Raw genomic sequence first — 112,407 nt, 5'->3', positions numbered from 1 at the left:
ATCGATTCGCCATCTCACGATGCGTATTTCAATATAGCTTTAGAAGAATATTTATTGTATCAGTATCCAACGGAAGATATTTTTTTGTTGTACATGAATGCGCCGTCAATTATTGTTGGGAAATTTCAGAATACTTTGGCCGAAATTAATTTGGATTATGTCACTGAAAATAACATCAAAGTTGTTCGTCGCATGTCGGGTGGTGGAGCAGTTTATCACGATTTAGGAAATCTAAATTTTTCTTTTCACACATTATTAGGACAGAATGATTTTATGGATTTTTCGACTTTTACTGAACCTGTTATCAAATTATTAAACAGTTTGAATGTTCCTGCAAAATTGGAAGGAAGAAATGATTTGTTGGTTGATGGTAAAAAGTTTAGTGGCAATGCAAAATTGGCTCGAAATGGTAAAATGATTCAACACGGAACGATACTTTTTAATTCAGACATGTCTGTTTTAGACGATGCGCTAAAAATTAATCCATTAAAATATGTGGATAAAGCTATCAAATCTAATCGTGCTCGCGTGATTAATTTGATTGAATATTTTCCAAATGAAATGACAACGGACGAATTGAAAGCTTTGTTGATAGACGAAATGTTAACAACAAACGAAGGCTCAACGATTTATCATTTAACAACCGAAGATTTGAAGGGTATTGCGAAATTGATAGAAGAAAAATACCAAACATGGGATTGGAATTTTGGTTTTTCACCGAAATATAATTTCAAGAATGCGAAGAAAATTCCAGCAGGTTTTATCGAAGTTCATTTGGATGTAGAACGAGGTGGAACAATCGAAAAAGCTAAAATATTTGGTGATTTCTTTGCTTCTGAACCGATTGAAGAACTAGAAAATAAATTAATTGGTGTAAAACACAATGAAGAGGAACTTACAAAAGTTCTGAATTCTATTGATGTAACAGACTATTTTGGAAAAGTTACTGTAGACGAAATTTTAGAATTATTTCGATAAAATGAAAAGCCAAATTAAGGAGTTTGGCTTTTCTTACAAACTCTCTCGTCCTTTTGTTTCCACAACTTTGACGATCCATTCTTCAAATGTGCGCCAAGAATTTAGTTCGTCCGAAGTTTCTGCGTATTCATCAATTGGATATTCGTGACAATAGACATCAAAATTCTTTTCGTCGGTTTTAGAAGTACAAAATCCCATCCAATCGCCCAGGGAAATATGAGAACCAATAATCATAAATTCGTCGTCAATAGGTTCTTCAATTTCTTGTTGAAAAAGTTCGTTATACTCTTGCAACTGTGCTAAATTATAAAGTTCAAAACCGCCAATATATTCAGAAAAGAAGAAGGATCCTGTACCAATTTCTTTTAGAAAATAATAATAGGAATCTGGAAGTGAATGTTTTGTGAAATTTTTAATCGCTTCTATTTCCTCGGAAGCTAAAGTTTGTACTGAAAATTTAAGATGTTCTATCTCAAGGATTTCTTGTCCCTCTTTCCATTTTTTTGTTTCAAGAATAACTTCGTTAGCTTTGATCCAATTTTGTAATGTTTTTATTGCGTTTTTGTAATTATCGTGCATCTTATTCCTTTATTTCGATTCTACTTTTTGAGAAAAATTTGCGTTTTTTCTTTAAAAATTCCTGAATGCTTTCTGGCGTTTTATAAAACTCTTTTTTCTTATCAGTTTGTATAACAATCGAATCAATATTTTGCGTTAAGTCGTCCTGAATATTTTCGTCATTCCAATAACCAATTCTAAAATAGGTGGTAAATTTTCTTTTGCCCTGTGCAGAAACTTCTAATGGATTTGAAGCTTTTTCAAAAGCAGAGATTTTTTCAGCTTCGTTTTTGAAATGAATTTTAATAGAAGTGGATTCTTTTTTAGTTTTCAAAGTAAGCGTTCGCAATGGATCGCAACTTGTCATCAAACCAAGTAAAACTAAACCGAATAGTATTTTTATTTTTAAATTCATAACTCGTTTTTTACCAATCTGTTACTAATAATTTCTTAGCAGATTTCAAAGATATTTTTTGATATTTGGAATAAGCCGAAGCCGCGCGATTTTGTATATCTACGTTGGATTCTTTCGCAAGATAACCCGATAATGCGTCATGCAAAATATAGGCTTCTGGCGCCATCAGATTACTTGTCCATACCAATGGATTGATGTTGGCGTCTTCCAAATGCGGACCAAAATAATGTTTGCTATAACAAGCCAAAATAATAGCATCCCGCTTCTTTTGATCTTCGTTTTTGAAATCATCTTTTAGCTTAAAATCCATCAAACCATCATGTCCGATATAAGCCACCAAATTGGCGTTTCCTTTGATTCCGATTGTTTTGTTATCGATGTTTAACGTATCTTTTTGTTGTCCAGAACTGCTGTACAGAAAATCTTCAGTCGTCTTTTGGATTTCTTTTCCGTCGTATGCGTCCGCAATCAGATAGAAATTTTTAGTTTTATGTTTAAATATTAAACGTTCCAAAATAGTATCATTTAGTTTGGATGCCTTTAAAAGTTTCCAATCTTTACTATTTTTGAAATAAGTTTTAACGCCAAACATTGCACCCCAATACAAGTTATTGACAGGATCTTGACCATTGCCAATTTTCTCAGGAACGGGCACAATGCCTTGGTATTTGTTGTCGCACAAAGCTACAAAAACGTGCGCAGTTTGGATGGAAGTATCGTATTTCAAATCATTTTTGACTGATGTTTTAGTTGTTTTGCTTGTATTTTGTTTGGTTTCATCTTTCGACTGACAACTGAAAAGCGCTGAAGTCACCAAAAGAATATTTAAAAATAATTTCATGATTTCTGAAGTTTTACGGTTTCAATATGTTCTTCAATTTTCTTGATTTGTTCGTGCCAATAGTCGAAACCTTGCTGATCTGTGTAACAAGCTTTGTATTGATAGTAGCTTGCTCTCGATTTTTCTAAATATGCTAATAATTCTGCTTTATTTTTTGGAACATAGCCATTTCCCCCACATCCGCAATTGTGAAATGTGATACCAACTTCGTACAAATTTTCAAGATTTTTCCACGCCTTATGATTCGTTTTTTTTGGCGCTTCAAAATCCAAACCCATATCAGCCATTAATGAAGAACATTGCGGACATTTTGCTTCAAAAATTATATTTTCCGTTGCATTTTCATCCAAATCTTGTAATCTTTTTCGTTTAAAAGTCTTTTGACACTTAAAACAGGCATAATGTGCTTTGTAAGTTTTTATGGCATATCTGCACATTCGATATTATTTTTTGAGTAAAGATTGATTGATGATTTCGATGATTTTTCCGTTTCCGATTAAATTTGGTCCTTCATAAAAATTGAAATTGAAGCCATTTTGTAGTTTGTTTTCAAAATATTCTCGAGATAAAATACTGATTTGAGCCATAACATTCTCTCCAGGAAATACACAATCCTGATTTATATAAATTTGTTGACCGCTGGTGTGCCTTTCATCAAAATCAAATTTAAGATGCGGTCGATAGCCACTTGTTGCAAATGATTTTCGGCCTCCGTTTTCAGTTGATAGAAAATATAATTCAGCTATAAAATCCATTTTATTCATGTTTTTAATTTCCCATTTACCGCCTCATTCCAGATTATTTCAAAATCAGCTTTTGTGATTTCAAATCCGTCAAAAGCATCATCTTCATTAATTTCATCAATACTTGGAATAGTTTGGTCGGAAAGCATCGTTTCTCCCCAAGTTTGATTTTCATCCGCAAAGCCGATTAGTTCACCATTTTTAAGAAATTCCATTTTGCGCGACTCGTAACCATCCGAAGCAATTTCGGAATAAAAAGCAATAGTCGAAACCTTCTTGATTTTTAACAACAACTTTTTTGTAATTAGAATTGATAGGGGATAATTTTCCCCAATTTCGCTGCTCATCTTTGATGCGTTCTTGTTTGGTTTCGGGTTCGATTCGATTTCTCCAAAATTCTAATTCAGTAAAATAATGCTTTCTAATATTTTCAAAATGTTTTAAAAGCGCCTCGTGATCACGCGGAACGTAGCCCGGACCTGTACAACCACACGAGAAAAAATTAATGCCCACTTCGTACAAGTTCTTGAGGTGCAACCAAGCTTTATCGTCATTCATTTTTGGTGACTCAAAATCTTTTCCCATGTTCGCCATTTCACCTGCGCATTGCGGACATTTTGCTAGCGAATCTTCTTTTGTTCCCAGCTTTATATCATGCCACAAACGCCTTTTGAAAGTCTTTTGACAATAAAAACAAGCAAAGTGATCTTTGTAAGGAATCATCGCGTATTTACACATAGTTTATAAATTTTCGAGGATTAATCGGGTTCTGTCATAAGGCGATTCCCAAAATCGTCTAATCGTTGTTGCCAGACTTTTTCGCTTTGTCAATGCATCGTCGTAAGAATCTTCTGGAAAGAGATTGGCGTCGGTTGATGTTACCGAAATCGAAATATTTTCAATTTGATTATCAAAATAATGTTTGTTTTTTAAATCTCGCAAAACCTCTAAACAAACTAAATCTAATGCTTTTTTAGTCATTAAATTAGAATCAAGCTTTAGAAAGTTAAGGTCAATTTTTTCTTGATATTTTAAAGATTCCGAATTGAATAAAGCTTCATAATCAATTGTATCCGAATCGATTTTTGTTTTAAAATCTTCGAAACTTCCGCCAGAAATCTGGTAAATATGATCGTTTCCGTGCGAAATAATGAGCGAATATAATTGATCCTTGTCGTTTGTGACAACGTTTATTACTTGATCCAGCGCGGTTTTAACAGCTTCCGAAATTTCTTGTTTTTGTTTTAAAACTGATTGATAAATCGCATCAACTTTGTTATTGGTTTCGTAATCAGTTGATTGTAAAGTTTCGACAATTTCGCTTAACATTTCATCAAACGTCATTTTTAGATCAATGAGATGATCGTCTTCTAGTAGGAATAATTGCTGAGTTTTGTTGTGCGCCAAAATGAAATTTTCTCCATATTCATCACCAATTAGGATATAATCGTCGTAATCGCCTTCGCCGTGGATAAATTCGTTTTGCTCAATAAATTCGTCTTCTTCATTAAAAATTGTCCAAAACAGATTTTCATTAAACCCGAAATTTTTTAAATATTTTACAAAAAACCACGGAATTTTAAAATCAACATTATCTTTTAATTCCTCAATTTCAGATGCATCAAGTCCTAAATTTTCATCAAAATAGCCTTGTTCTTTTAGTTTTTTAATTAATTCTTTCATCTGTTATAGTGTTGATTTTGCTTTGTTTAGTAGTTGTTCTGCTTTTACTTGGATGCTTTTTGGCAACTTTTTGTAGTTCTCATCTTTTTCAACTTTGTATTTGTCTTCAGGTTGAAAAGGAATCCAAGCTGTGATTTTTGATTTCGTAAAAGTTTTCCCATTTTTTGAATAAACGATAATTTTCAAAGGTTTCGCATCCAATCCATCCGAAGCTTCAAAATAAGTTAAATAAAACTCGGGACTTTTGTTCTTATCTGCATCGTCAGCAACACAAAAATCCAGCAAATAAGAGGGCTCGGAAAGTGGTCCTGCAAAATCTTTAAACTTAATCAGTTCCAAAATTCCGCCGTGATCTTCAATGTAAAGTCCTCCATGTAAATCTTTCGGATTGTCCGTCAAATAAGATTCACCCTTTGCTTTAGCTTCATTAAAATAAAACAAATAGCTACCTTCTTTTTCCGCAAAATAATTGACCACCAACACGGGATCTCCAGCCAATGGATTTCCCAAATCGTCCAAAAGATCAATATATATCAGCTGTTTGGGTAATATTCTTTGAATTTTGTCTTGTGCAAATGACAAACTCGATAATAAAGTTAAAAGTATGATGAGGTAATTTTTCATTAAGTTTGATTTTATTTTTTAAAGTTACAAAAGCATTTTTTGCAAATTACTCGCTATAATCAGTGAGTTTTGCTTCGGCTCCGCTCAGCAACCAATTGACTCTGACCGACCATAGTGAAATATAATGGTCACTTCGACTCCGCTCAGCGACCGATTGAATTCGCTCAGCAACCGATTGAATTCGCTCAGTGACCGTTGAGTGGCGCATTTCTATTCGTAACCTCAACGGAGTAGAAAATTACTTGATATCATCCAAAAATATCGGTGCCTGAACGGAGTTAATGGTTACTTGGTATTGTACAGAAAATATCGGTGCCTGAGCGGAGTCGAAGGCAGATATTTTACATTTTTTTATTCTTACAATGCGTGTCGTTCATACATTCTGCAAGTTTTTTGAGTTCTTCTGGCATTCCATTAATTAGCATTTCTTTCTTTTTTCTCGTCCAACCTTGAATTTGTTTTTCTCTATAAAAAGCTTGATCTATCCTATCAAATTCTTCAAAATACACTAATTTAATTGGTAGATATTTGCGTGTATGATTTGCTCCTTGTCCAGAAAAATGTTGAGCTAAACGCAACTCTAAATCTTTCGTACTTCCGGTATAGTAACTTCCATCACTGCATAATAATATGTACATGTAAGCTTTCATACTGAATTTGATTTGATATTATTTACAGAAATTTACGAAAAAAAATGATTACGTCACTTCGACTTCGCTCAGTGACCGATTGACTCCGCTCAGCAACCGTTGGGTGATGCATTTCTATTGATGCCTGAGCGAAGTCTATAGTTATATCTCATCCCCAAAATATTGGTGCCTGAGCGGAGTCGAAGGCACATTTAATCGCAATAAAATTTGATTTCTGCTTGATTTTCAGAAGTTTGCTTCAATATTTTTTGAAACGAAATGACTTCAGTTTTTGTAATTTTGCTTGCAAGGATGAGATCGATTAACAATTTTTGATGACCAACCGAAAGTTGCAAATCCTTGTAATAATCAAACTGCAAACCTGTTTTTTGATAAAATTGTTCGAAGACAGGTTTTAGTAATTGAAACGTGTTTTCGTTGAGCGAAAACAAGTATTGATTATTGTCTTTTCTGTGTATATCAAACGCCATAATTTAATTCCATTTTGCTTTTTCTTGCTTTGCTTTTTGTAAATATTCTTTACTTTTTTTATCGTTTCCGAATAAATCATACACTTTTGCGATGTCTTCTAATTGATAATGATTCAAGTCTTTTTGCTTTGCGAGAAGCGGTTTCAACCAATTCCAAAGTTGGATTGCGTCTTTATTCTTTTTGTCATTTTTCAGCAAAATAAAGGCTAAACATTGGTTTCTGACTTTGGTTAACAGCCAAATTCCAAGTTTTTTAACTTTATATTTCATTGATAGATAAGTGGTTGTGCAAGTCAAAAGTCCGTCCGCATCTTTCTGTTGAAGGTAAAGATCGGCTAAAGAAATGTTGTAAACCAGCTTTTCGGTTTTGGATTCACTCAATTGAATTAGTTTTTTATACGCTTTTATTTGTCGTTCAAAATCGTTTAAATATTCGTAATATTTTGCAAGTTTTTTCCAATATTGATCGTCTTTTAGCGCTTGTTTTTTCTTCCAATTCGAAAGCAGTTTTTGCGCCGCCTTTTTCTCTTCAATATCTAACAAAAGATGAAATTCGTCTTCAAAATTTTCGTTTTTAAAAAACCTTGCATAATAATCGGATAATTTAGTTTTCCAATTTTGAATGTCGTTATCAGTGTAAATACAAGTCGCGGAAGTTTTTCCAAATTTTTGATAGAAGAACTCTTGTGACTTTTTATTCAGTTTTTCGATGTGTTTGTACGAGTTTTCAATGCCGTTCCACAATAAAAAATTTTCGTTAAACTCGTAGAAAGTATCGTTGTTTGAAGCATTCGCTTTAATGAATAAATCCAAATGTTCAACACGATTAAAACTTGCCAATAGAAAAGCATTTCGGCTCATCGAAGCGCTCAAACCTTGATCAACATTGGATTGATGTTCCTTGATTTCAGCTTTGAATAATTGTACAATAATAGATTCGTCTTCTACCTTTTTGTCCGACAATAACGCCAAAATTATACGATGACGTTTGGTGGTATTTTCGTCAAAAGGAATTCCATTTTTGTCTATCTTTTTGGAATACAAATAATGCTTGAGCTGTTTTTCGTCTAATCTAACTCTGGAAAGATCCGCATTATATTTAGTAATAATTTGAGCAAGTATTTTCATCAATCAATCAGTTTTCATCAAGGTTTTATCAATATTAACTCGCAATTCGAATCAAAAATTTTGGGTTCTCTTGTTTTTAGAATTATGCGTTCATTACTGTCAAATTCAATCGTAATTTGACTGTTATTTTCATTGGGTTCGCACCAGATTTTCTGTATTTTTTTATGTTTGATACCAAATTCTAAAGCTTTGTCGATTAATTGATATTCTTCATCAACTTCATCCCAAGGATTGATGTTTTCATAATTTTGCCAAAATCCAATGCCCACATCCAAAAAATATTGTTGCCAATCTTGTCCTTGAATTTTAATGTAAACCAAGACCACATTTTCTTCGCTTCTGTTTTCTAAAGTGAGCAATTCTTCAATAACCAAGCCATCTGCGCCGGTATAAACAAATGTATCGTCTTGAAATATATTTCCTCGGAATTTATCAGTCATAAGTAAATTACTATTTTAATAATCAAAATTAGACCAGAACGGAATTTCATCGACTTCGTTCAAATAGTCATAAAACTGTTGAGGAAGTTCTAAATTAAATTCTCGCGCTAAATAATGTGTAAAATTGTTGCCATAAGGTATAATATCTATTCCATAAACTGAAAATACGGGCAGATTTTTTTGATTTGGAATCGCTGGGATATAGCGATGCAAATAAACTGGAATTAATGTGGGCGCCGAATTGATTAGCGATGAAATTTGTTGAGCTTTATCTTGATATTCAGTAGGTTGATCTTCCCAATGTTTGTTCCAATAATCACTATTTTTTACACTATGCAAGATACTTTGCAAAGGCCAACGAAGTATGTTCGCAATGATTTTATTTTCATTTTCTGAATGAATAGCCGCGCGCCAATGTGGAAAACCCGCAGAAGTAGGTAAAGCTGTTTGAAGAAAATTCTTTAAATCTGCTGGAAATTTAATCTGAAATAGAACCTCAATTTGCTGAATTTCGTCATCAGTTAACCCTTTATCAAAACTGATATTTTTCGCCTTCATTTGGGTTACGAGATTATTGTACTGGTTATTTTTCATCTATTCAACCAAATATTTTTCGTCAAACCAAACATCTTCATAACCATTGCTGTCAATAATAAAAGCCCAGCCTTCACTTAGTCCCAAATAGTTGATAGCGTTGGGGAAATAATCGACCAAATGCACAGCACAAGTGGGTTGGTAAAAATCATCCGCTTCGGAATATTCTCCCGACCAAATCATCCATCCACTCACATATCGAATGCCGTAAACAGGTGTGTGCTCAAGTTTTGAGGCCAAACCTATCACTTTATCAGGCGGAGTCGCCAACCAATCTGCTCCGTATTTTGCGCAGATTTCTTTTTGTAATTCTTCGTAATCTCTCCAAGTCATAAATTCTAAATTACCGTTCCACGACAGCCTACCGATTTGTCGCGAATTTCGTATTCATCACAGCAGTACAGCTCTTGTTGTTGCGAATCGTGCATTTCCAATTGCATATATTCGTCTTTATTTTGAGTGCTTACATAGGCTTCTTTTTGATTTTTGAAACACAAAATACTTCCCATAAAACCTTGCCCATACACCGAATAATCGCCGTACAAACAGCCATAACAATTTTTGAAACGATATCTTCCTTTAAATTGATATTGCAAATCATCGAGTACCATTTCCAATAAACTACTTTTTGCTTCAAAATGTTCGCCATTTGTCTGAAAAGAAATAATGGCTTCCTCGAATCTTTCTCTTAATTCGAGTTGAAAATCCATCATAATTTCGAATTCTTTTTTTGTCGAAACTTCAATTATTATTTGCGGAATTTGCAATTTTAATTGGTAATTGTATAATTCCAAAGCATAACTTCGACTTTGCTCAGTTGACGGATCGCTGTAGTGTATTGAGATTTTTCTAAGGTCGAAATGGTCTAAAGCTTTTTCTTCGCTTGATTCGTCAACCAATGCAAGACCATCCAAGTCATAACCGCTGAATTGAAATCCGTCAATCATAACACTGAAATCCTCAAAATCATTAAGTATTTCGATGTTTCGTGTTCCGTTTTTATCCGTGAATGTTCCTTTATAAGTAGGCATTTTATTACTATTTGATTATCTTAAATTTAGTTCAATAAGAAAAACTAATTCCTGCAAATTCTCTTTTAAATCTAATTGAGGATATGTTTTAATTTTATTTTTGATGTAATTAATGATCTCAACACTTGGATGATTCGACAAAAGAATATTAGTGGTGTCATAAATGCAATGGTCATCTGTTATGTTGTTGTCTAAAAAATTTTCGATATAAATATCAATGATGTTTTTCAGAAAAATGATTTCATGACTGCTGATGAAACTATTTTCGTTTTCACTAAATCTCTTAAATATATTTTTTGATAACATCAATTTTCGTTTTGTACGTGAATATTCCTTGATAAATATTTCTAATTTCTCATCAAAATTGTCTTTCGTCATATCAAGTTTTGCAAAGGTATTGGTGTCTTCAAGATGCGTTTTCGGAAATATCGAAACAGCACGGATTTCGCAGATGCCTTGACCTTTTTTTCTTTGACCTTCAAAATGTGGATCGACAATAAAGCAGAGATAAAAGTGCAAATTTGGATTGTTTTTCTGGCAAATTTTCCAATGCTCGTCGTCCCACCATTTCGTATTTGAATCGATTTCGATTATTTCCCAATTGTTATTTAGTAGGGCTTTTTCTATTTGCTTTTTGTACGACATTTTCAAGTTTTGTTAAACAGCTTTTTTCATCATTTCAGGAATTTCCCAAGCGATTTTTTCATTATTAAATTTCACTTTCTCATCCGATTTTGGATCGTACGCCAAAACTTCTGGAAACTTATTATTTTCTATATTTTGAGCTATTTCAGCTAATTTTTCGGGTGTATTTGTATAAATTGCAGCTTCCGTATGTAGGCGCCAAAAAACCAAAACAGCAATTCCCTTGTCGCAAAGCGGCGATGCTAAAATCCAATCGGCATATTCGGGTTCGTCCATAAAATAGGCAATGTTGAACAGTTCTATCGTAGAATCTGCATTTTCAATTTTGCGTTGCCAATCTGCCTCAAACCAATCTTCGACATCATCTTCCTCGAAATACACATAACTTTCTTCACCAGAAGTTGCTTCTTTCATAAAATCAGGAATAGTGAAATTTCCTTCTGTAAAAGGAGTGGGGTCAAAATGAATAGCTGTTTTTTGGTAAAATCCTTGTTGATACTTTTCTAAAATAGTTTTGATTAAAGTAAAGATTTCATTTTGGTAAATATCCTTCAGCGATTTATCAAGTTTCGTTTGCTGAAAATCTTGTGGTTGGGCTAACCAAAACAATTCTAAAGCGGTAGCTTCACTACAAATAGGACTTTCAACAATCCATTGCAAGCATTTAACACCGTTGTCCCAATTGTGCTGTTGTGCTAAATAATGCAACTCTTCTGGCGTTTTCAATTGTTCGAAAACCGCTCGATTCAGTTCATTTTCACTTATGTTTTCATGAAAATGTTCGTTAATAAAATCTATTTGTGAATTAGTTAGCTTCATCACTCGTATAATCAAATTCTTTATTCAAAAACTCAAAATCTATTTCCGTTTTTAAAATCTTTTCTACTTCTTCGAAGGTTGCTAAACCTCGGGATTCCGCTTCGTGACCGTTGGGCAATTTGTACGTATAATCGAAAATATCCCGCGCATAGATTTCTTCCAAAATTTCTCGTTGACGTGCTTTTAAATAAGGTTTGTGTGTACGAAGTTGATTGTGGAGATGTTCCTTTATTCTTTCTTCTGTATCATCATCAAACATTGAATATTCATCGATTTCTGTAACAGACTCCAGCAATTGTCTGAAAATAAAATCTTGAAGATTCTTCGCCAAAACTTGCAACATACAATCATCATGTGGGAAAAAAGAGATTGGAATTTCATCTCCATTTTGTAAATCATATTGAAAAACATACATATCGCCAGCGCCATTTTGGGCAAAAGGTGCAAGTTTGTATTTTTCGTTAAGGTCATAGATTTCGTGGTTTAGCATTTCTTCAATACCGCCTTTGAAATCAACGGGATCCCAGATTTCGATGTCATTTCCGAAAAGCAATAATGGCGGATTTGCCTTCAAAGTTGGAAAAACATTGCTGTACCATCCAGCGCCTTCAACGCCCCAATCGAGCATGTTGTTGGCATATAATTCCTTATAAATTTCGGGATATTGGATGTTTAATTCTGTTTCTAAATCTTTTAAGTCATTCATCACTAAATATAATTTTTAAAAGGTTCTGTTAATTTTGGATTGAAGTTATCTATGAGCAAAACTAAGCTTGTGGTTTTCAGTTAGTAGGTCGTTTTTAAGATTTTGAATACTTTCCATATAAATGAAAGTGATATATTTGATTATCCATATCATGAATATGTTCAATAACATGGTCATTACCGTGAATTAAAGAGCTTACACAAAAGTTCTGTAATTGTTGTATATTTTCTTGTCCGGCAATGTTTTTTACTTCTCCAAAACAGTTTACTGTTTGTAAATTATTCGTTGTATTAAATTCTTGTTCATCTCTAACTCCAATAATTATTTTGAAATCTTTAATCGAAGGAGGAATTTCATAAGAAGGATCCTTTTTTATAATAGCAAAATCTTTCTCAGGATTCATTTGGAATATAGATATTCCATCTATGATAATAGGAGGAAAATAATAAGGCATCGAATCAAAATCTTGATTAATAATTAGTTCGTCTGATTTAGTTTTAAATAATATTACAAAAAAACCTAAAACAGTTCGGTTGATGATTCTTCCATACCGATAGCCATTATCTGTCAGAAATGTAAAAATATCGCCAGAGTTGATATTCTTTATCAATGTCTTTTTAAATGGATACTCAATTTTTTTCATCACTAAATATAATTTTTAAAAGGTTCTACTAAGCTTGGATTAATAAGGTGCAATTGTGTTTCTAATAATTCTTTCAATTGAATGGTAACCAAATATTTTTGTTGAATTTGATCTAACTTTTTGAATAGAAAAGCCAGTTGTAGCCATTCATTAAACGAAATTTTGAGCGTTTTAGGAGTTAATTCTTCGTCAATCATTTCATAAAAAACAATTTCTCCTTTATCATTAAAAGTCCAATATTCTTGACCAATACTGGTTGCAAAAATCCATTCGGTGTCGGTTTTGTTAATTTCTAAAGCATCTTGATAGCTCAAAAGTTTGCATTCTATCGATATAAGTTGCGTTTCGATTTGAGGTAAAAGCTTCGCATATTCTGCAGGAAGAAAATTCGGTACATCAAGCTTTTCAAATTCTTTTTTTTGTAATTGTTGTAGAATTTCCGTTGTATTTAAAACTGCTAAATCATAGGATAAAGGCTTCGTATTTCTTGCTTTTCTATCGTGGTAACAAACGTGGCAAAGAATCTTAAAATCGACTAAAGATTCCCATTTTTCTTGCTCTTCCTCAGTTTGATTATGATGTTGCCATTGCTCATGACAAGCGTCGCACCAAGCATCAGGATTGTCTTGATCTTCGACTTCAAATTCGTGAAAGCCGATGTTTTCTGCATTTCCTACCAAATGATGACAAACAAAAGCCAATGTTTGCTCACCATGATTACTGCATTGTACTATATTGTCGCTCATCGTTAATAGCAATTATTACTCGTTTTGCAATTTCTCATGTCAATTCCAGATTCTGCATTTCACTTAGAAAATCCACGTTTTTATTATCTGTTAGTTTTCCACCGCTTTCTATGGTTAATTCTTTTAAGTGTTTTAGTTTTTTCAAAGGTGCTAAGGTTTCAAAATCGCCCATATAACTTAGATAAATAGTTTCTAAAGTCTGTACTTTAGCGATGTTTTCTATACAGTTTTCGATGTTTTTACAAGAAGTAAATTCTACGTCTTTCAGTTTCGATAATTTTGAAATCCAAGAAATGTCTTGTAAGGATGGAATTTTAACCAAATATAATGAAGTCAAATTGCTGAAATTTGCCAAACTTTTCCAATCACAGTCTTTACTTTTTTCGATAGATAAGGTTTCTAATATTGTATTTTCTGGAAAGATGTAGTCCAACGCATTGAAATTATCGAGCATAATCATTTTCAGCTTTGGATGATGAAATAGATTGACAAATCGTTTGGAATAGGGCGCAATAATTTCAGTTAAATTTACAAAATTGAGCCAATCGATTGGTTCCTTGGTTTTGTAGGTACAATCAACAATTTCTAATCTTTTCAGGTTTTGGAAAGCATATAATTGTTCACTTGCATGGATTTCGATGTCTTTTAAATACAAAATCTCAATTTGTTGAAAAATAGCTTTAAAATCGGCATCGTTTAGAAAATTTTCATCCTTTATTTCTTTCGAAATTATCAAATTATTGACATTTCTTTCAAGCATTAATTCCTGCACAGCCTTTGCTTGATCGCCTTTTTCTAAAATGATAAAATGATCTGGACGTCCTTGTGTTGTGGTTCCTACGTACATGGGATTTATAATTTTATTTAATTACGTGGAGCGTTCTTTATTATTTTTATTATTTCAGGTTGGTTTTCTTTGAAACTAACTGATTCTAACAATTCTAATGCGCTTTCAGTTGTACCATCAGAGTAAATGAAAACTTTATTTACATCCAAGCCGATTGAAACTAAATATTTAGTAACCTTAAAATTTTCAGTAATTAATGCATAATAAAGTAAATTTTTACGATCTTGGTATTCATCACTAATTATTATCTTTTTTAAACTTTCTTTTGGAATGGATTTAATGAAATCTAAATCATTCTTTTGAATAGCTTTAGTCAATAAGATTTGGCGTTCATCTTTTTCTAATTCATCAAAATTTTTCGAATAAAAAGTCCTAAATAATTTTTTAGCGGATTCGTAATTGTCTTCATAAACCATTAAACTGATTAAATTATTTTTTACGGAATTCCCTTCATAATTTTCTTTGGAGAAATTGGAAATACATAAGTACAATAACCCTAGTGGTATTTTTGATTCTTTTAAAAAATCAGAAATTTCATTTTCATTTTCTAGAACTTTATAAAACTCCCTTACATAATTTTCATCGAATGCATATGTTTTAATACCTAATTTTGTTTTTAATTCATTTGGTAAATAAAATTGGATATTATTATTTTCTGTTTCGTAAACAATATCTAGATAAGGTTTGGAATTCTTAGCTAATACTAAACTTCTGATATCACTTTTCAATACTAAACTATCAGGTATCGTTATTCCTAAATATTTATTTTTTTTATCATTTTTCATTAAAAGATAAGATTCATCTTTAGTTGAACAAAAACTATTATTTGAATAATAAGAATTGTATGCTCCTCCTGGACGATATATATTACGATCATTTCCCTTTTTAATTTGCTTATTTATTGCATTGTAGACCAAAGTACTTCCATCTTTGTTAAAAAGTGTAATAGCCGAATCAGCTTCGATAGATGCATCTGAATATTTAGGTTCAACTTCGATTTCTAAAGTATTTTTATTGACAACACCTGCCAATCCCAAATAAGAAAAGTATTCATAATTTCGCTGTGAAAATGCCGAGATTGACGTTAAACAACAAGTCAAAAGAAAAAAACTAGGTTTAAACATTTTTATCATTTTATAATTGGATTTAAAATTAGACGAAATCTGAACGGAAAAAATCCCTAATTACAGCTAAAATTTTGATATTTTGATTTTAGAGAAAATCTTTTCGGAAGACTTATTCATTTACATTTTGTTGCAATTTTTCGGCAAATTCCATCAAATATTTTTGTCCGCTTTGTTTTGCTAAATAAATGTAATGACCCAAAAGTTTTGAATTAATCGTGTGCAAAGATTGTAGAACCGCTATTTTTTGATATTCTTCCATTTCGCCGTATTGATCTTTGTTCCAAAATTTTTCTGCGTAGAATTCTACTTTTCAGAATTCAATTTAGCCAATTCCATCAAAGCGCGCCGGTTCACATATTCTTCGTCATCGTTAACCATTTTTTCTAAAAGTGCTTTGCTTTTTGCTTGTCAGCCAATTTGTAAAGTTGCACCGCCAACTGCCATTTGTCGTCTTTTTTTCCGTTTGTAATTGATTGTTCGGTAAGAATTAACAAAAAATCATCATTCAAAATATTTGCTAAATATTCGGTTTCATTATCTCTTGCGATGATGTACAGAAGGCTATTTTTCTGTGCACTTGTCAAGGTTTTCGGATTTGTTGTCGCAATAAAACTTTCAAAAGATTGATAAATATCGCTCCAATTTTCATAGTTGCATTCCCATTCTCCGCCAATTTCATCTTGCGATTCGCCAAATTGAGATTGCGCCCAATGATTAAACTTTTCGATTTCAATAAAGAGGTTATCAGTCATAAATCTAAAATTTAAGTGTTTCGTTCAATGCAACTGAATTTATTTTCATTTTTTGAGTAATAAATTTCGATGAAAGGTTCATTTTGAAGACCTACCTGATACAAAAATTCTATATTTTCACCCCATTGTTTAGGTTCGTCATCATCAGGCCAAATCATTGCCCAACCGCCTTTGTAAGCATAAATATCTTCATTATTATACATCGGATGTTGATCTATCCAAAAATCGATATAGCCTTCGTCATGAATGGACTGTAAATCGAATAAATCGTCTTTGTTGCAATCATTTTCTGTTACAAAACCTTGAATATCAGCATCACCAAAGTGTAACAGGTTTTCAAAATTTGGGTAAGCTTGTTGAGTTTTGGCAGTCAACGCAATATAATCTCCTAAATTGGCAGTTTGGATATCAATCGGTTCAAAAAAATATTCAAAATCATTGTTTTCGGATAAAGCCATCCATTGATTTTCGTGTTTTACAATGAACCGAGTTGCTAAATCTTCATTTGCATAAGCAATAATTTCGTCCGTTTCTTGAGCTTCCACAAAAACTTGAGTTTCTCGAATAAGAGGTTTTGCTTTTTCTATGAAATTTGGGAGGTTCATGGTAAAGATAAATATTCGGAGTAAATAGTATAATACTGAATGAAATTCTCCAATTTGTCTTGTTCAGTAAGTTCTTGCAAAATAGCAATCGCCAAGTGTATAGGATCTTTTTCGGAACAGAATAAATTCGAATCGCATTCAATTCCAGCATAGTTGAAATCTTTTTTCATACCAATGCACCAGTTTTCATAAAACAGATCTAAAGGAATTTCAACAATATTATGGTTTTTCCATTCTTGTTGTATGTAGTCTTTTTTGGACCAAAAATGCAGTGACAAAGCATCTTTGCTTTCTTTATCTTCAAACTCATGTGAGTAAAAAAAAGCAAATCCACGAGGTTCTTTTAAAGCATAAATGATTTCGGTTTCGCAAATTGTTTTGACAAATCGTTCGTATTTTGCGTTTAATGTTGCGGTGTCTTTTAATATCATTATTTTTTCCAAGTTTTCATCCAGTTGAGATATTCATCTCGGTAAGGATTTTCGTTAAGTAGTGAAATTGTTTGCGATAAAGACGCTCTATGTTGTTCGTAATCTGTAACCGAAAAGATCAAGAAAATATCATAGCCTACAATATCTTTAAAGTAGTTCTCGTTCTTCAACTTTAGCAAAATATCAATACATGTTTGATACAATTTTTGTTGAAATTTTCCGAAGAGTTCTTCATCATCCTCGTATTTTTCATCTTCGACTTCATCGTACAATAGGTTGCATATTTCTGAAAAATCATCATCTGCGCCATCGCCTTCATAGTTCCATTCTGCAGGTTCATATTTGTAGTAGGTTAGGTCGTTCTCGGGTTGAGTTTCTAAAAAATTCAAGGTGTTTGTTGCGGGACATACTGTCATTGCGCCTTCGTCGCTGTATAATGCGAAAGCATAAATACGCTCAGATTGATGTTGTGCCACCATTTCTTGAAAAGCTTTTTTAGTAGCTTCTTCAATTTTGTTTTCTAATTTTTTGAAATCAAATTTCATGTTATTTCTTTTTAAATTTTAGGATTGATGCCATTTTCAAAAAGTTCTTTTGGGTACAATAACCATGAGGTTCCGTCTTCGCTTTGTTTTACATGCCAAATCGTTATTCCTTTTGTAAAATCCCATTGCACATCTTCGCGCAACATGAAAGGAGGGATCCACATAAGTTCGATGTCGCCATCACCATCCCAATTATCATCAAGAAATCTTTGTTTTACAATGGAAATGTATTCATCTGGATGATCAAGACAATCAGCAGGATTCAAGGTGAAATTCAGATTGTCTATCCATTCATATGATGTAACTTCAAAATCTTTTAATTTTTCAGGTGGATAGTCGATAATTTCTTGTTTATTAATAGTATAAGACATAATGTTTTCTTTGTAATTTTCATGAATTTGTTTATTAAAATTCGATTTGATAAATACTAAGTTCGTGTTTGTCAAAAGAGGAAAATGTTAGATTTTCGATGTTGAAATCTTCGATATTATATTGACTATTTTTTAAAATAGTTTTCCCATCCAAATCAAAAATCAATAAGCCTGGATTCGCTTTTGGATAGGAAACAATTGCTTGTAATGCAGAACTGTATTCGAATTCATGACTGGTATCTGTCAAGTCCGGAATTTTTGTTCGTTTGATCTTTTCAAATTTTTCACCAGATAATTTATACTGTACTATCTCAATTGGATTGTCAGGATCAGCATCATCAAAATCTTCTAATATTGCATTGCAACAAACGATGATTTCATCATTCGAAATCCAACAAGCTGCGCGACTTTCGTGCTCCCAAAAATCAACTTTAATAGTTTTGATACGTTTATTTTTAATAAAATCTTCAATATTGAAAGCATAGAAAGCATCCGAAGATCCCCAAGCCCAACCTTTGCTGAGGAAATGTTTTTGATCGGGCGAAATCTTCAAATCTGCGTAAAAATAATCGAATCTTGAAGGCCAAATATGATAGCCGTATTTTTCTGGATTAGCATATTTTACATGCTTTTCTTCGGCGTCTTCTTCGATTAAGGATTTGTCAGCTGTTAGGTTGTGACAGTCTTCAAGATTCAATATTTCGACGCGATTCCAAGCTGTTGCATAAATCAAATGGGGCACATCATTTTCGTTTTTGTATAATGCAATCGGGAATTTAGAAATGTCTGCGTAATAATCTTCGCGCTGTAGACGAATCGTATATTTTTCAGGATAATGGACAAAACTATGCGTTTTCTCGTCATTACTGATCACAATAATATTGTCTAAAAGATGAATGGAACACGCGGATTCTATGTCAAATCCGCCATCTGTATATTCTATTTTTGTTTCAAGGGAAAATAATGTTTTCGTTGTGTGATAGATGAGGTCATGTTTCCTCACAGTTTGGTCTTGAAACAAAAGAATAATTTCATTTTCATTCTTTTGATTGACAGCCACAATGGACTCTTCAAAGGCATTATAGTAGGTTTGTTCGATTTTCATAAGTTGTTAAATTTTGTATGGATAGTTCCCACTCAAATCGGGATGAATCAAATTCAGTTCATGTTGAAAATCATTCTTAATTGATTTTGTCACAGCTTCTCGATCGATAAAATCATCCATTTGTTTTGCAAGATCCGCCATTTGCAACCATTGTTCGAATGTAATATTCATCGCATCAAAACCTTCGTCATAATCGTGATCGTAATAAAAAACCATTCCAGATTCATCAAATAACCAACGATTTCCTTGTCCATCACAGCCAAAACACCAAAAGGTTTTATCAACAAACTCCTTAGTTTCGTTAACAGCTTCTACCGAACTGAACAAGATATAATCTGCCGAAATCTCTGTAGTTTTGATTTGTGTAATAATATGTTTATAGTTTTCTGGAAAAGGAAAATCTATGCTTTTAGGAAAATTCTGAATAGGAATTTTATCTGCTAATAACTCATTTTCTATTTCTTGATAATTGTTTAGTTTAAAATTTTGCATTAATTCCTTGCTTTAAATTCTATTTGTCGGTGAGAGATAATCTCAAGTATTGTGTCAAAAAGGCTTTTCCCATTGTGATGTAATAGTTTATCTAACTCTTTTTCAAAATATGATAAACTTTCTGCATCGGTTTCAATAGCCGAAATTTTTTCTTCATAGAACTTTTTGGTTGCTTCAAATCCTAAATCAGCTTTACTTTTTGTACTATTTTCCCAAATAAGTTGAATTGGTTCACCCGTTTCAAACACGCCGTATCCACCAAGTAGAATATCTTCAAAAGCATCTAAATTGCGACCAATTTTCCAGTCCAAATCTTTGGTTAAAACGCGTTCTATTTCGTTGTAAAACCCCGTTAAATCCGAGAAATTGTTGCCATTGATGACGATTACTTTTTTATTCATCATTTAATTTTCGTTTTATACAAAATTTTCCATTCATTTTTCACGTATTCGTCATTTGTTTTGATGGTAAATAATAGATTTTCATCATGTTGCAACAGAAAATCTACAATAAAATTACAATCAAACTCAGGCGGATTTGCTAAACACTGTATCTGAAATTCGATTGTAGAAAATTCTTTGTAAGCAATTTTCTTATTCGTTTTTAGAATGGATAATTGTTTATTTTTAAATTTTTCTTTAATTAAATCCGTAATTGCTTCCCATTTGTCTTCCAAGTAATCAAACGAGTTATGAATGTCGAATAATGCGTACGGAAACTCAACAACTAAATTTAGTTTTTGCGGATAATCAATTTTAATTTTATTTTCCATTCAAGTCAAAATTGTCAATGTCAAGATTTGCAACGCTTTTGTGATCCAATCCATATTCTTTCAACACACTTTCCAAATTACTTGTGATGTAAACTAAATCTTCGGTTGAGTCAGTATAATGTCGGAATCCATCTTTATCGGGTTTTACCTTTTTATACGGATATTTATTAACCAATTCTTGCAACTTCTTCAGGATAGCTTTGGTTTTCAGACCTTCTATTGCTTGTAGTACTTCGATTAATTCATTGGGATTTTCTGCATCCAAACCTATTAAAAACTCTTTTTCGTAATTTGATTTGTCTTTTAAAAAGGAAAAAGTATAAAAGGTCTGTTTTCTGATATCCGCATTTTCGTGCGTTGCAAAAGCTTTTAAATCTTCAAAATTTAGATCAGGATCTTCTTGTAAAATATAAGTAGCAAATCGGAATGTTTCCTCGTCTTTGACTTCTCGTAAATAAATCTGAACCGTATCAATCCACTCTTTTTTATGCTCCTTTCCGTACCAATGCAAGAGTTTTACAGCTTCATTTAGATTGTGAATAAAAAGCGAATTGAGGTACATTTTTGCGGTTTCGTAGTCATGTTTCATCAGCAAACGATAAACTACGGACTGGATTTCGGGCGTTTGATCGTACAGATAATTTTGGATTTCATGCGTTGTATGTTCCGTTAAATGCTTTTTGAAAAGCAATCCATTTAGCGCATCCAATTTTGTGTCATTATCTGTTGAATTTTCATACAATTCCAATAAATTTTCTTCACTTCCGCCCATTTGATAACCAAACGAACCTGAATCATCATCGGACAAATTACCGTCAATCACATCGTCCAACCAGTGCTCATACCAGTCCAAGAAATTAGCTTCGTAGGAAAACTTGGGCTTTTGATGATCCATATCGATATTGATTACGCGACCTGCAAATTCTCCATTAATGACCAAGCCATGAAAATAAGTGCAACCTTGTGTGCCAATTATGAAAATTCCACCGAAGAGTTCCGCTTCGCGTTTTTCATATTCGTCTTCTGTAACCTCTTCTCCATCGAGATTTTCGACTTTTTTAGTCCAAAATTCATCAGACATTTTAGGATAAAGTAGATGAGAGCTTGTTAATTGATGCTGATCCCAATCGTTAAAAAGAATCTGAAACTCTTCTCCAAAAGGAAAAATACCATAATACGGACCAGCGCCAGAGTTGTCATGAGATATTCCACCATTGCCAATTTCGGTCACAAATAATTTGTATTCTATTGGCAACGAAACTTGATGTTTTTGTTCAAAATCTTCAACCGTTTTCATAGCAATAGGTGGATTCAGTTGATATTTGTGCGAGTTCGAACCAAAAACTTTGAAATCTTTGTCGGCTGTTTTGGCTGCTGCTAATTTTTCTTTTATACGCTGTATTTGCGTTTGGAAATCTTTCATTTGGTATTTTTTATAAAGATAAAGAAGATTGCTGCGATCTAATATCCCTTGAAATAGCGATTTTAAAGTTAAAAACGAAGGATGTCAAATTTCCTATACATCTTAAGGAAAAAATTGTTTTTAAATCAAAATAAAATTTAATTTCGTGAATTATAAAAACACTTTATGAAAATTCTTAAAAAAATACTTTGGGTAATCGTCGCACTCGTTGCGATACTTACAATTACGATGTTTGTTATTGGAAAAAAATATCATTTTGAAACCTCGATGGTGATGAATGCACCGATTGAAAAAGTGTATGAACAAGCCAGTTCTTCGAAAAAATTTAACGAATGGAATCCTTGGATGGATTTGGATCCGAATTTGAAATTGAGCTATTCGGGTACGCAAGGTCAGCCTGGCGATGAATATTGCTGGGAAGGAACGGAGGATGTTGGGCAAGGTTGTCACACGATAACGGCTTTGGTTCCAAATCAGAAAATCGCGACTAAAATGATGTTCAAAAAACCGTTTGAAAGTGATGCAACATCAGATATTGTGTTGACGAAAGAAGGAAACGGAACGAAAGTGACATGGAGTATGGATTGTGAGTTGGATTATCCGATGAATTTGATGAAGCTGATGATGGATTCGCAAATGGAAGATTCCTACGGGAAAGGTCTTAAAAAGCTGAAAGAAATCGTTGAAAAACAATAATAGGAAAGGGAAAGTAATCAAGCTTTCCCTTTTTATTTTGTATTATATTTACAATTTTAATATTCTTTTTGCGGCTTCAGAAGCGCAAATTAATCCGGCAACCATCATGATTACATCTTTTATGACTAATCTTCCTGCGCCAGATAAATAGGGGAAACCAAATTGTGGAGTAGGGAAGTCGCCACCCAAATTGGGTACATATACTTCGGGTGTTGTAATTAAAAAAGACAAGGTTATAATAGACATTCCGAAAGTTAGTAATCCACCCCAAAAACCTATTTTAGGAAACCAGATTCCTAATAAAACTAATAAGCCAATAACAATAATTACTGTTCCTAAACCATATGAAAACACATACGTTCTGTTTTCAGTGTGCCAATCAATATTTTTTTGAACTGTTTTTCCTTCAGGATTTTTATATAAAGTATAAGCAGCAACTATTTTTCCGTTCTCATCTATGGAAGCTTCGTTTTCATTGTGATAAAAGAAACTCATAAATGGACTATTAATGACGAATGGTACAATGCCATCAGCTTCGTACTGAAAAGCTTTCAGACCACCAATCCAAATCATAACAATAGCGATTGCAATGCGAAGAAAGTGAACTAATTTTTGAGATGAGTTTGCGAAAAATAAGAGTACCTGATTCATAATTTGTTTTTATTGTACAAATCTAGAATCTAAAACTTTTTTAAGGAATGGACAAAAGAGGTTATTCAATGGATTTTTTAGCCGCAATGGAAATACCAACTTGTTCGCGAAATATTTTTGGAGAAACGCCCACTTCTTTTTTAAAATATCGACTGAAATAGAATTCATCTTCAAAACCTAAATAACTCGCAACTTCTTTGATGCTTTTATGCGTTAAATGAATTTGTTTTTTAGCTTCTAAAATTAATCGTTCTTGAATTAATTTCGATGGAGTTTTACCATAATTCTTTTTAATTTTCTTGCTAAAAACATCAACTGTTAGATGATAATAATCTGCATAAAAAGCAACAGATTTTTCATTGGTAAAACTATTTTCTAATAGATTATAAAAGTTTAATGAATCGGTTATTTTGGTAGAATTTGTTTCGTTTTGTAATTGTTTTTCACGACTACTTAAAGCCAAAATTAATTGTAAATAGGTTTTGGTAACTGTACTTTCGTATGAAAAAGTAGCATTTTGTAAAGGTTTCAATTTATCAACAATCCATTGAATTTCACCATAAATTGTATCAGAAACATGAACAAAAGGTGTTTCGTAAATAGAATTAAATAAAATTCCGTTGCAAGCGACTTCCTCTTTGTGGTATTCTATACAATAAAAGTCACCATGAAATTTCAAGATTTTTAGATCTGAAAATGTAACTTTTTTCCATTGGAATAATTGGTACGGAGAAAGAAAAACAAGCGTTTTTCCGTTTGTAGAGTATTGATTAAAATCTATCAAAAAATCAGTTGTTCCATCTATTATAATAATGAAATAATAAGGAGAGGAAATCTCATTTTTGGTAAAATTTTCAGAATTAAATATTTGCAGATCGATGTTCAAAGTAATGGTAATTACGTTTTCTTATTTAGTTTTTATTGAATAAAAAAAGCGAATTATAAGTTTACAAAAGATATAATTCGCTAAAATATTTATTTAATGAAATTAATTTGCTGGTACAGCGTAGATGTAATTTTCATAGTTACGCGTTTCAAAGATATAATTTCCAGTAGTTCCATTCTTTAAACTGTAGATATTCTCTATTAGTAAATAAATTGGTTGTTCTTGTGTTACTTCTATAATTGTTGAACCTGTGATAAAATTATAATATTGTACATCTTGACTTTTTATCATGTTACCACCAAAATTATTATCCACATCAGGACTTAGATATGTGAAGTAGGTGTGTGTAAGAGCTGTTTGAGAGCTCGAAAGAAATAATTTCAACCAATAAGGTTTTGTATTTGCAGCTACATCATCATTTCTTAGTCGAATTGTTAACCCAGCACTAATTAACCATTTACCCGGTTTTAGGGTAATAGATCCCTGAGAATATTTATAACCACCAGATTGATCAGAATTAACTGTTTGATTAGCTACAAATGTACCATTTTTCATGTATTTGAAAACTGGTAAATCTCTCCATGTACCAACACCATCTTTGTCACTAACTAGTACTTTGTCATTTCCTTGTGTTCCATCTATAATTTGTATAGCGCCAGCTGTGGTAGAATTTATATCTAATTTAGCTGTTGGATCTAGAGTGCCAATTCCAACATTTCCTGAAGTGTTTATGTAGACATCATCCTTAAAGTTTGTTGGTGAACTTCCACCTGTGTTGGTATCTTTATTAGCATCTATATGCAATATGTCTTTAGGAGTACTTATTCCTATACCTACTTGTCCATATGAAGAAATACTTGTAAAAAGTATACTATATAATAAAAAAATCTTTTTCATTTGTTTAAGATTAAGTTGATGATTAAAGATCTAACGGAATTGCATAAAAATAATTCTCCCAATTATCAGCTTTGAAATTCCAATAACTATTAGGTTTATTTTCAACAACTACCCAGATTTCAACTGTTTTTGAACCATCTGTAGGTGGTAAAACTTCAATAATAGATGATCCGCTTATTAGATTGGCATTCCCAGCACCACTTGTTTTATTAGGAATCATTAGACCAGCATAACCAGTATTATCACCTCCATGTCCAAGAAAATTAAATTTTGTTTTAGTTCTGCCTGTCGTCGTATCAGATAAATAAATGTGTAGCCAATAAGGAATGCCGATATTCATTTTGAAAGTCGCACCAAAATTAACCATCCAAACTCCTGGTGTTAATGCTATTTTTAAATTTAAACTCTTTACACCTCCATTGTTATCAGATGCTATTATGGGATCAGATTTAGTCCATGTTCCTAATTCTATAGGTTTAATACTACCTTGTATAAACCATTGTCCTACTCCATTGGCATCACTCTTTAGAAAGGCATTTTCTCTTTGAGTTCCATCTACAATTTTTATTGCAGTAGGATTAATTGTATTATCAGTGGTTGTAACTATCTCTAATTTTTTACTTGGAGCTATAGTTCCAATTCCCATCTGTCCGTTTGATGTTATAACGACATCATCAGCTATATTTGTTGTAGTAGATCCGGGAGGTGTATTTTGAGCAGCGTCAATGTGTAAAACTTGTTGTGGTGCATTAGTACCTATACCAACTTTACCAGTTTGAGCTGTAACAAAAGATGATATTAAGATAGATGATATAAAAAATAATTTATTTTTCATTTGTTAATAGTTTAGTTGATAGGAATTGCATAAAAATAATTCTCATACGATTTTGTTTCAAAATCCCATTGCGCAACATTTTCTAAAAATAGAGAAATGTCAATCGCTGTGGATGAAGTTACTTCGATAATAGAAGTACCTGATAAGAATCCTCTTCCGTCCGTACTACCATCTCCAAATACAACACCAGCATAACCTGTTGCATTTCCTGCAGGACCTAAGTTTGTAAATCCATTAGATGTAACACCGGTAGTAGAACTAGACAATTTAGCATGAATCCAAAAAGCATCTGTTAATGTAGCTTGAGTTTTTAATCGAATTCCCATACTTACAATCCATTTACCTTTTGTTAAACCATTTAGAGTAAGGTTGCTATAACTCACTCCGATAGGTTTGTAAAAGCCATCTGATCCTAATGGTATATTATTAGAAATGATAATATTTGTTCCATTATATTTCCATGCAATAGCAGATTTAAAAGAGTTTGGTGTTTTCCACGTAGCCATACCATTAGCATCACTCATCAGATATTTCCCTTCTCCTTGGTTACCATCTTTAATCAAAATAGCTTGTTTAGAGACATCATCATTAATGACGAATTTAGTTTGAGGTTGATTTGTTCCAATCCCTACATTGCCAGTAGTGGATTGTATAATAAAATCATTAGCTTGTTGAGGTACAGAAACAGTTGATGTTGCATCTTTTGGATTGTCTTTGTTTCCATCAATATGAAACACTCCTTTTGGATAAGAAGTTTCGATTCCAACTTGAGAAAAGCTTATTGTACAACAAAAGAATGTAAGACTAAAAGCAAACATTTTTTTCATAGGAAAGTTATTTTAAAAACAAATACAAAATTAAGTAAAATTTTACAATTTATATCTTTTTTAAATAAAGACTATAATTGATCTTAAGTTAATTATTTTAATGTAATGTAGATATTTTTCTAATTTTATTTACAATAAAGCAATTATGTAAGAGAAAATATTGGAAAATTATCTTTAAAAAATTATCTATTATCTTGTTTGAAATTTAATGTATCAACATTTGTTATGATATTAGTTATAATTTATAGCCTAATCAAGGAAGAGCAACTTAAACGTTTGATATAATATCGTTTTAGTGTATATTGGTGTTTATTTTACAAGTCTATGAAAATGAATTTTTTAACAACTTTTTTATTGTGTTTTTTTGCGTTATTCTCTGTAAAAGCACAAAGTAATTCCGATTTAGATAAAGCGATAGTAAAAACGATAAACGCACTGAATAAACAAGATTTTTCTACAATTAATGACATGATTTTGAAAGATTTTGGTGTTGCTATTTTATTCAAACGCGGTGCACACGATAATTTGGCTTTTGTAGATAAATTGAATAAAAAAACACCTGTTCCTGAATATTTATCGTACGATTATTTGGGAGTAGTGAGTACGAATTTTAAAATAAAACACGAAACTTTGCCCGAATTTGATTGTGATACGGAGAAGTTTATCAAAGAAAAAGGGTATTTATTGCGATTATGCTTCAAAATACAGCGATATATCAAAAACGGCACTTTCTGAAAACGAATTTGTGGACGCTGGATGGAAACCTAAGCAAATAGCAAAGATGAAAGAAATCGAAAAAAATAGTCGAAAAATAATAGCTTATAGTGATGAAGGTGCTTTGGTTTTTTACCTTACTTTTTACAAAAACAAGTGGTATTTCACCATGTTAGATCGTTTTGAGGTGTGTAGCGCCTAAAGATTTATCGATTTAGAGACTATAATCTAGTTAGGATTTGATCAACTAATGCAAAACCCATAACGTTTAGTGTAGGAAATTTTGAATAATCTTCTTCGTTTGCATTTCGAATCAATTCTTCATTGTAATATAATTGACAAGCATAAATAAACTTTTGCATTGCTTTTTCCTTCTCACTCAAAAGAGATGTTCCTAAAACTGTCCAGTTTCCGTTTTTTACAAACTGATTTCCTGTGAAAAAACAATTCGTATTTCTTGGATTAGAATTGATAGATATATATTCTTGAAGATTAAGAATTTCTAAATTTAAGACATGCTGGACATCAATGACAGTACAACCTATAACTTGCTTTAATTGACCTGTAGGTGCAAAAATAATTTTACAAACGGCTGTTTTTCCGTTGGTTAATGGAATTGATATAATATCGCCTTCTTGGTACTTTATTCTTTTAGTCATTTGTTAATAATCTATATGCCGGATAATCTTTCAATTTTAGATATTGATTTCGGTAGTAACAATCCCAATAACTTGCAATGCGGCTTTGGATTGTTTGCGCAAAACGAGGGTTTTCTTTCAAAAATTCTTGCAGCCAATTTCTTTGGTCGGAGGTTATTTCTTTTATAATTCTCAAATGAATTTCAACTACAAATTCACCCAAAAGTTGAACAATAAACGGAATACTTTCTTTGGGAAACTTTTGCATAAGTGTACTAATCGCAATTTCGCGAATGTGTCCATTATGATGACGCGTGTACAAACTTAACTTTTCCAAATTAGTAGCGGTTTGAGCTTCCGATTTCGAAACTTCATCATAATCTCGATTAGGAAAAGCGATTTTATTTCCTTGCCAAAAAACTTCAATGTGCGTCATCATTTTAATTCATCTAATATTTCAAGTAAATTTTCGAGCAGTGTGAGTTCCGATGGCGTAATTGTCTGTTTCTTTATCTCCACTAATTGATTGTAATACTTTTTTAATTTGGAATGACAAGCTTCCATCAAAGACACTTTTTTATCGTTGATTACGATTAATTCCGTTTCGGGAGCAAAGCCTAATGCAATTTCTGTTAATAAATCCAGAATTTCTGTTTTATATTTTGCATCTTTCAATGCATTCATCAACGGATCAATAATGTAATAAGAAGCTTCATACAAATCGCCTTGGATAATAGCGTAATTGTCGATTTTCCAATACGCATTGTAGCGCGTTTCTTGGTTAGGTGAAAGCAACAGATTGAGTTTTTCGGGTATATGCGTTGCGAAACCTACACCCGTCTTAATTTCTGACCAATTTTTAGACATGACTTAATTGTTTTATTCCTGTGATTTTTTATAATCCTTTACCACTTGTATTTCTTCTTGCAATTCGGCGGTGTATTTTCTTTGGTTTTCACGATTTTCTAATTGCTTTATTTCTTCCAAACAAGTAGGATAGATGGCCAAAATTTCATCGATATCACCGCTGAAATGATGCGGTAAAGAATGCGTTGACCAATAAATTTTATCCAAGTAAGCATTGATAATAACCAAACGCGCCAAATCGTCGTTAGGATTAATAGATAAAGCTTTTCGCGCCATTTCTGTATCGTTGTTTTTTTGTGCTAACCAACGAAATGGTGTTGAGTCATTATTTTCGGACTTGATCCAATCATTCATAAAATCTTGCATCATTAAGCTAAGCGGCGTAGCAAAGTATGAGCTGGTAGTGTTGGGAATTTCGTCTTCGAAATCAACAATTGACAGCACAAAATCCTTTTGATCTTGGTACTCCCAATTTCGGAATTCGACGATAAATTCTTCTAAATCTCTAAGCGCTTCTTTTCGGATTCCTTTATTTTTTTTAACCAAATAACGGTGAAATAATTCCCACTTTAGATTGTGCGAGTAACGCTCGATTGCTATTCTGTCAATATCATCAAATCTATCCATAATTGGTTGTTAATCGGTTGTAGAAGCAATAATGCCAATGTAAATATTTTTTACAGGATTGTAAACCGTCCAAAAAAATGAACCCCACCATTCTTTACCCATTTCGAAATAATCCGACGAATCTACGCTCCAACTGTAAATCTCCAATTGATGAATGTCCAAGAAAAATGATTCAATAAAATCCATAAAATATTGCCCTCTTTCTTTAATGGTTTTACCAATTCCGAGCGAATGTGGAGGATCTAAAAATGCATCGCAGAAGCCACAAGAAATGTATTCGCTCGATTGATAGCCCCGTGTTTTTCGTAGTTCTTGATCGTTGATGTGGTATCCCATTCCTTCGGGATCATCATATACAAAGACAGAATTTAGAAAGTGCTGTACACCGCGTAGAAGAACTTTATTTTTCTGAAAATCATAATAAGGACCAAAAAATTCGGTAACCGAAATTTGCTTGCCAGATGGTTTTAAGATTGCTAAATCAAAATATGAGGGATAAATTTTTTCTAAAGATTTTTCGTCTTCAGCATCCAAATTAATAAAATCTTTTTCCCAATCGGTACAATTCTGAATCAACACATTTTTTGCCACTTCGAGATGTTTGGTATACGCATCTGCGACTTCAAAATTTTCGAAAACAACAAATTCTACACAACCGCCTTTTTTATAAAAGTCGTTGTATTGCTCTTTGTAAATGCTATCTTTAGTTTGTTTCAGAATCATAAAGTTTCTTTATTTCGGTGTTGAAATGTACATTTTTGGCTGCTACAAAGACATTATTTTCATAATCTTCGCACTCAAATTCGAATAAGTGATAGTCTTCTTCAATTTCAAATTTTTGATCATCATCACTAAGTTTTAATGTTATTTTGGAAGTGTCCGTTCGCCAGCCATTCATAAATCCTGAAAACCAAAATACATCTTCAAAGCAGATTTCTATCAAATGATAATACATCAAATCGGTACTTCCTGCAATGCTTAATTGATAACCATCATAGGATTTTACTTCAAAATCCATCCAACTGTGCTGGGAAATAAAGGCGTTGATTTCGTTAATTTGATCGATCAGATTCATGATAAATTCCGTTTTTATCAATTCTACAATTCCATTTGGCAGCGCTTCCCCAAGCTTCAGTTATCGTATTTTTTTCGACAATACCTTCCGCGATTAGGTTATCGGCATTTCCAGCTTCATCCTCATCGTCCATGTAGATTCTTACATTTAATCCTTCGTAAAAATTAACAAGATTTCCCGCTGAATCGAGTTTGGAATCTTCTTTTGAAAGTAAAACCAAATCTTCTTCCAACATTTCATTAAAATCGACATAAATGCGAGCTTCTTTCATTTTTTAAACGATAAAATTGGACTCTTTTGTTTTGAAATAAAGGTATTTTGCAATGTCATCTGGTTTTTCTTCTTCAGAATCTTCATCAAAAACATAATCAATTTTGAAATCATATTGAATGACTTTTTCATTTTTCAAATGAATTATTAACGAATGTTTATCCATATTAAAATCAGAGATTGAAGCGCCAATAAGCTCATTTTCATCATCAAAATGAACGTATCGATCGGCTGCCCAAACCGTATAAACCAAATATTCTTCATCATCCAACAAAATACCAAAATAACCCGGACCGCCCATTCCATAGGTGCCAACATGTTTTTTGATAGCCGTGATTTTTCGACCAATCAATCTTGTCGGATCAACTTCGGAAATAGATTCGGGTTTATTAAACATCAAAGTATGCGTTTCTTTATCAAACTCACCATAAAGCATATAAGCTTCTTCGTCGCCAGCAGGCAAACCAATTTCTTGATAGGTTTTCCAGCCCTCTTTTTTCCAGATTTCTAAATCCTTTATTGGAACGATTAAGCTGTATTGTTCAAGTTCTGGAATTGGTAAGTTTAGAAATTCATGTTCTTTCATGCATTTATTTTTAATCAAATTTAGTTTTAAATTACATTTTAAAAATCACTGATTTTAGCCATTTGTGTTTAAAATGAATGCGTTATTTTTGATAAAATTCAATTTTTATGGGACATCACATTACGGCGATAGTATTGAAAGGGAAATATAATGATAATGTTGCCAAAGAATTTGATTTATTTGCCGTAAGGTTGATAGACGAGTTGACATTGTTTCATATTGATTTGTATTATACGGAGTTTTGGCAAGAAAAGTTGAACGTGCAAGGTTATTTAGAAATAAATAAAATAGATGATCTACTACAACCAAACGAAAAGGTTATTTTAACTCTTTTGCAAAATATAACTTCTTGTGACGCTCCCGAGTTTGCTTTAATTGCCACAGATTATCATGGCGGACAAGGGTTTCAATCGGCAAGCGTTTTTAAAGGTGATGTAAATATGGATTCAACCATTAAAACAATTAATCTGGCACTTAAGTATTTGGGTGTGAAAAGAACCTCAGAACATGACGAGTTTGAATGTGTGGGTTTGCAAAATATACGTTATCAACCTGAGTATTTAGAAAAATATTTTGGTTGAATGCAGTAGGAGATATGTTTACATTAGCGTTTTTTAAAGAAAATAGTAGTTCAATTCCCATTGACGATAAACCTTTTTGGACATTGTTAGGTGATGAAAATGATTTGGAAAAAATTCCGACGCATCATCGCGAACAACTTTTGTTTTTGAGCCAAAAAGCAAAGGAGTTTATTTATCAATATGTAGATGATCTTAATATTTTAGATTCAAAATTGTGGCGAGCATTTAAGAATCATAATTTTAAAAACGAAGAGAACTATTCGTTAGATTCTGACTTTCAAGTATATAGAAAATGCTTGTGCCAATGCGGAATTGTTTTTTCGAATTGGGTTTTGGTTTTGCCCAATTACAATTCACATCCCATGTTGATGACTTGGAAAATGCTATTAAAATATACTTCGGATATTTTCGCAACTTCGGATGATATCTTAGTTTTTGATTTTTCGCAGTCTTGGTATTTGTTTCATCATCATGATGGTGAAACTCAATTTATAAAAAAATAACTATGGAAAATACGTTAATTTATGTTTTTAATGGACACAATTCTTCATTTCCTTCAGCCGTTTTTTCAAGCTATGAAAATGCAGAGCAATGGATTAAGCAACATCGACTTTCAGGTACGTTGACGGCTTATCCTTTGGATACGCCCGTTTACGATTGGGCGGTTGACAACCACTACTTCAAACCAAAATCTGAAGCTGATCAATCGGCCAATTTTATCTCCAGATTTAGTTCAGCTTATCAGCAACATTGGCATTTTTGAAGATGGTGATTGATATTAAGTATATTCCAAACAAATTACTGCTTTTTGAATAGTTTCATCATAGAACAAAAACACTTGATCTGCGGCATGCAATTGATAGTCATAACCTTCCATAGAAGCGATGTAAGGCAATAGTTTAGCTTGATGATAGGGTTTTTCAATTAAATTTTCACCACCAAATTTACAATCTTCCAAAGGAAGCGATTCGGTATTCAATTCCTCAAAAATACCATGAATCTTTTGCGCCAATCGTTCTGCGAAATAATCGGATAATTCATCTTTTTCCAAATCCTCGACAGTTAATTTTCGTAAACGTTCTAATCGACGAATATCCGAAACCTCAAGACCAGGTCTATAGGCATCTTTGTCGTATAGTTTGCCATGCTTTTGGAAATAAGCCTTTTTCAATTGATACATCGCATCGTTCATATTGTATTCAATTTCCAATTCAGAATAGGTATTTCCGTAATCCTCTGGCGTAATTTGAGTTTGAGTGGAAAAGAAGTTCCAATCGGCATCAAACTTATATTTTCCGTCAATCACATCAAATCCAAACATATCGGCTTTGGTAAATTCGGTATAATATTCGGGTTTGTCTTCGCCTACACATCCATCAAAAATCTCCTTTACAGAAACAATATGCAGCCATTTGTCTTTGCTTGGATCAATCAGTTGGAGATTGAAAGAGCAAATTGGTAAAAAGTATTTTTTGTGATTTTCGATATCATCGTAAAATACATCTTCGTATGCTGGAAATAGTTTTATTAAGTTGTTCATAAATTTAATCTTCGTTTTCTTCGATAAAAAGTTCCCATTCTGCGAATACATATTCTTGAAACGAGTTGTACAGTTGTTTTTCTATTGTTTGATTATCGCAATCGTACGCAAACACGCTGTTTTCCGTAGAATTTTCACAAGCTAAAATCCAAGATTTCTCTGGAAAATCGGCATCAATTACAAGGAAGTTTTCGGGTAAGCCAAATTCTTTTCGTGCATATATTGTCGCTCCAAATAATGTGTAAATATTGTCCGAAAGGGGATTTTCGGGGATAATTCCGTTGGTGTTTAAGATATCTGGAATGCCACCACCACCAAATTCTTGTAAATAAGTGGTGATTTGGTCATCAAATTTTAGGTTTAATGCCTGCGCTACTTTTTCGATATCTTGAAGAGCAACTTTTCCATAAAATTCAGGTTCTTCATCCAGTTTTTCTACTTTTTTAATGAGTTTTTTGAAGTGTTTGATGTCCATTTTCTAAAGATTTATTTTTTATTGATCCATTCAATTAAACATTTTTCATAAAATGCGATGGGAATATCTCGAAGTATTTCATTTGTAAAAACATTTTCAATGCTTACTGTACCTTTTCTGAATGTTAAATCGAAAGCATTTCCAACTCCAATTTCTTGATAATCGCGTCCGCTTTGTTGAAACTCGTGAAGTAATTTTAATTCATATGCTCCACCAGCAGATTGTACATCCATCTGGAAATATTCAGAAAGTAATTTGTAGGTTTTTGGAACAATTAGTTCTTTGTAACTGTCGTTATTAATGATTACTTCCATTTTAAAACTATTATTCATTCAAAAATTTGTCCCAATCATCCTTTTTGATAATGGTGAAATCGCTGATGAATTCCTCAAATGTATTTGCGATTTTTCCAACGGAACTATCATCTTGCCAAAATTCCCAAATCGACATATCTTTAAGATTGAAAAATAAGGCAGAATCATCACCCATTTGTCCGAAATAAAGATTTTCCGTTAGCGTATTACCGTCTATTTCATTTTCTGTATCGCGACAATAGAGTTGTGTGGTGTTTTTTCTCGCAAAATAATCTTCCATTAAAATGGTCAACATTTGATAACTTTTGTGAAGTTTATCATAAGGTTGAAGTAGATTTTGAACAGAGTGAAAATCCACTTCCTCCTCATTTGCTAATTCTATCAGTAAAATATTTTCAAATGATTCTAAAATATTTTTATAGGAGCTTGGTAACGTATTACCTATTTTTTCCTCAAGCTGTTGTATTTGTAGTTTCATCATTTATTTATTTCAAAAGTTTATATTCACACATCGGAAAATCGTGCATGATCCATTTTTCTTTGTATAATTCGGGACCAAATTCTTCGTAAATATCAATCAAGTTTTTTCTGACTTGGTTGATGTATTTGGGTAATGTAGTTGTTCCTGTTAGGACTATTTTATAGTCGTCTTCAGCAACCAAGTTTTTACTCGCCCAATGTTCGTACCATCTTACTTCATAATCAATGGTATTTTCATCCGCTTTTTTTAATACCAACCAATGTTCGCCAGGTTCATCCATAAAAACGACAGTTTTCTCATTTTTAGTTTTCAGTTGCAATGCAGATTCGGCAAGATTTTTAAGCGAATCGTGCAAATAAGAAGGCGATAAAACGACTTCTTTGTATCCGTTGCTGATTTTGACAATTGCCCAACCCGCATTTTCCAATTTATAATCTATTTCCATCTACTAACTATTTACTTCATCGATGGTTTCGTCAATTAATTGATCCAATTTTTGTTTCTTAAAACCAATTCTGCTTCCAACTTCGTACATCCAATCCACATGGTAATCAAAATCTCGATTGATGCTTGTATTCAGGCATAATTGAACTGTTTTGATTTCCAAATTATTGTTGATGTCATATCCTTTTTTTGAACTTCCTCGTAATTTGGAAACGTAAGTTGCATGCACGTCCATTTGTTCTTCGGAAATCTCAAAATCTCCATTATTCGTCCAATAAGTCGTTGCATCATCTACAATTTCCTGAATGTTTTCAGGTAATTTATGATAAACCTTCTTCGTCATTTTTAATGCGACCAAAGCATAAATAAGAGTTGCTTTTTCTTGTGATTCTTCATCATAAATATCTTCTAGTTTTGTCATTGCTTAGGATTAATAGTTGTACTTTGAATTTATCTTGATAATACGTTTATTTATCGTTCCAAATAATGTCTTGGTTCTTGTATTGACCTGGTAAGTAGTTTATTGAATCGTTAATCGTGTCGTACGGAGCATCTTGAATAGTTTCCCATTCAGCATCGCAACTAAAACGATTGATTGATTTGCTTTTTTCGTATTGACATATCGCAAGTCCAAATATCTGTTCTGCTTCTGTATGCGCTATATTTTCAACAAATCCAAAAGGAAATTGTCCTGACCAAGCCCATTTGATAACCTTTGCACCATCGATATATTCTGGTGGTCTATTTGTTGAATATTCTGCGTTTTTCATTCTAGGGAAGCAAACTGATTAATATTAAAGCGCTGATTAAAAGTACCAAAAATCCACTTACAAAAAATGAAATAAGGTAATACGAGCCGCTTTTGGGTTTCTTTTGTACACTGTTGACAATAAACACAATGAGGGTATATAAAATTCCTGCTCCAAAAAATAGCATCAATGCGATATAAATTAAAGCGCCTTCTAAGTTTAAGTTTGCGGATGATAGCATAATGGTCGTGTTTTAAAGATTGATCCACATGGATTGTACTTTCGAAAAATCCATTCTATTAGAAATTTTGGTGACACTTAATTCTGTTGAAATCACGATTGTAAAAAATGTCGTCACCAAGACAAATATCATTGATAATATAATTGTTCCAACTTTGGTTATACGTGGTTTTAGCCAAAAAAAAATAGCCAAAAAGACAGCATAAAATATAGCAAAGTCTAAACTAAATTTCCAAAAATCGACTTGTATGCTTAGACTTGTTGCACCGTCTTGCATAATTGGAAAAAAATGACCGTATAATTTTGGCGCCCAATCCACTTGATCTGCAGCCTCTGTTTTAAGTAAAGTCAAAATAAAAACAATACTCGTCACAAAAAATGGAATAATATATTTTTTGAAAAATACGTTCATAATTTCCAATTGAATTTTGTGAGTTGATTGGTGATTTCTTGCGAAACAATTTCCAATGAAATTTCATCATCAACTTTGGTTAAAATAAGCATAGATCCGTACTCCAAAACGCCTCCCGTATTGAATTCTAATTCTTTGATTTTGACAGATTTCGTGATGCCGTTGACATCCAATTCTTGATGAAAAGCTTCGCCTGTGTGACCATAAAAATGATACTGAAAAATCAATTCATCTAACACGTTTCGGATCTCAGTCATACCGTATCCACGTTGACTTCCATCATCTTTGTCGTGTGTAATTAAAACATCAAATTGTTCGTTTGACTTAATCAGTTTCTTAATTTCCTTTTTTTCATAATCTTGGATAAAACGCTGTTCAGAACGGTTTTTGCGATCGCCAATACGCCCAATCCCTACAAAAGAAAGCGTTTCGTTATCTTTTTGGAGCAGCTGTTTTTTTCCTGATTTGCAAACAAAAACTCGGTTGTAAACATCAATAGGAAAGCGATTCTCCAAAGAATTATTTTGTTCGATCGCATTCAAAAACTCATGATCTTCGTGATTACCGCGAACACAAATCATATCCAAATTCAGCTCCTCTAAAAAAGTCTTGATTTCTGGATTTGGCTTTGTGAAATCATCATAAAAACCCAATTCGTCACGATCAGCTTTTGCGTGTTTTAAGGTTGCTTTATCCAAGTTTTCGAGTTTTGGATAAGCGCCCATATCGCCGCATTGCAAGATGAAATCTATCTTGTGACCAGTCTGTTTTTGGTAAAGATCTACCAGCGTAAAAGGCAATAATATTTTACCATGAATGTCAGCGAAAAGTGCAATTTTCATTGTTTTGTGTTTTAATCAAGGTTTAGACTTTCGGTGGCGATTCGTTTTGTTTTTTCAGTTGCGGACAAAGTTCCTCTGGAAGACAAACGATCTTCGATTAAATCAATTTTTAAAGATTTGATGTTTTTCGGAATCTCGATTTCTCTTTGTTGCTCGTAGTTGTAGCCTTCTATTCCCGAACCTTCTTTACCAGAAATATAAACCACTTCTACAATTACTTTTAAGTTCAGCTGATTATTGACAACCTCTTGTTCAGTACGGATTTTTTTGACTTTATTGATGGACAATCCGTTTGAGACAATATTGCCTTGAATTTTGAAATCGACTTTATTCGCTGATTTGTTTAGGATTGTAATTTTCGGTTCTACCGCTTCCAAAGAAGCTTTTGGGAAATATTGCAAAGCGCTGGAATCGACAACCTCCGAAATTGTGATTTCTTCCTGTGGTCGTTGTTGCACACAACCCATCAATAGTATATTTAGTAATAATGTAATTGTTTTCATGTTCAGAGTATTGGGAAAAAATCAAACAGTTCGCTTGTCATTAATTTTAATTGAGGTTTGGTATTTGGTGCTTGTGGAGGTCTTTCTTCATATAATTCTACATTAATCAGTTGCGCGCCTTCGGGCACTTTGCAAACAACCTTTGTCGTATAGTTGTAGCCTTGCACATTGGCATTTTCCTTGCCTGTAACACGTTCTATTTCGACAATATATTTTAGCGTGATATCGTTTCCATATAGGTCGCCTTGTTCCAATCGGACGCCTTTAACTTTTCTACGAGAAAGTCCACCAGAACCTATCTTTCCTTGCAACTTCAAAGTAAGTTCGTTATCGATTCTACTAATCATAATGATCTGCGGTTTTAACGAGGGGGTGATAGGAACGTAAGTCGATCGGTAACCAATCCTTCCAGTTTCTGCATTTTTTACGCTTACGTGCGCCGGTGCCGCAAGGATAGGTTTTGTCTGTATGTTTTTCCGCCCAACACAACTCAAAAGACTTAGCAAAAAGGCCATATAAAGTAATTTCATATTTTTTTTATAAAATTACTTCTTCTAATTGCTCTAAATAATCGCTATTTTCAGCTAATTTTCAGTGATAATTTCGGTTAGTTGGCTAAATTTTAGCTTCACCGTTTTAATAGAATCAACAGCAATGAGCATTTGATGATTGTTATTTTCATCAAGATAAATATTATTGATTCTTGCGCCTAAATTGTCTTCACCGTCTTCGTGGTAGGATTCCGTAAGTTCGGAAATCCATTTTTCGCAAGTAATGCTATTAGATATATTTTCTAAAACCAACTTTACTTTTGGTCGATTAGGATAGAGAATATTGTACAATGAAATTGTTAACTCCAACTTATTTTGTTGAAATTGAATAGTTTCTAAAATGGCATCGTGGTAGTTAAAGCTAAGATTATCCATCATTAAATCATTATAATTTCCACAGTTGCACCAAGTTTTTCTAATTGTTGAACACTATTTTCCATCCATCTATAAGTGCCTTTATGGTACAAAATACGGTCTTGTTTGCTCAATTGCAAGGCTTCTGTTCCTGATAAATTAAATTTTTCTTTAAGTATGGAAACGATTTTCATTTTATTTGGACCAATATCTGTAATGTACAATTCGGCTTCACGCCAGTCGCTTTGCTCATATTTTTGAGCTAAGTTGTTTTCATCAATTTCAGTAAGATTATGACAACTTTCTAGCACTTCATTCCAAAATTCGTTCGTTGAGTTTCCGTCAATTTCAAGAAGTTTTAGTAACTCTTCTTTATTGAAGCGATGCTGATAAATCGCTTTTATTTTTTGATGAAAAGCGTCAATAGAATCAGCAATTTTTCTCGGAGTCCATTTTCCAGCTCCATGATATGCAAAATATACTGGGAAATTTTGAGAAGCTTCATTGAAGTCAATAAAAAAAGGATCAGCGAAATAATTGGTCGCAATAACAAGCCAACTTTCTTTAAAATCACCCTCTTTTTGACCATACAAAAACGTGTTGTTTACCGAATTGTAGGCATAACCATCTTGAAAATCAAAAACATTTTCTAGAGTTGGATAATTTTCTGGTAAACACAAGTCTTCAATTACCAAGTTGCTTTTTAGAAATTCGATTAAAGTAGGAAATTGGTAGATTTTCGACTGTATTTTTTTGTTTTCCTCATGAAAAAAATGGAGTTGCTCATCTGATTGTTGAATCTCATCATTATCCACATTGTTAAACGGAAATTTTCTATCCATCCAGTGCGATAAATTGCGATCTAGTATTTTTAAATCAGCCTCGATCAAGGTTCCATAAGAAGTTAAATAGACTTTGGTGTCATTTTTATTTGTAGAAATCACAGCAACTTGTCCACCAGAATCATCTGCGATTGGGATATAATTGGGTAAATATTCTTCAAATTCGTAAGTCGTGTAACGCTCTTCAATCGCTTCTTGATCTTGAAAAACACGCACAACATCATAGACAATTTCGGTGTCAAATGTATCTTGAAATGCTTCAATAAATGTGTGCCAATGTTGAGGAAGTTTCATGTTTGTTGGTTTTCATTAGAACATAATTCATAAGCCGCCGTTGATAATTGATCAGCTGAAAGATATATTTCGCTGCGGTAATCTTCGGGATAATAGTTGGCATCATTAAATAAAACAGAAACCATATCTACTAGTATCATAGCTATTTCTTTTGGAATAGAATCCTCTTTTTTTAAAATAACAGTAAGTTGAGCAAAATCGGCGAGGATTTCATTTAATAATTGCTGATCCACACCTTCAACATCGTGTACTTTTTGAATAAAATTCAGAAGATCAGTTTCGATTTTTTTAGTTAATTTTTTTCTATTCATTTTATTCCAATTCAAGGTCTATATAACAGTTTTCTGCTAATTGGTGGTCTTTGATATATTGCTTTTCCCAATCTCGAAATCCTTCGGGTTCAATTTCGCTAATGCCACGGTGCCAATACAATTCTCCGTGCGCGAGAAGCATTGCCCAATGATATTCCAATTCATGTTGGTAAAAGAAAAGACCTTCATAATCCTTATTTTCTATGTCTTTCACTAAGCATTTATACAGATGCGACTTCTCTAAAATCTCCTTCGCTTCCTCGGTTGTCTTGTGGGCATAATTTACAATAATGGCCTCGATAATTGTACACCAAGTCCGAAAATTAAAGATGGTTTGCTCTTTTGGATTTTCAGGATTTATGAATAAAATATTGTCTTCGCGTTCCATTTTATCTATTCATTTTCTTCAAAATATTCATATTCCCAAGTGATTTTCTTTCCTTGATTATTTTCGAGATAGATGATGTCGTTGTTTTCATTGAACTTCTGAATCATAAAATCACCTTTGTTATTCTTTACTAAAGTTTGATTTCCAGCCGCATCGTATTCAAACCAAGTTTCTTCGTTATAGTTGTTTTTAATATGAATGATTTGATTTTTACTATCGTAAGTTTTCCATTCTTCCCATTCATTGCTTTCCGATTTGTAGTAGATTTCATTGTCGTTTTCATCGTACTGATATTCATCTAACGAACCGTAGGAAGTCCAATATTTGAGCAAATTACCGCGCTCATCGTATTCGTAATGTTGCGAATCTCCACCCGTATTTTTGGTTTCAATTAGCTTCGCATTTTCATTATAGGTAAACCATTTTTCTTCGATATCTTCTTCAGTTTTGTCAAAATTTTTGAAATAAATGACATCTCCATTTTCATTATATTCGAGCGAAATAGTTTGATAAGGCGAATCTTCATAAATCACTTTATTTTGTTGATTGTAGGCAAATTTTGAAATAGATTCAATCTCTTCTTGGATAGATTTTCGTTCAATAATATTGCGTTGATTATCGTAAGTTGCCCATTCTTCATAAGCATTGTTTCGTTTGAAATGAATGCGGTTTCCGTTTTCATCAAAATCATGAAGAGCTTCAAAACCATTCGTCATTTTTTCGTGAATAAGGTTTCCTTTTTCATCATATTCATTAAAAGTTTCGACGCCATTTTCATCTTTTCTGTAAATGATTTGATTAGCAACTTCGTCCTCTTTTTTGAATAATTGATATTTGTTTTCAGAAAGAATTTTTCCCGTTTTTTGATCAATTTCTTTACTATATTTTATCAGTTTCATGATTGTTGTCTTTTATAAACGTTTTGTTGCGGTATTTTAGCTTGAATAAGCCACTTTTTGCGTCAGTATTCCAACCCAAATTTATGGCTTCTTCAATGCATTTTCGGATAAAAGCGGGCGTAATCACTTGGGGTTCATAATCAGCTGGTTCGTTTTCTTTATCATTCATATACAGCCAAGAATCATAATAACCAATATCAATGTCTAATTTATTTTGACGCTGATGATCAGGTCTTATTTTGATGATATTATGAAACATCCAATGAAAACCGATCTCGTTTACGATTATTTTTCTAAAACTATTTCTCATCACTAATCTTTATATTCTTTGCCTGTGTAAATATCGATATAGAAGTACAAGCCTTCATTGTTTGGTTGTTTTATGTACACTGTGCCATTGTTGTAGATAGAATTATAGGATTTGTCACCGATTTGTTGTTTCGTTTTATTGTCGAACAAAATATAATCCCCATCTTTTTCCTTTTGCAATGAAAACACGTTGTTTTTGGCGTCTAAGGAGTAGATGTAGTTATAGTTTGGTTCTATCTCCCAACGATTGGTTTGGATATTCCAAATTCCTGTTTTGTTACAATTTTGTTTGTCGCATAAACTGATAATGTACAGATTTTCAGTGTCGTAAACATAAGATATTTTGTCAATTTTATTGTATTTTGCCATTTCATCTTTAGGCATAATCATGTGCTTGTCTGGCCAAACTAAATTACCAACGCGATCCAGAATAAAGAAATCTTTGACATTGATTTTATCCAATAAATTGCCGTTTTGATCTACGTAAAGCCAATCATACGCCCAAACTTCATGATCGTAATTGAATTTTCCCAATATAAAATAAGGCGAATTGTTGACCGAATAAACCAACGAAACGTCTTTTAAGAAAGTAAGTTGTGCGGCTGAAGCATTTTTTATTTCCTTTGGAAAAGCTTTGTCGTATTCGGGATAAACATAAATTTCCTTTGTTTTCGGATTTTGTAAAAGCTTTGGAACATCGGGCGCATAACGATCTTGATTAATGGAATCTAAGACAAATGCTTGTTGATTTAAGATCAATTCAATTTTATCCGTTCCAGTTAAATCAGCTAAAATTGCTTTTTTGCTTTTGATGTCGTAAATACTAAATTTATCCGAACTACTCGGAATGTATCGCCCTTTGTCTAAAGCCAAATAAATATCGGATTTTACTTTTTTGAATTTCTTATTTTTGAATTCATACAAATTGTCATTCATCAAAATGTGATTTTCGTCCAAGTCATTATAACGGATGTCGAAATATCCCTCATTATAGGGAACATCTTTTGAAAGCAACAATTGATTGGTTTCTAAAACCCGGATTTCCGTTTTTCGGTAAGTTTGTGTCGTCTTGATCCCGCTAGCCATAATGTTCCATTCCCATTTCCAAAAAGGCACTTTTTTATCATATTCGAGTTCCTTTTTGATCAATGTCAAATCCTTAACTGTATTCAGACTAATGGATTCATTGGTGTAATCAACCACAATTTTACCATGAGAATCAATGACGGCATTTTGTCGATCACTATTTTCTACAATTGCATAGCCAGTTTGCGTAAATTTGTCCGCTTTTACAAATGCAGCGTCTAATTGCTGTTTCATGTTTTTGTCCACATACACATAATCATTAATCGCAGTGTGATACGGAATCCAATTCACAGCAGCGGGATTTATCTTTGCTTCTCGATTTTGTTGTGCACAAGCTGTCATTGCAAACAAGTTTAGTAATGATATTAAGATGTAATTCTTCATGAAGTTGTTTTCTAAAGTTTTGGCAAGCCTAAAAGTTCTCGATCAATTTCGATTTCATTTTCTTCGGCATGATTTAGCCATTCCATGAATTTTTCTTGGTTATGAAATTCTGAATCCTTTCGATAATGAAACAACAATTGTTTTACAGCATGAGGATAATGGTTAATGAGCATTGCTTTTTCATAATAAGCGATTGCTTTTTTGATGTTTATTTTCAGTCCGCCTAAACCTTCTTCATACATAATGGCATAGTAAATAGGCGAATATGCTTCGTCATAATCTTTTTTTATCAAACTTAAAACCTTCTTGTATTCGTCTTTGTTGAAATAGATATACGTTATTTTATCATGGTTGAACGAATAATTTTTCTCTGCTTTCAAATAATACATTAATGCCGTATCATAATCTTGCTCTACCAATTCTCCAAAATAATACAGATCACCTAAATTGGTCCAGCCCAAACCGTTTTTCAATTCACCTGCTTTGGTGTAAGCTTCTATTGCTTTTTCTGTATTTTGGTCAAATCCATAACCATTTTGCAAATGATATCCTATATTATTCCACGCATTTCTATCTCCTAATTTTGCGGCTTTTTGATAGAGTTCATTCGCTTTATTAATGTTGTAATAGGTTTCATTTTCCTCATTTGCATAGATAATTCCCAACTCGGTCATCATTTGCGGATGCAAACGCTCAGCGCCTAATTCCAATACTTTGATTGCTTCAGCAGTATTATCTTGCCGAATCAGCTCCATCGAAAGTTCATACAAACTCTGATCATCAAAATACTGATAATATGCCGCACCCTGATTTTCTTTCCAAGTTGAATAAAATTTTGTGAAAGCCTGCAAATCATTTCCTCTTAAATTGTGGCGATGGTTGTATTGATAACCCATTTCTTCAGCCGTTATTTTTAGGATTTCATTATGTTGATCAAGTGTCCACAATTCATCGTTTTGATACAGCAATAATTGTTGGTTTTCGCGATCGATAGGTTCCGAAATGTATGTGTAATTTTCACTTAATTGATTGGTTTCTCCATTCCAAAACAACATGCTATTTTTCAACTGAACACGCAAAAAATATTGATCAAGATGTTCTATTTTGCTATAAATTGGGTTTGGTTCAATAAACCATTTTTCATGCGCAGCATCAAAAAGTCCAGTTCCGTTTGCTGTCACAAGTACATAAAGATTCTTGAAATAATTTGGCAAATAATCAATAGATACTTTTGAAATCGAAATATCTTCTATTAATTTTTTATGTTGTGCAGTGTCATAAATAAACCACTCGCCGTTTTTAAGAAAAGCAAAAGATTGATAATTTGACAATGTGATAATTTGATCGATCTCTGATTCGATTAGTTCAGCCTTAGCGTTGAGAACAACAATTTTCTTTTGCCATTTATTGGGTTTTGCGTAATAATATCCATTGGGTAAGGCTTCCAACACATCTTCAACAAATTCTCCTATGAAAACGCCCTTCATGTTGTAATATTTTCTTTTAGAAGAAGCTTTTATTTTGGTGAAAAATAAATTAGAATAGTCAAATTCAAACGGATATTCGCTTTTTAAATCTCCAATGTTTTCATGATCCAGATTAACCAAATAATACAAATCCTCTTTTTTGGCATTGAAATGTTTTCTACCAATCCATTCCAATTCATCGTATTCCAGAGGAATTAATATTTTATTTTCTTTCACATGAAGCAAACCTTGTTTTCCATCTTTGCTTACAAATGCGGCTTGTGTTACTGTATAATCGTCTTCATGCGTGTGATTAAAAATGTCAAAGATTTCGTTTGCGTCGTCGTAAATAGGAGGGACAATTTCAATTCCTTTGGTATTGATGTACCCAAATTGATCCTCTTTCTTCATAACAGCAACGTCCGCTACAAAATCAAAAATCTCTTGGTAAATAGCTGGAGCTAGGATTTTACCTTTAGCATCTTGCAATCCTTCTAATTCATTTTCAATAAAAACTTCGGCATAACCATGTTTGTAAGCATCATCGTTCCAATAACCAAGACCATAATGTATCCAATCGGTTTGTAAAATGTCTAAAAACGAGGTATAACCCGACATTTTTACCAATTCATTCAACGGATCTAAGGATAATTCTTTTATAGCTTTCTCATATAGAAGCGCTTGCTCTTTGATTTGAATCACCCAATCTTTGGCTTGCTGCGTATGTCGTTCCTCGTTCATGTTAAAAACATCCGTGCCATTAATTTGAAAGGTATCGTAAGGTAAATCTTCTAAAAAATCAAACATCTGATTTACAGGCTCTGTGAACGCTTTTTTGTAGGTTAATTGATAGTTGGTACCCAACAAATCATAGAAACGTCTCAAGTTGGATATGCCTTGCATTTTATCTGCATACAATTGCGTGCCTTTGCTACGAATGTTTGCCCCAAAAAGAGGTAAAAGCAGAGCCGGCAATTCGTAATTCCATTCGCCTAAATAATGCGGATAGCTTTCACCTGTTTCGTTTTGAATATTGTAGATATAAATACGATGTGCCATTTGTTTTTTTTAAAATATCAGAATACTAAAATAGCGATTACTTGTGTCTGAAATAATCGCTATTTTCGGGGATATCGTGTTTTGCAGTGTAATTCTACCAAATTCTTCGTCTTTCGTTTCAAAATTGATGACGTGAAATTTTCTCCATAAATCACAATTGGACTCAAAACATAATTTGCAATGACAGGAATCAAGATGGGTGTCAGTTGTTGTTTCATTGTTTAATAATATTATTTGTGATAAACTCTCAAAGATTTGATTTCGTAGGTGTCTTTATCAAGAGTACTTACTTTAAGAGAAACGTTTTTTTGGTTGAGCTCAGTATAATAGTAACTAGAGTCTGCATTGTATTTGAATATTTTATTTAATTGAGATTTTGAGATTATAGGTGAAAAGTTGTTTTTAAAATTGACTTTATTCAATTTTGAAATTTCATATTTAATGAAAGAACTTGAATCGAAGTATGTATTCTTCTCTATGTATAAATTTAATCCTAACTCTTTATTAGAAAATTTGTAGGTAATATTATATAGATTGTAATCATTTCCACAATACTCTAAAGTGTCATTTATAGGATAATCGTTTTGGATAGAATCTTTCACAAATGTTAGGTCATGTATTTGACTAAATTTTTCAAAATCATTGATTGAAGATTGGTTTAATTTCAAACCTTCTATTTCCCAATTTTTGTCAATGGAAATAAGATCCTGGTTTTTTTTGTATGGATTACAGCTTAAAAGAAGCATTGGAAGTATGGTTAGTACAATTATTTTCATTATCACTGTTTTAAAAATAGAATCGCTCTTATTATAAATAAAGTTGAGCGATTCTTAAAATAGGTAGGTTAGTAAAGATTCATTTTTCTTAATGATTAGTTTTATGAATCAATTATAGTTCAAATGTCCTGAATATTTTTGATGTGTAAAATCCCTAGAATTAGCTAATTTGTGTAGAAAAAAAAATCGCTTAAGTAGAGAACTAAGCGATTTTTTTAAAAGTAATGTAGTTAAGGTAATAAGAATTGGTTAGTAATCTTATTGAGATATTAGTTGGTTGTTTTACTTTTTCAAAGTTGAGGTTATTTTAGCGATTATAAAATACCTATAAATAGTGATATTTTACGGTTTTGTAATTAACCCATATTCAATAGCAGATGTAATAGCAGAACTAAGGTTTGATGTTTTAAATTTCTCAATCAAATTTTTACGGTGGCTATCAACGGTGTGTGTGCTTATAAATAGTTTGTCTGCAATTTGTTGTGTTGTTAATCCTTGTGCAGCTTCTATCAAAACTTCTTTTTCGCGTCGAGTAAGTTTAGGAATAATATTCAAACCATCTTTTTCCTTTTTATTCATTACACTTTTGGTTTGAGAGCAAAGAAATTTTTTGCCATCAAAAATTGAATTAATTCCTTCTAAAATCTCATCAACAGAAGCGTTTTTCTGAATATAACCAGAAGCACCTTCTTCTAAACAGCTATTAATAACAGCATACTCGTTGTGTACACTTAGCATAATGATATGCATATCAGGATATTTTTTCTTGAAAGGTTTAATCAATTCAATACTATTGGTATCCGATAAATTGATGTCTAACAAAAGAATGTCAATTTCTGTTGTTTTTAAAGCTTCTTGTAATTGATTTGCAGAAGAATAACAGTCAACAACTTGAATATTTGGTTGATTGCTCAAAATATTACGTAAACCTTCTAATAATAAAGGATGATCGTCTGTAATAGCTATTTTTATCATATAAATTATATTTTTGGGAATTGGAATTCGATACTTGTTCCTAAATCGATTTCTGAATGTATATTTAAGTTTCCTTTTAAGAATTGAACTCGTGATTGTATATTGTGTAAACCTGCTGATTGCGTAAGTTTTGTATTATTCATATCAAAACCTTTCCCATCATCTTCTACGGTTACTGTATAATTGTTTTCATCTTCTACAAACTGAATGATAATTTGTTCTGCTTGAGCATGTTTGATAGCATTATTCACTAATTCTTGAATGATACGATAAACTAATAATTGATTTTCCTTGTCAAGCGATTTTGTGTAGCTTAAAAATTGAACATCAATATCTAAATGATCATTTGACATTCTTATTGCATATTCTTTCAAAGCTTCTTCTAATCCATATTTTATAAGTAAATCTGGCATTAAATTATGTGCCACACGGCGTAATTCATCAACCGCTCCGTCCAATTGATGTATAGATTTTGCCATATCTTTTTTAGAATGATCATCAATCTTATCGTTAAGATGAGTTAACTGAATTTTAGTTCCAGAAAGTAATCCTCCTAAACCATCATGTAAATCGCGTGCAAGACGAGCACGTTCTTGCTCTTGTCCATCAAGAAGTGCAGTTAAAGTAGAAATTTTAGAATTTTGACGTTCTTGTTCTATTTCTAATTTATATAGTTCTTCACGTTGTTTTAGATGTTTGTTACGTTGTTTCAGAGCATAAAGTAATAAACCAAGTAATGCGATAAAAAAGATAATTGAAAAGATGTAGTATTTGTTTAGTTTATTTTTAAAATTAAGTTCAGAAATATAATTGACTAATTCATCTTTCCTATTTTTATTTTCAAGTTTTGATAATTTTAAATTCTGCTCAGAAATTGTTAACTCTTGAGTTCGTTTATCAGATTCTAATCTCGTTAATCTTAATTGTTTACGTTGAAACTCTTCACTCAGTTTAGTATTTTCTAATTCTTGCTTTTGTTGTATTCCCAAAGAATGCATTAATTGTATTTGTTGTTCTTTTTTTTCAGTCTCTAATTGCATACGAATTAATTGCTGTTGTTGACGTTCTTTATTAAACTGAGCTTCTAATCGTTTACTAATTTGGGCCTGTTCATTATCATATATTTCTTTATACATTGATGTGTACAATTTATGATAACGTAATGCTTCTTTAAAATTTCCCTCTTTGACTTCAATTTCAGATAAACTAAGATAAAGCGATTGTAGTATGTTTTTATCAGGAATAGCATTCTCATTAACTTTTATAAGCGAGTTAAGTAAATAATTTTTGGCTGTATGAATATCATTTTTCTGTATTGCTAATTCTGCTAAAATACCATTTGCCGCTGCAACGTGATCTGATTGATTTGTTTGTAAGGCAATTTCTTTTGCTAATTCTGCGTATTTTGTGACTTTTTCTTGATAGTTTTTTGGGTAAAAGTTGAGATATAAATTAGCTAAATTTATTGCTACAAAAGACAAGTCTGTAGGAGTTATCATCTCCTTTTTATTTTTATAATACGTGTCAATTGCGTTGCTATAATATTTTTCAGCTAGATCTCGTACAGATGTATTAGTATTATTTTGCATAAACTTTTGCTCATATAAATAACCAATTGACATGTACGATGCAAAAATTAAATTCGGATTATCTTGTTTTAAGGCAACATCCAAAGCTAGTTTACTATATTTCTCTTGTAATTCATATTCATCCCATCTCGAATAAATTCCTGTTAATTGGTTGTATACAGAAGTCATCCTTGTAAGAACAACAGGAGTAGGAGATGCTTTATCATAAAATTTTAGAGCTTCAATAAAATTTTTGACAGCTTTAGCATCTTCATTATTTCTTAGGTTTAACCAACCTTCTGAATATTTTACATAACCTTTAGTCGAATTATCTGTTGTTCTTTCGCTATAATAAATTGCTTTTTGTAAATCTAGTTTCGATGCAGTAATATTATCTTCAATTCTCTTATTCATTGCAGAAATAGAATACAAGTATGCTGCATGTTTTCCGTCTTTTAGATTTTCGGCTGTTGCAATATTTTGTTTTAGAATAGAGAAAGCTTTGTCTTTTTGGTTGTTAAAAAACAGAGCTTGTGCGTATTTACCTGCAAGTTCGTAACGTTCGGTAGAATTTGCTTTTGTGTTGTTATATTGCTTCTCGAAATTTGTTAAAACTTCTTGCGCATTTGTAATTCCACTTATCATACATACGATAATGACAATAAGTTTAAAAAAGAGAATTTTTAAAGCGTAATTATTTTTTAACATATTCTGAAGTTGGTTTTTTTATTTTAGCGAATATAATGTCTTTTGTAGAATGAAAGAAACTAAAACAATCCGAAGATTGCTTTAGTTTGCTAGATAAATTTAAGTTAGAGGTTTTGATATAAGTTATTTCGTAAAATTAATATGAATGTTAAAATATTCTCCTTTCTGAAGAACACCATCTAAATTTCTATCAATTATCAGTAGTATATTTATTTCTGTATTATCGTAGATATTCCAATCCATTTCAACATCGTATTGATAAACGCCTTTTAAAGTCCATTTATAAACATCCCAAGACGCTGATGTTCCTGATTTTTCTACTCTTTTATCTTTATTGGATGAGTAGTATAAATATTGATGTCCGTCTGATGATAGAAATGGATAATAAACTATTCCATTTTTTTTTGCAGCAAAACCACTACCAGCTTCAAATCCTGGAATACTCTCTATTATAGTTCCATCCTGCAAATCATAATCTAATTTATTATCTGTTACGATAGCTTGAGCAGCATAGAAAAGATTTTTCTTTTCTTGATAAGGTTTATTCAAATATTCAATACTAAATTCAGCTGCATTCAACTTAATAGTTTGCGTTTCATCATATATATTAAAGGTTTGATGTCCTTGTTTAATTACAATATTATCTGTAGAGTATTCTTGCGCTTGTACAAAACTAACAAGTAAATTAAATAAACTTATAAGGATTATTGTTTTCATATTTTTTTCCAATATTTATTATAGCTAAATTAGTAGAAATCTATTATTAAAAAATCACTATAAATATTGAATTTAGTCTTGTAAAGATTTTGAAAAATGAAAAAACCAAGTACTTTTACGTATATATTAACCTTAAACCATTATTATGTCTTTTATTAATAGAAGGTCATTATTTTTATTCACTATTCTCCTAAATAATCTTGTTTTTACATATGCACAAACTAAAATAGATCCAATCAAAAAAGAGAAATTTGATTCTGCTTTGAATGTTTATATTTTAGATATGAGTAAAACCAATATCATAGGTAAGAAAATGTTAGTATATGCTCAAACAGACTACGAAAAATCATTGTCCTATAATATTCTTGCAGAAGATCAAATAAGTAACTCTAATTATGCTAAAAGCGTAGATTTTTTAGAAAAATCAATTTATCATATTAAGAAAACAGATTCTACTCAATTGTATTTAAGAATTTTAGGAACTATTATAGTTGCTTATCGTCAAGCAGGTTTGGTAAACGAGTCTGATTCTAATTGGAACTTATTTGTAAAAGAAAGTAAAAAGATTTCTGAAAAAGATCGTGAGGCAAATTTATTATTTGTAAGGTCAAGAATGTATGACATTGATAAAAATTATTGTAAATCTGCTGAAACTAGAGGTAAATTCTATAACATTTTTAAGGATAGATTGAGTAAAGGAGAGGTAGGAGATGCTTTTAATTTTGCAATTATTATTCAGATTGTATATGATAATTATAAATGTGGAAATATTGATGCGTCTAAAAAAGCAATGATTGAAGCAGATTCTATTTTGTCTAGAATGAAACAACGCGACAACATTTTTATGTATGAGTTTTATTTGTTAGATAAAGCGTTGTTTTATGTGCATTCTAAAGAACTTGATCATGCGAAAAAAGCTTTTGATGATGCGTATAGTTTAAGTGTAAAAGTGAAGTCCAATAGTATTCAGAAAGTAATTTTGGAAGAACGACTGAATGCAAATATAGATACTGCTGAAGAAAAACTGAAATTGTATGAAGCTTTAGATCTTTTAACAGAGAAAGAGATTAAGGCTACAAAAAGAATTACTGAAAAAGAGACAATAAAAAGTAAACAAGAATTAGAAATAATACAAAATAATAAAAAGACTTACTTGATTGTTTCAATTGTTATTGTTGTAGTCCTAGTGTTGTGCATTATTTATTATTATCGACGCAATAGGAAACTAAAAGCTAGTTTTTTAAAAATTATTGATGAACTAGAAAATCCAATCGTAGAAAAAGTAATTAAAGAGGAATTAAATTCTTCAGAAAAATTGATCAAGAATGATAAAACTGAGCAAGATATTTTGAAGAATTTACGTGTTTTTGAACAAAAGAAATTATTTAATACAAAAGGAATTTCAGCAGCTCAAATGGCCGTTATGTTAAAAACGAATACGAAGTATCTGACTTATATTTTGAAAGAGCATAGAGATTCTGATTTTTATAATTATATTAATGCAAAAAGGATAAACTATATCGTAAAAGAGTTACACGATAACCCTGCTTTATTACAATATAAAATAGCAGTTTTATCTGACATGTGTGGGTTCAATTCACATAGTCAATTTGCAAGTATTTTTAAGTCTATTAAAAATATATCTCCTTCTCAATACATTCAATTCTTGTTAGAAAATCAAAAGAAAAATTAGTTGTTTTTTTAATAAAATTGATAACTTACACATTCAATTTTGTAAAAAATAAACCTTTATATGCTAAATTTTGAGCAACCACATTTAAGAACAAATATCCTTACAGGAGAACAGATATTAGTGTCTCCGCATCGTAGTAAACGTCCGTGGCAAGGTCAGGTAGAAGATACACAAGAAGAGAAAAGACCGCAATACGATGATACATGCTATTTGTGTCCAGGAAATAAGCGAGCAGAAGGGCAAATAAATCCTAATTATTCGGATAGTTTTGTTTTTACTAATGATTTTTCGGCTTTGTTAGATTCGACAGAAGAAGAAACTTATAACGAGAATAATTTGCTGAAAGCTGAAGCTGAGAAAGGAATTTGTAAAGTGATTGCATTTTCTCCTCGCCATGATTTAACGCTTCCAGAATTGGAGGTTGACGAAATCAAAAAAGTGGTTGATGTTTGGCAAAATGAATTTGCTGGATTAGCTAAAAATGAATGGATAAAATATATTCAGATTTTCGAAAATAAAGGTGCGATTATGGGATGTAGTAATCCGCATCCGCATGGTCAAATTTGGTCGCAACAATCATTGCCTTCTGAAATCGTAAAAGAAACAAAATATCAAAAAGAGTATTTCGAAAAGAATGGCAAATCTCTTTTAACGGCATATTGGCAACAAGAAGAAAAAGACAAAACACGTGTTGTAATTAATAATGAACATTTTATTGTTGTAGTTCCATTTTGGGCAGCTTGGCCGTATGAAACGCTTGTGATTAGTAAAAGACATGTGCAAGATATTTCTCAATTTACTGAAGAAGAAAAAAATGATTTAGCCAAAACATTGAAAGAATTGACAACTCGTTACGATAATATTTTCAAAATATCTTTTCCATATTCGGCAGGTATGCATCAAGCGCCTGTAAATACGGATGAGGTCGATTTTTGGCATTGGCATATGCATTTTTATCCTCCTTTATTGCGTTCTGCAACTGTCAAAAAATTTATGGTTGGATATGAAATGTTAGGAAATCCGCAACGTGATATTAAGCCAGAATTTGCAGCAGAAGTTATTAGAAATCAATCCACAAAACATTATAAAACCATTTAAAAAATGATTGCAAAAGAAACTATTATTCAAGCTTTTAAAGAACAATTTAATCAAGAACCAACTATTGTTGTAAAATCTCCAGGTCGTATTAATATTATTGGAGAACATACCGATTATAACCAAGGTTTTGTGATGCCTGCTGCGATTGATCAATATATTTATGTAGCAGTTAGTGCGCGAAATGATGATGAATTACATTTATATTCGGCTGATTATAAAGAAAAATATCAAGCTGCTTTAAATCAAGATTTGAGTAACGCACCAGATTGGTCAAAATATATCATTGGTGTAAGTGAGATTATTCAAGCTAAAACATCTAAAATAAATGGTTTTAATGCTTATGTCGTTGGCGATGTTCCTTTGGGAGCTGGACTTTCTTCGTCTGCGGCTTTTTCTAGCGCGGTTGGTTTTGCTTTAAACGAATTATTTCAGATTGGTCTTTCTCGTGTTGATTTGGCAAAAGTTGGTCAACAAACTGAGCACGATTATGTTGGTGTAAAGTGTGGAATTATGGATCAATTTGCCTCTATCATGGGTAAAAATAATCATGCAATTCAGTTAGATTGTCGCGATTTATCTTTTGATTATGTTCCATTAGATTGGGAAGATTATGAAATTCTTTTGCTTAATACCAATGTCAAGCATAATCTAGCATCTTCTGCATATAACGATAGGAGAGCGGCTTGTGAGCAGGCTGTGGAATGGGTAAAAGAACATTATCCATTGGTTGAGTCTTTGCGTGATGTAACGGTTGAGCAGTTAGATGAAATTGTTTTCCCAAAATCTCAAGATGTTTATACAAAATCTCGTTTTGTGGTTGAGGAAAATGATCGTGTAACAAAGGCAAATATCGCACTTAAAAATCATGAATTTGATGCATTAGGAAAACTACTTTTCGAGGCGCATTGGGCGTTGAGTAAACAGTATGAAGTAAGTTGTGATGAGTTAGATTTTTTGATTGAAAATGTTCAAGAAATTCCAGAAGTTATCGGTGCACGTATGATGGGCGGCGGTTTTGGAGGTTGTACAATTAATATTATCAAGAAAGGAAATCGCGATCAAGTGATTGAAAAAATTACGCCTCTTTATAAAGCTAAATTTGGTTTTGAGCCAACGGCTCTGAAAGTTAGTATTGGAAATGGAACTTCTTTTGTTGATTAAATTTGAAATTTTATGACAAATTCACAAGAAAATTTAGTTGATGCAGAAACGTTTCGTTTGTCGCACGAAAATCAATTTATAGAACTTTATACGTTAAGAAATTCGAATGGAATGACTGTTCAATTCACGAATTTAGGTGCACGTATTGTTAGTTTGATTGTTCCTGATTCTAAAAATAATCCAACTGATGTTGTAGTCGGAATGAAAACCGCAGAAGAATATCTTTCGAAAGATGAACCTTATTATGGAACTATTATTGGACCTTTTACTGGACGTATTTCGAATGCTGAGTTCACGATTAAAGATAAAATCTATCAATTAATCAAGAATAATGGTGAGAATACGCTGCATGGAGGTAATAAAGGACTTCATTTCGCCATTTGGTCAACTATTTTAGAAAATAATAAAATCATTTTTACTTATCAATATCCTCATTTGGAAGAAGGTTTTCCTGGACCTATTCATTTCGAAGTTCATTATACCTTAACAGAAAATAATGAGTTAATTCTTGAGTATTTTGGCTATTCAGAAAATGATACGATTATTAATTTGACCAATCATTCGTATTTCAATCTAAATGGAGCAGGGAATGGAACTATTTTAGAACATGATTTACAGATTAATTCAAATCAAATTACAACACTTAATGTTGATTATTCACCAAGTGGTGATTTTTTAGACGTAGAAGATTCTCCTTTTGATTTTAGAAAACCGAAGAAAGTTGGAGAATCAATTGATGAAAAACATCAACAATTGATTTACGGAAATGGTTATGATCATTTTTATATTTTAAAGCAAACATTTGATGAAACGTTGAATCATGTAACAACTTTAAAGGGAAATCTTTCTGGAATTCAATTAGATGTTTATACAACAGCGCAAGGAGTTTTGTTGTATACAGGGAATTTTATGTCCGATAAAATTACATTGAAAAACGGAACTACAGATGGTTTTCGAACTGCTTTATGTTTAGAAACGCAAAATTTTTCTGATGCGATAAATCAACCAAATTTTCCTCAAAAAATTTATAATTCAGAAGGAAAATATTATTCAAAAACAATTTTTGAATTTAAATAATTTAACATAAAAAGATTAAAAATGTAGTTTTACGATCTATTTTTAGATAAACTAAAACCAAAATAATTATGAAAAAGTATTGCTTATTATTTCTTGTAAACTTTATTATGTTTGCCCCGATGAGTTTTGCCAATGTACAAAATAGTATAGCGTTAAGACAAGTTCAGGCAAAATATGATACATCTTGGTTGATAGGAAAATGGTATCCAACACATTATTTTGTTGATACAGGAGATGGGAATGAAGAAAAATTTGATTTTGATGAATGTACAAAGAAATCTTCAATAGAATTCCTAGAAAAGGGTAAATTTATTTCTATTTACGCTACAGGAGCTGATTGTTCGTCATTTTTAGAGCCAGTTAAAGGCAAATTCTCAATAAATGAAAGCAACAATGAGTTCAACTTAACTTATGGAACAAGAACTACAACGAGTTATAAATATCAAAAAGTTGATGATAATACTTTGGTATTGATAGAATATCGTGATAAGAATAATGATGGAAAAGAAGATAAAATCTTGAATTATTATCAACGTAAATAAAGTAAAAAGACAACTAATTTAGTTGTCTTTTTACTTTATTTATTCTTGCTTTATTACGTCCATCCAATAATGAAGCAACTGCCCAAATTGCTGCGGGTAACCAGCCAATTAAGGTTATTTGTAAGATTAAACAGATAATTCCTTGAATGATCTTTCCTCTTAAAATGAATGATAACCAAGGTAAGAGTACTGCTAGTATAATCATTTTCTTGTATTTATTGAATTAATTATTTCGTTGTAATGTAAAATTGAAACTTTATTTGAAGCTGAATGCAAATCATTTTCAATAAGTGATTGTGCAACTTTTTCGGCTTCAATTGATTTATATTTAGACAGATTTCCGCTTAAAAAGAAATTAATCAAAGGGAAAACTTTTGCACTTATATTCTCAGCCAAACGATATTCCGCTCGATTGCCAATCAACAAAGATGGATGATACAAAAACAAATGTTTGATAGTATTATTTTGTAAAGTTTCTTCTGCTTCGCTTTTCATTTTAAGATAAAAATTAGACGAACTTGTATTTGCACCAACTGCCGAAATATAATGAAACTTTGTTAATCCTTTTTGATTCCCAAGCTTTGCAAAGTGATTCGGAATATCGACTTCAATTTTACGATATGCACCTAAATCAGGTGTCTTTTTTCGAGTTGTTCCCAAGCACGAAAAAATAGAATCAATCTGCTCAATTTCATCTAAATTAATTTCTGAATTAAAATCAGTTACGATTTCTATCAACTTTGGATGATTGATTTGTTGAGGTTTTCGAACAATTGTGACAATAGTAGAATAATCAGGATGTTTGAACAACTTTTCTAAGAGAAGAGAACCAATTAAACCTGAGCTTCCTAAAACCAATACAGTTTTGTTCATCATCTAAATTTTCATCAACAACCAATACCAAGCACCATTTACATCACCTTGTTCCAAAAGTTTTGCTGCAACTTGATGACGAACCTCTGCAGATTTAAATTTCTGAATATCTAATCGCTGTGTTAATTGCTCTTTGAAGTCATGAATCATTTCATCTGTAGGTAATTTTTCTACATTTCCTAATTGACCTAAATTATTACCTGTTAAATAATTAGAGTGTTTTACTTCATCTGGTAGTTGATCTATACCCAAACCAATTGTACGTGTAGGTTTTTCAACTTCGAAGATAGATTCTGGAATAACTCGGCAATAATAATCGCCTCCCATACGAGCAACTAAATCCAAATCATAAGGCGAAACTTTATCATTTTCATCCAATAAATCCTCTTGCACATGCATGCGCACAATTTCTGCAATCACTAAATTAGCTGCACCTGGTTGATCTGTAACAGAAATAACTTCGCGAATTTTACATTCCAATTGAACAGGAGATTCTGCTACACGAGGCGGTTTAACCAACTCTGAAGGTAATTCTGTAAAACCAGCTTTCACAAATTCGTTTACACCTTTTGGATATTCTACACTTGCCAACGATTGTTGCTGAACCATGTTATAATTGACAATATTAATCACACATTCTGGGTGTTCCCAAATGTTTTCTAATGTATGTTTTGTTGATCCATCTCTCATTTTGCGAAGCGGAGAAAACACGCAAATAGGTGGATTTTGTCCCATCATATTGAAAAATGAAAACGGGCTCAAATTTACATTTCCATCTTTATCTACCGTACTTGCAAAGCAAATAGGGCGTGGAGAAATGGCGTGTTTGAAAATGTCATCAAATTGACTTGTATTTGGCTCAAAAGATTTTGTATGTTGCATAAATTGAGTTTATTGGTTATAAAGATGAACAGAATTTACTAATTTTCCTAATCCTGTAACAGACATTTCGATGGTATCATTTGGTTGTAACCATTGTTCTTGATACGTTGGATTCTGACGTTTTCCAGTACCATTTAATTCAAGAAAACAACCTGTACCAACAGTTCCAGAGCCAATAATATCTCCAGGAAAAAGTTTTACACCATAAGAAATACGCTCTATAATTTCAGCGAAAGTCCAATGCATATCTTTGAAATTTCCACGAGAAACTTCAATATTATTAACAGAACAAGACATTTCTAAATCATAGCAATTTCCTATATGTCCTTCTTTAGGCTCAACTTTGTATTTTTCGATTTCGGTTGGAGTAACTAAATATGGACCAAACATTGAGGCGAAATCTTTTCCTTTTGCTGGACCAAGATTCAGTTTCATTTCTTCCATTTGTAACGTACGTGCGCTCAAATCATTCAAAACCATAAAACCACCAATATACTCATCAGCATCTTCAGCTTTTATATTGATACCTTCTTTTTTGATGACAATAGCGACTTCAAGTTCAAAATCCATTCGATCGAAATGTTTTTCCATTGCATAAACTTTTCCCGGACCTTGAATAGCTTGATGATTAGAGAAATAAAATACAGGAAATTGATCAAATTCTGGAATCATTTCCAAACCTCTGTTCAAGCGAGAAGTTTCGACATGTTGGCGAAATGCATACGCATCTCTAAAACTTGCTGGATGAGGAATTGGAGCCAAAATTTGTGGTTCTTTTATAACTGCATTTTTATACTCACCACGTGAAATTTCGTTTGTAATCTGTTGACAGATTAATACTGAAAATTCGTCATCTGCTAAGATTTCGATTAGAGTAGAAGGTAAGTTGTGATTAATTTTTGTCAAATCATAGATAGCATCTTGCCAAACAAGACCTACTTTTTCTTGCTGATTTTCTAAGAAAGTAACGAATTTCATTATTTGTTGTTTGAAAGGTGAAGATACAAGATGTTTTTTTTGTGACAAAGCTGATTGATAATTCTTGTAATATTTTCTTGATTAAATTATAGTAGGATTGAAAACTAAAATTCCCAACAATACTGAAACTGTTGGGAATATTTGTTTAAGCCATTCCTCCATTTGCTCCAATATTCTGGGCATTTATCCATTTAGCTTCATCACTTGCCAAAAAGACTATAACATTTGCTATTTCTTCAGGTTCTGCTATTCGTCCAAATGGATTAAGAGAAGCTAATTTATCAATGGTTTCTTGTGATTTGCCTTTTGCAAAAAGAGCAGTATTTGTAGGACCAGGTGAAACTGAATTTACATTGATTCCACGACCAATTTCTTTCGAAAAAACACGAGTTAACTGCTCAACAGCTGATTTTGTGGCAACATAAACCCCATAAGTCGGAAGAATTAATCGATTTACAGATGTAGATAGATTAATAATACTTCCATTACTTTCTAGTTTTGTTGCAGCTTCTCTCAACGTATTGAAAACGCCTTTAACATTAATTTCAATTTGTTGAGTAAACTCTTCGTCAGTTGTATCTTTTATCAATTTAGAATGCATAATACCTGCATTATTCACTAAAACATCAATTTTTCCGTAATGAGCAATCGCTTCATCGAATAATTTAGATACATCAACAGATTTACTCACATCAGCTTGTAAAGCTATAGCATCACCTCCATTTGTTTTAATTTCAGAAACTACCTGTTCAGCCTCAGCTTTACTGCCTGCAAAATTTACAATAACTTTTGCATTTGCTTCAGCAATTTTTTTTGCCATTACTGCACCAATTCCTTTAGATGAGCCTGTTATTAGTACTACTTTGTTTGATAAATCGTTCATAAAATTTGTTTTGGATGATTTAATCAAATTTAGAAAATATTATAATTGATAAATACACCAATTCTATTTTTAAGTTCAATTTCACCATTATTCAAATCTGTATGCAGTGGTTGATAATATTCAATTCCAAAATTCATTTTTTCTACAGCAGCTTCCAAACCAAATTTCAATGTTTGTAGATTTCCTTTAGTTTTCGGGATTTTTTCTCCAAATTGTTTATTTTGTTCAAATAACTCATTCTGAAAAGCTACTTTTCCAGCTAATTTATACTTTTTGTCAACTAATAATTGTTGAATTTGTATTAATTGATTCCACTGATTTCCGAATTTGTAATTGTACTTATTTTCACCTTTCAAATTGTAATCCGTAACCAACTGAATAGCTGTTTTTTTATAGGAAATTTGATAGTTTAAGCCTAATTGTGTATCCCAACTTCCTGTACCTAATTGAAAACTTGGGTTTGTAGTTTCTGCATTTTGTTGGTTAAATTTAGCAATAGGTGCTTTTATTCCAATTGCCGTTGTTAATGAATGTTTAAATTTATTTTCAGAAGCTTTTGCTTCGATAATTTTTACGATTCCCATTACATTAATATCTCCAAAACCATTGATTTTAGTGGTATTCAATCCTTCTTTTTGATGAATATGATAAGGAAGGGAAACGCTTACATCTATTTTATTATGTATAGGAATTCGAGCATATAATTGTATGGTATTGAAGGTTTGCTTTTGATTCAGTTCATTTGAAAAAGCATTTTCTTTGGCTTTGTAAAATTGATTCAAATAACGGATGCCTATAAAACTTGCATTCATTAAATTTTCTATTCCATTTGCTGTAGAAGTCGCTGCGCAACCACAAGCATCGCAGTCTAATTCGAGTTCACGATAATTTGTAAGTATTGAATCATTTTCAGACTTTGCAAATCCAATCATTGAGTTAAGAATTGCAACAAGATTAATTAATATTTTTAAATTTTTCATTTTGAGTTAAATTCTGCAAAAGCAGGGTTTGTAATAAATTTTTGATCAGTTAAAGTTTTGAGAAACAAGATGATTAATTTCTTTTCTTCATCGCTCATAGGAATACCAATTCTTCCATTTTTTTTTAGTTCGGGATCAAGGTTTTTGTTATCAAGAACTCCATCTGAATAGAAATCTAGTACAGCTTCTAGTGTATAGAATCTACCATCGTGCATATAAGGTTTGGTCAATTCTATGTTGCGTAAACTTGGTACCCTAAACTTCATAAAATCAACCGAATCCAAAGTTACTCTATAGCGTCCACCATCTTTGAACTCTTTGTTGTAGTACATTCCTGTATTCCGAAAACTTTCATCTGTTTGTAATGCACCTGTATGACAAGTAGAGCATTTAGATTGAAATAATTGCATTCCTTTTTGTTCACTTTCTGTTAAACCACCTTCTTTTCTTAAGTAATAATCGTAGCGAGAATCTTTCGAGATCATTGTTGTCATAAACTGTCCTAAAGCACTCAATATTTTGTGACTATTAATGGTTTCATCTCCAAATGCATTCTTAAATAATCGTTTGTAAGTTGTATCTTTACTTAGTTTCTGAATAATTTCAGGAAAAGACGTGTCCATTTCTTCTTCTGCAGTAATAGGCGAAATTGGTTGTTGTGCCAAATCATGAATCACGCCATCCCACATAAATCGTTTCATAAAAGCTAAATTCTGTATTGCAGGAGCATTGCGAATTCCTATTCTATCCTCAATTCCATGACTTACATTATGTCCGTGATGTGTAAATGCATTCTCTTGTATGTGACAAAAAGCACAAGAAATCGTATTATTTCGGGATAATTTTCCTTCATAAAATAGTTTTCGTCCTAATTCAATTCCACTCTTTGTAAGTGGATATTTTACTGTATCAAAAGTTAACGTAGGGAAATAAGTTGGGTAATTGAATTGATAATTTTCATCAATCGGTTTACCTAAATCGATGGAATCATCCTGGCAACTGATTAAAAATAAAATAGTTGCCAAGATGAATAAAATATGTTTCATTAATTATTGATTCGATTCGTTATTATGAACATGATCTACACGAAACATTTTTGATACATTATCAGTCACGTTTACCAAATGTTGAGAAGAACCCATTGCATTTGCATTACTTGGATCCAATGTTAATTTTGTTTCTCCACTCAAAAATTGATTAAGATCTGCCATCACATGTACAGAAGGCTTTATTTTAGTGGTAACACGAGCTGTAGTAGGTAAATTAAGTGTAATTTCTCTATACAGATTAGGTGTATTGTTTTGCGAAACATTTCCCATATTTCCTGAGTGATTTACATATGGTAGATTGGCAGAAGATGAGCCATATTTACCTTCAAGTTTTAAGAAAACATAACCAGCCGCCCAGGACCATGTCATTCCGCTTTGTTTTGCTTTTTCCCAAAAAGTTGCTTGCCCATCGTGTCCAAGTAAGTAAGCGTTTTGATTAATACCTAGACCAAAACGAATTTTAGTGTACTTATTTTGTGGAATATCAGTTAATTCTATATACGTAATATTTGCTTTGGCAGTAGCCTGATCTACGATAAAAGCACCTTTATCTGGATTATTTGGATGATAACTATATTCCTTTCCAGCTTCGTCGATTAATGTAATATTGGAAATGATATATTTTAGAGTTGAGAAATTAAATTTTTGTCCATTTGAAGAAGTTTGAACGGTTTGATCTAAGACAATACTTCCTAGATTTTCAAAACCATTTTCAAATTTTACTTGTAAATTTCCGGTTTGTCCATTTTCTATTGACGAATATTCATCGTCATTTTGACATGAGGAGATCAGTGCAAAGAATAAGATCAATGCATATTTTAAATTATTTTTTATCGTTTTCATTCGATTTATTTTGTTCAATTAATTGTATAAAGTTACTTTTCGATTGGATTAAATCGAAATAAGTAAAATGCTAAAAATTAAATTAAACAATAGGAGGTCGAAGAGAAAGAAAAAGGTTTTCTGTCTTTATTTTGAAGTGATAAAAATCGAATGAATTAAGTTTAAGCTGCCATTTTTTTTCTGTTGGAATATTTAAAACAGAAGATTTTACAAAAACATCCAATGATTTAAAAGCTCTAGGTAATTTACTTTTTGTTTGTGAATCCGAACTCTTTGCAACTTGGTCTTTTAGATAACAAACTCCGTTACAATTTAGTTCTGGACGATTTTTGTTGATACATAACTCTTTGACAATTTTTTCATAATTCACTGTAAAATCGATCACAGCAAACAAAGGTCTGCATGAAATTAAAACAACAGTTAATATGAAAAAAAAGCTTTTGAACATGTTGAACAAAAGTAATTAATAATTGACTTTTATAAACTAATAAGTATCATATTGATCGGATAAAGCATAAAAAAGCAGCTAAAACACTAGCTGCAGATTACTTATAAATATCTTTCGTTGATAATATTCATGTGATGAATAGAATGTCCTGCCAAAACGTAACCAATTTTTTCTACCGAAAATTCTTTATCGCCAATCGTTCCAACTCTGCTTAAAACGTCATCATTAAAACCTAAATACTGAAAATAAGTTGCTTTCATTAGATTAGTCCATTCTTTGATTAACTCTTCTGGATTTCTATCATTTGCAAAAGCTTGCTTAGCATATTCGTTTTCATCAAAAAAGTTAAGTGGTTGAATATCTTTTCTTGCAATATGTTGTGCACGAAAAGAAAAAATGCGTTCGCAATCTATACAATGTTGTACCAATTCTTTCACAGTCCATTTTCCTTCCTCGTATCTATAATTCCATTTATCTAATTCGCTAACAATTGTCAACGTCTTTTTAATATCGGCAATTCTAATTTGTAATGCATCAATAACTTCTATTCCATCATAAATAGAAACATAATTGTCGTGGTTTATCTGGGTCATAACTTACTTTTTTAGCAATTTAATAAATATTTAAAAAGAGTAATTTTAAGTATTCGTTAAAATTTGAACGTTTAATTTCGAAATTAATGTTTTATGACTAAAAAAAATATGATTCTTATAGATTATTGAAATCTTACTTTTCAGAAGTTTATTTTCCTAAAAAAGCTTGCTAAGTTTGAGAGTAAAGTAATTTAAAAAATAACAGATCAATGATTTCTAATTTATCATATACAAGCGGAGCGTCTCAATACCCACTTTTAGGAGAAACAATAGGAGAAAATCTACGAAATACAGTAGCCAAATATCCACAGCAGGAAGCTTTGGTATGTGTGGATCAAAATTATAGAGCTACTTATACAGAGTTTTATTCTCAGACCGAACAAATTGCAAAAGCATTGGTTGCAATTGGTCTTGAAAAAGGTGATCGCGTAGGTATTTGGGCTCCAAATAGAGCAGAATGGACCTTGTTGCAATATGCGACAGCACGAGTAGGAATGATTTTGGTTAATTTAAATCCAGCTTATAAAGAAAACGAACTTGAATTTGTTTTGAATCAAGCAGAAATTTCTGCTGTATTTGCTTCACTTCAATTTAAGTCGAGTGAATATAAAACGATGTTGAATAATGTCAAACACAATACTCCAACAGTAGAGCATATTGTTATTTTTGAAGAAGATTGGATTAATTTTTTAGAAAAAAGTGAAGAAATATCTACTTCTGAGATTCATCAAATAGAGCAATCTGTACAATTTGATGATGCTGTAAACATTCAGTACACATCTGGTACAACAGGTTTTCCGAAAGGAGTAACCTTAACACATCATAATTTATTAAACAATGGTTTTTTTATCGGAGTTAGATTAAATTACACTCATCTTGATCGAGTTTGTATTCCTGTTCCGTTTTACCATTGTTTCGGAATGGTTATCGGCAATATAGCTTGTACATCACATGGCGCTTGCATGGTAATTCCTTCAGAAAGTTTTGAACCTGAAAAAGCTTTAAATGCAGTAGAAATGGAGAAATGTACATCGCTTTATGGTGTTCCGACTATGTTTATTGCTGAGTTAGAATTGCCAAATTTTGATCGATTTGATTTATCTTCTTTGCGAACAGGTGTAATGGCTGGTTCTCCTTGTCCGATTGAAATTATGAAGAAAGTACAAGCCAAAATGAATATGAAAGAAGTTTCGATTTGTTATGGAATGACGGAAACTTCACCAGTATCAACACAGACAATTATTGGGACACCATTAGAAAAGCAAGTTTCGACAGTTGGAACAGTCCAAGATCATTTAGAAATTAAAATTATAGATCCCCAAACTGGCGAAATTTTACCTCGCGGAATTGCAGGCGAATTTTGTACAAGAGGTTATTCTGTTATGTTAAAATATTGGAACAATCCTGAAGCAACTGCTCAAGTAATTGACGAAAATAATTGGTTGCATTCAGGTGATTTAGCTACAATGGATGTTGATGGATATATTAATATTACGGGACGTATTAAAGATATTATCATCAGAGGAGGAGAAAATATTTCGCCAAAAGAAATTGAAGATTTTTTATATGAACATGATTCAATATCTGATGTTCAAATTATTGGTGTGCCAAGTATCAAATATGGAGAGGAAGTAATGGCTTGGGTTAAAGTAAAAGAGGGAATGACAATTACTGAAGATGAATTGAAAGAATATTGCTTATCAATTGCTCATTTTAAAAGACCTAGATATTGGAAGTTCGTTACTGAATTTCCCATGACAGTTTCTGGTAAAATAAGAAAAATTGAAATGCGAGAAATCTCAATAAAAGAATTAGATCTTGAGAATGCTCAAAAAGTGAAAACATCTTAAAAAAACATTTAAATCAACATAAAATAGGCTCAAAAGAATAATTTAATTTATCTTTGAGTCTATTTTAATATATAAAAATAAACGATCTGAGCGATGTCAAATATCTTGTTAATAGAAGATGAACAGGCAATTCGTAACGTTTTGAAAAGCATTTTGATGGATGAAAATCCGAAATGGAATGTAGATGAAGCAGAAAACGGTGCAGTTGGTCTTGAAAAAATAAAAGAAAAAGAGTACGACTTAATTATAAGCGATATAAAAATGCCTTTGAAAGACGGAATGGAAGTTTTGTCTGAGGCAATGGAATATAATCCTGAGTTGACAATGGTGATGATTACTGGTCATGGCGATGTCGATTTAGCTGTTGATGCAATAAAGAAAGGAGCATATGATTTTATTTCGAAACCACCAGATTTGAACAAATTGCTAACGACGGTTCGTAATGCTTTAGATCGTAAAACGTTACTTTCTTCAAACAAAGAATTGAAGAAAGAGAATAAAGCTTTAAAGAAAAAAGTTGCAAAGAAATATGAAATGATTGGTGATACACCTGCAATTATGGAGGTTAAACAAATCATTGATAAAGTTGCTGATACAGATGCAAGAGTTTTAATTTTGGGACCAAATGGTACTGGGAAAGAATTGGTTGCTCATCATTTACACGAAAAAAGCGAACGTAATAATAGACCTCTAGTTGAAGTGAATTGTGCTGCAATACCAGCCGAATTGATCGAGAGTGAATTATTTGGACACGTAAAAGGTTCTTTTACAGGAGCGGTTAAGGATAAACAAGGGAAATTTGAGTTAGCAAATAATGGAACAATTTTCTTAGATGAAATTGGAGATATGAGCCTTTCTGCACAAGCCAAAGTTTTGCGTGCATTACAAGAAGGTAAAGTTTCGCCAGTTGGCTCTGAGAAAGAAATAGATGTTAATGTACGTGTTATTGCTGCAACAAATAAAGACTTAAGAAAAGAGATAGAGGAAGGTCGTTTCCGCGAAGATTTATATCATCGTTTAGCTGTAATTATTATTAATGTACCAGGTCTTAATGATCGCAAAGATGATATACCTGCTTTAGTTGAGCATTTTGTAGGAGAAACGTCAAATCAAAAAACTTTCGATAATTCTGCTTATGATGCTTTGAAGGAGTTGGATTGGACAGGTAATATTCGTGAATTAAGAAATGTTGTAGAACGTCTTTTGATTTTGGGTGAAAATCCTGTTTCGAGAAAAGATGTAGAACAATTTGTAAAAAAATAATTCATTCTGATGAAAAAGATAAGCCTTTTGATTGCTGTAAGTTGTCTTTTTGTATTCTCTTGTAAAAAAGAGAAAGCAAAAGTAGATCAGCCTACAGATGGTTTATCAAGGGAGGATGTATTGTCTTTGGAAAAAAATTCAGTTTTCACAAATGAAGCTTTTATTTATAAAGGTGTTTTCGAAGGAAAATATTTTGGAGAAAAAATCGTTTTAAAATTATCAGATAGTCAATTCATTATCGAATATAAAGGGAAAACCTACGAAGGAGATTGGTTTAAGAAAGACGACGGCTCTTTAATGGAGATTGAAGCAAAGAATAACAAACTTCCGTTTCAGTTTTTACGTTGGACAGATAATTCGGAAATCATGATTTTGAATGAAAATGGAATGGGAGAAGATAATGGCGAAAACTATTTAACAAGAGTTCAGTAACATGAAAATAAAATTAGTTCATCTTTTTGGTGTATTATCATTTGCTTTTTTAGCAAGTTGTCAAACTGGTTCATCTTCAAAAAATGATGAATTAGGCGAACGTTTTTTTGAGATTTATTCTGCTCAAAAAGATTATAAAAAGCTAATATCGTTTTATAATGATAGTTTAGTTTATGAAAATGTTGCGCAATATTCTGGAGCATCTACAGTAGATCCTCGCTATTTATTTAGTGAGATTATAAGATGGAATGATAAAACAATGCAATATGAAAATAATAAATTACTTAACGTAAAAGAATTATTTACAAACGATTCTATGATTATTGCAAATGGAGAATTTTCGGCTTATACTTATAATGGATTAAAATATCCTCCGATGAAGTTTACGACCTATTTGTATTTGGATAAAAATTCTAAAATTAAGAAACAAGTTGATTGGTTTAATTATCCAATTGAAGATATTATAGAGTTGTATCAATTACAGCAAAGTCAACAAAAAATAAAATTGGATAAATAATTATAAATCCGGTGAAGTAATTTCACCGGATTTTTTTTATATTTAATTGTTTATGATAAGATTAGCAGTTTTAAAAGATGTGACAAAATTAAAAGAATTACTCATTCAATTATTAGTTCATCACCAAGAATTTAGTACTATTTATGGAGTAGATTTAGATTATCAGAATGACATTGAACAATTTTTTGTAGATATTTTAGCTCAAAAAAACATTCATGTTTTTGTTGCTGAAATAGAGAATGTTTTGGTTGGTTTTATTATTTGTTCTAAACATAAACGACCAAATTATTTTGCTATAAAATCCAAAGGAAGAATTGACTCATTATATGTAGAATCTAGTTTTCGAGGTAAAAACTTAGCATCTCAATTGGTAGAAAAAGCATTAGAAAATTTGCATGATGAAAACTATATTGAGTTAGAATTTACAGCAAAAAATCAATTGGCAAATGATTTTTGGTTAAATAAAGGATTTGAGATATTAAATCATCAGTGTATTTTGACAAAATAAAAAAGCTCCAATATTTTGGAGCTTACTATTATTGTTCTGCATTGAAATAAACTTTGTAGAAAAACATTTTCTTTTCTTCGTCAAAACCTCTTTCTAAATACTCTTCAGCTGCATCAGGATTTGTTAAATCTAATTTGATGTTAATTTTCGTATCTAATTTAATCTCACTTTTAATTTTTTTCGATTCTTTCATCAACGTAGGAACCGAAACTTCAAATGCTTCAACAAATTCTACACGATTATTTTCACTATAATCCTTTTTATACTCTTTAAATTCGTCAATAATCTCAAAAGGCTTCAAAACCTGATCTTCAAAAATTTCATTTGTAACAACTTCATTAGAATTTAAGACGTTTATAGAATTAGAGATAAATTCCGCTTGTTGTTTTTTATCTGTTTTGTCCAATAAAAAATCATTAGAGAAATCAGTAATCAACTCCATATATTTTTTGGTATGGTAATTATTATCTTTGATTAAATCGATTTCTAAGAAATTTTTCTTCCAATATTCAGATTCAACATTTTTATCATCAATAGAATATACACGGAAACCTTCGTCTCGATGAACATCTAAAATTAAAGTTGCTTTATCTATTCCTTCAAGCTTGTAACCTTTCCAGATATTATAATCTAAACCGCGAGATTCATCAAAGCGTAAAAATTTCTTTTTATTCTCTAATTTATACACACCGATACCACGACAAGGAATTCCGTCAAACATCATATTTTCAAAAAGTGCAATAAAAACTTCTCCACTTTTGATCTGCGGATGCAATGACTTTTCGTACAGATGGCTTAAAACTTCATGAGAAAAATCGATAAAATCTGTTTGTTCATCAAACATTTGTGCACATTGATTGTACAATACATTGAATTCTAATTTCTCTGTATAATGTGTAAAATGATTAATTTCTAATGATTTTTTGAACGGACTTAACAGAAATGGAACCAATTGTTCCTCTTTTGCTTCGTCATATTCTAATGTTTTATCAGCAAAGATATTTGCCTCTTCACGAACTTTATGTCCAACTTTTTGCAAGCTTATAAATGCGATATATGCATTTTTAACGTCAACCATTGTTTTGATTTTCTATCTAGACAAAAATATGAATTTCATTTCATCTCAAGAAATAAAAATATTTAACAAAATTGTCAAACAAAATTGTAAAAATAATTGTTTGATTATCAATGATATAAATGATTAATTAAAATTTTTAACATGTAGAATGATTTCAAATAATATTTATGGCATGGAAATAGTAATATGACAAATGTCTTAAATTATTTAAAAATTGTAGAGATATGAAAAAGATAAGATTTACACTTTTAGGAGTAGCATTTACTGCATTGTTAGCTGTAGGTGTTAATGCGCAAGAGAGAGGAAATAGAGGAGGAGACCGTGGGGGACGCGAAACTAGAGTACAATCAAACAATGGGCGTGGAAATGGACATTCTGATATTGCACGAAATGAAAATCGTGTAAGTAACAGAGTAGAATCAAATAGAACTGAACGATCATCAAGAGAGTCAAATAATGATTGGAGTAATAAGAAAGAATCTAATAGATCTAACACGGATCGAATTTCTAGAGATAATACGACAGTTGTAAGTAGTAGAGAAAGTCGTCCTCAATCTAATAGAGACTGGAATAACAACTCTAAAAACGATCGATACGATAACAATAGAAGTAGCAGAGATTATAATTCTAATCCTATTAGAATGAATAGTAGCTCTTACAACAGAAATTATCGTCCAGTATCTAATTTAGATATGAATCGTTATAATAGATATTCATACAACAATTATAATTTCTACGGTAACAACGGAATTTATTACAGACCATACAACAATGGTTATGTAAGATATATGCCAAGTGTAGGATTTAGAATTAACATTTTACCTGCAGGTTTCGTAACAATTAATATAGGAAATAGAAATCCTTATTATTTCTACGAAGGTGTTTATTACAGACCTTATAGAAGTTATTATGAAGTTGTACAAGCGCCAATTGGAGCTATTGTTTATGCATTACCAGCTGGTTACGAGAGAATTGATTATGATGGAGAACGTTTATATGAATTTGGAGGAACGTTGTACCAAAAAATATATGATAGAGGCGTACGAGCTTATCAAGTCGTAGGTTATTTAGATTAAATTAGGTAGTTAGGTTAGTAAAAAATCCCATACAGAATTTCTGTATGGGATTTTGTTTTTGTAGCGAAGAGCAGAATCGAACTGCCGACCTCAGGGTTATGAATCCTGCGCTCTAACCATCTGAGCTACCTCGCCTAAAATTATAATTTTTGCAAATATAATTTTTTTTAATAATCATAACAAAAGTTATTTTGATTTTCTTTGGTAGATACAATTCATTTTATATCTTGCGACTTCAATTAAATAGAACTATGCCAAAAAAGAAATATCAAGTAGAATTTTCAATTAAATCTTCTCCTTCTTTGCTATATAACTATATTTCAAATCCTTCAGGATTGTCAGAATGGTTTGCGGACAATGTAAATTCTCGTGGTGAGAAATATACATTTATTTGGGATGGACATGAAGAATCTGCTTTTTTGATGAAATCGAAGCAAGATAGTTATGTTCGTTTTCAATGGGAATATGATGAAGACACGAAATATTTCTTCGAATTAACAATTGTTGAAGATGATTTAACAAACGATGTATCTTTAGTTATTACAGATTTTGCTGACGAAGATGAAGTGGAAGAGTCAAAACAATTATGGGAAAGTCAAATAGAAGATCTTAAAAAAATCTTAGGATCTGTTTAAAACAACTTATTTTGAAAATTAACTTAAGTGGCGTTATTACCGAGCAAGCTGATGCTGTAGTAAGTATCAATAATAGAGCTTTTCGTAATGGTGACGCTGTAAAAGAAGTTTTACGATTTGTAAACGGAGAAATCATTGATTGGGAAGATCATTATTTTAATCTAATGGCTTCAATGCGAATTTATCGCATGAATATTCCGTTAGATTTTACGCCAGAATTTTTCCAAGAGCAAATTAATTCTTTAGCAGAAGCAAATCAAACAAAATCAGGAAAAGTAGAGTTTTTTGCTTTTCGTAATGATGAAGACGATTATTTAAAAGCTTCAATTAATTTTGTAGTTTCTATCCAGAATAGCGCGAATAATTGGGAGTTTTTATCTGGAGAAAATGAAATTGATGTTTACAAAGATTATGCTGTCAACACAGCATTTTATTCGTTAGTGAATACATTTCGTCCAGAAGAAAATATTGCAGAAATATATCGATTAGAGAATGAATATGAAGATATTATACTTTTAAACTCAAATAAACGAATGGCGAGATCGTTGAAAGGAAATATTTTTGTGATAAATGATCAAACTATAAGAACACCAAAGAAAGAAGAAGGTGTAATTACAAGTGTATTGAGAACCAATTTCATTAAAAAAGTAAATGATTCTGAAGATTTTAAGATAGAAGAAGCAGATATTTTTCCGTTCGAAATTCAGAAAGCTGAAGAAGTTTTCATTCTAATTGACGGCGTTGGAATTTTACCAATTACTCAAAATCGTAAAAAAGTCTATACGACAGAAAAAACAAAATCAGTATTTAATTATTTGTAATTAGATAATTGATTAATTCATAGAAGGATCAGCAGGGGTGTTAAGCCAAATCAAATTTTCACCTCCTAGCTGTTTCATCAAATCTTTCCACAAAGAAGCATCCCACTGATCAAAAATATTAAAATCAAGATCTGTTACTGACCAAGAATTTTCTTTTAATTCGTTTAATATTTGTTTTGGTGACCATCCACAATATCCAATAAAAAATTTGATTTCATCATCTTTTATAGATCCATTATTTACGGCTTCTCTAACATCCTCATAAACACCAGACCAATAAATATCTTCTGTAATCCATTCGCTATTTCTCACCAAATCAGGACGTTTGTGAATGTAATAAATGTTATCTTTATCAACAGGACCACCCTCATAAACAATAGAACCATTTTCTATTTCTGACACAAAAATACTTATTGGTAAACTAGAAGTACGATTAAGAATAAAGCCAACACTTCCAGATTCAACATGTTCTGTTATCAAAATAACACTTCGTTGAAAAATATCATTAGTTAATGTGGGTTTTGCAACTAAAATAGTTCCTTTTTTTATACTTTTGATAGACATTTTTGTTTCGGTTTTATTGAGTAAAATCTTAACGAAAAGTAAGATTAGCTGTTTAAAAATATAAAATAATCATTAATGAAACAAGATTTAAGTTATAAAAGAAAGATCTATGAAAAACAATCGATGAATTTTGATTCGTTAAGAGAAAACCCGATTGAACAATTTCGTGATTGGTTTATACAAGCTGAAGAATCGGATGGTGTAGATGAAGCAAATGCAATGTCTGTTGCAACAATTGGCGAAGATGGTTTTCCAAGAACGCGTGTTGTTTTATTAAAACGATACACAGACGAAGGTTTTATTTTTTATACAAATTACAACAGTCAGAAAGGAAAAGCTTTGTTAGCAAATCCAAAAGTATGTATATCTTTTTTTTGGCCTTTTTTGGAGAGACAGATTATTATAAAAGGTGTTGCAGAAAAAACTTCAGATAATAATTCGGATGGATATTTTGAAACTCGCCCAAGAAGTAGCCAATTAGGCGCATGGATTTCAGCACAAAGTTCTGTAATTGATGAGCACCAAGATTTAGCTGCAGAAGAATTAGCATTAGAGAAACAATACGAAGGAAAAGAGATTCCTCGACCAATACATTGGGGAGGTTTTTTAATTCGACCTACAGAAATAGAATTTTGGCAAGGACGTCCAAGCCGTTTACATGACAGAGTTCGTTATGTTTTACAAGACGATTTTGATTGGAAAAAAGAACGTTTAGCTCCTTAAAAAAATTATAAAAACCACTCAAATCTGAGTGGTTTTTATAATTATAGTAATTTATATTATTTAGAAAACTCTTCAGCCGTTTTACGGATAATCGCTAAACATTCATGTAATTGTTCTTCGTTCATTACTAATGGTGGAGCAAAACGGATAATGTTTCCGTGTGTTGGTTTTGCTAATAAACCGTTTTCCATCATTTTAACACAAAAATTCCATGCAGTATCAGATTCTGGCGTATCGTTGATTAAAATTGCATTTAATAAACCTTTTCCGCGAACTGATTTGAATAATGGAAATTCTTCTGTCATTTTCGTGATTTCAGTTCTGAAAATTTGTCCTAATTTCTCCGAATTATCTGCTAATTTTTCGTCTAAAACAACTTGTAAAGCTTCCATTGCAACAGCTGCTGCTAATGGGTTTCCACCGTATGTAGAACCATGTTGTCCAGGTTTGATCACATTCATTACCTCGTCATTCGCTAAAACTGCTGATACTGGATAAACTCCTCCAGAGACAGCTTTACCTAAAATCAAGACATCTGCATTGATATTTTCGTGATCGATTGCTAACATTTTTCCTGTACGTGCAATTCCGGTTTGAATTTCGTCTGCGATAAATAATACATTGTGTTGATTACATAACTCTTCACAAGCTTTTAAATATCCTTCTGATGGTACATTAACACCAGCTTCACCTTGAATTGGCTCTACCAAGAATCCACAAATTTTGTCCGCTTTCTCTTCAAAAAGTTGTTTCAAAGCGTTTACATCATTGTATTCTACAGCTTCGAAACCACTTGTGTATGGATTGAAGTTTTTACGTGCATCTTCATCATTCGAGAAAGAGATAATAGTTGTAGTACGTCCATGAAAGTTGTCTTTACAAACTACTAAAATAGCTTCACCAGCTGGAATACCTTTCTTTTCGTAACCCCATTTACGAGCTATTTTAAGAGCTGTTTCTACAGCTTCAGCACCAGTATTCATTGGTAAGATTTTGTCAAATCCGAAAAGCTCTGACATAAATTTTTCGTAAACTCCTAATTCAGCATTATAAAAAGCACGAGAAGTTAATGTTAATTTTTCTGCTTGCTCTTTTAATTTATTGATGATTCTTGGATGACAATGACCTTGGTTAACTGCTGAATAGGCTGATAAAAAGTCAAAGTATTTTTTTCCATCAACATCCCAAACATATACACCTTCTCCTTTTTCCAAAACTAATGGTAGCGGATGGTAATTATGCGCTCCATATTTTTCTTCTAATGCAATTAATTCTGCTGATTTTTCCATTTTACTACTTGTTTTTGTTTGTATAAATTATTCATAAAAAAACCGACAATTAAAAAGTCGGTTTATGTTAAGAATTTAATCTTCGTTCTACTAATATGATATCTTTTCCAAAGAATTTTTTGGCAACTTTCAGAAAGTTATCTGTATAATCTGATAAATAAAATTCGTATTGAGGAACATTTGTATCATCGGCTAATTTACCATCTTTCTGTAATTGATAAATAATTTGGTTAACTACAATTAGAGGAGAATTAATGATGTCTACTTTTCCTTCAAATACTTGATTGATTTCTTTTTCAACCAACGGATAATGTGTACAACCCAAAATGATTGAATCTATTCCCTCTAGTTTTTTGTTGGTTAAATATGTTTCTAAAACAGCTTTAGAGATTGATGTGTTTACATAACCTTCTTCAATAACAGGAACAAGTAGAGGAGTAGCCATTTCAACAACCTTTACATGTTTATTTTGCTTACGAATTGCTTTTCTGTAAGCACCAGAGTTTATTGTTGCTTTAGTTGCAATAACACCAATTTTTTCACGTAATTCATAAGCTACTTTTTCGGCAACTGGTGATATAACATCAATAACAGGTACATCTTCACCTGCTGCTTGTTTAATCGCTTCAATCGAGTTTGAAGTTGCAGAATTACATGCAACTAAAATAGCTTTACAATCATTCTCTTTCAGAAAGTTAGTAATGTCTACTGAGAATCGAGTAATTGCCTCTTTTGATTTTTCGCCATAAGGCAAATGTTGCGTATCGCCAAAGTAGATCATACTTTCGTTTGGTAAAAGACGCTTTATTTCTTTTGCAAACGTCAATCCACCAACACCAGAGTCGAAAACACCAATTGGTCTGTTATCATTCATAGCGCAAATTTAACAAATTAATCAATGTAAAATAATCTAGAAGCAATTCCATCAGCGAAAAATTTTGCTTCAGGTTTCAAAATGATTTTATTATCTTTTTTTTCTATCAGATTTTCTTTCAATAATTGATTGATTTCTTGGTAGAAAGAATCGATTAATTGTTGAGAAAACTCAGTATTCAGTCGAGTTAAATCTATACCGTAAATTGTTCTTAATCCAATCATTATCATTTCATTGAATTGATCTACTTCATTTAATACTTCAATTTCATGAGGTAAATTATTATCTCGAATTGATTGTATATATTTAGCATTATTAGCAATATTCCAAGCACGTGATTTTCCGTTATAAGAATGTGCTGAAGGTCCAATTCCTAAATAATGAATTCCCTTCCAATAATTAGAATTATGTAAAGAAAAATAGTTCTCTTTTCCGAAATTAGAGATTTCATATTGCACATAATCGTTATTGGTTAATGTATCAACTAAGATATGAAATTGTTTGTTTTGGCGATCTTCATCAACTGGCTTTGTGATTCCTTTTTTTATTTGATGATCCAAAACAGTTTTTTCTTCAACAGTTAAGGCGTAAGAAGAGATGTGTGGGACATTTAGCTCGATTGCTTTTTGTAAATTTTGCATCCACATTTCGTTGGTTGTCGTCGTAGAACCATAAATCAAATCAATCGTTATATTATCAAAACCAAAATCTTGAGCTAACTTTATTGAAGTTTCAGCTTCTTGTACATTATGAGCACGATTCATTAATTTTAAATCTTCTTCGAAAAAAGATTGTACACCAATCGAAAAACGATTAATCGGAGTTGATTTTAAAAAATGAAGTTTTTCTTTTGATAAATCATCTGGATTAGCTTCTAATGTGACTTCTTTTATGGATGAAGTTGAATAATTTTTAGAAATTGTATTAAAAATGCTTTCTAATTCATTTTCTGTCAAAATAGAAGGAGTGCCTCCTCCAAAATAAATTGTTTCGAGTGGTTGATTGATTTCATCTTTGCGTAACACTAGTTCTTTATTGATTGCTTCAACCAAAGAAGATTTAGATTGAAGGTTTGTTGAAAAGTGAAAGTCGCAATAACTACATTTTTGTTTACAAAATGGGATATGAATATAGATTCCTGCCAAAATTCCGTCTATTTAAGGCAAAATTAACTTGAATTACTTACCTAAAAAAATCGTTGCAAAATATTTTTAGAAATATCACCTCATTTTTTTGTTGGTTTTGTAAATAATTCTTTTATCTTTATATCGAAAATATAATACTATGAATAAAGGAACTGTAAAATTCTTTAATGAAGAAAAAGGATACGGATTTATTAAAGAAGATGAAACTGGAAAAGAGTACTTCGTACACGTTTCTGGTTTAACAGACAAAGTAGCTCAAAACGATAAAGTATCTTTTGACTTAGAACAAGGAAAAAAAGGCATCAATGCCATTAATGTGAAAGTAATCTAATAAATATTTTATCTCAACATATTTCTTGTAAGCGACCAATCATGGTCGCTTTTTTTGTTTCTCAAATTAACTAATCTTGTATTTGATTTTCATAAAACTCTGCACAACGTAATAATTCGTTCACAAAATGATACAATCTACCTAATTGAAATTTTGCTAAATGATGCCCATATAAACTTGCCAAATATATACCTAATGCGAACAGAATAGAAAAAGGAATACTCCAAATCCAATAACTACTGCCTTGTACAATGTATTCAGAAATAGAATAAGTACCTAAAGTTATTATAATTGCGCCACATAAACCATACAAAAATGCGAACAATGTCCATACAGCTGGTTTTGGGCTAATTATTCCTCGAACAACTAAATAATCTGGATGATCTTCATCCTCTTCAATTCTGATTTGTAATTGCGGATGCCAATACTTGTCCTTATCTTTTCGTACTCTTATCATTGCGACTTCACGGTTAACATATCCACCAAATTCAGTTGAATTTTTATCGAGTTCAGTCTTGAGTAAACACACAAATTCTTCTTTACTTAGTTTAGTAAAAACTTTGAATCTTGGTCGGCTAAGGAGAGATTTTATGTGGACTTTTTGACTCATAATATGTTAACTTTCCTTAAATTTACAATAAATGTTTATATATGACGAATGTCATTTCTGATACTTACGAAAAAATATTTGAAATTGTACGCCAAATACCAGAAGGTAAGGTTTCAACATACGGTTTGATCGCTCAAAAAATTGGAGAAAAATTCTCTGCAAGAGTTGTAGGTTATGCACTAAATAATGCACATTTAGCAGAAGATATTCCGGCACATCGTGTTGTTAATCGTAATGGTTTGTTAACTGGTAAACATCATTTCAATCCTTCAAGTTTAATGCAAACTTTATTAGAAAACGAAGGAATTGAACTAAAGGATGATAAAATCCTCAATTTCAAAGAAAAGTTATGGAATCCGAATGAATCTCATTAAATTCTGTAACAAATTCTATTTTCTTCTTACTAATTTTACAAATTAATCTATAAAAGAATGGACTTTTTATTGCAAGCCGAAGGCTTAACAAGACGATATAAAGATAAAGTTGCACTTAACAATTTTAGTATCAATATTCCACATGGTTCTATTTATGGACTTTTAGGTCCAAACGGAGCTGGAAAAACGACTTTCATCCGAATTGTAAATCAAATTACAGCACCAGATAGTGGTACAATTTTGTTGAATGGAGAACCACTAACAAACAAATCTATTGGTCAAGTAGGCTATATGCCTGAAGAGCGAGGATTGTACAAAAACATGAAAGTTGGTGAACAAGCGTTATATTTTGCAAAATTAAAAGGCCTTACAACTGCAGAAGCTAAAAAAAGAACTGAATATTGGTTTGAAAAACTTGATATGATGTCTTGGTGGAACAAAAAATTGAGCGAACTATCGAAAGGGATGGGGCAAAAAGTTCAGTTTGTAATTACGGTTATTCATAATCCTTCATTGCTAATTTTTGATGAACCTTTTAGTGGATTTGATCCTGTAAATGCGCAAATTATTGCGAATGAAATTTTAGAGTTGCGTGATAAAGGAACAACAATTATTTTTTCTACACATAGAATGGAATCAGTAGAGGAAATGTGTGATCATGTTGCATTGATTAATCAATCAAATAAGGTTTTGGATGGAACGATAGAGGAAGTACGAAATCAATTTAAAACTGGGAAATTCCAGATTCAGTTGAATGAAATTCCAACAGATGATTTACAAAATTTAGCGAATCAATTTGATATTTCTGAAATTAAAACAATTAATCAACGCACAGAATTTAATTTGTTGTATAATAAAGAAATTCCGACCAATCAAATTTTGCAACAGTTAATGCAAATTGGTCAAGTTCATCAGTTTAAAGAAATCATTCCTTCAATGAATGATGTATTTTTAGAAGCTGTTAAGCAAAGTTCTCAAAAACAATAATTTACTAGAAAACACATGAAAAATATATTTTTAATTGCTCAACGAGAATTCTTTTCTCAAGTAAAAAACAAAGCATTTATTGTGATGACTTTTCTTTCTCCATTGTTAATTGTTGGAGCGGGAGCTGTTATCTTTTTATTAAGTTCAGCTAATAATTCTGAAGTAAAAAATATTGCAATCGTAGATGAGAGTACAGAGTTTGTAACATCTTTTAAGTCTTCTAAACAGATGATGTTTAGTATTTACACTCCTCAAGAATTACAATCTATTAAAGATACGTTGAAGGATAGTGAGTATTTGAATGCTATTCTTCATATACCTAAAAATACTGATGGTAATTACGAAAATATTGAGAAAAATACGGAATTAATTACCAACGGAAATTTAGGGATTACTGATCGTGAGAAGCTTACACGTGTTATTGGTGATAAAATAGAAAAAGATAAGCAAGCTAAATCTGGAATTAATAAGGAAGCTTTGGAAGCATCAAAAGCAAAAGTTAAATTAAATGTTTTTAATGTTTCTGATGGTAAAGCTGATAAAGGAATGGAACTGAAAATTGGTTTAGCAATGTTCTTAACTTATATTATTTTCATGTTTGTGATGATTTATGGCGTAAAAGTGATGCGCTCTATTGTAGAAGAAAAAAATAATCGTGTTGTCGAAATTATCATTTCTTCAGTGAAACCTTTCGAATTGATGATGGGTAAAATCGTTGGAACAACAATGGTTGCGCTTACACAATTCACAATTTGGATTGGTATGACTTTAGCGTTATTAATGATTTTCCCTGCTATTGCAGCATCTCGTATGGATATGACGCAACAAATGATGAATCAATCTCAAATGACAGAAGCAAATCCAGATATGATGCAGAAAATGACAGAGGTAAGTGAAGTGCTTTTAACGTTTAATTATCCGTTGATTATTTTCGCGTTTATTGCCTATTTTATTTTAGGTTATTTGTTTTATAGTTCCGTTTTCGCGGCAATTGGTTCTGCGGTTGATAATGATACAGATACACAGCAATTTACGTATTTTCCTTTAGTTCCAATGATGGTTGGTTTGTATGGAAGTATGACGACTTTTGAGAATCCTGACGGACCAGTAGCTTTTTGGTTATCTATGATTCCGTTGACTTCTCCAATTTCCATGATTACCCGAATTCCTTTTGACGTTCCTATTTGGCAATTAGCTTTATCACTTTCAATATTGCTTGTTAGTACAATATTTATGGTATACATTGCTTCAAAAATTTATAGAATCGGAATTTTGATTTATGGTAAAAAGCCTACAATTAAAGAAATGATTAAGTGGATTAATTATAAAAACTAATTATTTAACCGAATGAAATTTCATTCGGTTTTTTTATGTTTTAAACTTACATTTGATAAAAAATAATAACATGATTAACGCAAACGATAGATTATTAGTGATAAGTACAAGTACGATTCACGGATATAGTTTTTTGGAATATATAAAAGACGAAATAAAAGAGTTTATAAAAGCTGACGAGATAGTTTTTATACCATATGCTCGCCCTTCAGGGATTTCGTATGATGATTATACACAGAATGTAAAGGAGGCTTTAGAAACAGTTGGTATCTCAGTTAGAGGATTACATACTTTTGAGAATAGAAAAGAAGCTGTTTTGAATGCTAAAGCTATTTTTATTGGCGGTGGAAATACGTTTTTATTGTTAAAGACATTGTATGAGCAAGGTTTAGTAGAAGAGTTAAGAAACGCTGTACATTCGGGTACTCCGTATATTGGTACTAGTGCAGGAAGTAATATGACTGGTTTAACAATTGGGACAACTAATGATATGCCAATTGTTTATCCACCAAGTTTTGACGCTTTGCAATTCTTACCTTTTAACATTAACCCACATTATTTAGATCCTGATCCTAACTCTACACATAAAGGTGAAACAAGAGAAACACGTATTAATGAATTTCATAAATTTAACCATCAAGTTGTTGTAGGACTAAGAGAAGGAAGTTGGTTACGTGTAGAAAATGGAGTAGTGGAGCTAAAAGGGAAGTTATCGGCTCGTATTTTTAGACAGAATGAAGAACCGATTGAAATAGAATCTGGAGTTTTGACCAAAGAAACTTATTTACCATAAAAAAAAACCGCTCTATGAGCGGTTTTTTTAATTTATTATGAATTGATTATTTCAATTTCTTTGCGATGTACATTTTTTCAGCTAACTGTACGGCTTTATACGCATCTACAACTCCTCCAGTTACAGATAAATCGGCTAAAGCTGCATCTTTGTTAACAGAATCCATCAAAATCTGTTTGATATCCAGTGCAGATAATTTAGGATAATGTGCCCAAACCAAAGCCGCTACACCAGCAACAGCAGGCGAGGCCATAGAAGTTCCGTCCAAGTTTTTGTATTCTCCATCTTTATTTGGAACTGTTGAATAGATTTCTGCACCTGGAGCAAAAACATCTACCGATTTTTTACCATAATTAGAAAAACTTGCTTTCAAATTATTTTTATCCATTGTATTTGCACCAACAGTAATCACATTATTCACAATTTTCTCTCCTTTAGTATCAAAAATTGTAGGAAAATTATCATTTGTATCAACATCCAAATTATCATTACCGGCTGCTTTTATCAACAACAAACCTTTCTTTTCAGCATATTTGAAAGCATCCCAAACAATTTCAATATCTGGAGAATAAGGTTTTCCGAATGACATGTTTAAGATTTTAGCTCCATTATCTGCAGCATATCGAATTGCATTCGCTACATCTTTATCTCGCTCATCACCATTAGGAACAGTACGAACAGACATAATTTTTACATAACCATTTCCCGCAATTCCGTCCATTCCAATTCCATTTCCTGTTTTTGCAGCAATAATTCCAGAAACGTGCGTTCCGTGTAAAGCATCAGGTCCATCTACATCATTGTTTCCGTAGATGTGTTCTTTTTTATCTGCATAATTGTCACCAACAATTGAACGAGGGTCTAATTGAGTATTCAAATTAAATTCAACTTGTTCTTTGTAATATTTAGCACCTTCGGAAATGTCATCACCAGTCTTCTTTAAAAAATCTTTCATTGATTTTCCTTCCCAAGCTTCTTTTGGTACCATTGCAAAAATCATCATCCCTTGTTGTGCTTCTTTTGAAATAGGTTTAAAAGACATCATATTCTTTTGATTTAACTCTTTATCACCCCATTCTTTTAATAATGCAGGAAAACCAATTTTGAATACACTATCCATTTCGCCATACTGTGCATCACCTTGTTTTGCTTCGGCTAATTTATTTTCAAATTCAAGTTTTATTTTTTGAAATTGCTCATATTCTTTTGCATATTTGGTTTTATTTGTAGTTGCATCTTTACTTTTTTCAAATAAATCTGTATATTTTACAAAAAGGCGAGTTAACTCTAATGTATCTTCTGACACATTTTTACCATCTTTACCACCAATAAAATTCCATCCATTTATATCATCAATAAAACCATTTTTGTCATCATCTTTTCCATTTCCAGCAATTTCTTTTTTATTGATCCAGATATTATCTTTTAAATCGGGATGCGTAACTTCGACACCACTATCCAAAACACCTACAATCATTTCTGAAGGTTTACGTTTTTTAGATTCAAGAAATTGAATTGCTTTTTGAGTATTAACACCATAAACACCACTATCTTCATAAGAATCGTGTTGCCAAGATTTTTGTTCGGTAATTGGTTTTGCTGCAGTTTCTTGGGCAAAAGAAGTTACGCCAATAAACATTGCAAGTGATATACTTAATAAGAATTTTTTCATTTTATATTATTTTTGATCTTTTATGAATTGTAATATAACAGTTCAAATTTAATAAACCATAATATACAAAAAAGGCTCCAAATAATGAAGCCTTTTTATAATGTTGTGTTAAATTTAAAATTATTTCAATTTACGCTGCTTGTAAATTTCTTCAGCCTTTTGAACAGCTTTGTAAGAATCTACAACACCTCCAGCAACAGAAATATCTTTTAATTGGTCGTTTTTATTCACTGTTTCCATCAAAATAGTACGAATATCTTCTGCAGTTAATTTTGGGTAATGAGACCAAACTAACGCAGCAACACCAGCAACAGCAGGCGAAGCCATAGAAGTTCCGTTTAAGAAACGATATTGATCAACACCTGGATAAGTCGCATAGATCTCTTGTCCTGGTCCAAAAACATCTACCGATTTTTTACCATAATTAGAGAAACGAGCTTTCAACGCTTTTGGATCTTTTGTAGAAGCACCAACTGTAAGAACAGATTTAGAAACCGTATTTCCATTTCTGAAATTAGTTGGATAATGAACGTGAACATCAATATCTTCGTTGCTATTTCCTGCCGCTTTAACGATTAAAACACCTTTATCAGAAGCATATTTGAAAGCATCCCAAACTAAATCTGCATCAGGAGAATAAGGTTTTCCGAAAGACATGTTCAAGATTTTTGCTCCATTGTCAACTGCATAATAAATTGCATTTGCAACATCTTTATCGCGCTCATCTCCATTTGGAACTGTACGAACAGAAAGAATTTTTACATTATTTCCTCCAGTTGTTCCTTCAGAACCTATGTTGTTTCCTCTTACAGCACCGATAATTCCAGCAACGTGAGTTCCGTGAGAAGACTCAGGTCCGTTAGAATCTCCGTTTCCGTAAAAACGTTCTTTCTTATCATTTGGATTGTCAACATCTTTACGATCTACTAAATCTAAATTTAAGTGAGAAGATAAAGCATCACCTTTTGCAGCACGACGAGTCGCACCTAAATAGGTATTCGAAACTTCTTTCATCGTTTTTCCAACCCATTGCTCTTCTTTCAACTCACCAAAAATCCATAAAGCTTCTAAAACTTGAGAATCTGTCGGTTGATAATTCTTTAAAATATCTTTTGTTAATTTAGTATCACCAAATTCAAGAACCATTTTATTTACACCACCTTCAATTGCATTCAATTTAGATTGTGCAACTTGTTGGTTGTATTTTGCTTTTCCTACAGCGCTTAAATAATCTTTTTCAATTTTTTGAAATTCAGCATATTCCGTAGGATTTTTTACAATTGCATCATGATTTTTTTTCTGATCATAAGAAGCGTATTTAGTAGATAGAGCTTTGTAAAGACGCGTAATTTCAGTTGTATCATCATTGTAATTGATTCCTTTTGCAGTTCCTAAAAAAGACCAACCGTGAACATCATCAATGTAACCATTTTTGTCATCATCGATTCCATTTCCTGGAATTTCTTTTGGATTTGACCACATATTTGCTTTCAAATCTTCATGGAAATTCTCAACACCACTATCTAAAACTCCTACAATAATTGTATTTGCCTTTCTTTTGTTGTCTTTTAAAAACTGTAAAGCTTGATCAGTATTTACACCATAAACACCCGTTTGTTCTACACCTGCGTGATACCATTTTTCTTTCTGAACTTCAGTAGTTTGTGCATAAGTAAAACCTAATGTAAAGGCAAATCCTAAAGCAATAAATAATTTTCTCATTGTGTTATTTTATTAAATTTTTTAAATAAACTACGGCGCTTGGCCCTTCGCTAAATAATAGGTCTAAAATACTCAAATCCGGAATAAATTCAAATTTATCATCAAAAACTTGAGCATATTCTGTTAATTCATATTGAGCTGGTTTTTTAGCTGAAAATTGATTTCTAAAATCAAACTCTTGATCAATAGATTGATAAGATTCTGTTTGTTGAATATCTAAATCTAACTTTAATTTATTGTTGATGAAATCAATTGTTTTTAGATTAAAATCTAAAAGAAATTTCTCTTTTTGTTCTAAAATCGGAATGATATCATCTTCATAATATTCGAAATATGGAGAACTTTGATAAGCTGATTTTAACGATTTGATATGTTCTTTTTGCCAATCATACTCATAAGAAGGCTGTAAATCTTTGAACAAACGTGTGCCATTGTGAAAAATAGGAATATTTAACATCAATTTTCCGTTTGCTCCCAAAATATTCATTCGATTACGATACGTTTGTTTCTGGAAATTTTCACAAACTTCAATATTCAAACTTTGGCTTTTTACCATTTCTGCATAATAATCAATCGGTCCAAAATAAAAAGCCGCAAAAGTATTTTTCATTCTATTATTTTATATGGAAATGTGCATTACAATTAGCTTATAATGCACATTTATAGTGTTGTTAATTTTATTATTTAGAAGAATTTAATCGCTCTTCAATTAATATTTGTTTTTCTTTTTGTCTTTACGCGCTTTTACAACATCGTATCCAATCCAACCAATTAAGGCAATTAATACATAAATTCCGTAAGAAGTTTTGTCAGGATTATCATTGTTAATAGAAGTAAAGAAACGATCCCAAATGAATTTTTTAGGAGCAGCTTTTTCAAATACACCATTCATATTTGCCCAAATCATAATTGGACGACCAATGATATGATCTTCTCCTACGTAACCAAAGAAACGAGCATCTAATGATTGGTTTCTGTTGTCACCCATCATAAAATAGTAGTTTTGTTTAATTTCGTATTTAGCTGCTTTTTGATCGTTAATATAAATATCATATTTACCATTTGCAGAATCTACACGTAAATTATTGTGCTCGTATTTACGAATAATGTTAATGTACTGTGGCAGAGTTTCTTTGTTTACATCAACTAAATCTCCTTTTTTCGGAATATATAAAGGTCCGTATTGATCTGTATTCCATGCTTTATTTACAGGGAAAATAGTGTTTGTACTATCAATTTTACCATTTACAATATGTTCTGTTTTTTCTCCAACAGGAGATAGAATAGGAGTTACTGAAACCGTGTTAGAATTTGACTTCATCGTTGCAACGTGTGCATCTGTTAAAGCTGCAAATTTGTAGATAAATGTTCCGTCAGCTTGTTTATCAGCTACATAATCTGTGCTAATAATTCCGAAATTATCATATAATAATTTTTCACTGAACGGTGTTTTTACAATTACAGTATAAGCATGTTGAACTTGCGCATCTTTTTTAGGGATGAATTTTTTTCCGTCAACATATAAAATTCCGTTACGAACCTGAATTGTTTCCCCAGGTAAACCTACCAAACGTTTTACATAAGCGTCTTTACGATCAATTGCAGAGTAAACAGAATCTGTAGGATAGTTGAAAACAACTATATCATTTGATTTCAACTCTCTCCAACCTGGGATTCTCATATATGGTAAACGAGCTTTATCAATAAAACCATCACGGTAAATAAACTCAGAGAAAGGAATACCTATTGGAGTCATCGGAACACGAGCACCGTGGCTTACTTTTTCTACAAATAAAGCGTCACCAATTTTAATTGTATTCTCCATCGAACCAGTTGGTACGATCATGGGTTGAATAAACCAGTTGTGAACCAAAGTCGCTAATACTAATGCAAAAATCAATGAAGAAATAAATGTAGGTTTACGTTGTTCTGGACCTAAATATTTAGGATTATCAGAATAATTTACAGCGAAAATGTATAAACCTAAAGTCAAAACCATAATGATTTTGTCTTTTGTTTCTATTTTGCCATAAGCATCACCTAAATCTACAAAGAAAACTAACCAAAAAATTGGCCCTACGATTGGCAAATAAAATAAGATAATCCACCATTTTGGACGATGAATAATTTCTAAACCTTTCCAGATATTAAGGAAAGGAACATAAGCTTGCCAAGCTTGTTTTCCTGCATTTTTAAACAACTTCCAAGTTGCAGCTCCAAAGATTAAATTGGAGATTATAAAACCGATTAACCAATAAATTAATATTTGCATAAGTTTTTGATATTAAGTATTTTGTATTAGTTTAGTTCAAGTACATCTTTCATTGTAAAAACACCTTCTTTGTTCCAAATCCATTCCGCAGCTATTACAGCTCCAAGAGCAAAACCTTTGCGCGAATGTGCAGTATGCGAAATTTCGATAGTATCTACATCAGAAGTATATTGTACGATATGTGTTCCTGGTACGTTTTCGATTCGTTTTGCTTCTACAGGAATAATCTCTTCAGATTTTTTTTCCATTGACCACGAATTATAAGTTGTGTTTTCTATAATTCCTTCAGCAATTGTAATTGCTGTACCAGAAGGTGCGTCAAGCTTTTGTGTGTGATGAATTTCTTCTAAATTAATCTGATATTCGTTTCTATATTTATTCATCATTCTTGCTAAAACTTGATTTAGTTCGAAAAATAAATTGACTCCTAAACTGAAGTTAGAAGCATATAAAAAAGCAGTATTATTAGAAATTGCTAAATGATTAACTTCGTCTTGTTTGTCTAACCATCCTGTTGTACCACAAATTGTTGCAATTTTGTTTTCAAGTAATACTTTAAGGTTATCGAATGCATATTCTGGTTTTGAAAACTCTATAGCAACTTCAACATTTTTTAATTCTTCGGGAAGTGGAGTGCGCGAAATTTTGAGTACAACTTCGTGTCCTCTTTCGATTAAGATTTCTTCAATGGCTTTACCCATTCTTCCGTATCCAATTAAAGCTATTTTCATTTTTTGTATTAAAATTTTAAATTAAAAGCTAGTCCCAAAACTGGTTCTAACGTCATTTCGTCTTGTATAACCGTAGGTTTAAAAGACATTTCTGCATCATTACGAACAGTAAATAAATGCGCATCTACTGTTGCATCAACTACATTTAATAAATAAGCTAACGCAGTTAAAGCAACACTATAATCACGTTTTCTTTTGTAATCATCTTGAATTACAGCTAATTGATCTGGCGATAAAATTCCTGAAAATTCATTTGGAGAACCTTCACGAACAGCGATAAAAGCTCGACGATATTTTTTATATAAATTATTGTAATAAATTGTAAAACCTGTTCCTGTTGCTACTAAACCTAAAGCAATTGGAGCTTTAATCCATTTTCTGTTATACAATTGACCAGCTCCTGGCAAAATTGCAGAATATAATGATGCTTTGATAGGACTTTTTTCCATCAAAGGTTTTGTATTAGTAAGAGAATCTTGAACAATCAACTTATCTACAACAATTAGCGAATCTGTTTTAACTTGGGCAAATGTACACGTTGATGCTAACATTAATCCAAGTAAGAGCGATTTAATTTTCATTTAAAAACTTTCTTAAACGTTCAAATTCATCATCAGAAGTAAAATTCAATATAATTTTACCTTTTCCATTCTGCGCACGCTTAATTTCGACTTTTGTTTTCAGTGAATTTGTAATCGAACTTAATGCTTCTTTGTATTGAGTAGGTAATTCATTCACAACTTTCTTAGCTGTTTTATCATCACCTTCTTTAATTGACTTAATTAATTTTTCAGTATCACGAACAGATAGGTTATTACGAACAATTTTTTCATAAATGTCAAATTGTAAATCCGTATCATCAATTGCCATTAAAGCACGTCCGTGTCCCATCGAGATCATTCCGTCACGAATTCCTGTTTGGATGATTGGGTCTAATTTCAATAAACGCAAATAATTGGTAATAGACGTTCTGTCTTTCCCAACACGTTTACTTAATTCCTCTTGCGTTAGCTTGATTTCATCAATTAATTGTTGGTAAGAAAGTGCAATTTCGATCGCATCTAAATCTTGACGCTGAATATTTTCGACCAATGCCATTTCTAGCATTTCTTGGTCATTCGCTAAACGAACATAAGCCGGAATTGTTTTTTTACCAGCTAATTGCGAAGCGCGAAAACGTCTTTCACCAGAAATCAATTCATATTCTCCAGTTGGTTTTTTACGAATCGTAATCGGTTGAATAACGCCTAATGTTTGAATAGATGAAACCAATTCCTCTAAAGCTTTTTTATCGAAATTAGTTCGTGGTTGCCAAGGATTCGCGGTGATTTTTTCTAAATCTATTTCCAAAATGTTTCCAACCAATTTTTTTGCACCTTCATCTTGTGCTGTTTTTACAGTTGGTTCATCCTTTAATAGAGCAGATAATCCACGTCCCAAGCGATTATTTTTATTTGGCTTTGCCATTTTATTTAAACTGTATCGTTGTTGTTAATTAAAAATTCACGCGCTAAATTTAAGTAATTTTCTGCACCTTTACTCGCAGCATCGTACTGAATAATTGTTTCGCCAAAACTTGGTGCTTCTGACAAACGTACATTTCGAGTAATAATTGTTTTGAAAACCATTTGCGGAAAATGATTGTTCACTTCGTCTAAAACCTGATTAGAAAGACGTAAGCGCGAATCGTACATCGTTAACAATAAACCTTCGATATCCAATTCCTTGTTGTGATGTTGTTGAATTCCTTTTATCGTATTTAATAATTTTCCTAAACCTTCTAACGCGAAATATTCGCACTGAATAGGAATAACCACAGAATCAGCAGCTGTAAGCGCATTAAGTGTAATCAAACCAAGAGAAGGCGCGCAATCTATAATAATATAATCATATTGATCTTTGATTTCCGACAACGCGTTTTTTAACATGTATTCGCGGTTCTCATAATCCACAATCTCAATCTCGGCAGCAACTAAATCTAAATGAGCAGGCATCAAGTCTAGGTTTGGCGATTCTGATTGTAAAATAGCTTTGCTCGCAAGTACTTCATTTTCCAATACTTCATAGGTTCCTGCTTCGATTTCATCCAAATCAAAACCCAAACCAGATGTTGCATTTGCTTGCGGATCTGCGTCAATTAATAAAACTTTTTTCTCTAAAACACCTAATGAAGCGGCAAGGTTTAACGAAGTTGTCGTTTTACCAACACCACCTTTTTGGTTAGCAATAGCAATAATTTTACCCATAATTTACGTTCAAAACGATTTCAAAAATACAATATTTAACCTTGCTAAACCTTAAAGAAAAAATAAATTTTTGAACAATTGTCGATTAATTTAATTATTGATTGAAATCATGTGTTTGATTCCATAAATTTTAATATTATTTTATCTTTTTAACAGAATTAAAAAACTTATATTTGCGACAAGTATTTTTATAATTTTTTTAAGAAAAAAGTTGATGAGTTTTAACCTTTTATTCGAAAGCGTAGAGAATAGAAAGAGCTTTAACGCAGTAGTTTTAATGAATAGAAACGAATTTAAGAATTATTCTTTCCCTTTATTGCTTCGCAATGTATATTATGCGATACGTCTGTAATACCCTAAATTTTTTTTCGCAAAATTTTTAGAATTATTCAACACACGTAACATTTAAAAAGCATAATGAAAACTAAATACATAGATTTAATCACGCAATCATTTGACTTTCCACAAGATGAATTTGAATTAGATGGAGAGTACTTAAAATTTAATGGAATTGACCTAAAAGCTTTGGTCGAAGAACATGGTACACCATTAAAATTTACTTATTTACCTAAGATTTCACAAAACATTCAGAAAGCGAAAGGTTGGTTTGAAAAAGCGCGCGAAGAGCTAAACTATGAAGGAACTTACAATTATTGTTATTGTACAAAAAGTTCACATTTCCGCCACATTTTAGGCGAAGCACTTAAAAATGATATTCATATCGAGACATCTTCTGCATTTGACATTAATATTGTTGAGAATTTAATGCAAGAAGGATTGATAAATGAAGATCAATATGTAGTTTGTAACGGTTTTAAACGTGAAGAATACGTAGAAAACATTGCACGTTTAGTAAATAATGGTCACCGCAAAACAATTACTGTAATTGATAATTACGAAGAAGTTGATTTGTTTTCGGAAGCGATAGAAGGCGATTTTGAAATCGGAATTCGTATTGCATCAGAAGAAGAACCGAAATTTGAGTTTTATACCTCTCGTTTAGGAATTGGCTACAAGGATATTGTACCGTTTTATCAAACAATGGTAAAACCAAATGAACGCATTAAATTGAAAATGCTTCATTTCTTTATTAATACAGGAATTAAAGACAATTCATATTATTGGAATGAGTTGACAAAATGTTTGAGAGTTTATGTAAACCTTAAAAAAGTTTGTCCAGAATTAGATAGTTTGAATATTGGTGGTGGATTCCCAATCAAAAATTCGTTGAATTTCGAATATGATTACGAATACATGGCGAAAGAAATCTTGTTACAAATTAAAATGATTTGTGATGAAGAAGGAATTCCTGTTCCAAATATTTTTACAGAATTTGGTTCGTTTACAGTAGGAGAAAGTGGAGGAGTAGTCTACAAAATTCTTTATCAAAAGAAACAAAATGATAAAGAGTATTGGGATATGATTGATTCATCTTTTATGACAACTTTACCAGATGCTTGGGCAATTTCGAAACGATTTGTCATGTTACCAATTAACCGTTGGTACGATAAATATGAACGCGTATTATTAGGAGGTTTAACATGTGATTCTGACGATTATTATAACTCAGAGCAACATGTAAATGCCATTTATCTTCCGAAATATGATCAAGCAAAACCATTGTATATTGGTTTCTTTAATACAGGAGCATATCAAGATAATATTAGTGGTTTTGGTGGAATTAACCACTGTTTGATTCCTCAACCCAAATATCTTTTGATTGATGAAAACTATAATACAAAAGTATATTCTGAAGAGCAAACGCATCAAGATGTGTTGAATACTTTGGGTTATAAATAATTGAATTTTAAATAAATAAAAAACAAATAAAATGAGCAAAGGACCAATTAGTCAGTTTATTGAACATAATTACAGACACTTTAATTCTGCTGCATTAGTAGATGCTGCAAAAGGTTACGAGCAACACTTGTTAGAAGGTGGTAAAATGTTAATTTCTTTGGGTGGTGCAATGTCTACTGCTGAATTAGGAATTTCATTAGCAGAAATGATTCGTCAAGATAAAGTACACATCATTTCTTGTACAGGAGCAAATTTAGAAGAAGACGTAATGAATTTAGTTGCGCATTCTCACTATAAAAGAATTCCAAATTACCGTGATTTAACACCAGAGCAAGAGCGCGAATTATTAGATACACATTTCAACCGTGTTACAGATACTTGTATTCCTGAAGAGGAAGCTTTCCGTCGTTTACAACAACATTTAGAAGATGTTTGGCATGCGGCAGAAGAAAAAGGTGAGCGTTATTTACCACACGAATTCTTATACCAAGTTGTAAATTCTGGCGTTTTAGAGCAATACTACGAAATTGACCCTAAAGACTCTTGGATTGTTGCTGCAGCTGAGAAAAATTTACCTATCGTTTGTCCAGGTTGGGAAGATTCTACAACAGGAAATATTTTTGCGTCTAACGTAATCAAAGGAAATTTAAAAGCCTCTACAGTAAAATCTGGAATTGAGTACATGATTTACTTAACAGAATGGTATCGCGCAAATTCTGAAGGTAAAGGTGTAGGTTTCTTCCAAATTGCAGGTGGTATCTCTGGAGATTTCCCTATTTGTGTTGTTCCAATGATGTACCAAGATTTAGAGTGGACAGATGTTCCTTTCTGGGCTTATTTCTGTCAAATTTCTGACTCTACAACATCTTACGGATCTTATTCAGGAGCTGTTCCAAACGAAAAAATTACATGGGGTAAATTAGATATCGATACACCAAAATACATGATCGAATCTGATGCAACTATCGTAGCACCATTAATTTTTGCTTACATTTTAGGTCACTAAGATTTAAAATCTATAGATATAAAAAAACCACTTCATTTAGAAGTGGTTTTTTTATGCTTATAGGATAGTATTAAAAATATTTACTTTTGTAATTTAGAAAATTATCATTTTATTAATTATGAAACTACAAAAAGATATAAAAACAATTTATTTTGATACTACATTTAACTTAATTTTTGATTTAATTGAAAAAAAGAATGTTTATATTAATATTCCAATGTTTAATATAGAAAATTTAAATGGACTATTAAATAAAAATAAACTAGGCGGATTTGATCTAAATATTGAATTTAATGAAAAGCTTTTTGAGTGTCTAAGGAATGATATATCTTTTGATATTGTATTATTTGTAGGGAAATATACATGTAATATTTCAAATTTTTATCTTACAAAAACAAATAATGTTGACAATGTGGATTATTTCTATGGAGAAATACATGAATTAAAAAAAGACTTTAATTTAGAAAATAAAGTTTTTTGCCGTTTCGTAATTCCTGTTAACAATAAAAATGCTCAACTTTTCTATTTTATAGAAGCAAAGACATATTGTGATGAAAATATGTTTTATGCTAGGAGTTTTTTATCATTTAAAATGGCTCACTTAAGTTTTAATCTTTATGAAACAAAACGAGAAGATAAACGTTATTTTATTATAGATTCAGACGAACAGATTGATGTTGATGAGTTTGCAGACTTATGTCATTCAATTATGATTTCATACGGTTTTCTTTCTGGAGATTTTATTCAGGATGAAGCATATTATATTACTTCCAAAGACAATGATTTCAATGTTATTGATGGTTTTTCGTACCTACAATTACGTCCATCAATTTATTCGAAAGGAATATATAATCCTATTTTTTCAAATCCATATGGTTACTCCAATGATGATGGTATTATTAAAGTTGTTGGAGATAAGTTAAAAGTGTTTGATTCTTTTTTGTTTTCTAAGCTTTGTAATTTGGTTCATTTTGATGAAAATTATGCAATTGTAATTTTGTTAATTATTGAAGCAAATGTGTCAAGTTTAATTCTAAAACCGGCTTGTTATTCAGTTGCTTTAGAAAGATTAACTAATATTCTAATTAAAGAAAATAAGGGTTTAAAGCCAATTATAGATAAAAAGATCTCTAAAAATTTTATTGCTAAGCTAAAAGAAGTTCTAGATGTTTTTTCTCAAGATATAATAGAGCTTGGAGGTGATAATTCAATTGAAATCTTAAGGAAAAATATTGAAAATATTAACAAACCTACAAATAGAAATAAACTTTTAGAGCCTTTTAATTTATGTGATATAGAGTTAAATTCAGATGAAATAAATGCAATTAATCATAGAAATAATTTTCTTCATGGAAGAAATATTAATGAAGGGACAGAGGATTATAAAGAAATAAATCAAATATCTTTTCGATTGAATAAATTAATTAATAAACTTATGTTAAAACATATTGGGTTTTCTGGATATGTTGTAAATCATTTAAAACATAATGAAAAGAATTTAGGCATTGTAGTAAATGAAGAATTGTTTGAAAAAGTATAAAAAAAACCACTTCGCAAGAAGTGGTTTTTTTGTTTTATATCGTTTTCGATAATTAATCTTTCATTGCTTCACCAGCTTTTCTATGCGTAAATTTACCATAGATGTGTCTTCTTGCAAAACGGCTTGGCGAATCAGAATTTACCATTTTGATGTACGTGTTTTTAGGAACACCAAAGTACTCGTAATGATTTCCATCTAAATGTTCTACTTTCAAAATTTGCTCATCCATGTAAAAGTCATGAATGTTAGATTTTGCAGTTGTAGCCGTATATTCTTCTTTGTTTTTTTCGTGTGTTTCTGGGTTTATACTTACTAAAAAGTGGTAAGCCTCAATCACAACTTTACTCTTTTCTTCTGCAGCAATTCTTCCCGCTTCATCATTTACAAATTTATCAGGATGCGCGTCTTTCATCGTATTTCTGTAAATTGCTTTCAATTCTTTTAGCGTAGCAGTTTTATCTACTCCAAGTAATTTTCTGTGCTCAACAACGTTTTTCATAATTATAATCCTATTTTCGGAGTGCAAAAGTAATCATTATTAATGACGAATACGGATTAAATATACATTCATATCAATTATTTAATATCCATAGTCTTCTTTTAGATGATGATAAACGATTTTTTTCTTGTTCAGAATTTGATATTCAATTCCAATACTATCCTGGTTTATTGAAATTAATTTGGCGTGTTGTATAGGAGAATCTTTTAATTCATACAAATTTTCATGATCTTCATTCATATTCAAAACTTCACCTAAAACGCTTAAATAATCGGGACGACAAAGATTTTCAGTTTTTTCTAAAACCAAAAATTTCGAAGTCGTTTTATAAATATAGACACGTTCCATTCCGAGAACTTGCTTTTGTAATTCAATTTTATACTCGTTATTAATCGGAACTTTTTGAATTACATTACTATTTGTCAAAAAACTAACAATCGCCAAAAATGGAATTGCCATTGGTAAAATGCTCAAAAAAATCAAAAATGCGAGAACAATCGCATAAATCTTTACATAAATTAATTTCCAATTTGTAATGATAATATAAAAAGTAAAGAAAATCCAAAACCAGGCAAGTAGTATGTAAGTATAATCACCTTTGATGTTTAAATCTATATAATTGAGTAATGATAAAATTACAATCAAGCTGATAGAAAATATACTATAAATTTTGAGTGTTTTAGTCATGTTAGTTGTAAATTGTTCTCGAATATACATTATTTTGTTGAGTTTAATTTTTAGAATTATTTTGTATTTTAGAGCATAAAATAATAGTAAACAAATATCACATGAATTTGAAGGATGTGCCAGAGTTGAAATCTGCAATTTTAGATTTACCTATTAAGGAAAAAGATAAGCTGTTGTTGCGATTAATAAACAAGGACGATACGTTGGTAGAGCATCTTCATTTTCAGTTATTAGAAGATGAAAATGATTTAATTGATCGAACAAAAAAAGTGTTTGAAAAAATTGATATTCAATTTGTTAAATCTCGTCATTTAATTAATCAAGTTAATATAACAAGAAGCCATCGTCAATTACTATTGTGTCTTAAATCAATGAGTGGAATTGTTAATTATCATGTACAGATTACAAAAGATAAAACATCAGAATTTGAATTAAGAAAATATATTTTACACGAATCTTTTAATCGTTTTCCTTTCTTATTTACAGAATATACAACAGGAGATAATGCAGAAAAACTGTATAAGTATCAAGCTGGGAGATTAAAAATGCTTCGCACTTTGTTTAGTAAGTTTCATGAAGATTTACAATCCGATTATTATGAGGATGTAAAATCTATTGACGATTTTTTATTACTAACGCCATTAAAATCTGAACTTATATTGAATAGCTCATCTTTTTAAGATGAGTTTTTTGTTTTAGTATTATCGTTATCAATTTATTATGAGGTTTGTTTGGTTTAATTTTTGATGATTTTAATTCAATTAAGAAATATTTAACGATTGAGGGTTATAAGTTTAATTTATTGTTAAGTCTGTAAAATAATATAGTTAGTTCTGTAAAAACCGAACTAACTGTGCTATATTTGCAACGTTTTAAATAGCTTAACACAATTATGAATATAGAAAATGAAGCGTCAAACAATGACCTTTTTTGCAGTTTTAGCGCATTCTTGGAAAAAACGTATAAGTTTCCGCCATTAACTGCAAAGTTGCAAGCTTACATGGTTTTAGAATCAAGTGAAGAAGGATTTACGTTTGAAGAGCTTCTTGAGGTTTTCAATGTAAGTAAAAGTTCTTTATCAAATTCGATTAACTATTTACTGTCCATGAAACATATTGAGTATATCAATAAGATAAACTCTCGAAAAAGATATTTTAGGTTGAATTTTAATTATTTAACCGAAAAGTTAGATTTTTTATTTGAAATGATTTCTCAAGACATTGTCTTTACGAATAGAATAAAAGATCATAAAGCTAAAAATAATACACTTTCTAAGAATGTGGAAAATAGAGTGATTGATATTTATTTGGATCATTTGAGTCAAACAAAGCAATTATTAGAAGAAACAATTCAAAAAATTAACAAAATTCAACTAGATAATAAGTAAAAGTAATATGAAAAACGTTAACGTTATAATGGTTGGTGCTTTAGCTGTGGCGCTAAGTTCTTGTGGTAAAAAGGACAATGCAGCACAACAAGCACAAGGTCCAGCTCCGTATCCGGTAGTTGATGTACCTACAAAAGTGGTAACAAGTTATGATGAGTATCCTACAAATATTGAAGGAGTTGTAAATAACGATGTTCGTGCTAAGATACAAGGTTACATTACAGAAGTTTATGTTGATGAAGGTCAGTATGTACAAGCTGGTCAACCTTTATTCAAATTAGAAACAAATGTATTAACACAAAATGCAGATGCATTAAAATCTGGAGTTGGGGCAGCACAAGCTAATGTAAAGGCAGCTCAGGCAAATGTAAGTGCAGCGCAAGCAGCAGTACAAGCAGCTCAGGTAGAAGTGAATAAATTAACTCCGTTAGTACAAAAAAATATTATTAGTAATGTACAATTAGAAACAGCAAAAGCAAATTTAGCTAGAGCTCAAGCTAGTTATAATCAAGCTGTTGCTGCTAAATCTCAGGCGCAAGCTGGTGTTTCTCAAGCGCAAGCAAGTTATAAAGGAGCACAAGCTAATGTAGATTATTCTGTAGTTCGTGCCCCTATTAGTGGAGTTGTTGGTGCAATTAATTCTCGTCAAGGAACATTAGTTGGTCCTACAGATCAAATTGCAATTACAACAGTTTCTAATACAAGTAGAGTATATGCTTATTTCTCAATGAATGAGAAAGAGTATTTAAATTTCATTTCGAAATCTGAGGGTACGACATTAAAGGAAAAATTAAATAAAATTCCACCAGTAGAATTGGTTTTAGCAAATGGAGATATTTATCCTGAAAAAGGAAAAATTCAGACTGTTACAGGGCAAATTAATCCAACAACAGGAACAATTGATTTCCGTGTAACGTTCAATAATCCTGCTAAAATTTTAGCAAACGGAAACTCTGGTCGTATTCGTGTTCCTAAAACATTTGTTGATGTATTGGTTGTACCAGAAGCTGCTACTTTTGAGCAACAAGGTTTAACTTATGTGTACAAAGTAACAAAAGATACTGCTTACGCAACACCAATTACTGTTGTAGAAAGATCTGGTAATATGGCTGTTGTAAAAGAAGGAGTGAAGAAAGGAGATAAAGTAGTAGCACAAGGTGTAGGTAAATTAAGAGATAAAACAGCTGTTAAACCAACACCAGCAAACTTTGATTCTATTGTAAATTCTACTAAACCAATTTTTTAATTGTAAAGAGATATGTTAAAAACATTTATTGAAAGACCCGTATTATCTACGGTAATTTCTATACTTATACTTATATTGGGTATACTGGGGCTTACTGCGCTTCCGGTTACTCAATATCCAGACATTGCTCCCTCAACTGTTAAGATTTCTGCTTCATATCCTGGAGCAAATGCCAAAACAGTAATGGAGTCTGTTATTATTCCGATAGAAGAACAAGTGAATGGAGTTGAAGGGATGGATTATATTCAGTCTACAGCTTCTAACAATGGTTCTGCATCTATCGACGTTATTTTTAAACCCGGAGTTGATGGGGATATTGCGCAAGTAAACGTACAAAATCGTGTTGCTCGTGCTACACCTTTATTGCCTGCAGAGGTAACACGTTCTGGGGTTGTAACACAAAAACAACAAACATCTGCCTTGATGTTTACGTCGTTTTATTCTACTAATCCTAAGTATGATGAGATATTCTTACAAAATTATCTGAATATCAATATTATACCAGCGTTAAAACGTGTAAATGGTGTAGGGGATGCAACTGTTTTTGGTGCGATGACTTATTCTATGCGTATTTGGCTAGATCCATCTCGTATGGCGAGTTATGGTTTGATACCTTCAGATGTTTCAGCTGCATTATCTCAAGAATCTCTTGAAGCTGCAGCCGGATCGTTAGGAGACAACTCAGGACAATCATTCCAATATACAATAACTTATTCTGGACGTTATAAAACAGAAGATCAATACCGTAATATCGTAATTAAATCTTTGCCAAATGGACAAGTTTTAAGATTAAAAGATGTTGCGAATGTAGAGTTTGGAGCACAATCTTACGCTGGTCGTTCTTCTATGAATGGAGATCCTTCAGCTGTATTTGCTGTTTATCAAACACCAGGTTCTAATGCGCAAGAGATTATTGTAAATTTAAGAGAAGAATTAAAGAAAGCTGAATCTCAGTTACCAGATGGTGTTTCTTATACTATCTTAATGGATACAAATACATTCTTAGATGCATCTATCGAGAAAGTTGTTCATACAATGATCGAGGCATTTATTTTGGTATTTATTGTAGTATATATTTTCTTACAAGATTTCCGTTCTACATTAGTTCCATTAATTGCCGTTCCTGTATCTATTATTGGTACATTCTTCTTCCTTAATTTGGCAGGATTCTCGTTAAACTTATTAACGTTATTTGCCTTAGTGCTCGCCATTGGTATTGTGGTGGATGATGCCATTGTTGTAGTGGAAGCGGTGCATGCCCGAATGGAATCGCATCATGAAACTCCTATGGACGCTACTAAAAATGCGATGGATGAAATTTCTGGAGCTATCGTTTCGATTACCTTAGTAATGTGTGCGGTATTCGTTCCAGTGACATTTATTGCAGGTCCAACCGGAGTTTTCTATAAACAGTTTGGTATTACGTTGATCGTAGCCATTTTAATTTCTGCTTTAAATGCCTTAACATTATCACCAGCCTTATGTGCTTTATTCTTAAAACCACATCAAGAAGGTGAACAAAAACGTAATTTTATTCAACGTTTCTTTGATGCATTTAATGCTGCATTTGATAGAATGACTCATAAATATGGTAACTCTTTCAAATTCTTAGTTAAACATAAATGGATTTCTTTCTTACTTATTATTTTAAGTGGAGTAGGAATTTGGGGAATAGGTAAAGTAATGCCAACTGGATTTGTACCTGCAGAGGATAATGGATTTATCATCGGTAATATTGAATTACCAGCTGGTGCTTCTATGGACCGTGTGTATGAAGTAGAAAGAGAATTTCAGAAAAAAATTGCTAAGATTCCTGGAATTGATAAAGCAACGATTATTTCTGGTAACTCTATTATTTCTGGTGCTGGATCTAACTATGGTATGATGTTCGTTAAATTGAAACCTTTCGAAGAGCGTACAACTCCAGATTTATCAGTACAAGCAATTACAGGACAATTATTTGGTGCAGCAGCAACAATTCCTGATGCACAAATGATTTTCTTCCAACCACCAGCAATTCCTGGTTTTGGTATGTCATCTGGTTTTGAGTTAAAATTATTAGATAAATCAGGAGGAGAAATTACGGATTTTGATAAAGTAGCAAAAGAATACATTGGTGCATTAATGCAACGTCCAGAAATTCAGTATGCGCAAACATCGTTAAATACGAATTTCCCTCAATATGAGATTAATGTAAACATCGAAAGAGCAAAACAAGCAGGAGTTTCAGTTAGTTCTATCTTCTCTACTTTACAAGGTTATATTGGAGGATTATACGCAGCAGATTTTACGCGTTTTGGTAAACAATATCGTGTGTACATTCAGTCTTCACCAGACGATCGTATTAACGAAATGAGTTTAAACAAAATGTTTGTAAAAACAGCTACAGGAGCTATGACACCAGTTTCTCAGTTTGTTACTTTAGAGCGTGTTTATGGTCCTAACTCTGTTAACCGTTTCAACTTGTTTACATCTGCTAATATTACAGGAGCTGTAAAACCAGGTTATTCTACGGGTGATGCGATTGCTGCAATTAACCAAGTTTCTGAGCAAACATTATCTAGCTCATACGGAACAGACTTTACAGGTTTAACACGTGAAGAGATTAACTCTGGTTCGCAAACAGCAATGATTTTTGCTTTATGTATTGTGTTTGTTTACTTTATTTTATCTGCACAATATGAATCTTATGTTTTACCATTAGCTGTATTGTTATCAGTACCTTGTGGTATGATGGGAGCATATTTCTCTCAATGGATTGCAGGATTAGAAAACAATATTTATTTCCAGATTGCCTTAGTCATGTTGGTTGGTTTATTGGCCAAGAATGCCATTCTGATTGTAGAGTTCGCTTTACAAAGACGTGCACATGGAATGACAATTGTTCAAGCTGCTGTTGATGGAGCTAAAGCTCGTTTACGTCCAATTTTGATGACATCTTTTGCTTTTATTTTAGGTTTGATGCCATTGGTATTTGCAACGGGAGTTTCTTCTGCAGGTAACCGTTCTGTAGCAACAGGAGCTGCATTTGGATTGTTAATTGGTACAGTTTTAGGATTATTTGTTATTCCAGTATTGTTTGTTGTTTTCCAAACAATTCAAGAAAAAATTAAACCAATGAAATTTGATCGTCCACAAGAAGAAGTTGAACATAATAAATCAATCTAATTATGAAAAAGTACAGAATATTTAATATTACTTTAATTGCGGCTGGTTTATTTGCTGTTCAGTCTTGTTTTGTAGCAAAAGATTACAATCGCCCAGAAGCTGTTGTAAATGAAGCTAATTTCAGAACAGATGTTATAGCGAAAGATAGTGCTACTGTAGCAACTGTATCTTACAAGCAAATTTTTACAGATGGTCAATTACAAGCTTTGATTAATCAAGGTTTACAAAATAATTTAGACATTCGCTCGGCACTGCAAAATATTGCAGTCGCTGAGGCGTATGCAAAGCAAGGTAAAGCAGGCTATTTACCAACTTTATCTGTTGGACCAAAATATACATTTTCAGAAAGTTCTCGTAATACACCATTTGGTGCAATGATGACTGATAGAAGTCAAAGTCAATACGAAGTTTCTGGTAACTTAAGCTGGGAAGCAGATATTTGGGGCAAAATTAGAAGTAATCAAAGAGCTTCGGCTGCTACATATTTGCAAACAATAGAGGCGCACAAAGCAGTAAAAACGCAAATTGTTGCATCTATTGCAAATGCTTACTATAATTTATTAGCCTTGGATGAGCAAAAAATTATCTTAGACAAAACCTTAATCAACCGCGAACAAAGTTTAGAAACAACTAAAGCGCTTAAAGAAGCAGGAAATGTCACGGAAGTTGCTGTTAATCAAACAGAAGCTCAGTTATACAATGTTAAATCATTATTGGTTGATGTTGAGAATGGAATTAAATTGAATGAGAACGTTTTAAGTGTTTTATTAGGAAGTAATCCTCAATCAATTAGTCGTTCTACTTTAAGTGCTCAAAATATCAATTCTAAATTATCAGTTGGTGTTCCAGCTCAATTATTAGAAAATCGTCCTGATATCAAAGCTGCTGAGTTTGGTTTGATGAATGCTTTTGAGAATGTAAACGTTGCTAATGCAAGTTTCTATCCGTCTTTAACAATTTCTGCAACAGGAGGTGTACAAGGTATTGATATTGATAAATTGTTTAGTGCTCAATCTATTTTTGCAACTGTAATCGGTGGTCTTACACAGCCCTTGTTACAACAGCGTAAAATACGTACACAAAAAGAAGTTGCTTTAGCTAATCAAGAAAAGGCTTTGATTACATATAAAAGCAAAATTTTGAATGCGAGTAAAGAAGTTTCAGATGCGCTTTATACGTATGATGCAGCTGTAAAGAAAGCAGATTATAAACAAAAAGAATATTTGTTATACAATCAAGCAATTTCAAATTCTGAAGAATTGTTAAACTATGGTATGGCAAATTATTTAGAAGTAATTACAGCGAGAGATAATGGTCTTAATGCTGAATTGAATGTAGTAAATGCTAAATTATCATCGTTAACATCTATGGTCGAGTTGTATCGTGCTGTAGGTGGAGGATGGCAATAAGCGATTTGACATAAACAAAAAAACCTCCAAAATTTTGGAGGTTTTTTTATGAGTATAATTATTTGCTTTTTATAATTTGATCAAAAAATTCTTCTGAATCATTATCAAAAGTAGGTTTTTGTAATAATAATTGAGAAATTTTTACAATTTTATCAAAATCTTCTTGCGTAAAATACTCGCCAAAATGTTCGTTGCAAAAATCACCAATATTACCTAAAACAATGTTTACTTCCTCTTCTGTTAATTCTCCTTTCAGTTTCCATCGTTGACGAAATAAACTTGCAGCTAAATAAGATGATATATCAATCAAATCATTAATCGAAATATTTTCTCCATTATGTAATTTAGCCATTACAAGCGTATGCATATCGCGATATATGACTTCTCTTATCGTCAATTGTTTTTCTTCCATTGTATATATTCTGCTGTAAAATTAGAGATTAAAATTTGCTTCGACCTGAAATTTCATCAATTCTTTTGTCGTAGGATGTATAAAATCCAAATATTCGGCATGTAAATGCAATCTATTTGCTTTAGTTCCGTATAAATCATCACCAATAATTGGAGTATTCAGACCCAATATATGTGAAGCATGCATTCTCAATTGATGTGTTCGTCCAGTAATCGGGTAAAAATGAATCAATGTTTTGTTATCTTTTCGTTTAATTACTTCATAACGAGTGCGAGAAGATTTTCCGTGCTCATAACAAACCATTTGCCTTGGACGATCATCTAAATCAACACGTAAAGGAAGATCAATCATTCCTTCATTTTGCTCAACATTACCGTCTAACAAAGCAATGTAACGCTTGTTTACTTTTCTTTTTATAAATTGTTGTTGAAGATGTTTATGACTTTCTTTGTTTAATGCTAAAACTAAAATTCCAGAAGTTGCCATGTCTAACCGATGAACGATAATAGGGCCAGTAGCTTTGGGGAATAGCTGTTTTATGCGTAAATAAACAGAGTCTTTAATCTCAATCCCTGGAACAGAAAGAAATTCTTCGGGTTTATTTATTACAACAATATCTTCATCTTGATAAATGATTTCTAACGATTCAACTTGTGCATTTTGCTGTAACAAAGGATTCTTATCCAACTCAATTCCATGTAACATATGTCCCAAAATAGGTTCACATTTACCTGTACAAGCAGGGTAGAAGTTTTGGTGTTTTCTGACTTCAGATTTAGGAGAATCTCCCCACCAAAACTCCGCCATACAAATGGGGTCTAAATCATTCTGAAAAGCATATTGAAATAATTTTGGAGCCGCACATTCTCCAGCTGCTGCAGGAGGTTGTTGAAAAGCAGTTTGTTCAAAAATTTCTCTTAAGCTTTTTTTTTGCTTAAACTTATTATAGAATTGATATTGGTCAAATAATTGATTTTGAAGTGAATTTGATTTATTTTTCCTTTCTTCTTTTAATGAATTGATTGTACTTTCATATTCATTTATTTGTGAAACAATTTGATTTTTTTCTAGTTCAAGATGTTCGTTTAGCATTCTAAATTCATATTTATCACGTAAACTTTGCTTCACTAAATCTTCTTCAAAAAACTGGATTTCTTCTTGAGATAAAGTAGGAGAAATTGTCTCTCTTTGAAATTTTCGTTCTTTTTTATTTGCCTTTAAAAGTTGTTTTCCTTCTTCAATTTTTGATTTAGAATCGATTTCAAATTGAATAAAATCTTCTTTTAAACGTAGATAGTTTTTATCCTTTTCCAGTGATTCTAACTCACGATTGATTTCATTAAGACGTTCTTCTTGATCTAAAAAAAAACCATCTTTGTTCAACATATCAAAAATAGGTGGGACAAAAATTTTGTGTTGATTTGTATTGGCTAACTTACCTGAAACTGCTGCTAAATATCCAATTTCATTCTTTTGATTTCGTACAACTAAAACACCAAACATTTTACCAATCGGTGTAGAAGATAGGTCATTTTCTAAACCAAAATTATGTTCAAAATCAGTTTGATTTTCCAAGTATTCTTGCAACTCTTCACACGCTTGTTTCGCAATTTCAGTTGGCTCATAGTAAAATGGATAATCAAGATTTTTTGGAATCTCGTATGATGAAATGGGTTGTTTAAAATATTGAAAATATTGAGACATTGCGTTGTGTAAATTCATTGCAAAGTTACATTATAACGGGTAAATTCTGAAATATAAATTTTTTGATTATAGTTGAAATGATTGTAACAATTATTCTAAATTATATCTTATAGGCAACTTATATAGTATTTTTACTTTTTCTCTTTTATATTCTGCTGGTTCCCATTTAGGCATCAATGATATAACTCTTATCACTTCTTTATCAAGTGAAGGTGATAAACTTGTTATTATTTTTATTTTATCCTTAATAATATTTCCTTCCTGATCTATAATAAACTCTACTAATTCAACTCCTGATTTTTCAATATCATCGGGATAAATAATATTATCAGATATAAATTTGAATAAAGCAATATGTCCTCCAGGATATTCAGCTTTCTTATCTACTTGTATATTAAGAATTGTAGGTTCTTTTAAACTATCTTGCGCATTAATTTGACAACAAAAAAAGACAATGAGTATTAATAAATAGTTTTTCATTAGGTTTGGTTTGTATAAATATAAAAAAATCCCACAATACAAAATTGAGGGATTTGAATTATCTTGTTTGATTATATTTTACAACCAATCTTCATCTTCTTCAGAATCTTCTAATTCAGCATCGATAAATTGAATGTAAAATGCAACGATTTCACCTTTTTCATTGTAACCGAAGTAAGCAGGATAAATTCCTTCTCCAAAACCAGCTTGAAAAATTGGTGCTTTAAATTCTGTAGCAGGAACAGTCCAATTAATCCAATCTCCTTCTTCTGATTGATATTTCGGATTATTTTTTGCGTTTTCTACAAATAATGCATTGAAATAGTCATCATAAAGATTAACATCATTTCCTTTACTTTCAAATTCATCGATAAATTTCACGAAAGACTCTTTAGCTTCAGCATCAACAATTGTAGCTAAGCCACTTTCGATAGAAAAACCAAAGTATTCACCTTCTTGTAATTCGTCAATCAATTCAATTCCTTTCATTGCTTCTTCGTAACGAACAGGCTTTTCGTTTGTAAAAGCAACTTTTACACAACCGATTAAATTCTCAACATCACCGTCGTCTTCGTATTTTACGATACTTGCGGTTACAGGAAAATTACCTTTTGGTGTCTCTAAGAAATAAGGATCTTTGTCCATTGCAAGATATTCGCCAAGCGGATCGTTCACGAAAATTTTACCAGAAGGAAGAGAAACTTCTCCCATTTCTATTTGGTCGATTTCTACACCACCAATTTCTTTATCTGTAAAATATTTTTCTAAATCGTTAGGAGCCAACGTAAATTCGCGTTTAGATTCCCAAGTTTTTAACCATTCTGCTGTTGGTTGCATATTATTTTGTTTTAATTGTTACAAAAGTACGTTAATTATTGGTAGTAGTGTAGATTTTGAATGTTAGTGATAGGTTAAAAATTATTTCAATTTTTTGTTTAATTCACGTTTATCAATATCATGTTCCAATTTCAGAATTTCTACTAAATCTTCTTCAGACAACAATTGATGTTTGAAATAGTTGATCAAAATAGCTTCCATTTTAGCAAACTCATTTTCTTTGTTTTGCTTAAAATTAGCTTCTACAAACTGATTACTTTTCGTTTTGATTGTAATTAAATTACTAACTCCATGCGAACCATTTGGTAATTCAAATTCACCAAATTCTTTTACTTTTTTACCAACATAATCGTTGTTTTCGATTATAACAGAATATAAATCTTTGATTGGATAGAATTGATCATTAATCTGAATTCCATCATTTGTAAAAGTTAGTTTTCCGTCTATTTTTCCATCCAAAGTTATTTCAGGCTTCTTAAAAAAACCATTCAAATAAGCTACAATTGTTGCTAAAACTCCAATAAAAATGTAATAATAGGTCTGATTCTTAAAAATATTTAATTCTAAAAACACATAACTTATGATTGAAACTGCGATAAAAGACAGAATCATTTTTACAATACTTTTGGGATCTTTTTTCGGTTTTTCTTTTACAAAAAGATCAAAACTATATTTATCCATGTGCTATTTCTTTACGAACTCTACTTAAACTTTCTGGTGTTATACCAAGGTACGAGGCAATCATCCATTGTGGTATGCGAGAAAGTTGGTTAGGGTAGAGACGCATAAATTCTAAATAACGTGTTTTTGCTGTTGCGCCAAGAAGTAAATTAATACGATCTTGAAGGCTGCGCACATGATTTTGAACTAATTTTAATTGAGCAGGTAGAAATTCGGGATTGATTTCTGATATAAAATTATTCAGTTTCTCATTCAATAAAATAATGGTAGAATCTTCAATTGCTTGAATATAAAACTTAGATTCTTGTTTGCAAAAAGCACTGTTTCGGTCGCTTACAATCCAGTTTTCTGTACCAAATTGTAGGACATGTTCTTTCCCATTTTCATCAATTGTATATGATCTAATTACACCAGACTCTACAAAAAAATAGTCCTCAGCATATTCACCTGGCTCTAAGATAAACTCGTTCTTTTTTACCTTTTTCTCTACTAAAACGTTTTCTATTTTAGCCCATTGATCATCTGTAAGGTCGATAATATTTTGTAAATGTTTTTTATAGTTTTCCATACATTGTTTTGTATTCAACAAATTTAGTTGTTTTTATGATATATAAAAATGTAACAAAATTTGTTACAATATAAATTTTAATTCTATCTTTGCAAAAGCAATTTAATGAAATGAATAATTTAAGATTCGCAACAGCAATTCATATTTTAGTTTTAACCGAAAAAAATCAAGGTGATGTAATTACTTCAGACTTTATAGCAGGAAGTATCAATGTCAATCCAGTTGTGGTTCGCCGTGAAATTAAATTATTGCGAGAAGCAGAATTTATTGATTCGAAGAAAGGAAAAGAAGGAGGATGTTATTTGATTAAAAATCCGAATGATATTTTTTTGGGCGATGTTTACAAATTAGTCAATCAAGAAAATGTTTTTGGGAAGATGAACCAAACCAATCCAATTTGTCCTATTGGAAAAGAAATGAATCAAAATTTAGAATTATTGTTTGATAGTGCCGAAAATGAATTAATTAAAACATTAAATCAAAAAACATTAAAAGAATTTTCTGATCAATTTTAAGGTTTTTTGTAACTTTAATTGTAACAAAAGTAATTACATTATAAATAGATAAAAATGAGAGTAGCAGTAATAGGAGCAACAGGATTTGTAGGCTCAGAAATCGTAAAAGAATTAATCAATAGAAATCATTCTATCAAAGCTTTTTCAAGAAACAAAGATAAAGTGATCGTAAGTAAAAATGTTGCAGCTGTAGAAGTTGATGTTAACAATATAGAAGCGTTGGTGACAGATTTACAAGGAGCCGACGTTGTAATAAGTGCTTATAATGCTGGCTGGACAAATCCTGATTTGTACAACGATTATATCAAAGGGTCTAACGCAATTGAGCAAGCAACAAAACAAGCTGGTGTAAAACGATTGATTGTAGTTGGTGGAGCAGGTAGTTTGTATGTAAATGATCAGAAAGAATTACAAATAGTAGACGCACCTGGTTTTCCAGATGAAATAAAACCTGGAGCAAGTGCTGCAAGAGATTATTTTAATACTTTACAAAATAATGAAGAATTGGATTGGACATATTTTTCTCCAGCTCCAGAAATGCATCAAGGAACTTCTGGTGTAAGAATAGGTACATACAGATTAGGAACAGATGTTCCTGTATTTGATGAGTCAGGGCACAGTATTTTATCAGTAGAAGATGTTGCAGTAATTATTGCTGATGAAGTAGAAAATGCAAAGCATATTAAACAAAGATTTACAGCAGCGTATTAGTGTAAAAGTTAAAAAATAAAATATTTTTTATTTTATTAGGCTATAATTTTCTTTTGGTATGATTTATGACTTTTACTAGTAAAATAAGTAGAATGAAATTATATACCGGAATTAGTTTAGTCATACTAAGTTTAGGTTTAGTTTTACTTTGTAAGTTTTTAAATTTTGAATTTTTATTAGATAAATTATTAGGATTTTTAATCTTAATTAGCAGTTTATTAGCCTCTTATTTTGGAGTAAAAAACATTTCTGATTTTTTTGATTACAACAGAATAATAAATAAAGGAGTAAAAGTAAAAGCGCACATTGTAGAAATAAAAAGAACCTTACTTAACGTAAATCACTTACCAGAATATATTGTAGAAGTGTTTTATAAACATCCGAAAGATAACCAAATGATTTATACAGAGTTTGAATATTTTGGAGATGTAAACAAAAATATAGAAATAAAAAAAGGAAAAGAAATTGATATTTTAATCGATCCACAAAATCCTGAAAATATTTTCTTCAAAAATGTAATTTAAAAGAGAGCTAAACTTTATTTAGTTCTCTTTTTTTGTTAATACCTTTTAAAAATCATTTCAGTTTTTATTCAAATAATTGTATTTTTGGTAACGTGAAACTTTGGGCAACTAAAATACTTATATTTTTATATTTAACAACTTCTACACAATTCTCGCAATTGTACAAGTTGCCTATTTTTATTGAACATTTTATTGAACATCTACAAAGTGATGATTTAGTTGATGAAATGATTGTTTTTATTCAACATCATTACGGTGGACACGAAATAGACGAGGATTGGAAAACTGATCAAAAATTACCTTTCATAAAAATTGAGGTAGCACATATCGATCACAGTTATTTACCAATCATTGTTTTCGAAGTTCCTAAAATTGACAAAGAAATTCATCAAGAACCTATTACTTTTTCTGATGAAAACTATATTTATTCTTATTATTTAGATTCTATTTGGCAACCGCCTAAACATTCATAATTATAATTGATTACATATTGATTTTGAATTTTTCAAAATCAAAACTTACCGCTTATAATTTATTGTTATAAGCTAAATATTAATCTATTTAATTATACGATGTTAAATAAAATTATTGATTTTTCAATCAAGAATAAATTCATCGTGGGTTTGTTTACGCTTGCACTTATTTTATTTGGTGCATACGAAGTGACGCGTTTACCCATTGATGCACAGCCTGATATTACATCTAATCAGGTTCAAGTTCTTACAGTTGCACCATCATTTAGTGCAGAAGATATAGAGCGTTTGGTTACTTATCCAGTAGAACAAGCAAATTCAAATATTGCTGGAATTACAGAAATTCGAAGTTTTTCACGTTTCGGTTTGTCTTTAGTAACCATCGTTTTTAATGACGATACAGATATTTATTGGGCAAGACAACAAGTTGGCGAACGCCTTTCACAAGTTAAAGACGAAATTCCTGAAGGTATTGGTCAACCACAATTAGGACCAATTTCAACAGGTTTAGGAGAAATTTATCAATATGTTGTTCGTCCTGCAGAAGGTTACGAAGATCAGTATGATGAAACTGAATTACGTACAATTCAGGATTGGATTGTTCGTCGACAGCTATTAGGAGTAGAAGGAGTTGCTGATGTAAGTAGTTTTGGAGGAAAATTAAAACAGTACGAAATTGCTGTAGATCCACAACGTTTACAAGCGCTCAATCTTACAATTAATGATTTATTTGAGGCTCTTTCTTCAAATAATCAAAATACAGGAGGTGCCTATATTGAGAAAGGACCTACTTCGCTATTCATTCGTTCCGAAGGATTAATCGGGCAAATTGCTGATATAGAAAATATTGTTGTTCGTCGTTCAACGAGTGGAACACCAATTTTAATGAAAGATGTTGCAGAAATAAAAAATGGCTTCGCAACGCGTTATGGTGCGATGACTTATAATGGTAAGCAAGAAGTTTCTGGAGCTGTTGTTATGATGTTGAAAGGAGCAAATAGCCATGAAGTTGTACAGAATGTACAGAACAGAATTGAAGAAATAAAGAAAACATTGCCAGAAGGTATTGTGATTGAACCTTTCTTAGATCGCAAGAAAATGGTTGATAATACAATTAAAACAGTTGAAGTAAATCTATTAGAAGGTGCTCTGATTGTTGTTTTTATCTTAGTTCTATTTTTAGGTAATTTTCGTGCTGGTTTTATTGTAGCATCAGTTATTCCATTAGCAATGTTATTTGCTATTATAATGATGAATCTTTTTGGAGTTGGAGGTAACTTGATGAGTTTGGGTGCTTTAGATTTTGGATTGATTGTAGATGGGGCCGTTATTATTGTAGAGGCTGCGATGCATCAATTGGCACATAGCAAAAAGTTTGGTTTAAATAATAAATTATCACAGAATGATATGAACCAAACAGTAGGATCAGCAGCAAAAAAAATGGTGAATTCTGCAGTTTTTGGACAAATCATTATTCTAATTGTTTACTTACCCATTTTTACTTTACAAGGAATTGAAGGAAAAATGTTCAAACCAATGGCTCAAACAGTAGCTTTTGCATTAATTGGCGCATTTATTCTTTCGTTAACTTATGTTCCGATGATGAGCAGCTTATTTCTTAGTAAAAAGAAAAAAATAAAACCAAATTTTTCGGATAAAGCGATTGCAAAAGCAGAACAAATTCATCAAAAGTATTTAGTGAAGGCTTTACGCGCTCGCAAACTAATTTTAGGTGTTGTAGTCTTACTTTTTGCATTATCAATTTTTGTAATGTCTCGTTTAGGTGGAGAATTTATACCTGCTTTAGAAGAAGGAGATTTTGCGGTAGAAGCTCGTATTTTACCAGGAAGTAATCTTTCTACAACGATAGAGTATACAAACAAAGCTTCTCAAATCTTGAAAGAACGTTTTCCTGAAGTTGAAATGGTTGTAGCTAAAATTGGATCAGGTGAAATTCCGACAGATCCAATGCCAATGGAAGCTGGTGATTTGATTGTTGTATTAAAACCTAAAAAAGAATGGACTTCGGCTTCTACATTTCCTGAATTAGCTGAAAAAATGACCAAAGAATTAGAAGAAGTTCCTGGTTTGTCTGTTGGTTTTCAGTTTCCTGTTCAAATGCGATTTAATGAATTGATGACAGGAGCTAGACAAGATGTTGTCGTGAAAATTTTTGGAGAAAACTTGGACAGTTTAGTATCAAACGCAAATAAAATCGGAAAGATTGTTAACACTGTTGAAGGCGCTCAAGATTTATACATCGAGCCAATTGAAGGAACTCCACAAATTGTGATTGATTTTGATAGAGCTTTATTAGCTCAATATGGATTGAATATTGGTGAAGCAAACAGAATAATCAATATGGCGTTCGCTGGTCAATCTACTGGGAAAGTTTTTGAAGGTGAAAAACGTTTTGACCTTGTTGTTAGATTAGCTGATAACAAACGTTCTAACATTGATGATATAAAAAATCTATTGATTCCGACACCATCAGGAAATCAAATTCCATTACAGCAAATCGCGAATGTAGCGTACAAGAATACACCAAATCAAATTCAGCGAGAAGATGCAAAGCGACGGATTGTAGTTGGCTTTAATGTAAAAAATCGTGATGTAGAAAGTGTTGTCAACGAATTACAACAAAAAGTAAATGCTCAAGTAAAATTACCAACTGGCTATTATACCACTTATGGTGGAGCTTTTGAGAATCTTAATCAAGCAAAAGAACGTTTAGGAGTTGCAGTTCCTATTGCTTTGGTTCTGATTTTTGTGTTACTATTTTTTGCGTTTA

General features: G+C 31.7%; 142 protein-coding genes and 1 tRNA gene (2 of these 143 only partly in view). 39 read left to right on the top strand and 104 right to left on the bottom strand.

Features of this window, described 5'->3' with window-relative positions; all coding sequences use genetic code 11:
- Positions 1–978 carry the 3' portion of a lipoate--protein ligase gene (locus QHG34_RS01895; protein ID WP_282628424.1) on the top strand. 9 nt of this gene lie to the left of the window's left edge, so only the last 978 of its 987 coding nucleotides appear in the window; its start codon lies beyond the left edge, outside the window; the stop codon is at positions 976–978.
- A gap of 33 nt (positions 979–1,011) precedes the next feature.
- On the opposite strand, the gene QHG34_RS01890 is transcribed toward QHG34_RS01895, so the two are convergent.
- The 34 genes from QHG34_RS01890 to QHG34_RS01725 form a co-directional block, all read right to left on the bottom strand.
- The gene (locus QHG34_RS01890; protein ID WP_282628423.1) at positions 1,012–1,557 is read right to left on the bottom strand and encodes an SMI1/KNR4 family protein; all 546 of its coding nucleotides are present in this window, start codon (positions 1,555–1,557) and stop codon (positions 1,012–1,014) included.
- Position 1,558: 1 nt separating this feature from the next.
- Complete coding sequence (locus QHG34_RS01885) at positions 1,559–1,951, bottom strand: hypothetical protein (RefSeq protein ID WP_282628422.1); 393 nt, start codon at positions 1,949–1,951, stop codon at positions 1,559–1,561.
- Positions 1,952–1,961: 10 nt separating this feature from the next.
- Positions 1,962–2,792, bottom strand: coding sequence for a hypothetical protein (locus QHG34_RS01880; RefSeq protein WP_282628421.1), 831 nt, complete (start codon positions 2,790–2,792; stop codon positions 1,962–1,964).
- On the bottom strand, positions 2,789–3,229 hold the full coding sequence (locus QHG34_RS01875; RefSeq protein ID WP_282628420.1) for a hypothetical protein: 441 nt from the start codon (positions 3,227–3,229) through the stop codon (positions 2,789–2,791). Before QHG34_RS01875 ends, QHG34_RS01880 begins: the two co-directional genes overlap by 4 nt.
- Positions 3,230–3,235: 6 nt before the next feature.
- On the bottom strand, positions 3,236–3,547 hold the full coding sequence (locus QHG34_RS01870) for an EF-Tu C-terminal domain-related protein (RefSeq protein WP_282628419.1): 312 nt from the start codon (positions 3,545–3,547) through the stop codon (positions 3,236–3,238).
- Positions 3,548–3,552: 5 nt separating this feature from the next.
- Positions 3,553–3,750 carry a DUF6881 domain-containing protein gene (locus QHG34_RS01865; protein ID WP_282628418.1) on the bottom strand — a complete coding sequence of 66 codons (198 nt, stop codon included), beginning with the start codon at positions 3,748–3,750 and terminating at the stop codon, positions 3,553–3,555.
- Positions 3,737–4,273: a hypothetical protein gene (locus QHG34_RS01860; protein WP_282628416.1), complete on the bottom strand. Its 537-nt coding sequence runs from the start codon at positions 4,271–4,273 to the stop codon at positions 3,737–3,739. The genes QHG34_RS01865 and QHG34_RS01860 overlap by 14 nt, the downstream gene beginning before the upstream one ends.
- A gap of 3 nt (positions 4,274–4,276) precedes the next feature.
- Positions 4,277–5,218 carry a hypothetical protein gene (locus tag QHG34_RS01855; protein ID WP_282628415.1) on the bottom strand — a complete coding sequence of 314 codons (942 nt, stop codon included), beginning with the start codon at positions 5,216–5,218 and terminating at the stop codon, positions 4,277–4,279.
- A 3-nt stretch (positions 5,219–5,221) separates the two neighbouring features.
- The gene (locus tag QHG34_RS01850) at positions 5,222–5,842 is read right to left on the bottom strand and encodes a hypothetical protein (RefSeq protein WP_282628414.1); all 621 of its coding nucleotides are present in this window, start codon (positions 5,840–5,842) and stop codon (positions 5,222–5,224) included.
- A 341-nt stretch (positions 5,843–6,183) separates the two neighbouring features.
- Positions 6,184–6,492, bottom strand: a complete 309-nt coding sequence (locus QHG34_RS01845; protein ID WP_282628413.1) for a GIY-YIG nuclease family protein — start codon at positions 6,490–6,492, stop codon at positions 6,184–6,186.
- A gap of 191 nt (positions 6,493–6,683) precedes the next feature.
- A complete protein-coding gene (locus tag QHG34_RS01840) occupies positions 6,684–6,962 on the bottom strand; it encodes a hypothetical protein (protein ID WP_282628411.1) in 279 nt (92 codons plus the stop codon).
- Between the two features lie 3 nt (positions 6,963–6,965).
- Positions 6,966–8,090: a hypothetical protein gene (locus tag QHG34_RS01835; protein ID WP_282628410.1), complete on the bottom strand. Its 1,125-nt coding sequence runs from the start codon at positions 8,088–8,090 to the stop codon at positions 6,966–6,968.
- Between the two features lie 17 nt (positions 8,091–8,107).
- On the bottom strand, positions 8,108–8,530 hold the full coding sequence (locus QHG34_RS01830; protein ID WP_282628409.1) for a hypothetical protein: 423 nt from the start codon (positions 8,528–8,530) through the stop codon (positions 8,108–8,110).
- A 15-nt stretch (positions 8,531–8,545) separates the two neighbouring features.
- On the bottom strand, positions 8,546–9,088 hold the full coding sequence (locus tag QHG34_RS01825) for an SMI1/KNR4 family protein (RefSeq protein WP_282628408.1): 543 nt from the start codon (positions 9,086–9,088) through the stop codon (positions 8,546–8,548).
- 36 nt (positions 9,089–9,124) lie between these two features.
- On the bottom strand, positions 9,125–9,457 hold the full coding sequence (locus tag QHG34_RS01820) for an immunity protein Imm33 domain-containing protein (RefSeq protein ID WP_282628407.1): 333 nt from the start codon (positions 9,455–9,457) through the stop codon (positions 9,125–9,127).
- A 5-nt stretch (positions 9,458–9,462) separates the two neighbouring features.
- Complete coding sequence (locus tag QHG34_RS01815; RefSeq protein WP_282628406.1) at positions 9,463–10,155, bottom strand: DUF6304 family protein; 693 nt, start codon at positions 10,153–10,155, stop codon at positions 9,463–9,465.
- 15 nt (positions 10,156–10,170) lie between these two features.
- On the bottom strand, positions 10,171–10,800 hold the full coding sequence (locus tag QHG34_RS01810) for a hypothetical protein (RefSeq protein WP_282628405.1): 630 nt from the start codon (positions 10,798–10,800) through the stop codon (positions 10,171–10,173).
- 12 nt (positions 10,801–10,812) lie between these two features.
- A complete protein-coding gene (locus QHG34_RS01805) occupies positions 10,813–11,619 on the bottom strand; it encodes a DUF4274 domain-containing protein (RefSeq protein WP_282628404.1) in 807 nt (268 codons plus the stop codon).
- Positions 11,606–12,325: an SMI1/KNR4 family protein gene (locus QHG34_RS01800; protein WP_282628403.1), complete on the bottom strand. Its 720-nt coding sequence runs from the start codon at positions 12,323–12,325 to the stop codon at positions 11,606–11,608. Before QHG34_RS01800 ends, QHG34_RS01805 begins: the two co-directional genes overlap by 14 nt.
- Positions 12,326–12,419: 94 nt before the next feature.
- On the bottom strand, positions 12,420–12,968 hold the full coding sequence (locus QHG34_RS01795; RefSeq protein WP_282628402.1) for a hypothetical protein: 549 nt from the start codon (positions 12,966–12,968) through the stop codon (positions 12,420–12,422).
- Positions 12,969–12,970: 2 nt separating this feature from the next.
- A complete protein-coding gene (locus QHG34_RS01790) occupies positions 12,971–13,714 on the bottom strand; it encodes a hypothetical protein (protein ID WP_282628400.1) in 744 nt (247 codons plus the stop codon).
- A gap of 34 nt (positions 13,715–13,748) precedes the next feature.
- The gene (locus QHG34_RS01785) at positions 13,749–14,561 is read right to left on the bottom strand and encodes a hypothetical protein (protein WP_282628399.1); all 813 of its coding nucleotides are present in this window, start codon (positions 14,559–14,561) and stop codon (positions 13,749–13,751) included.
- Between the two features lie 17 nt (positions 14,562–14,578).
- Complete coding sequence (locus tag QHG34_RS01780; protein WP_282628397.1) at positions 14,579–15,685, bottom strand: ankyrin repeat domain-containing protein; 1,107 nt, start codon at positions 15,683–15,685, stop codon at positions 14,579–14,581.
- Positions 15,686–15,797: 112 nt separating this feature from the next.
- Positions 15,798–15,947 (bottom strand): hypothetical protein, encoded by a 150-nt coding sequence (locus QHG34_RS01775; protein ID WP_282628396.1) that lies wholly within the window; start codon positions 15,945–15,947, stop codon positions 15,798–15,800.
- A gap of 124 nt (positions 15,948–16,071) precedes the next feature.
- A complete protein-coding gene (locus tag QHG34_RS01770) occupies positions 16,072–16,440 on the bottom strand; it encodes a hypothetical protein (protein WP_282628395.1) in 369 nt (122 codons plus the stop codon).
- An 11-nt stretch (positions 16,441–16,451) separates the two neighbouring features.
- Positions 16,452–17,045, bottom strand: a complete 594-nt coding sequence (locus QHG34_RS01765) for a hypothetical protein (RefSeq protein ID WP_282628394.1) — start codon at positions 17,043–17,045, stop codon at positions 16,452–16,454.
- The gene (locus QHG34_RS01760; protein ID WP_282628393.1) at positions 17,042–17,476 is read right to left on the bottom strand and encodes a DUF2750 domain-containing protein; all 435 of its coding nucleotides are present in this window, start codon (positions 17,474–17,476) and stop codon (positions 17,042–17,044) included. The genes QHG34_RS01765 and QHG34_RS01760 overlap by 4 nt, the downstream gene beginning before the upstream one ends.
- A complete protein-coding gene (locus QHG34_RS01755) occupies positions 17,476–18,021 on the bottom strand; it encodes a DUF4303 domain-containing protein (RefSeq protein ID WP_282628392.1) in 546 nt (181 codons plus the stop codon). Before QHG34_RS01755 ends, QHG34_RS01760 begins: the two co-directional genes overlap by 1 nt.
- Positions 18,022–18,032: 11 nt before the next feature.
- A complete protein-coding gene (locus QHG34_RS01750; protein WP_282628391.1) occupies positions 18,033–18,392 on the bottom strand; it encodes a hypothetical protein in 360 nt (119 codons plus the stop codon).
- A 34-nt stretch (positions 18,393–18,426) separates the two neighbouring features.
- Positions 18,427–19,497, bottom strand: coding sequence for a hypothetical protein (locus QHG34_RS01745; protein ID WP_282628390.1), 1,071 nt, complete (start codon positions 19,495–19,497; stop codon positions 18,427–18,429).
- 6 nt (positions 19,498–19,503) lie between these two features.
- Positions 19,504–19,989, bottom strand: coding sequence for a hypothetical protein (locus tag QHG34_RS01740; RefSeq protein WP_282628389.1), 486 nt, complete (start codon positions 19,987–19,989; stop codon positions 19,504–19,506).
- A complete protein-coding gene (locus QHG34_RS01735) occupies positions 19,989–20,393 on the bottom strand; it encodes a barstar family protein (RefSeq protein WP_282628388.1) in 405 nt (134 codons plus the stop codon). Before QHG34_RS01735 ends, QHG34_RS01740 begins: the two co-directional genes overlap by 1 nt.
- Positions 20,390–20,761: a hypothetical protein gene (locus tag QHG34_RS01730; protein ID WP_282628387.1), complete on the bottom strand. Its 372-nt coding sequence runs from the start codon at positions 20,759–20,761 to the stop codon at positions 20,390–20,392. Before QHG34_RS01730 ends, QHG34_RS01735 begins: the two co-directional genes overlap by 4 nt.
- On the bottom strand, positions 20,751–22,184 hold the full coding sequence (locus QHG34_RS01725; protein ID WP_282628386.1) for an SMI1/KNR4 family protein: 1,434 nt from the start codon (positions 22,182–22,184) through the stop codon (positions 20,751–20,753). The genes QHG34_RS01730 and QHG34_RS01725 overlap by 11 nt, the downstream gene beginning before the upstream one ends.
- A gap of 165 nt (positions 22,185–22,349) precedes the next feature.
- Here QHG34_RS01725 and QHG34_RS01720 point away from each other — a divergent pair, with 165 nt between their 5' ends.
- On the top strand, positions 22,350–22,880 hold the full coding sequence (locus QHG34_RS01720) for an SRPBCC family protein (RefSeq protein ID WP_282628385.1): 531 nt from the start codon (positions 22,350–22,352) through the stop codon (positions 22,878–22,880).
- A gap of 48 nt (positions 22,881–22,928) precedes the next feature.
- Here QHG34_RS01720 and QHG34_RS01715 read toward each other — a convergent pair whose 3' ends face one another.
- The 5 genes from QHG34_RS01715 to QHG34_RS01695 form a co-directional block, all read right to left on the bottom strand.
- On the bottom strand, positions 22,929–23,531 hold the full coding sequence (locus QHG34_RS01715; protein ID WP_282628384.1) for a DUF417 family protein: 603 nt from the start codon (positions 23,529–23,531) through the stop codon (positions 22,929–22,931).
- Positions 23,532–23,592: 61 nt separating this feature from the next.
- The gene (locus QHG34_RS01710) at positions 23,593–24,417 is read right to left on the bottom strand and encodes an AraC family transcriptional regulator (protein WP_407080895.1); all 825 of its coding nucleotides are present in this window, start codon (positions 24,415–24,417) and stop codon (positions 23,593–23,595) included.
- Between the two features lie 102 nt (positions 24,418–24,519).
- Positions 24,520–25,314 carry a hypothetical protein gene (locus QHG34_RS01705; protein WP_282628383.1) on the bottom strand — a complete coding sequence of 265 codons (795 nt, stop codon included), beginning with the start codon at positions 25,312–25,314 and terminating at the stop codon, positions 24,520–24,522.
- 22 nt (positions 25,315–25,336) lie between these two features.
- A complete protein-coding gene (locus tag QHG34_RS01700; protein ID WP_282628382.1) occupies positions 25,337–26,149 on the bottom strand; it encodes a hypothetical protein in 813 nt (270 codons plus the stop codon).
- Between the two features lie 11 nt (positions 26,150–26,160).
- Entirely contained in the window at positions 26,161–26,976 is an 816-nt protein-coding gene (locus QHG34_RS01695; protein ID WP_282628381.1) for a hypothetical protein, read from the bottom strand.
- 330 nt (positions 26,977–27,306) lie between these two features.
- Here QHG34_RS01695 and QHG34_RS01690 point away from each other — a divergent pair, with 330 nt between their 5' ends.
- The gene (locus QHG34_RS01690; protein ID WP_282628380.1) at positions 27,307–27,711 is read left to right on the top strand and encodes a hypothetical protein; all 405 of its coding nucleotides are present in this window, start codon (positions 27,307–27,309) and stop codon (positions 27,709–27,711) included.
- A 46-nt stretch (positions 27,712–27,757) separates the two neighbouring features.
- On the top strand, positions 27,758–27,892 hold the full coding sequence (locus QHG34_RS01685) for a hypothetical protein (protein WP_282628379.1): 135 nt from the start codon (positions 27,758–27,760) through the stop codon (positions 27,890–27,892).
- Between the two features lie 19 nt (positions 27,893–27,911).
- On the opposite strand, the gene QHG34_RS01680 is transcribed toward QHG34_RS01685, so the two are convergent.
- From QHG34_RS01680 to QHG34_RS01645, 8 genes are read right to left on the bottom strand one after another with little or no spacing between them, the layout of a single operon-like run.
- The gene (locus QHG34_RS01680; protein WP_282628378.1) at positions 27,912–28,349 is read right to left on the bottom strand and encodes an Imm26 family immunity protein; all 438 of its coding nucleotides are present in this window, start codon (positions 28,347–28,349) and stop codon (positions 27,912–27,914) included.
- Positions 28,342–28,767 (bottom strand): hypothetical protein, encoded by a 426-nt coding sequence (locus tag QHG34_RS01675; RefSeq protein ID WP_282628377.1) that lies wholly within the window; start codon positions 28,765–28,767, stop codon positions 28,342–28,344. Before QHG34_RS01675 ends, QHG34_RS01680 begins: the two co-directional genes overlap by 8 nt.
- Complete coding sequence (locus QHG34_RS01670; RefSeq protein WP_282628376.1) at positions 28,764–29,195, bottom strand: hypothetical protein; 432 nt, start codon at positions 29,193–29,195, stop codon at positions 28,764–28,766. The genes QHG34_RS01675 and QHG34_RS01670 overlap by 4 nt, the downstream gene beginning before the upstream one ends.
- A gap of 12 nt (positions 29,196–29,207) precedes the next feature.
- On the bottom strand, positions 29,208–29,822 hold the full coding sequence (locus tag QHG34_RS01665) for a hypothetical protein (protein WP_282628375.1): 615 nt from the start codon (positions 29,820–29,822) through the stop codon (positions 29,208–29,210).
- Between the two features lie 9 nt (positions 29,823–29,831).
- On the bottom strand, positions 29,832–30,545 hold the full coding sequence (locus QHG34_RS01660) for a hypothetical protein (RefSeq protein ID WP_282628374.1): 714 nt from the start codon (positions 30,543–30,545) through the stop codon (positions 29,832–29,834).
- On the bottom strand, positions 30,526–30,897 hold the full coding sequence (locus QHG34_RS01655) for a hypothetical protein (protein ID WP_282628373.1): 372 nt from the start codon (positions 30,895–30,897) through the stop codon (positions 30,526–30,528). The genes QHG34_RS01660 and QHG34_RS01655 overlap by 20 nt, the downstream gene beginning before the upstream one ends.
- Positions 30,875–31,168 (bottom strand): hypothetical protein, encoded by a 294-nt coding sequence (locus QHG34_RS01650; RefSeq protein ID WP_282628371.1) that lies wholly within the window; start codon positions 31,166–31,168, stop codon positions 30,875–30,877. The genes QHG34_RS01655 and QHG34_RS01650 overlap by 23 nt, the downstream gene beginning before the upstream one ends.
- A gap of 3 nt (positions 31,169–31,171) precedes the next feature.
- Complete coding sequence (locus QHG34_RS01645; protein ID WP_282628369.1) at positions 31,172–31,753, bottom strand: hypothetical protein; 582 nt, start codon at positions 31,751–31,753, stop codon at positions 31,172–31,174.
- A gap of 107 nt (positions 31,754–31,860) precedes the next feature.
- Between QHG34_RS01645 and QHG34_RS01640 the strand changes: the two genes are divergently transcribed.
- Genes QHG34_RS01640 through QHG34_RS01630 form a run of 3 tightly spaced genes read left to right on the top strand, consistent with a single transcriptional unit; the run spans position 31,861 to position 33,097 of the window.
- Positions 31,861–32,334: a hypothetical protein gene (locus QHG34_RS01640; RefSeq protein WP_282628368.1), complete on the top strand. Its 474-nt coding sequence runs from the start codon at positions 31,861–31,863 to the stop codon at positions 32,332–32,334.
- A complete protein-coding gene (locus QHG34_RS01635) occupies positions 32,331–32,837 on the top strand; it encodes a hypothetical protein (RefSeq protein WP_282628366.1) in 507 nt (168 codons plus the stop codon). The genes QHG34_RS01640 and QHG34_RS01635 overlap by 4 nt, the downstream gene beginning before the upstream one ends.
- 2 nt (positions 32,838–32,839) lie before the next feature.
- Positions 32,840–33,097: a DUF7710 domain-containing protein gene (locus QHG34_RS01630; protein WP_282628364.1), complete on the top strand. Its 258-nt coding sequence runs from the start codon at positions 32,840–32,842 to the stop codon at positions 33,095–33,097.
- Between the two features lie 15 nt (positions 33,098–33,112).
- Here QHG34_RS01630 and QHG34_RS01625 read toward each other — a convergent pair whose 3' ends face one another.
- The 24 genes from QHG34_RS01625 to QHG34_RS01510 all read right to left on the bottom strand — a co-directional run bounded on the left by QHG34_RS01625 (position 33,113) and on the right by QHG34_RS01510 (position 51,021).
- Positions 33,113–33,874, bottom strand: coding sequence for a hypothetical protein (locus QHG34_RS01625; protein WP_282628363.1), 762 nt, complete (start codon positions 33,872–33,874; stop codon positions 33,113–33,115).
- 4 nt (positions 33,875–33,878) lie between these two features.
- Positions 33,879–34,349 (bottom strand): SMI1/KNR4 family protein, encoded by a 471-nt coding sequence (locus QHG34_RS01620; protein WP_282628362.1) that lies wholly within the window; start codon positions 34,347–34,349, stop codon positions 33,879–33,881.
- 11 nt (positions 34,350–34,360) lie between these two features.
- Complete coding sequence (locus QHG34_RS01615) at positions 34,361–34,681, bottom strand: hypothetical protein (RefSeq protein ID WP_282628361.1); 321 nt, start codon at positions 34,679–34,681, stop codon at positions 34,361–34,363.
- Entirely contained in the window at positions 34,674–35,144 is a 471-nt protein-coding gene (locus QHG34_RS01610; protein WP_282628360.1) for an SMI1/KNR4 family protein, read from the bottom strand. Before QHG34_RS01610 ends, QHG34_RS01615 begins: the two co-directional genes overlap by 8 nt.
- A gap of 4 nt (positions 35,145–35,148) precedes the next feature.
- Positions 35,149–35,589: a hypothetical protein gene (locus QHG34_RS01605; protein WP_282628358.1), complete on the bottom strand. Its 441-nt coding sequence runs from the start codon at positions 35,587–35,589 to the stop codon at positions 35,149–35,151.
- A gap of 3 nt (positions 35,590–35,592) precedes the next feature.
- Entirely contained in the window at positions 35,593–36,009 is a 417-nt protein-coding gene (locus QHG34_RS01600) for a hypothetical protein (protein WP_282628357.1), read from the bottom strand.
- A 46-nt stretch (positions 36,010–36,055) separates the two neighbouring features.
- Positions 36,056–36,358: a hypothetical protein gene (locus QHG34_RS01595; protein WP_282628356.1), complete on the bottom strand. Its 303-nt coding sequence runs from the start codon at positions 36,356–36,358 to the stop codon at positions 36,056–36,058.
- A gap of 232 nt (positions 36,359–36,590) precedes the next feature.
- Positions 36,591–36,989 (bottom strand): hypothetical protein, encoded by a 399-nt coding sequence (locus tag QHG34_RS01590; protein ID WP_282628355.1) that lies wholly within the window; start codon positions 36,987–36,989, stop codon positions 36,591–36,593.
- Positions 36,986–37,831: a metallophosphoesterase gene (locus QHG34_RS01585; protein WP_282628354.1), complete on the bottom strand. Its 846-nt coding sequence runs from the start codon at positions 37,829–37,831 to the stop codon at positions 36,986–36,988. Before QHG34_RS01585 ends, QHG34_RS01590 begins: the two co-directional genes overlap by 4 nt.
- An 11-nt stretch (positions 37,832–37,842) precedes the next feature.
- Entirely contained in the window at positions 37,843–38,334 is a 492-nt protein-coding gene (locus QHG34_RS01580; protein ID WP_282628352.1) for a hypothetical protein, read from the bottom strand.
- A 2-nt stretch (positions 38,335–38,336) separates the two neighbouring features.
- A complete protein-coding gene (locus QHG34_RS01575; RefSeq protein WP_282628351.1) occupies positions 38,337–38,864 on the bottom strand; it encodes a hypothetical protein in 528 nt (175 codons plus the stop codon).
- Between the two features lie 54 nt (positions 38,865–38,918).
- Positions 38,919–39,260, bottom strand: coding sequence for a hypothetical protein (locus QHG34_RS01570; protein WP_282628349.1), 342 nt, complete (start codon positions 39,258–39,260; stop codon positions 38,919–38,921).
- A 2-nt stretch (positions 39,261–39,262) separates the two neighbouring features.
- Positions 39,263–40,375 (bottom strand): SMI1/KNR4 family protein, encoded by a 1,113-nt coding sequence (locus tag QHG34_RS01565; RefSeq protein WP_282628348.1) that lies wholly within the window; start codon positions 40,373–40,375, stop codon positions 39,263–39,265.
- Positions 40,372–40,686 carry a hypothetical protein gene (locus tag QHG34_RS01560; RefSeq protein ID WP_282628347.1) on the bottom strand — a complete coding sequence of 105 codons (315 nt, stop codon included), beginning with the start codon at positions 40,684–40,686 and terminating at the stop codon, positions 40,372–40,374. The genes QHG34_RS01565 and QHG34_RS01560 overlap by 4 nt, the downstream gene beginning before the upstream one ends.
- Position 40,687: 1 nt before the next feature.
- Positions 40,688–41,074: a hypothetical protein gene (locus QHG34_RS01555; RefSeq protein ID WP_282628346.1), complete on the bottom strand. Its 387-nt coding sequence runs from the start codon at positions 41,072–41,074 to the stop codon at positions 40,688–40,690.
- A gap of 5 nt (positions 41,075–41,079) precedes the next feature.
- Positions 41,080–41,973: an RHS repeat domain-containing protein gene (locus QHG34_RS01550; RefSeq protein ID WP_282628344.1), complete on the bottom strand. Its 894-nt coding sequence runs from the start codon at positions 41,971–41,973 to the stop codon at positions 41,080–41,082.
- A complete protein-coding gene (locus QHG34_RS01545) occupies positions 41,954–42,283 on the bottom strand; it encodes a hypothetical protein (protein WP_282628343.1) in 330 nt (109 codons plus the stop codon). Before QHG34_RS01545 ends, QHG34_RS01550 begins: the two co-directional genes overlap by 20 nt.
- A gap of 2 nt (positions 42,284–42,285) precedes the next feature.
- The gene (locus QHG34_RS01540; RefSeq protein ID WP_282628342.1) at positions 42,286–43,752 is read right to left on the bottom strand and encodes a hypothetical protein; all 1,467 of its coding nucleotides are present in this window, start codon (positions 43,750–43,752) and stop codon (positions 42,286–42,288) included.
- Positions 43,753–43,763: 11 nt separating this feature from the next.
- Positions 43,764–46,277 carry a tetratricopeptide repeat protein gene (locus QHG34_RS01535; protein WP_282628341.1) on the bottom strand — a complete coding sequence of 838 codons (2,514 nt, stop codon included), beginning with the start codon at positions 46,275–46,277 and terminating at the stop codon, positions 43,764–43,766.
- Between the two features lie 59 nt (positions 46,278–46,336).
- Positions 46,337–46,495 (bottom strand): hypothetical protein, encoded by a 159-nt coding sequence (locus tag QHG34_RS01530; RefSeq protein ID WP_282628340.1) that lies wholly within the window; start codon positions 46,493–46,495, stop codon positions 46,337–46,339.
- Between the two features lie 12 nt (positions 46,496–46,507).
- Positions 46,508–47,053 (bottom strand): hypothetical protein, encoded by a 546-nt coding sequence (locus QHG34_RS01525; protein WP_282628339.1) that lies wholly within the window; start codon positions 47,051–47,053, stop codon positions 46,508–46,510.
- Positions 47,054–47,395: 342 nt separating this feature from the next.
- Positions 47,396–48,028, bottom strand: a complete 633-nt coding sequence (locus tag QHG34_RS01520; RefSeq protein ID WP_282628338.1) for a response regulator transcription factor — start codon at positions 48,026–48,028, stop codon at positions 47,396–47,398.
- A 5-nt stretch (positions 48,029–48,033) separates the two neighbouring features.
- A complete protein-coding gene (locus QHG34_RS01515) occupies positions 48,034–50,304 on the bottom strand; it encodes an ATP-binding protein (RefSeq protein WP_282628337.1) in 2,271 nt (756 codons plus the stop codon).
- 123 nt (positions 50,305–50,427) lie between these two features.
- The gene (locus QHG34_RS01510; RefSeq protein WP_282628336.1) at positions 50,428–51,021 is read right to left on the bottom strand and encodes a hypothetical protein; all 594 of its coding nucleotides are present in this window, start codon (positions 51,019–51,021) and stop codon (positions 50,428–50,430) included.
- A 145-nt stretch (positions 51,022–51,166) separates the two neighbouring features.
- Here QHG34_RS01510 and QHG34_RS01505 point away from each other — a divergent pair, with 145 nt between their 5' ends.
- The 5 genes from QHG34_RS01505 (at position 51,167) to QHG34_RS01485 (ending at position 56,592) form a co-directional block, all read left to right on the top strand.
- Positions 51,167–52,714: a helix-turn-helix domain-containing protein gene (locus QHG34_RS01505; protein WP_282628335.1), complete on the top strand. Its 1,548-nt coding sequence runs from the start codon at positions 51,167–51,169 to the stop codon at positions 52,712–52,714.
- A gap of 60 nt (positions 52,715–52,774) precedes the next feature.
- On the top strand, positions 52,775–53,812 hold the full coding sequence (locus tag QHG34_RS01500) for a UDP-glucose--hexose-1-phosphate uridylyltransferase (RefSeq protein WP_282628334.1): 1,038 nt from the start codon (positions 52,775–52,777) through the stop codon (positions 53,810–53,812).
- Between the two features lie 3 nt (positions 53,813–53,815).
- Positions 53,816–54,973: a galactokinase gene (locus tag QHG34_RS01495; protein ID WP_282628333.1), complete on the top strand. Its 1,158-nt coding sequence runs from the start codon at positions 53,816–53,818 to the stop codon at positions 54,971–54,973.
- Positions 54,974–54,985: 12 nt separating this feature from the next.
- Complete coding sequence (locus tag QHG34_RS01490; RefSeq protein ID WP_282628332.1) at positions 54,986–56,050, top strand: aldose epimerase family protein; 1,065 nt, start codon at positions 54,986–54,988, stop codon at positions 56,048–56,050.
- A 68-nt stretch (positions 56,051–56,118) separates the two neighbouring features.
- The gene (locus QHG34_RS01485) at positions 56,119–56,592 is read left to right on the top strand and encodes a lipocalin-like domain-containing protein (RefSeq protein WP_282628331.1); all 474 of its coding nucleotides are present in this window, start codon (positions 56,119–56,121) and stop codon (positions 56,590–56,592) included.
- A gap of 13 nt (positions 56,593–56,605) precedes the next feature.
- On the opposite strand, the gene QHG34_RS01480 is transcribed toward QHG34_RS01485, so the two are convergent.
- From QHG34_RS01480 to QHG34_RS01435, 10 genes are all read right to left on the bottom strand, one after another.
- Positions 56,606–56,797 carry a YqaE/Pmp3 family membrane protein gene (locus tag QHG34_RS01480; RefSeq protein WP_282628330.1) on the bottom strand — a complete coding sequence of 64 codons (192 nt, stop codon included), beginning with the start codon at positions 56,795–56,797 and terminating at the stop codon, positions 56,606–56,608.
- The gene (locus tag QHG34_RS01475; RefSeq protein WP_282628329.1) at positions 56,794–57,465 is read right to left on the bottom strand and encodes an NAD(P)H-binding protein; all 672 of its coding nucleotides are present in this window, start codon (positions 57,463–57,465) and stop codon (positions 56,794–56,796) included. The genes QHG34_RS01480 and QHG34_RS01475 overlap by 4 nt, the downstream gene beginning before the upstream one ends.
- Positions 57,466–57,468: 3 nt before the next feature.
- The gene (locus QHG34_RS01470; protein WP_282628328.1) at positions 57,469–58,347 is read right to left on the bottom strand and encodes a flavin reductase family protein; all 879 of its coding nucleotides are present in this window, start codon (positions 58,345–58,347) and stop codon (positions 57,469–57,471) included.
- A 9-nt stretch (positions 58,348–58,356) separates the two neighbouring features.
- Positions 58,357–59,325, bottom strand: coding sequence for a fumarylacetoacetate hydrolase family protein (locus tag QHG34_RS01465; RefSeq protein WP_282628327.1), 969 nt, complete (start codon positions 59,323–59,325; stop codon positions 58,357–58,359).
- A gap of 145 nt (positions 59,326–59,470) precedes the next feature.
- Positions 59,471–60,208, bottom strand: coding sequence for an SDR family oxidoreductase (locus QHG34_RS01460; protein WP_282628326.1), 738 nt, complete (start codon positions 60,206–60,208; stop codon positions 59,471–59,473).
- Positions 60,209–60,237: 29 nt separating this feature from the next.
- Positions 60,238–61,188, bottom strand: a complete 951-nt coding sequence (locus tag QHG34_RS01455; protein ID WP_282628325.1) for a transporter — start codon at positions 61,186–61,188, stop codon at positions 60,238–60,240.
- The gene (locus tag QHG34_RS01450) at positions 61,185–62,234 is read right to left on the bottom strand and encodes a cytochrome-c peroxidase (protein ID WP_282628324.1); all 1,050 of its coding nucleotides are present in this window, start codon (positions 62,232–62,234) and stop codon (positions 61,185–61,187) included. The genes QHG34_RS01455 and QHG34_RS01450 overlap by 4 nt, the downstream gene beginning before the upstream one ends.
- Before the next feature lie 3 nt (positions 62,235–62,237).
- Positions 62,238–63,080: an MbnP family protein gene (locus tag QHG34_RS01445; protein ID WP_282628323.1), complete on the bottom strand. Its 843-nt coding sequence runs from the start codon at positions 63,078–63,080 to the stop codon at positions 62,238–62,240.
- A gap of 82 nt (positions 63,081–63,162) precedes the next feature.
- Positions 63,163–63,528 carry a hypothetical protein gene (locus QHG34_RS01440; protein WP_282628322.1) on the bottom strand — a complete coding sequence of 122 codons (366 nt, stop codon included), beginning with the start codon at positions 63,526–63,528 and terminating at the stop codon, positions 63,163–63,165.
- A gap of 101 nt (positions 63,529–63,629) precedes the next feature.
- The gene (locus QHG34_RS01435) at positions 63,630–64,121 is read right to left on the bottom strand and encodes a DinB family protein (protein WP_282628320.1); all 492 of its coding nucleotides are present in this window, start codon (positions 64,119–64,121) and stop codon (positions 63,630–63,632) included.
- A gap of 209 nt (positions 64,122–64,330) precedes the next feature.
- Here QHG34_RS01435 and QHG34_RS01430 point away from each other — a divergent pair, with 209 nt between their 5' ends.
- The 5 genes from QHG34_RS01430 (at position 64,331) to QHG34_RS01410 (ending at position 68,691) form a co-directional block, all read left to right on the top strand.
- On the top strand, positions 64,331–65,971 hold the full coding sequence (locus QHG34_RS01430) for an AMP-binding protein (protein WP_282628319.1): 1,641 nt from the start codon (positions 64,331–64,333) through the stop codon (positions 65,969–65,971).
- A gap of 93 nt (positions 65,972–66,064) precedes the next feature.
- Complete coding sequence (locus QHG34_RS01425) at positions 66,065–67,234, top strand: sigma-54-dependent transcriptional regulator (protein WP_282628318.1); 1,170 nt, start codon at positions 66,065–66,067, stop codon at positions 67,232–67,234.
- Between the two features lie 9 nt (positions 67,235–67,243).
- Positions 67,244–67,666 carry a hypothetical protein gene (locus QHG34_RS01420; RefSeq protein WP_282628316.1) on the top strand — a complete coding sequence of 141 codons (423 nt, stop codon included), beginning with the start codon at positions 67,244–67,246 and terminating at the stop codon, positions 67,664–67,666.
- A gap of 1 nt (position 67,667) precedes the next feature.
- Entirely contained in the window at positions 67,668–68,183 is a 516-nt protein-coding gene (locus QHG34_RS01415) for a hypothetical protein (protein ID WP_282628315.1), read from the top strand.
- A 52-nt stretch (positions 68,184–68,235) separates the two neighbouring features.
- A complete protein-coding gene (locus QHG34_RS01410) occupies positions 68,236–68,691 on the top strand; it encodes a GNAT family N-acetyltransferase (protein WP_282628314.1) in 456 nt (151 codons plus the stop codon).
- Between the two features lie 28 nt (positions 68,692–68,719).
- Here QHG34_RS01410 and QHG34_RS01405 read toward each other — a convergent pair whose 3' ends face one another.
- Positions 68,720–69,769, bottom strand: coding sequence for a nucleoid-associated protein (locus tag QHG34_RS01405; protein ID WP_282628313.1), 1,050 nt, complete (start codon positions 69,767–69,769; stop codon positions 68,720–68,722).
- 224 nt (positions 69,770–69,993) lie between these two features.
- On the opposite strand from QHG34_RS01405, the gene QHG34_RS01400 reads away from it, so the two are divergent.
- Entirely contained in the window at positions 69,994–70,845 is an 852-nt protein-coding gene (locus QHG34_RS01400) for a DUF6515 family protein (RefSeq protein ID WP_282628312.1), read from the top strand.
- A 61-nt stretch (positions 70,846–70,906) separates the two neighbouring features.
- Here the strand turns inward: QHG34_RS01400 and QHG34_RS01395 are convergent.
- Positions 70,907–70,980 (bottom strand) — tRNA-Met (locus tag QHG34_RS01395).
- Positions 70,981–71,096: 116 nt separating this feature from the next.
- On the opposite strand from QHG34_RS01395, the gene QHG34_RS01390 reads away from it, so the two are divergent.
- Positions 71,097–71,480, top strand: a complete 384-nt coding sequence (locus tag QHG34_RS01390; RefSeq protein WP_019975947.1) for an START-like domain-containing protein — start codon at positions 71,097–71,099, stop codon at positions 71,478–71,480.
- Between the two features lie 11 nt (positions 71,481–71,491).
- Positions 71,492–72,301 (top strand): aminotransferase class IV, encoded by an 810-nt coding sequence (locus QHG34_RS01385; protein ID WP_282628310.1) that lies wholly within the window; start codon positions 71,492–71,494, stop codon positions 72,299–72,301.
- 12 nt (positions 72,302–72,313) lie between these two features.
- Here QHG34_RS01385 and QHG34_RS01380 read toward each other — a convergent pair whose 3' ends face one another.
- On the bottom strand, positions 72,314–72,865 hold the full coding sequence (locus QHG34_RS01380; RefSeq protein WP_282628309.1) for a YqgE/AlgH family protein: 552 nt from the start codon (positions 72,863–72,865) through the stop codon (positions 72,314–72,316).
- Positions 72,866–72,940: 75 nt separating this feature from the next.
- On the opposite strand from QHG34_RS01380, the gene pdxH reads away from it, so the two are divergent.
- Positions 72,941–73,588: a pyridoxamine 5'-phosphate oxidase gene (gene pdxH / locus QHG34_RS01375; RefSeq protein WP_282628307.1), complete on the top strand. Its 648-nt coding sequence runs from the start codon at positions 72,941–72,943 to the stop codon at positions 73,586–73,588.
- 56 nt (positions 73,589–73,644) lie between these two features.
- Here pdxH and rocD read toward each other — a convergent pair whose 3' ends face one another.
- The 3 genes from rocD to hemW all read right to left on the bottom strand — a co-directional run bounded on the left by rocD (position 73,645) and on the right by hemW (position 76,896).
- Positions 73,645–74,877 carry an ornithine--oxo-acid transaminase gene (gene rocD / locus QHG34_RS01370; protein WP_282628305.1) on the bottom strand — a complete coding sequence of 411 codons (1,233 nt, stop codon included), beginning with the start codon at positions 74,875–74,877 and terminating at the stop codon, positions 73,645–73,647.
- A gap of 67 nt (positions 74,878–74,944) precedes the next feature.
- Positions 74,945–75,751 (bottom strand): glutamate racemase, encoded by an 807-nt coding sequence (murI, locus tag QHG34_RS01365; RefSeq protein ID WP_282628304.1) that lies wholly within the window; start codon positions 75,749–75,751, stop codon positions 74,945–74,947.
- A 17-nt stretch (positions 75,752–75,768) separates the two neighbouring features.
- Positions 75,769–76,896: a radical SAM family heme chaperone HemW gene (hemW, locus tag QHG34_RS01360; RefSeq protein WP_282628303.1), complete on the bottom strand. Its 1,128-nt coding sequence runs from the start codon at positions 76,894–76,896 to the stop codon at positions 75,769–75,771.
- Positions 76,897–77,035: 139 nt separating this feature from the next.
- Between hemW and QHG34_RS01355 the strand changes: the two genes are divergently transcribed.
- Entirely contained in the window at positions 77,036–77,227 is a 192-nt protein-coding gene (locus tag QHG34_RS01355; protein WP_282628302.1) for a cold-shock protein, read from the top strand.
- Between the two features lie 70 nt (positions 77,228–77,297).
- Here the strand turns inward: QHG34_RS01355 and QHG34_RS01350 are convergent, their stop codons facing one another.
- Entirely contained in the window at positions 77,298–77,837 is a 540-nt protein-coding gene (locus QHG34_RS01350) for a hypothetical protein (RefSeq protein WP_282628301.1), read from the bottom strand.
- Positions 77,838–77,878: 41 nt separating this feature from the next.
- Between QHG34_RS01350 and QHG34_RS01345 the strand changes: the two genes are divergently transcribed.
- The 4 genes from QHG34_RS01345 (at position 77,879) to pepE (ending at position 81,326) form a co-directional block, all read left to right on the top strand.
- On the top strand, positions 77,879–78,211 hold the full coding sequence (locus QHG34_RS01345) for an MGMT family protein (protein WP_282628300.1): 333 nt from the start codon (positions 77,879–77,881) through the stop codon (positions 78,209–78,211).
- 57 nt (positions 78,212–78,268) lie between these two features.
- A complete protein-coding gene (locus QHG34_RS01340; protein ID WP_282628299.1) occupies positions 78,269–79,198 on the top strand; it encodes an ABC transporter ATP-binding protein in 930 nt (309 codons plus the stop codon).
- Positions 79,199–79,213: 15 nt separating this feature from the next.
- A complete protein-coding gene (locus QHG34_RS01335; protein WP_282628297.1) occupies positions 79,214–80,533 on the top strand; it encodes an ABC transporter permease in 1,320 nt (439 codons plus the stop codon).
- A gap of 70 nt (positions 80,534–80,603) precedes the next feature.
- Positions 80,604–81,326, top strand: a complete 723-nt coding sequence (gene pepE, locus QHG34_RS01330; RefSeq protein ID WP_282628296.1) for a dipeptidase PepE — start codon at positions 80,604–80,606, stop codon at positions 81,324–81,326.
- A 46-nt stretch (positions 81,327–81,372) separates the two neighbouring features.
- On the opposite strand, the gene QHG34_RS01325 is transcribed toward pepE, so the two are convergent.
- The 8 genes from QHG34_RS01325 to QHG34_RS01290 all read right to left on the bottom strand — a co-directional run bounded on the left by QHG34_RS01325 (position 81,373) and on the right by QHG34_RS01290 (position 89,969).
- Positions 81,373–82,998, bottom strand: a complete 1,626-nt coding sequence (locus QHG34_RS01325) for a S8 family peptidase (RefSeq protein ID WP_282628295.1) — start codon at positions 82,996–82,998, stop codon at positions 81,373–81,375.
- A gap of 120 nt (positions 82,999–83,118) precedes the next feature.
- Positions 83,119–84,720, bottom strand: coding sequence for a S8 family serine peptidase (locus QHG34_RS01320; protein ID WP_282628294.1), 1,602 nt, complete (start codon positions 84,718–84,720; stop codon positions 83,119–83,121).
- 4 nt (positions 84,721–84,724) lie between these two features.
- Positions 84,725–85,330, bottom strand: a complete 606-nt coding sequence (locus tag QHG34_RS01315; protein WP_282628292.1) for a WbqC family protein — start codon at positions 85,328–85,330, stop codon at positions 84,725–84,727.
- Positions 85,331–85,429: 99 nt separating this feature from the next.
- Positions 85,430–86,992: a signal peptidase I gene (gene lepB / locus QHG34_RS01310; protein ID WP_282628291.1), complete on the bottom strand. Its 1,563-nt coding sequence runs from the start codon at positions 86,990–86,992 to the stop codon at positions 85,430–85,432.
- Between the two features lie 26 nt (positions 86,993–87,018).
- On the bottom strand, positions 87,019–87,723 hold the full coding sequence (gene dapB, locus QHG34_RS01305) for a 4-hydroxy-tetrahydrodipicolinate reductase (RefSeq protein WP_282628290.1): 705 nt from the start codon (positions 87,721–87,723) through the stop codon (positions 87,019–87,021).
- Positions 87,724–87,731: 8 nt separating this feature from the next.
- Positions 87,732–88,304 (bottom strand): DUF5683 domain-containing protein, encoded by a 573-nt coding sequence (locus QHG34_RS01300; protein ID WP_282628289.1) that lies wholly within the window; start codon positions 88,302–88,304, stop codon positions 87,732–87,734.
- A complete protein-coding gene (locus QHG34_RS01295; protein WP_282628288.1) occupies positions 88,294–89,190 on the bottom strand; it encodes a ParB/RepB/Spo0J family partition protein in 897 nt (298 codons plus the stop codon). The genes QHG34_RS01300 and QHG34_RS01295 overlap by 11 nt, the downstream gene beginning before the upstream one ends.
- Before the next feature lie 5 nt (positions 89,191–89,195).
- Positions 89,196–89,969 (bottom strand): ParA family protein, encoded by a 774-nt coding sequence (locus tag QHG34_RS01290; protein WP_282628287.1) that lies wholly within the window; start codon positions 89,967–89,969, stop codon positions 89,196–89,198.
- A 417-nt stretch (positions 89,970–90,386) separates the two neighbouring features.
- Between QHG34_RS01290 and QHG34_RS01285 the strand changes: the two genes are divergently transcribed.
- From QHG34_RS01285 to QHG34_RS01275, 3 genes are all read left to right on the top strand, one after another.
- Positions 90,387–91,769, top strand: a complete 1,383-nt coding sequence (locus QHG34_RS01285) for a type III PLP-dependent enzyme domain-containing protein (RefSeq protein WP_282628286.1) — start codon at positions 90,387–90,389, stop codon at positions 91,767–91,769.
- A gap of 31 nt (positions 91,770–91,800) precedes the next feature.
- On the top strand, positions 91,801–92,775 hold the full coding sequence (locus tag QHG34_RS01280; RefSeq protein WP_282628285.1) for a deoxyhypusine synthase family protein: 975 nt from the start codon (positions 91,801–91,803) through the stop codon (positions 92,773–92,775).
- 118 nt (positions 92,776–92,893) lie between these two features.
- Positions 92,894–94,315 (top strand): hypothetical protein, encoded by a 1,422-nt coding sequence (locus tag QHG34_RS01275; RefSeq protein ID WP_282628284.1) that lies wholly within the window; start codon positions 92,894–92,896, stop codon positions 94,313–94,315.
- A gap of 52 nt (positions 94,316–94,367) precedes the next feature.
- On the opposite strand, the gene QHG34_RS01270 is transcribed toward QHG34_RS01275, so the two are convergent.
- Together QHG34_RS01270 and QHG34_RS01265 are read right to left on the bottom strand one after the other, a co-directional pair.
- The gene (locus QHG34_RS01270; RefSeq protein WP_282628283.1) at positions 94,368–94,814 is read right to left on the bottom strand and encodes a KTSC domain-containing protein; all 447 of its coding nucleotides are present in this window, start codon (positions 94,812–94,814) and stop codon (positions 94,368–94,370) included.
- Between the two features lie 81 nt (positions 94,815–94,895).
- A complete protein-coding gene (locus QHG34_RS01265; RefSeq protein WP_282628282.1) occupies positions 94,896–95,501 on the bottom strand; it encodes a hypothetical protein in 606 nt (201 codons plus the stop codon).
- 101 nt (positions 95,502–95,602) lie between these two features.
- Here QHG34_RS01265 and QHG34_RS01260 point away from each other — a divergent pair, with 101 nt between their 5' ends.
- From QHG34_RS01260 to QHG34_RS01240, 5 genes are all read left to right on the top strand, one after another.
- Complete coding sequence (locus tag QHG34_RS01260) at positions 95,603–96,181, top strand: hypothetical protein (RefSeq protein ID WP_282628281.1); 579 nt, start codon at positions 95,603–95,605, stop codon at positions 96,179–96,181.
- A 212-nt stretch (positions 96,182–96,393) separates the two neighbouring features.
- The gene (locus QHG34_RS01255) at positions 96,394–96,888 is read left to right on the top strand and encodes a GbsR/MarR family transcriptional regulator (protein WP_282628280.1); all 495 of its coding nucleotides are present in this window, start codon (positions 96,394–96,396) and stop codon (positions 96,886–96,888) included.
- A gap of 7 nt (positions 96,889–96,895) precedes the next feature.
- A complete protein-coding gene (locus QHG34_RS01250) occupies positions 96,896–98,134 on the top strand; it encodes an efflux RND transporter periplasmic adaptor subunit (RefSeq protein WP_282628279.1) in 1,239 nt (412 codons plus the stop codon).
- 12 nt (positions 98,135–98,146) lie between these two features.
- Positions 98,147–101,302 (top strand): efflux RND transporter permease subunit, encoded by a 3,156-nt coding sequence (locus QHG34_RS01245; protein ID WP_282628278.1) that lies wholly within the window; start codon positions 98,147–98,149, stop codon positions 101,300–101,302.
- Between the two features lie 2 nt (positions 101,303–101,304).
- Complete coding sequence (locus QHG34_RS01240) at positions 101,305–102,711, top strand: efflux transporter outer membrane subunit (protein WP_282628277.1); 1,407 nt, start codon at positions 101,305–101,307, stop codon at positions 102,709–102,711.
- A 58-nt stretch (positions 102,712–102,769) separates the two neighbouring features.
- Here the strand turns inward: QHG34_RS01240 and QHG34_RS01235 are convergent, their stop codons facing one another.
- From QHG34_RS01235 to QHG34_RS01210, 6 genes are all read right to left on the bottom strand, one after another.
- Positions 102,770–103,123, bottom strand: coding sequence for a hypothetical protein (locus QHG34_RS01235; RefSeq protein ID WP_282628276.1), 354 nt, complete (start codon positions 103,121–103,123; stop codon positions 102,770–102,772).
- 21 nt (positions 103,124–103,144) lie between these two features.
- A complete protein-coding gene (locus tag QHG34_RS01230; protein WP_282628275.1) occupies positions 103,145–104,845 on the bottom strand; it encodes an RluA family pseudouridine synthase in 1,701 nt (566 codons plus the stop codon).
- 72 nt (positions 104,846–104,917) lie between these two features.
- Positions 104,918–105,307, bottom strand: a complete 390-nt coding sequence (locus tag QHG34_RS01225) for an energy transducer TonB (protein ID WP_282628273.1) — start codon at positions 105,305–105,307, stop codon at positions 104,918–104,920.
- Between the two features lie 78 nt (positions 105,308–105,385).
- The gene (locus QHG34_RS01220; protein WP_282628272.1) at positions 105,386–106,144 is read right to left on the bottom strand and encodes a DUF4241 domain-containing protein; all 759 of its coding nucleotides are present in this window, start codon (positions 106,142–106,144) and stop codon (positions 105,386–105,388) included.
- A gap of 81 nt (positions 106,145–106,225) precedes the next feature.
- Positions 106,226–106,825, bottom strand: a complete 600-nt coding sequence (locus QHG34_RS01215) for a hypothetical protein (protein WP_282628271.1) — start codon at positions 106,823–106,825, stop codon at positions 106,226–106,228.
- A complete protein-coding gene (locus QHG34_RS01210) occupies positions 106,818–107,393 on the bottom strand; it encodes a Crp/Fnr family transcriptional regulator (RefSeq protein ID WP_282628270.1) in 576 nt (191 codons plus the stop codon). Before QHG34_RS01210 ends, QHG34_RS01215 begins: the two co-directional genes overlap by 8 nt.
- Positions 107,394–107,503: 110 nt before the next feature.
- On the opposite strand from QHG34_RS01210, the gene QHG34_RS01205 reads away from it, so the two are divergent.
- The 5 genes from QHG34_RS01205 to QHG34_RS01185 all read left to right on the top strand — a co-directional run.
- Positions 107,504–107,908, top strand: coding sequence for an RrF2 family transcriptional regulator (locus QHG34_RS01205; RefSeq protein WP_282628269.1), 405 nt, complete (start codon positions 107,504–107,506; stop codon positions 107,906–107,908).
- A 54-nt stretch (positions 107,909–107,962) separates the two neighbouring features.
- A complete protein-coding gene (locus tag QHG34_RS01200; protein WP_282628268.1) occupies positions 107,963–108,619 on the top strand; it encodes an NAD(P)-dependent oxidoreductase in 657 nt (218 codons plus the stop codon).
- Between the two features lie 92 nt (positions 108,620–108,711).
- Positions 108,712–109,143 carry a hypothetical protein gene (locus tag QHG34_RS01195; protein WP_282628267.1) on the top strand — a complete coding sequence of 144 codons (432 nt, stop codon included), beginning with the start codon at positions 108,712–108,714 and terminating at the stop codon, positions 109,141–109,143.
- Between the two features lie 167 nt (positions 109,144–109,310).
- Complete coding sequence (locus QHG34_RS01190; protein WP_282628266.1) at positions 109,311–109,616, top strand: hypothetical protein; 306 nt, start codon at positions 109,311–109,313, stop codon at positions 109,614–109,616.
- Between the two features lie 99 nt (positions 109,617–109,715).
- Positions 109,716–112,407: the 5' portion of a CusA/CzcA family heavy metal efflux RND transporter gene (locus QHG34_RS01185; RefSeq protein ID WP_282628264.1), read on the top strand. The gene runs 1,622 nt beyond the window's last position; only the first 2,692 of its 4,314 coding nucleotides appear in the window; it begins with the start codon at positions 109,716–109,718; the stop codon falls past the right edge of the window.

Origin of the sequence: Empedobacter sedimenti (assembly GCF_030005555.1) — a bacterium.
Lineage (GTDB): Bacteria > Bacteroidota > Bacteroidia > Flavobacteriales > Weeksellaceae > Empedobacter > Empedobacter sedimenti.
Note: the sequence above shows the minus strand (reverse complement) of the source record. Positions and strands in the feature narration are given on the sequence as shown.

Bases quoted from the DNA above. Each gene is read 5' to 3' on its own strand.
- QHG34_RS01890 (WP_282628423.1), bottom strand. From the start codon at position 1,557: ATGCACGATAATTACAAAAACGCAATAAAAACATTACAAAATTGGATC.
- QHG34_RS01885 (WP_282628422.1), bottom strand. From the start codon at position 1,951: ATGAATTTAAAAATAAAAATACTATTCGGTTTAGTTTTACTTGGTTTG.
- QHG34_RS01880 (WP_282628421.1), bottom strand. From the start codon at position 2,792: ATGAAATTATTTTTAAATATTCTTTTGGTGACTTCAGCGCTTTTCAGT.
- QHG34_RS01875 (WP_282628420.1), bottom strand. From the start codon at position 3,229: ATGTGCAGATATGCCATAAAAACTTACAAAGCACATTATGCCTGTTTT.
- QHG34_RS01870 (WP_282628419.1), bottom strand. From the start codon at position 3,547: ATGGATTTTATAGCTGAATTATATTTTCTATCAACTGAAAACGGAGGC.
- QHG34_RS01865 (WP_282628418.1), bottom strand. From the start codon at position 3,750: ATGGAATTTCTTAAAAATGGTGAACTAATCGGCTTTGCGGATGAAAAT.
- QHG34_RS01860 (WP_282628416.1), bottom strand. From the start codon at position 4,273: ATGTGTAAATACGCGATGATTCCTTACAAAGATCACTTTGCTTGTTTT.
- QHG34_RS01855 (WP_282628415.1), bottom strand. From the start codon at position 5,218: ATGAAAGAATTAATTAAAAAACTAAAAGAACAAGGCTATTTTGATGAA.
- QHG34_RS01850 (WP_282628414.1), bottom strand. From the start codon at position 5,842: ATGAAAAATTACCTCATCATACTTTTAACTTTATTATCGAGTTTGTCA.
- QHG34_RS01845 (WP_282628413.1), bottom strand. From the start codon at position 6,492: ATGAAAGCTTACATGTACATATTATTATGCAGTGATGGAAGTTACTAT.
- QHG34_RS01840 (WP_282628411.1), bottom strand. From the start codon at position 6,962: ATGGCGTTTGATATACACAGAAAAGACAATAATCAATACTTGTTTTCG.
- QHG34_RS01835 (WP_282628410.1), bottom strand. From the start codon at position 8,090: ATGAAAATACTTGCTCAAATTATTACTAAATATAATGCGGATCTTTCC.
- QHG34_RS01830 (WP_282628409.1), bottom strand. From the start codon at position 8,530: ATGACTGATAAATTCCGAGGAAATATATTTCAAGACGATACATTTGTT.
- QHG34_RS01825 (WP_282628408.1), bottom strand. From the start codon at position 9,088: ATGAAGGCGAAAAATATCAGTTTTGATAAAGGGTTAACTGATGACGAA.
- QHG34_RS01820 (WP_282628407.1), bottom strand. From the start codon at position 9,457: ATGACTTGGAGAGATTACGAAGAATTACAAAAAGAAATCTGCGCAAAA.
- QHG34_RS01815 (WP_282628406.1), bottom strand. From the start codon at position 10,155: ATGCCTACTTATAAAGGAACATTCACGGATAAAAACGGAACACGAAAC.
- QHG34_RS01810 (WP_282628405.1), bottom strand. From the start codon at position 10,800: ATGTCGTACAAAAAGCAAATAGAAAAAGCCCTACTAAATAACAATTGG.
- QHG34_RS01805 (WP_282628404.1), bottom strand. From the start codon at position 11,619: ATGAAGCTAACTAATTCACAAATAGATTTTATTAACGAACATTTTCAT.
- QHG34_RS01800 (WP_282628403.1), bottom strand. From the start codon at position 12,325: ATGAATGACTTAAAAGATTTAGAAACAGAATTAAACATCCAATATCCC.
- QHG34_RS01795 (WP_282628402.1), bottom strand. From the start codon at position 12,968: ATGAAAAAAATTGAGTATCCATTTAAAAAGACATTGATAAAGAATATC.
- QHG34_RS01790 (WP_282628400.1), bottom strand. From the start codon at position 13,714: ATGAGCGACAATATAGTACAATGCAGTAATCATGGTGAGCAAACATTG.
- QHG34_RS01785 (WP_282628399.1), bottom strand. From the start codon at position 14,561: ATGTACGTAGGAACCACAACACAAGGACGTCCAGATCATTTTATCATT.
- QHG34_RS01780 (WP_282628397.1), bottom strand. From the start codon at position 15,685: ATGTTTAAACCTAGTTTTTTTCTTTTGACTTGTTGTTTAACGTCAATC.
- QHG34_RS01775 (WP_282628396.1), bottom strand. From the start codon at position 15,947: ATGGAAGAATATCAAAAAATAGCGGTTCTACAATCTTTGCACACGATT.
- QHG34_RS01770 (WP_282628395.1), bottom strand. From the start codon at position 16,440: ATGACTGATAACCTCTTTATTGAAATCGAAAAGTTTAATCATTGGGCG.
- QHG34_RS01765 (WP_282628394.1), bottom strand. From the start codon at position 17,045: ATGAACCTCCCAAATTTCATAGAAAAAGCAAAACCTCTTATTCGAGAA.
- QHG34_RS01760 (WP_282628393.1), bottom strand. From the start codon at position 17,476: ATGATATTAAAAGACACCGCAACATTAAACGCAAAATACGAACGATTT.
- QHG34_RS01755 (WP_282628392.1), bottom strand. From the start codon at position 18,021: ATGAAATTTGATTTCAAAAAATTAGAAAACAAAATTGAAGAAGCTACT.
- QHG34_RS01750 (WP_282628391.1), bottom strand. From the start codon at position 18,392: ATGTCTTATACTATTAATAAACAAGAAATTATCGACTATCCACCTGAA.
- QHG34_RS01745 (WP_282628390.1), bottom strand. From the start codon at position 19,497: ATGAAAATCGAACAAACCTACTATAATGCCTTTGAAGAGTCCATTGTG.
- QHG34_RS01740 (WP_282628389.1), bottom strand. From the start codon at position 19,989: ATGCAAAATTTTAAACTAAACAATTATCAAGAAATAGAAAATGAGTTA.
- QHG34_RS01735 (WP_282628388.1), bottom strand. From the start codon at position 20,393: ATGATGAATAAAAAAGTAATCGTCATCAATGGCAACAATTTCTCGGAT.
- QHG34_RS01730 (WP_282628387.1), bottom strand. From the start codon at position 20,761: ATGGAAAATAAAATTAAAATTGATTATCCGCAAAAACTAAATTTAGTT.
- QHG34_RS01725 (WP_282628386.1), bottom strand. From the start codon at position 22,184: ATGAAAGATTTCCAAACGCAAATACAGCGTATAAAAGAAAAATTAGCA.
- QHG34_RS01720 (WP_282628385.1), top strand. From the start codon at position 22,350: ATGAAAATTCTTAAAAAAATACTTTGGGTAATCGTCGCACTCGTTGCG.
- QHG34_RS01715 (WP_282628384.1), bottom strand. From the start codon at position 23,531: ATGAATCAGGTACTCTTATTTTTCGCAAACTCATCTCAAAAATTAGTT.
- QHG34_RS01705 (WP_282628383.1), bottom strand. From the start codon at position 25,314: ATGAAAAAGATTTTTTTATTATATAGTATACTTTTTACAAGTATTTCT.
- QHG34_RS01700 (WP_282628382.1), bottom strand. From the start codon at position 26,149: ATGAAAAATAAATTATTTTTTATATCATCTATCTTAATATCATCTTTT.
- QHG34_RS01695 (WP_282628381.1), bottom strand. From the start codon at position 26,976: ATGAAAAAAATGTTTGCTTTTAGTCTTACATTCTTTTGTTGTACAATA.
- QHG34_RS01690 (WP_282628380.1), top strand. From the start codon at position 27,307: ATGAATTTTTTAACAACTTTTTTATTGTGTTTTTTTGCGTTATTCTCT.
- QHG34_RS01685 (WP_282628379.1), top strand. From the start codon at position 27,758: ATGAAAGAAATCGAAAAAAATAGTCGAAAAATAATAGCTTATAGTGAT.
- QHG34_RS01680 (WP_282628378.1), bottom strand. From the start codon at position 28,349: ATGACTAAAAGAATAAAGTACCAAGAAGGCGATATTATATCAATTCCA.
- QHG34_RS01675 (WP_282628377.1), bottom strand. From the start codon at position 28,767: ATGATGACGCACATTGAAGTTTTTTGGCAAGGAAATAAAATCGCTTTT.
- QHG34_RS01670 (WP_282628376.1), bottom strand. From the start codon at position 29,195: ATGTCTAAAAATTGGTCAGAAATTAAGACGGGTGTAGGTTTCGCAACG.
- QHG34_RS01665 (WP_282628375.1), bottom strand. From the start codon at position 29,822: ATGGATAGATTTGATGATATTGACAGAATAGCAATCGAGCGTTACTCG.
- QHG34_RS01660 (WP_282628374.1), bottom strand. From the start codon at position 30,545: ATGATTCTGAAACAAACTAAAGATAGCATTTACAAAGAGCAATACAAC.
- QHG34_RS01655 (WP_282628373.1), bottom strand. From the start codon at position 30,897: ATGAATCTGATCGATCAAATTAACGAAATCAACGCCTTTATTTCCCAG.
- QHG34_RS01650 (WP_282628371.1), bottom strand. From the start codon at position 31,168: ATGAAAGAAGCTCGCATTTATGTCGATTTTAATGAAATGTTGGAAGAA.
- QHG34_RS01645 (WP_282628369.1), bottom strand. From the start codon at position 31,753: ATGAAAGAACATGAATTTCTAAACTTACCAATTCCAGAACTTGAACAA.
- QHG34_RS01640 (WP_282628368.1), top strand. From the start codon at position 31,861: ATGGGACATCACATTACGGCGATAGTATTGAAAGGGAAATATAATGAT.
- QHG34_RS01630 (WP_282628364.1), top strand. From the start codon at position 32,840: ATGGAAAATACGTTAATTTATGTTTTTAATGGACACAATTCTTCATTT.
- QHG34_RS01625 (WP_282628363.1), bottom strand. From the start codon at position 33,874: ATGAACAACTTAATAAAACTATTTCCAGCATACGAAGATGTATTTTAC.
- QHG34_RS01620 (WP_282628362.1), bottom strand. From the start codon at position 34,349: ATGGACATCAAACACTTCAAAAAACTCATTAAAAAAGTAGAAAAACTG.
- QHG34_RS01615 (WP_282628361.1), bottom strand. From the start codon at position 34,681: ATGAATAATAGTTTTAAAATGGAAGTAATCATTAATAACGACAGTTAC.
- QHG34_RS01610 (WP_282628360.1), bottom strand. From the start codon at position 35,144: ATGATGAAACTACAAATACAACAGCTTGAGGAAAAAATAGGTAATACG.
- QHG34_RS01605 (WP_282628358.1), bottom strand. From the start codon at position 35,589: ATGGAAATAGATTATAAATTGGAAAATGCGGGTTGGGCAATTGTCAAA.
- QHG34_RS01600 (WP_282628357.1), bottom strand. From the start codon at position 36,009: ATGACAAAACTAGAAGATATTTATGATGAAGAATCACAAGAAAAAGCA.
- QHG34_RS01595 (WP_282628356.1), bottom strand. From the start codon at position 36,358: ATGAAAAACGCAGAATATTCAACAAATAGACCACCAGAATATATCGAT.
- QHG34_RS01590 (WP_282628355.1), bottom strand. From the start codon at position 36,989: ATGAACGTATTTTTCAAAAAATATATTATTCCATTTTTTGTGACGAGT.
- QHG34_RS01585 (WP_282628354.1), bottom strand. From the start codon at position 37,831: ATGAAAATTGCACTTTTCGCTGACATTCATGGTAAAATATTATTGCCT.
- QHG34_RS01580 (WP_282628352.1), bottom strand. From the start codon at position 38,334: ATGAAAACAATTACATTATTACTAAATATACTATTGATGGGTTGTGTG.
- QHG34_RS01575 (WP_282628351.1), bottom strand. From the start codon at position 38,864: ATGAAATTACTTTATATGGCCTTTTTGCTAAGTCTTTTGAGTTGTGTT.
- QHG34_RS01570 (WP_282628349.1), bottom strand. From the start codon at position 39,260: ATGGATAATCTTAGCTTTAACTACCACGATGCCATTTTAGAAACTATT.
- QHG34_RS01565 (WP_282628348.1), bottom strand. From the start codon at position 40,375: ATGAAACTTCCTCAACATTGGCACACATTTATTGAAGCATTTCAAGAT.
- QHG34_RS01560 (WP_282628347.1), bottom strand. From the start codon at position 40,686: ATGAATAGAAAAAAATTAACTAAAAAAATCGAAACTGATCTTCTGAAT.
- QHG34_RS01555 (WP_282628346.1), bottom strand. From the start codon at position 41,074: ATGGAACGCGAAGACAATATTTTATTCATAAATCCTGAAAATCCAAAA.
- QHG34_RS01550 (WP_282628344.1), bottom strand. From the start codon at position 41,973: ATGAAACTGATAAAATATAGTAAAGAAATTGATCAAAAAACGGGAAAA.
- QHG34_RS01545 (WP_282628343.1), bottom strand. From the start codon at position 42,283: ATGAGAAATAGTTTTAGAAAAATAATCGTAAACGAGATCGGTTTTCAT.
- QHG34_RS01540 (WP_282628342.1), bottom strand. From the start codon at position 43,752: ATGAAGAATTACATCTTAATATCATTACTAAACTTGTTTGCAATGACA.
- QHG34_RS01535 (WP_282628341.1), bottom strand. From the start codon at position 46,277: ATGGCACATCGTATTTATATCTACAATATTCAAAACGAAACAGGTGAA.
- QHG34_RS01530 (WP_282628340.1), bottom strand. From the start codon at position 46,495: ATGAAACAACAACTGACACCCATCTTGATTCCTGTCATTGCAAATTAT.
- QHG34_RS01525 (WP_282628339.1), bottom strand. From the start codon at position 47,053: ATGAAAATAATTGTACTAACCATACTTCCAATGCTTCTTTTAAGCTGT.
- QHG34_RS01520 (WP_282628338.1), bottom strand. From the start codon at position 48,028: ATGATAAAAATAGCTATTACAGACGATCATCCTTTATTATTAGAAGGT.
- QHG34_RS01515 (WP_282628337.1), bottom strand. From the start codon at position 50,304: ATGTTAAAAAATAATTACGCTTTAAAAATTCTCTTTTTTAAACTTATT.
- QHG34_RS01510 (WP_282628336.1), bottom strand. From the start codon at position 51,021: ATGAAAACAATAATCCTTATAAGTTTATTTAATTTACTTGTTAGTTTT.
- QHG34_RS01505 (WP_282628335.1), top strand. From the start codon at position 51,167: ATGTCTTTTATTAATAGAAGGTCATTATTTTTATTCACTATTCTCCTA.
- QHG34_RS01500 (WP_282628334.1), top strand. From the start codon at position 52,775: ATGCTAAATTTTGAGCAACCACATTTAAGAACAAATATCCTTACAGGA.
- QHG34_RS01495 (WP_282628333.1), top strand. From the start codon at position 53,816: ATGATTGCAAAAGAAACTATTATTCAAGCTTTTAAAGAACAATTTAAT.
- QHG34_RS01490 (WP_282628332.1), top strand. From the start codon at position 54,986: ATGACAAATTCACAAGAAAATTTAGTTGATGCAGAAACGTTTCGTTTG.
- QHG34_RS01485 (WP_282628331.1), top strand. From the start codon at position 56,119: ATGAAAAAGTATTGCTTATTATTTCTTGTAAACTTTATTATGTTTGCC.
- QHG34_RS01480 (WP_282628330.1), bottom strand. From the start codon at position 56,797: ATGATTATACTAGCAGTACTCTTACCTTGGTTATCATTCATTTTAAGA.
- QHG34_RS01475 (WP_282628329.1), bottom strand. From the start codon at position 57,465: ATGAACAAAACTGTATTGGTTTTAGGAAGCTCAGGTTTAATTGGTTCT.
- QHG34_RS01470 (WP_282628328.1), bottom strand. From the start codon at position 58,347: ATGCAACATACAAAATCTTTTGAGCCAAATACAAGTCAATTTGATGAC.
- QHG34_RS01465 (WP_282628327.1), bottom strand. From the start codon at position 59,325: ATGAAATTCGTTACTTTCTTAGAAAATCAGCAAGAAAAAGTAGGTCTT.
- QHG34_RS01460 (WP_282628326.1), bottom strand. From the start codon at position 60,208: ATGAACGATTTATCAAACAAAGTAGTACTAATAACAGGCTCATCTAAA.
- QHG34_RS01455 (WP_282628325.1), bottom strand. From the start codon at position 61,188: ATGAAAAATTTAAAAATATTAATTAATCTTGTTGCAATTCTTAACTCA.
- QHG34_RS01450 (WP_282628324.1), bottom strand. From the start codon at position 62,234: ATGAAACATATTTTATTCATCTTGGCAACTATTTTATTTTTAATCAGT.
- QHG34_RS01445 (WP_282628323.1), bottom strand. From the start codon at position 63,080: ATGAAAACGATAAAAAATAATTTAAAATATGCATTGATCTTATTCTTT.
- QHG34_RS01440 (WP_282628322.1), bottom strand. From the start codon at position 63,528: ATGTTCAAAAGCTTTTTTTTCATATTAACTGTTGTTTTAATTTCATGC.
- QHG34_RS01435 (WP_282628320.1), bottom strand. From the start codon at position 64,121: ATGACCCAGATAAACCACGACAATTATGTTTCTATTTATGATGGAATA.
- QHG34_RS01430 (WP_282628319.1), top strand. From the start codon at position 64,331: ATGATTTCTAATTTATCATATACAAGCGGAGCGTCTCAATACCCACTT.
- QHG34_RS01425 (WP_282628318.1), top strand. From the start codon at position 66,065: ATGTCAAATATCTTGTTAATAGAAGATGAACAGGCAATTCGTAACGTT.
- QHG34_RS01420 (WP_282628316.1), top strand. From the start codon at position 67,244: ATGAAAAAGATAAGCCTTTTGATTGCTGTAAGTTGTCTTTTTGTATTC.
- QHG34_RS01415 (WP_282628315.1), top strand. From the start codon at position 67,668: ATGAAAATAAAATTAGTTCATCTTTTTGGTGTATTATCATTTGCTTTT.
- QHG34_RS01410 (WP_282628314.1), top strand. From the start codon at position 68,236: ATGATAAGATTAGCAGTTTTAAAAGATGTGACAAAATTAAAAGAATTA.
- QHG34_RS01405 (WP_282628313.1), bottom strand. From the start codon at position 69,769: ATGGTTGACGTTAAAAATGCATATATCGCATTTATAAGCTTGCAAAAA.
- QHG34_RS01400 (WP_282628312.1), top strand. From the start codon at position 69,994: ATGAAAAAGATAAGATTTACACTTTTAGGAGTAGCATTTACTGCATTG.
- QHG34_RS01390 (WP_019975947.1), top strand. From the start codon at position 71,097: ATGCCAAAAAAGAAATATCAAGTAGAATTTTCAATTAAATCTTCTCCT.
- QHG34_RS01380 (WP_282628309.1), bottom strand. From the start codon at position 72,865: ATGTCTATCAAAAGTATAAAAAAAGGAACTATTTTAGTTGCAAAACCC.
- pdxH (WP_282628307.1), top strand. From the start codon at position 72,941: ATGAAACAAGATTTAAGTTATAAAAGAAAGATCTATGAAAAACAATCG.
- rocD (WP_282628305.1), bottom strand. From the start codon at position 74,877: ATGGAAAAATCAGCAGAATTAATTGCATTAGAAGAAAAATATGGAGCG.
- murI (WP_282628304.1), bottom strand. From the start codon at position 75,751: ATGAATGATAACAGACCAATTGGTGTTTTCGACTCTGGTGTTGGTGGA.
- QHG34_RS01355 (WP_282628302.1), top strand. From the start codon at position 77,036: ATGAATAAAGGAACTGTAAAATTCTTTAATGAAGAAAAAGGATACGGA.
- QHG34_RS01350 (WP_282628301.1), bottom strand. From the start codon at position 77,837: ATGAGTCAAAAAGTCCACATAAAATCTCTCCTTAGCCGACCAAGATTC.
- QHG34_RS01345 (WP_282628300.1), top strand. From the start codon at position 77,879: ATGACGAATGTCATTTCTGATACTTACGAAAAAATATTTGAAATTGTA.
- QHG34_RS01340 (WP_282628299.1), top strand. From the start codon at position 78,269: ATGGACTTTTTATTGCAAGCCGAAGGCTTAACAAGACGATATAAAGAT.
- QHG34_RS01335 (WP_282628297.1), top strand. From the start codon at position 79,214: ATGAAAAATATATTTTTAATTGCTCAACGAGAATTCTTTTCTCAAGTA.
- pepE (WP_282628296.1), top strand. From the start codon at position 80,604: ATGATTAACGCAAACGATAGATTATTAGTGATAAGTACAAGTACGATT.
- QHG34_RS01325 (WP_282628295.1), bottom strand. From the start codon at position 82,998: ATGAAAAAATTCTTATTAAGTATATCACTTGCAATGTTTATTGGCGTA.
- QHG34_RS01320 (WP_282628294.1), bottom strand. From the start codon at position 84,720: ATGAGAAAATTATTTATTGCTTTAGGATTTGCCTTTACATTAGGTTTT.
- QHG34_RS01315 (WP_282628292.1), bottom strand. From the start codon at position 85,330: ATGAAAAATACTTTTGCGGCTTTTTATTTTGGACCGATTGATTATTAT.
- lepB (WP_282628291.1), bottom strand. From the start codon at position 86,992: ATGCAAATATTAATTTATTGGTTAATCGGTTTTATAATCTCCAATTTA.
- dapB (WP_282628290.1), bottom strand. From the start codon at position 87,723: ATGAAAATAGCTTTAATTGGATACGGAAGAATGGGTAAAGCCATTGAA.
- QHG34_RS01300 (WP_282628289.1), bottom strand. From the start codon at position 88,304: ATGAAAATTAAATCGCTCTTACTTGGATTAATGTTAGCATCAACGTGT.
- QHG34_RS01295 (WP_282628288.1), bottom strand. From the start codon at position 89,190: ATGGCAAAGCCAAATAAAAATAATCGCTTGGGACGTGGATTATCTGCT.
- QHG34_RS01290 (WP_282628287.1), bottom strand. From the start codon at position 89,969: ATGGGTAAAATTATTGCTATTGCTAACCAAAAAGGTGGTGTTGGTAAA.
- QHG34_RS01285 (WP_282628286.1), top strand. From the start codon at position 90,387: ATGAAAACTAAATACATAGATTTAATCACGCAATCATTTGACTTTCCA.
- QHG34_RS01280 (WP_282628285.1), top strand. From the start codon at position 91,801: ATGAGCAAAGGACCAATTAGTCAGTTTATTGAACATAATTACAGACAC.
- QHG34_RS01275 (WP_282628284.1), top strand. From the start codon at position 92,894: ATGAAACTACAAAAAGATATAAAAACAATTTATTTTGATACTACATTT.
- QHG34_RS01270 (WP_282628283.1), bottom strand. From the start codon at position 94,814: ATGAAAAACGTTGTTGAGCACAGAAAATTACTTGGAGTAGATAAAACT.
- QHG34_RS01265 (WP_282628282.1), bottom strand. From the start codon at position 95,501: ATGACTAAAACACTCAAAATTTATAGTATATTTTCTATCAGCTTGATT.
- QHG34_RS01260 (WP_282628281.1), top strand. From the start codon at position 95,603: ATGAATTTGAAGGATGTGCCAGAGTTGAAATCTGCAATTTTAGATTTA.
- QHG34_RS01255 (WP_282628280.1), top strand. From the start codon at position 96,394: ATGAATATAGAAAATGAAGCGTCAAACAATGACCTTTTTTGCAGTTTT.
- QHG34_RS01250 (WP_282628279.1), top strand. From the start codon at position 96,896: ATGAAAAACGTTAACGTTATAATGGTTGGTGCTTTAGCTGTGGCGCTA.
- QHG34_RS01245 (WP_282628278.1), top strand. From the start codon at position 98,147: ATGTTAAAAACATTTATTGAAAGACCCGTATTATCTACGGTAATTTCT.
- QHG34_RS01240 (WP_282628277.1), top strand. From the start codon at position 101,305: ATGAAAAAGTACAGAATATTTAATATTACTTTAATTGCGGCTGGTTTA.
- QHG34_RS01235 (WP_282628276.1), bottom strand. From the start codon at position 103,123: ATGGAAGAAAAACAATTGACGATAAGAGAAGTCATATATCGCGATATG.
- QHG34_RS01230 (WP_282628275.1), bottom strand. From the start codon at position 104,845: ATGAATTTACACAACGCAATGTCTCAATATTTTCAATATTTTAAACAA.
- QHG34_RS01225 (WP_282628273.1), bottom strand. From the start codon at position 105,307: ATGAAAAACTATTTATTAATACTCATTGTCTTTTTTTGTTGTCAAATT.
- QHG34_RS01220 (WP_282628272.1), bottom strand. From the start codon at position 106,144: ATGCAACCAACAGCAGAATGGTTAAAAACTTGGGAATCTAAACGCGAA.
- QHG34_RS01215 (WP_282628271.1), bottom strand. From the start codon at position 106,825: ATGGATAAATATAGTTTTGATCTTTTTGTAAAAGAAAAACCGAAAAAA.
- QHG34_RS01210 (WP_282628270.1), bottom strand. From the start codon at position 107,393: ATGGAAAACTATAAAAAACATTTACAAAATATTATCGACCTTACAGAT.
- QHG34_RS01205 (WP_282628269.1), top strand. From the start codon at position 107,504: ATGAATAATTTAAGATTCGCAACAGCAATTCATATTTTAGTTTTAACC.
- QHG34_RS01200 (WP_282628268.1), top strand. From the start codon at position 107,963: ATGAGAGTAGCAGTAATAGGAGCAACAGGATTTGTAGGCTCAGAAATC.
- QHG34_RS01195 (WP_282628267.1), top strand. From the start codon at position 108,712: ATGAAATTATATACCGGAATTAGTTTAGTCATACTAAGTTTAGGTTTA.